Here is a 115,343-nt window from a genome sequence, read left to right on the forward strand (position 1 = left end):
TTTAAAAAAAGGGGTTGTGTTGGGAATGGAATGCTGTAGAATGCACATCCATCGGCGGTGATGTTAAATAAAACTTCTGATAAATCAGGCACTTGATTAAGTTGTTAAGATTTCGAATTGAGATTTTAAGATGAGATTGAAGTTGGGTTTGTTGGAAAAAATAATTAACATTATAGATTGACTTTTTAGAGATAGAGAGTAGTATAGCCGACCTAGCTTGATGCTGACGAAGCATTGAGAAGATCATTAAGAGAATATGAAGAACAACTTGTGTGGATTTTTACTAATTGATTGATCGAAATATTATCATTGATTGATTGGTTTAAATTACTCGAAGTTTATTTGAGAGAATTTGTCAGTACATTGATGAGCCAGAATTGTGACCTTAAGTCACTAATGATTTTTAACTGAAGAGTTTGATCATGGCTCAGATTGAACGCTGGCGGCAGGCTTAACACATGCAAGTCGAGCGGGGGAGATTGCTTCGGTAATTGACCTAGCGGCGGACGGGTGAGTAATACTTAGGAATCTGCCTATTAATGGGGGACAACATCTCGAAAGGGATGCTAATACCGCATACGCCCTACGGGGGAAAGCAGGGGATCACTTGTGACCTTGCGTTAATAGATGAGCCTAAGTCGGATTAGCTAGTTGGTGGGGTAAAGGCCTACCAAGGCGACGATCTGTAGCGGGTCTGAGAGGATGATCCGCCACACTGGGACTGAGACACGGCCCAGACTCCTACGGGAGGCAGCAGTGGGGAATATTGGACAATGGGGGGAACCCTGATCCAGCCATGCCGCGTGTGTGAAGAAGGCCTTATGGTTGTAAAGCACTTTAAGCGAGGAGGAGGCTCTTCTAGTTAATACCTAGGATGAGTGGACGTTACTCGCAGAATAAGCACCGGCTAACTCTGTGCCAGCAGCCGCGGTAATACAGAGGGTGCGAGCGTTAATCGGATTTACTGGGCGTAAAGCGTGCGTAGGCGGCTTTTTAAGTCGGATGTGAAATCCCCGAGCTTAACTTGGGAATTGCATTCGATACTGGGAAGCTAGAGTATGGGAGAGGATGGTAGAATTCCAGGTGTAGCGGTGAAATGCGTAGAGATCTGGAGGAATACCGATGGCGAAGGCAGCCATCTGGCCTAATACTGACGCTGAGGTACGAAAGCATGGGGAGCAAACAGGATTAGATACCCTGGTAGTCCATGCCGTAAACGATGTCTACTAGCCGTTGGGGCCTTTGAGGCTTTAGTGGCGCAGCTAACGCGATAAGTAGACCGCCTGGGGAGTACGGTCGCAAGACTAAAACTCAAATGAATTGACGGGGGCCCGCACAAGCGGTGGAGCATGTGGTTTAATTCGATGCAACGCGAAGAACCTTACCTGGTCTTGACATAGTAAGAACTTTCCAGAGATGGATTGGTGCCTTCGGGAACTTACATACAGGTGCTGCATGGCTGTCGTCAGCTCGTGTCGTGAGATGTTGGGTTAAGTCCCGCAACGAGCGCAACCCTTTTCCTTATTTGCCAGCACTTCGGGTGGGAACTTTAAGGATACTGCCAGTGACAAACTGGAGGAAGGCGGGGACGACGTCAAGTCATCATGGCCCTTACGACCAGGGCTACACACGTGCTACAATGGTCGGTACAAAGGGTTGCTACCTAGCGATAGGATGCTAATCTCAAAAAGCCGATCGTAGTCCGGATTGGAGTCTGCAACTCGACTCCATGAAGTCGGAATCGCTAGTAATCGCGGATCAGAATGCCGCGGTGAATACGTTCCCGGGCCTTGTACACACCGCCCGTCACACCATGGGAGTTTGTTGCACCAGAAGTAGGTAGTCTAACCGTAAGGAGGACGCTTACCACGGTGTGGCCGATGACTGGGGTGAAGTCGTAACAAGGTAGCCGTAGGGGAACCTGCGGCTGGATCACCTCCTTAACGAAAGATTGACGATTGGTAAGAATCCACAACAAGTTGTTCTTCATTGATGTATCTGAGGGTCTGTAGCTCAGTTGGTTAGAGCACACGCTTGATAAGCGTGGGGTCACAAGTTCAAGTCTTGTCAGACCCACCAAGTCTACTGAACACAGAAGAGCAGATATATTAAGATCTTAAGCTGGGGACTTAGCTTAGTTGGTAGAGCGCCTGCTTTGCACGCAGGAGGTCAACGGTTCGACTCCGTTAGTCTCCACCACTAATTACAGACTAAGTGATTACAGAACTTAGTAAGCCGATAGCTTATTAAGTTCTGTGATTTATCACAGTTAACTACTCGCTGACGAGGCGGTAGTGAATCATTAACAGAATATATTTGAGTTGAAATAATTGTTTAACTCGTTTTAGTTGATGTTAGCAAGCAATTGTTAATATTGAATGAAATGAGAACTAGCGATAAAACTGAATCAAGCGTTTTGGTATATGAATTAAATTGAAGCTGTATAGTGATTAAATTCACAGGCAACAAATAGAAGTGGTTGAATCCATATTGTTGATCCTCCTTGTAGGGATTAGCGACTGTTTGGGGTTGTATAGTCAAGTAATTAAGTGCATGTGGTGGATGCCTTGGCAGTCAGAGGCGATGAAAGACGTAATAGCCTGCGATAAGCTTCGGGGAGGCGGCAAATATCCTGTGATCCGGAGATTTCTGAATGGGGAAACCCACTTACCATAAGGTAGGTATCGCATGATGAATACATAGTCATGCGAGGCGAACGAGGGGAAGTGAAACATCTCAGTACCCTTAGGAAAAGAAATCAATTGAGATTCCCTCAGTAGCGGCGAGCGAACGGGGATCAGCCCATTAAGTTATATGTGTTTTAGCGGAAAGCTCTGGGAAGTGCTACCGTAGAGGGTGATAGTCCCGTACACGAAAGGGCACATATAATGATGACGAGTAGGGCGAGGCACGTGAAACCTTGTCTGAATATGGGGGGACCATCCTCCAAGGCTAAATACTCCTGACTGACCGATAGTGAACCAGTACCGTGAGGGAAAGGCGAAAAGAACCCCTGTGAGGGGAGTGAAATAGATCCTGAAACCGCATGCATACAAGCAGTGGGAGCCGACTTGTTCGGTGACTGCGTACCTTTTGTATAATGGGTCAGCGACTTATATTCAGTAGCAAGGTTAACCGTATAGGGGAGCCGTAGAGAAATCGAGTCTTAATAGGGCGTTTAGTTGCTGGGTATAGACCCGAAACCGGGTGATCTATCCATGAGCAGGTTGAAGGTTGGGTAACACTAACTGGAGGACCGAACCCACTGTCGTTGAAAAGCCAGGGGATGACTTGTGGATAGGGGTGAAAGGCTAATCAAACTCGGTGATAGCTGGTTCTCCCCGAAAGCTATTTAGGTAGCGCCTCGGACGAATACCATAGGGGGTAGAGCACTGTTTCGGCTAGGGGGTCATCCCGACTTACCAAACCGATGCAAACTCCGAATACCTATGAGTACTATCCGGGAGACAGACTGCGGGTGCTAACGTCCGTAGTCAAGAGGAAAACAATCCAGACCGCCAGCTAAGGCCCCAAAATTATAGTTAAGTGGGAAACGATGTGGGAAGGCATAGACAGCTAGGAGGTTGGCTTAGAAGCAGCCACCCTTTAAAGAAAGCGTAATAGCTCACTAGTCGAGTCGGCCTGCGCGGAAGATGTAACGGGGCTAAAACTATATGCCGAAGCTGCGGATGTATACTTAGTATACGTGGTAGGGGAGCGTTCTGTAAGCCGATGAAGGTGTATTGAGAAGTATGCTGGAGGTATCAGAAGTGCGAATGCTGACGTGAGTAACGACAATGCGAGTGAAAAACTCGCACGCTGAAAGACCAAGGGTTCCAGTCCAACGTTAATCGGGGCTGGGTGAGTCGACCCCTAAGGCGAGGCCGAGAGGCGTAGTCGATGGGAAATTGGTTAATATTCCAATACTTCTGTGTAATGCGATGAGAGGACGGAGAAAGTTAAGTCAGCCTGGCGTTGGTTGTCCAGGTGAAAGGCAGTAGGCATGCATCTTAGGCAAATCCGGGGTGCTCTATGCTGAGAGCTGATAGCAAGCTAGTTTACTAGCGAAGTGGCTGATACTATGCTTCCAGGAAAAGTCTCTAAGCTTCAGTTACACAGGAATCGTACCCGAAACCGACACAGGTGGTCAGGTCGAGTAGACCAAAGCGCTTGAGAGAACTCTGCTGAAGGAACTAGGCAAAATGGTACCGTAACTTCGGGAGAAGGTACGCTGCTGACGGTGATAGGACTTGCTCCTTGAGCTATTGGCAGCCACAGAAACCAGGCCCCTGCAACTGTTTATTAAAAACATAGCACTCTGCAAACACGAAAGTGGACGTATAGGGTGTGATGCCTGCCCGGTGCTGGAAGGTTAATTGATGGGGTTAGCGTAAGCGAAGCTCTTGATCGAAGCCCCAGTAAACGGCGGCCGTAACTATAACGGTCCTAAGGTAGCGAAATTCCTTGTCGGGTAAGTTCCGACCTGCACGAATGGCATAATGATGGGGGCGCTGTCTCCAGCAGAGACTCAGTGAAATCGAATTCGCCGTGAAGATGCGGTGTACCCGCGGCTAGACGGAAAGACCCCGTGAACCTTTACTGCAGCTTGACATTGAACTTTGATCTTACTTGTGTAGGATAGGTGGGAGGCTTTGAAGTAGTGACGCCAGTTGCTATGGAGCCATCCTTGAAATACCACCCTGGTAATATTGAGGTTCTAACTCTGTCCCGTTATCCGGGACGAGGACCATGTCTGGTGGGTAGTTTGACTGGGGCGGTCTCCTCCTAAAGAGTAACGGAGGAGTACGAAGGTGCGCTCAGCGTGGTCGGAAATCACGCGTAGAGTATAAAGGCAAAAGCGCGCTTAACTGCGAGACCCACAAGTCGAGCAGGTACGAAAGTAGGTCTTAGTGATCCGGTGGTTCTGTATGGAAGGGCCATCGCTCAACGGATAAAAGGTACTCTGGGGATAACAGGCTGATACCGCCCAAGAGTTCATATCGACGGCGGTGTTTGGCACCTCGATGTCGGCTCATCTCATCCTGGGGCTGAAGCAGGTCCCAAGGGTATGGCTGTTCGCCATTTAAAGAGGTACGCGAGCTGGGTTTAGAACGTCGTGAGACAGTTCGGTCCCTATCTACCGTGGGCGTTGGAAATTTGAGAGGATCTGCTCCTAGTACGAGAGGACCAGAGTGGACGAACCTCTGGTGTACCGGTTGTGACGCCAGTCGCATCGCCGGGTAGCTATGTTCGGAAGGGATAACCGCTGAAAGCATCTAAGCGGGAAGCCTACCTCAAGATAAGATTTCCCTAGGACTTTATGTCCTCTAAAGAGCCGTTGAAGACTACGACGTTGATAGGTTGGATGTGGAAGTGCGGTGACGCATGAAGCTGACCAATACTAATTGCTCGTGAGGCTTGACTATACAACACCCAAGCAGTTGTATACGAACTTCGAAAGAAGTAAGCATCATTTGATTCATAAAAGATCAAACATACTTGATTTAGTTGTAAAGCTAGTTAAAATATTCAACTCAAATGTTCTGTTAAACTCATTTGGTACGAAGTAAGGCATTTAAATAAGACCCGAACAAGTCCATAACAGTTTGCTGGCGACAATAGCAAGAGTGAACCACCTGATCCCTTCCCGAACTCAGAAGTGAAACCTCTTAGCGCTGATGGTAGTGTGGGGTTACCCATGTGAGAGTAAGTCATCGCCAGCTTTTAAATCTAAAACACCCCGGTCTCTAGCGAGAACGGGGTGTTTTTTTATGCGCAGTGCTTATTATCGGTCGGAATGAAAGAGATCTAGTCATATTAAGTAAATTGATGACTGAATTCGGTCAATAATGAATTGTTGACCTTTAAAATTTTTAGCTAAATAATAATTGAACAAAAAAATGGTGCTCCTTATGAAACTTAACTCATTTTCACCTATTGCTGATAATGAAGAAGAATTACATCTTCCTGAACTGGTCTATGCCGCATCTTTAGGGGAATTGGAACAGGTTGAACAACTGTTATCGCAAGGTATCGACGTCAACCAAACTGACGATGAAGGCTATAGTGCGCTACAAGCTGCGGCGGAGAATGATCACTTAGATATCGTTAAATTATTAATTTCTAAAGGTGCAGACAAAGACTATAAAAGCCAATTTACAGCATTAGAACTTGCGGAAATGGCTGAAAATAAACAGATTATTGTGTATTTAAATAGCTTGTAGATTCTCAAACAACGTGATGTGAATCAGATATTCTATAGATATAAAAAGAAAACCCCATCATCCTGATGGGGTTTTCTTTGTATTGGTGTGTTAGATCTGACTCCTGTCGAATCTCACGTTCCTGATGCTCAGACGCTTTATTGTTGTTTTATGTCTGGGAAACTTCCTGTTCCCTATAACTATAGAATATAAGAATGTGCTTTGATCGTATAGATGACAATCGCTGTGATTGATGTAAGCATTTTCTTACAAAGACAACATGGCAATTAATTTATATCAATATTATTTGCCATAAGTCCTTTGCCTTGTGCTTCAGCAATCAAGCGTTCAGCAGATTCACGGTTTTTACGCAGTCCAGGCATACGGAACTCAGTATGACCATAGTCGTGGATTCGTGTCCAACGTCCACCCCATGTTAAACCTACAGATTCAGCAACAACCCCATATAATTGGTAGCCTTTCCATGCCCAAGGATCTCGTTCAGAAATAACAACTTTACCATCTCGTTTAAAGGCAACATCGGCTGCTAAACCAAACTGATGATAACTTTGATAAGCTTTGGCTAAAGTCGTGGCTGTATTGCCAGATAAACGAGTTTGACGCTCTGGACTACGATAACCTTCTAAAAGCACCATTTCATAGCCATGACGTTCTTTCATGATTTTAAAGACCATCAGTAAACGTTGCTTATAACTTGGATGCATTTTATCCCATTTCCGGTCAACCATAGCTGTATCGAAGCTGCTACGTTGATCTCCAATTCCTTCATTATCAATAACCGATGGATTTACACTCGGGACTTGATGATTTGGAACAGGGTTTTCTCTTTCTAATATCTGTGCTTGAACAATCGCAGCATCAATTAAGCTTTCCTCCACTGCTGGAGGAGGGGTTAAAACCTCGCCATTTAATAGCGCATAAATTTGAGGGTCAGTTTTTCTTAAATATTCTGCTTCAACCTTAGTCGGATCAATTGGTCGTGTAAATGCAAAAACAAGAATACTGGAAAGCAAAAAGAAACCCGCAATCAAGATCCACCATTGCTGTAAATGCCAATGGGTTTGGGTTTGATTGGCTGAAGCCGCTTGGTTCATTTGTTCTGCAAAGTGCTTTGCAGAAGCTAGCTTTCTCTTACCTTGTGGTAAAAGTGCTTTAAGGTAGTCTAAAGTTTTATGTCTAATTTCATAAGACATGAGAAAAGTTAGACCAAGCACCAAAAAGATAAAACAAATGACAACAAACAAAATCATGGTTTGTTTTCTATGACTTTGCGGTCTATCGTCACTTTCACTGTACCTTCAGGGGAAGCCTCTTGCACTTCTTCTTTTTTAGGTACGGCTTCTTTTTCAGTGGGTTTAGCAGAAGCTTCTGCTTTAGCTTCTACTTTCGCTTTTGGTATTGGTTTTGCGGTTATTGCAGCTTGTGGTCTAGTTGCAGCTGACTGCGGCACTGGTTTAGCCTCAGGTTTTAGCATTTGTTCAAATGGGGAGGCATTCGGAATTGGATTTTTTTGAGCAGCAACCTTATTTTCATGTTTAAAAATCTGATTAAAATCTTTCTCATTGATATGCTGCTTATATGCACCGACATTTTCATCGTGATGATTGGTTGTTGTTTCTTCAGCATGCACATCGCGTAACTCAGGTTCTTGTGTTGCAACCGAATCTGTATTGGTACTGGTATTTTCTGTTGGTTTGATATTGATAAAAACAAAAAAGAAAATAGCAGAAATAACCATCCCAGCAATTAAACCAAGTAGAAAAACAGATGATTTCCCCAATGTTTTTTTAGCGGGTTTACTTTGTAATATACGAATAGATGTTTGTTTTTCTTGTGTCATAATTCAACCTGTCAAGGCAATTGAATAGTGATATGTGCTTGTTCAGCAGGTGCAGAAATCACATTATTAAATTTCGCAATAGAAGCATCTTCTGTTTTATTCAACATGAATTTTAGGCCAGCGAAAGCTAGTACAGCAAATAACAACAGGAAAATTAAAATCCAAACAAAGGGTAATTCTTTATGAATAATATTTTTGATTTGATCTGGTAAAGCTGCAAAAGGAGAAAAAGCGGTCTTTTTGCCTTTTAAATAATCGATTTCATCACCGACCCGAGCCACAAGATGATTTAAACTTTCAATCGATTCAATACGATACTTACCTTGAAAGCCAAGTAATAAGCAATAATGATAGACTTCGAGTGAAGCCAATCGCTCTTTACCACGAGCACGGATCAGTTCGAGAAACTCAAAGAAACGATAACCTGCAAGTTGTGAACCAAATAAAGTTAATTGAAGTGGGCTGATTAACCAATGATTTTGTAGGTTAAAAAATGATGGATCTTGTTGGGTAACAATGGTTTCATCAATTAAGGCACAATATGCATATTTTGCATCATGAATATCTTCAGGAGAAAACTGCAGTTTTTTTGCTTGATGTTCAAATCGATTCAACAAGTCTAAAATTTTGTCTTTAAAGCCGTTTGCATTTTCTGGAACATACTGATTCTTCAATAAGAATACAATATAAAATCCGTCATGTAGAAGATCGACTAAATTGGTTGCTTGTGTGATTTTGGATTGTTGAGGTAAAGAACCTCCACCAATTTGTCCATCATCAAACAGTGAGGGGGCAATATTATTCTGGCTCATGACATACTCCTCGCTTAACCATTCATCACTGCAATTAATTCAATACTGATATCTTGGAAACCTGCAGGGACATAAATACAGATGGTTTCAGAATCAAGCATACGTTGATACATTTCATGATGTGGTTCAATTTCAAAATAATTCACACCAGAACGTACCGGAATAGCAGTTGGAATTTGGACTAAATGATGAATTGGGATTGCAGGAAGTGCCGCAACAACACGTTGTTCAACATCAACAGTATTCCCGACTTTGAAACGCAGCGGGACAATTTGAATCAGTTCATGGGTTTGCATCATGCTACTAGAAACAGCAATATAAAGCCTTGATTCTTTAGTAATTTTATCTGTTTCCAAACTTCCCACCCAATAAGATGGGCGAATTTCTTTCAGTGCAATACTGATATAACGGCTTGAAATAATTGTATCGAGCAATTCGCGTAAAATTTTATCAAGCTGGCTAAAGCTATCTTGCAAGTTATGATGTTGATATTGTGGCAAATGCTCAACTTCGTATGCGGTCGAGAATGTCAGCAATGAGCCAGTTAAACGCAGAAGTTCAAAAAATAGTTTTTCAGGGTGAATCTGCGGATTTTGTAACAGATGATTCAAGGTCGCATGAGCGGTATTTAGTGCATTGACCAACCAGAATGAAACAATATCACCCGATCTAAATTCAATGAGCTTTTGTTCATTTTCACGGTTATTGGTTTGAATCATCTTAATTTTGGCACGAACAACGTTCAGTGTTCGCTTCAAATTTGCCAATAAGGTTTCATTTGACTGAATATGTAAAATTGGTGGAATATATTTTGAATCAATTTCAAAATTCCCTGAGCTATGACGCCGGATTTTTCCGATGGCGAGATATAAAAAACCATCTAAATCTTGATTTGGATCTGCTTGAACATCAAAAAGTTTAAATTCAGTTCGGCGTCGAAGAAATGTAATTTCAGCAGGGGATGCATCAGTAAAAAGATCATGAGTTTCATTCAAATATGAATGGTAGCGAGCAGGTTGTTTATCCTGTTCATCAGAGATGTTCTTCTTATTGGGTTGTAAAATAGGCAATGCTAAGTAGATTAACATTTCCCCACGTAAGTTCAGTTCATCCAATAAAATCGGTTGTGGTAACAGATCTTTGGCTGGTGCTTGGTAAATTTCACCATCCTGCCAAATCATATCAATTTGCTCTAAAGCAAGTACATGTGTGCCCAGTTGTGTTTCGTCAAATCGAAGATTTTTAATTCCATAAGGATAAGGAATCGTTGAACGAATGGTGTGATTAAGTCGTTGTTCTTGGTACGTGTCTTGTAATTGGAAGTGTTGTGGTCTTAAAAATAAACCTTCACCCCAAAGAACTTTTTCTGCTTTAAACATAGATGATTACCATTCAGAAGATTCATTATTTTGGTTTACGCCCAATAACTCATGAATAGAATCAAGGGGATTATCATTTTTAATGACTTGAGTTAACCATTCATGTAAAGGCATTTGGCTCCATTTAATTGTTTTTTGCAGCATATAACTCACAGGACTATGCGGCTCGTTGGTTTGAAAGTAATCAGCAATCTCTTGTAAAACCCGCATTGCCTGTTCACGATTTTGTAAATGGCTTTGTGGTTGAGGTTGAAATGTTTGCGCTTGCGGAATTGGAGCTGAATGCGTTGTTTCTGTTACCGGCATGGTCATTTGAGCTGGGGTATCTTCAACTGTGGTTGTATTGTTATTATTCCCAAATGAGTCGGCTTTATAGATTTTTTTCAGATTCATTTGAATATTTTCAAACTGCGAATCGATACTTGCAAAGCTCGGTGCTTCCAGCTCCATCAGTGCATCTAATGTTTGTTTGATAATATTCCAATGCTGCAAAATTTCTTGAAATTGCTGATAATTTTGATATTGAAAAGTTCGAGAAGTATTGAAAAGCGCTTGATTGAATTGATCTAACTCTAAGGATGCTTCTACACTGTCAGAATCTTCTGCTTGCTTACGACGATTATTCTGTAAGTGTAAGAATTTTTCGTATTGCGCAAGTGAATAAAACGGTTGAATGTTGATGAGCGGAACATTCTTTACCAAGCTCGGTAATTGGGTGGTAAAACCTTGCAGTAATCCTAGGCGTTGATCTAAGTCATCATCTTCAATTTCAGGATGAATCTTCAACCAGAACTGTTCTAAAACACGGTGACTCAGTTCTAGCCCTTTAATTAGCCCTTCGAAGCCATAGAGGTTTGTCCAAGCTTCTGTAAGCCATGTTAATAAACGAATATCTTTGGTTTTTTGCGTGAGTAATTGGATTGATTTTTCTGCAACAAATGACCAGTCGGCTTGCTTTGGTTCAGAAATCCAATCACCTTGGTCTAATAAAGGATCATCATGGGTACGTGCTTTTTTAATTTCGTGAAACTCATTGGAAAAAGACAAATCTTCTCCACACGGATGAGCATCAGAAATAGGCTCTAATAAGACGTCTAAATTTATATCCATTTTCTATACTCGTATATATTTAAGCTTCCACAACTTTTGACTTTTTGCTCGACTTTTTCTTTGCTGGCTTCGCTTGTGGATCTAACAGGTAAATGATTTCATCATCTTTCGTATCAATATGAATGACTTTTGGAATTTTTTGTTCAGCCAAAGCCACCAATATTTCAGTGGCTAAAGCAGGTAACACAGAGGCATTTAAAATATTATCAACATTACGTGCACCACTATCAACTTCAGTGCAACGACTTAGAATCAATTCGATTAAATCATCGCTATATGTCACTTTCGTTTCATACTGTTTTTCGAGTCGTGCTGTAATTTTTCCGAGTTTATGCTCAATAATTCTGACTAAAAGATCATCATGTAGCGGGAAGTATGGGACAATTCGCATACGGCCTAAGAATGCCGGCTTAAATTGTTTGTATAAGCTTGGTTTGAGTTGTTCAGTCAGCTCTTCAGCACTTGGCCATTCTTCGACAGGTTGATTTAGGCATGCTTGCATGATGGCATTTGACCCTGTATTTGAAGTCAGTAATATCGTGGTGTTTTTAAAATCAATCACACGACCTTCACCATCTTCGAGTGTACCTTTATCAAAAACTTGATAGAACAGCTCTTGGACATCGCTGTGTGCTTTTTCAATCTCGTCTAATAACACAACGCTATACGGATTACGTCGAACGGCTTCAGTCAAAACACCGCCTTGACCATACCCGACATATCCTGGAGGCGCGCCTTTAAGCGAAGAAACCGTATGCGCCTCTTGGTATTCAGACATATTGATAGTGATTAAATGTGACTCACCACCATAAAGTTCATTGGCAAGTGCTAAGGCAGTTTCTGTTTTACCCACACCGCTTGGACCAACAAGCATGAAAACACCCTGTGGTTTATTTGGGTCTTCTAAACGTGCTTTTGAGGTTTTAATACCTTGAACCAACTGATGTAGGGCATAATCTTGTCCCATCACCCGTTTTTCAAGTTTTTCTTCCAGACTGAGAATTTGCTTAATTTCATCATTGACCATTTTGCCAACAGGAATACCAGTCCAGTCTGAAATAATTTCATTAATAATTTGGGCATTTACACGTTCAAAGACCAGTGGTTGCTGACCTTGTAACACAGATAACTGCGTACGTGTATTGAAGATCTCATCTTTGTTTGAATCGGCCTGTTCTGCGGTTTCTAATGCTTGGATTTTTTGAATCAGAGCCAATTCAGCTTGCCATTGTTGTTCTGTTTGCTGAATTTCTTGATCAAGTAATTCCAATGATGATGTTAACTGAGTTAAACGCTCTTCATGAATTGGCTGGTGACGGTGTTCACTTTCAATAATATTGAATTCAAGATTTAAATTATGTTGTTGTGCTTTGAGTTGATCGAGTTTGACTGGTTGAGCATTTTGGGTTAGCGCAACACGAGCTGCAGCGGTGTCAAGCACACTAATGGCTTTATCCGGGAGTTGGCGGCCACTAATATAACGATGTGAAGAATGAACAGCGGTGATAATCGCTTCATCATCAATACGTAAATTAAAGTGATTGGCCATCACTGGAATCATGGCACGTAGCATATCGATCGCGACTTCTTCAGTCGGTTCTTCTACTTTGACCACTTGGAAACGACGACTTAAAGCAGCATCTTTTTCAAAATACTGTTTATATTCGGCCCAAGTTGTAGCTGCAATGGTGCGTAATTCACCCCGCGCAAGTGCAGGTTTTAATAAGTTCGCTGCATCATTTTGCCCAGCCTGGCCGCCGGCGCCAATCATGGTATGGGCTTCATCAATAAACAGAATAATCGGATGTGAAGACTGTTGCACTTCTTGAATAACTTGTTTTAAGCGGTTTTCAAACTCACCTTTAACACTTGCGCCTGCTTGTAACAGCCCCATATCCAAAGAGTGTAATTGGACATTTTTTAATGCATCAGGCACTTGGTTCTGTGAGATCTTTAATGCCAGACCTTCCACAACTGCCGTTTTACCCACACCAGGTTCACCCGTTAAAATAGGATTGTTTTGACGACGGCGCATTAAGATATCAAGCATTAAACGGATTTCATATTCACGTCCAATGACCGGATCAATCCCACCTTTTTGTGCTTTTTCAGTTAAATTAATGGTGAATTGATCTAATGCAGGTGTCTTGTTGTTCGAAGCATGATTGTCTGTTAGGGTATTTTTAAGTTCTGCTTCTTGCTCTTGATCATTTGTTGGGATATTTTCGGTACTCTTTACACAAATTTCCAAGAATTTATGTTTCATCGTATCGATGGGAAACAGATCAAATAAGCTTGATGCTCGAATGGCAATTTGGTAAAGATCAGATGCTGTTAAAAGAGCAATCAATAAATGACTGCTTCGAATCACTGGATCTTGTTCAGCTGAAGCAAGTAACCATGCTTGCTCAAGGAGTCTAACAATTGATTTGGAAAAAATAGGTGTACGGGTATTTCCTTTAGGAAGTTGAGAAATACACTCTAATAAATCCGTTAAAAGTGCATCTTTTGAAATTTTGTATTTATTAAGTATAAGTTCAAGATCATTGGATTGTTGTTCTAATAATTTGACAAAAAAATGTTCGATTTCGATTTCAAAATTTTGATGGTTTACACATAAATTGGCGGATTGTTCTAAAGATGTACGTGAGGATGCTGATAACTTTTTAATCAAAACTTTTAGATCTGTCATTTTCTGTCTCTCTCAAAAAACTTTATTTCTAGGCAAATAAATTCTAAATTTTCTAGCCTATAAATTTGGCATTAAAATTAGTATATTGAAATCAAATATTTAATAATTTTTTAAAAATCACTGGAAATATTTTACATAAAAAAAAACTTTTGTGAAGATAGGATATTATGTATATTATACAACCAATTAAAAAAGTCATTTTTATCAAACGGTTAAAATATTGATACGAAATTTAACTTGACGAGAGCACGTTTTTTTAGTCTTATTTTTAAGTCTTTAACGAAATTGCTTAATTATACATATTTATAAAACATCAAAAGTAAATTTATTGAATAACTGAATCAAGTAAATATTGAGGTTGGATTTTGAAGAATTTTATTCCATATATTTTAGTTCTTGGCACATCATTGGCGACTACATTTGTCTACGCGGATGGTGAAATCAAACTAAAAAGATCCTGTATAAAAGATTACCCAATGGTTGAGGGAGAAACTAATCCTGAGTTGTTGGCGGTCTATTCACAATTGTGTGATAAGAAAAATAAAGACAATAAAAACAAACTGTTGGTCTCGGCAGCAGAAAAGTTTCAGCAAATTGGGAAAAATGATAAAGCCATCCAAATTGTTAATTATTTAGAAGCGCAAAATATACAAAGCAATGAGTTAACGGATGTCAAATTCCTTGCAGGAATTGGCTTAGCTTCTGACGCATTGAATAAAATGCGTACGCGTGAAATGAGATATTTGACTGAGGATAAAACCTATCCTGTTGCAAAAAGTTTTACTGACGCAGTTAGACAAGCAATGCCAGCAGCAGTTTTGGTTGAAAAAAATCAGGAAAGTGCTCCAGTTGTAGAGCGTGCTCGTCCTCAGAAGGTAAGTCGCCCTCAGAAGAGTCGTACTACACCAACACGCTCAACGCCTGCTACAAAACCAGCTACAAAGCCTACTGCGACGCCAGCGAAACCGAAGTCTACGTCATCAGCACCAAGACCGAATTTCCCAACATAATTTATTGCCCAAATTAATGGATAACAAAAATGTCAAAACGTGAAAGTGTACAGAAGAAATTACAGCGAATCCGACCACCACGTGTTCAACTGACTTATGATGTTGAAGTCGGTGATGGTAAAGAAATTAAAGAACTACCGTTTGTTGTGGGTGTTTTAGGTGACTTTTCAGCTGCTTCTGAGTTAGAAAAAACCAAATTAAAAGATAAAAAATTTATCAATGTCGACTTAGAAAACATTGATGAAGTGATGGAGTCATTGTCTCCACGAGCTGCATATCAAGTTGAAAATACGTTAACTGAAGAGGGTGGGCGTATGTCAGTCGATTTAACTTTTAAATCGATGGAAGATTTCAGACCAGAACAAGTAGTACAACAAGTAGAGCCATTGAGAAAATTAGTTGAAGCTCGTGAACGTTTAACAGATTTGAGAAACAAAATTTCAAATAGTGAGCGTTTGGAAGATTTACTGGATGAAGTCTTACAAAATACTGATCAGATTCGTAAATTAAGTGCTGAGGCGGGTCCTGAAAATGAGTAATTTACAAACCAATACTGCGCAAGATGCAGCCGTAGAAGAAGTAAGTTTACTTGATTCTATCGTGGAACGCAGCCGAATTGCACGCAATGACGAAGAGCATGACCGTGCTAAAAGCTTGATTGGTGAGTTGGCCAAAGAAGTAATGGCAGGAACAATCACTGTTTCAGAAAATATGTCTTTGTCGATTGATAAACGTATTGCTGAAATAGATGCGTTGATTTCAAAACAGCTCAGTAAAATCATGCACAATGAGCAGTTTCAAAAAATTGAATCAACTTGGCGTGGTTTGTATTACTTCTGTCAAGAGTCCCCATCAAATCCATTGATCAAAATTCGTATGTTAAATACAACGAAAAAAGAATTGGTCAAAGATTTTCAAGGTGCAACAGATTTCGATCAAAGCACCTTGTTTAAAAAAGTTTATGAAGAAGAATATGGATCATTCGGTGGTGCACCTTATGCGACATTGATCGGTGATTTTGAGTTTGACCGCACACCTTCAGATATGTATCTGTTAGAACAGATTTCACATGTTGCAGCAGCAGCACATGCTCCGTTTATTTCGGCAGCAAGCAGCAATATGTTAGGTCTTGAATCATTTACTGATATTGATCGTCCACGTGATGTTTCAAAAGTATTTGAAACAGCAGAATATGTACAGTGGCGTTCTTTCCGTGAAAGTGATGACGCTCGTTATGTTGCGTTGACAATGCCACGCGTTTTAGGCCGTTTGCCTTATGATCCAAAAGAAGGTTGGGCGACTGAAGGCTTTAACTTTGTAGAAGAAGTTTCAGGGCAAAACCATGATGAATATTTGTGGATGAATGCAGCTTATGCGTTTGGTACCCGTTTGACCAATGCATTTGATCTCCATGGTTGGTGTGCTGCGATTCGCGGTGTTGAAGGTGGTGGTATGGTCGAAGGCTTACCAGTACATACTTTTAAAACCAATGACGGTGAAGTTGTATTTAAGTGTCCAACAGAAATTGCGATCACTGACCGTCGTGAGAAAGAGCTGAGTGACTTAGGTTTTATTCCATTAGTTCATTGTAAAAATACAGATTACGCAGCATTTTTTGGTGCGCAGTCTACGCAAAAACCGAAGAAGTATGACAGTGATACAGCAAATGCGAATTCGTCCTTATCTAGCCAGATCCAATACATCATGGCTGTTTCTCGAATTGCACATTACTTAAAAGCAATGATGCGAGATAAAGTCGGAAGCTTTGCTTCAGCAGGTAATGTAGAAGCATTTTTAAATGAATGGCTATCACAATATGTATTGCTTGATGATGGTGCTTCACAAGAAGCAAAAGCGCAGTATCCATTGCGTGAAGCTTCTGTAAAAGTTGTAGAGAATCCTGCAGAGCCAGGGCACTACAAGTCTGTGGTCTTCTTAAGACCGCATTTCCAGCTAGATGAGTTGTCGGTTTCTTTGCGACTTGTCACTGAGTTACCTCAGTCCTCGAATTAAAATAGAGCGTGGCTAAATAATAACTTTAAAAAATAAGGGTAAATCCAATGAAAGATATATACGTTCAATTTCAAGGTAAGTACAAAGTTGATGGCGAGTCACGTGATTCTGAGCACAAAAATTGGCTAGAAGTTAATTCTTGGTCTCATAATATTCGTCAGCCAAAATCTGCGACTTCTTCAAGCGTTGGTGGTCATACTGCTGAACGTGTAGAACACTCAGATATGCTTTTTGTTAAAGATTTGGATGCAACTAGTCCAAAACTTTGGGAAGCATGTTCTGCGGGTTATACATTTGATGAAGTTCAAATTGACTTCTACCGCGCAAATGGTGACAAACGTATTAAGTACCTTCAAATCAAACTTAAGCATGTACTTGTTTCAAGTGTAACGCCTACGGTAAATGAAGAAGGTGTTCCAACTGAAGCATTTGGTCTAAAATATGCTGCGGTTGAGTGGACTTATAATCAACAAGATATTAACGGTTCTGCTAAAGGTGCCGTTACTAAGAAATGGTCTCTTTCTAACAATACTGCATCTTACGCTGCTTAATTGTTTGTTGAAACAGATAGGGACTTGGGTCCCTATCTGTTTCATATTATTAGAATATACATTATGAATTTAGATCAACTTTACCCCTATGGATTTCGATCTACACTATTTGATCGTTTAATTGTTGAAGATGATTATATAAAAGGGCTTTCTATTCATGAGTTAAGAGAGTCTGTTGCCCATGATTTAGAAGACTTATTAAATACACGAATTGCCAAACTGGATTTGGAAATCGATGATTTCCCTTTAGTCAAAAAGTCTATCATACAGTTTGGTATTATTGATTTTGTTGGACTTTCAACCGCAAATCCAACTGATCGGGATACTATCTGTCAATCTATAGAACAGTCGATTGCTGCTCATGAGCCACGCTTAAAACAAATTAAAGTAGAAATGCAGTTAGATGACCAAAATGTTGGCTCGTTATGTTTAAGCATTCAAGCTTATTTAAATATTCACCCACTTTATGAACCTGTAATTTTTGATGCCTTACTTAAGCCAACAACACAGCAATATGTGATTTCTGCCAGATCTTAAAATAAAGTAGGTATGTCGTGATAGAAGAACTTTTACCGTATTATGAAAAGCAATTACAAGAATTTGGACAGCAGTCTCGTGCTTTTGCAGATAAATACCCGAAAATTGCACAACGATTATCTTTAAATCAAGAACAAATTGATGATCCTCATATTGAACGCCTTATACAGGCATTTTCTTTAATTGCTGCACGTATCGATAAAAAGTTAGCTGATAGTTACGACATCTTTACCCGTTCTTTATTTGAGGTAATGTTTCCTCAATATTTACGTCATTTTCCAGCGTGTTCAGTGGTGAGTTTTGAAGACTTAAATAAGCAAAAACAATTGACGGATGTTCACATTATTCCCAAAGGAACCACTTTAAAGTCAAGAAGTTTCAAAGGTGTCCAATGTGAGTTTAATACCAGTGCTGAAGTTAAATTATTGCCTATTCAACTGGAAAGTCTGAGTTTTCAAACCAATCCCAGTGCACATATTCATTTAAACCAAAATGCGACATTAAATTTAAAATTTGAATTATTAAACCCTGCTAAAAATTGGTTAAAAAATGAAAAGCTGCCCATTTATCTGGATGCCATTTCAAACTTTCCTTTGCAAGTTTTAGATCATATTTTCCATAAAGAAACCAGTTTTAGTCTTCGCATCAATAACAAGGTTGTGCCGATAAAAAATCCGTTTGAAGTGATCGGTTTTGATGAAAATGAAAGTTTATTGCCCGTTGATCAACATACACATCATGCTTATCGATTATTAATCGAATATTTCTGTTTTCCTGAAAAGTTTAGTTATTTAAATTTGAATTTAGATTTTTTAAAATTATTAAAAGAAGAAAATTTGAGTTTTGAAGTTCAAATCCATTTAAAACTGAATTTAAATGATCAAGCCATCATCCGCAACTATTCAGAATTGAATGTGGCAAATTTTAAGTTATTTACCAGCCCTGTCGTCAATTTATTTGAGAAACAAGCTGAGCCACAAAAAATCAATCATAAAAACTTAGAATATCCTTTAATGACAGATGCACATCATCCTGAATTCTATCAAGTGTATTCAATCGTTGAAATGAATTTAATCCGTGAAAAAAGTAATCAAGATCAAGTGGTTTACCCAATTCTACCTTTCTTTGCGATGAGTCATTATCATGGTGACGATATTCAGTTTTTTTATGCGTTAAATCCAACGGTTTTACAAAATCAATATGTAGAAACGGGCTATTCGATTATTTCTAAACAATTAGAACCACACAGTATTAAGTCTGATTTTGTAAGTTGTAAGTTGTTATGTTCCAATCGTGAATTACCGCACGAAGCTTTGGGTCAGTCAAACAACGTCTTGAACTTGAATGACAGTACCGTTGCTCGTCGTGCATTGGTGTTAAAGAGACCTACAGCACCCTTCCAATTTGAAAAAAATAAGAATGAACAATGGCGTATTATTTCGCACCTTTCATTAAATACTTTAGCCTTAATGAAAGGTGATGCTGTAAGTCATATTAAAGAATTGCTAGAGCTTTATAACTTACCTAAATCTAAAGAAAATCATTTAATTATTGATGCAATTAAAAAAATTGAATTTGAAATCACCAATAAACTCGTTGAAGCCAAACCCTTTCCAATGTTTGTACGCGGGGTTAAGGTTTTAATGGATGTCGATGTCCAAGTCTTTAGAGGGCATAGCTTATATATTTTCAGCGAATTGATCAGTCATATTTTTAACTTAAAAGTACAGATGAACAGCTTTGTTGACGTTTTTGTTCGAGATTTAAATACAAAACAGGAGTTATACCAATGCGTACAGAACGTTGGTGGCAAGAAGCTTCTGTAATTGATGAGCTTTTTAAAACCCCTACAGCTTTTGAATTTATACAAACCACACGATTATTTAGACATGCGCCCAATACCGCTTTTTTAAAGAATTGGTCTGACGATTTTCTTTTTGAAAGTTCATTAAACTTGAACTTTCCAAAACATGAAATTGAATTACTCGAACAACAAGACGAAAAAATTCATCTTACAAATTTGATTGTCGGTTTAACCGGTATGCAAGGTGCAATGCCGTATACCTATACTAATAAAGTGAAACAAACACCGCGTAAACAGCGTGTTGAAGTTCAAAAGTTTCTAGGTTTATTTAATCATAAGCTTACGGCTCAATTTGTTGAAGCAAGTTTAAGTTATAACTTGCCTGTACGTTATGAAGTTGAAAAAGAAAATAATTACTTAGAAATCTTGCATGCTTTAAATGGTTATATTAGGACACAACATCAACAGAGTGATCTAGATGACTATTTTGCTGAGTTTTCTGGGCTTATGCAGGGTCAAAATAATACAGCTCATGCATTAAAGACAATGTTGACCTGTGTATTCAATCAACAAGTTGAAGTCAAAGAATATATTACTGAAAAGTTTAAACTCGGGAATGAGCAGAAAACTACTTTGGGAGGGGACCGACCTTTCTTGTTAGGTGTAAATACATTCTGTGGAGAGACGATTCGACAAATAGATGGAAAAATCGAGATTCAAATTGGACCGTTGAGCCATGCACAGTATTTAGAATTTTTACCCAAGAAAAAATTAAGTAAGAAGTTAAAAAAAATTCTGCAAAGTTGGTGTAGTCCAACCTTATTTGTCGATTTACGTTTAGTCTTGGCAAAAGAGGAAGTCCAGCCTTTACAACTAAGTTCAACAACACAAATTGGTTTGGCACAAGGTGCTTTTGTGATGCCAAAAACTCAAAGTGACAATGATGAAACGTGTTATGCACTGATTGGAGTGTCATAAGTGATCAAAATAATTTTAGGAACTTTAATCAGTACCATATTACTAGTTTCGGTAATCGTGGTATTTTATTGGCGTGATATTAAATATGACCCAAATGGGCAAGATTTTCTGATTTTCTTTGGCGTGATTCCAGCTGCGATTACTTTGTTAATCCTGAGCCCAATGTTGATCAAAAAGATTTATCAAAGCCACCAAGAGAAGAAAGAACAACAAAGAATTGAGGCAGAGCAACGTTCAGAACAACAAATCACTGAAGCTAAAGTTGAAGAAAAAATTGAATGGGTAGACTTGAAAGTTTATTCAGCCACAAGCTTAAGTGCCTTAGGCGAAAATGAAGCACAGCTTGATCAGCTTCAAGATGTGGCAAGTCCTGAACTTGATTCGCAATTGGTCAATGGTTATGGTTTACCGATTCTTTCATTCCGTGTTCAAGATATTGAAGAACCGTTAGAGGATGAGGCATCTAGTCTTTCTAGTCGTCAAAAGCGTATAAGTGCATTAATTCAGCAGCAATTAGAACAGAATACTGAAACTTTATATCAAATTGCAGAGCACCTAAAAAACTCCGCACTCTTTTATGATGCCAAACTTGCACATGAATATCGTATGCATCCTGCTTGGATTGACCCTCATCATGACGATGAAGATGAGCCGATTGAACAACAGGTCGCAGAAGCAGTACCTCGACTTAATTATTTGAATATTCACATTATTTTGCCAGAAAATTTATTCCATAGCTGGGATGAAAGTTCAGCTTCAGAATTGGTTCACCATTATCTTACTGAACTGGGCATTCTCGATCAGCAATTTGGCACTGAATATCATTATTGGGGTGAAACAACTGCGTATAAAGACTGGATTAAGTTGCTAAAAAGAACCCAACTTTTGGATTCTGAGGTATCACTGTTTATTGCAGTAGATTCAGAAATTGATCAAGAAACCATAGATGATCGGACGTGGATGACTGAAAAATATATTCCATCTGAGTATATCAGTACTTGTTGTATGACAAATACCCAGGTCGAATTGCAAAATTTACAAGCAATAAAGTATATTCGAATTGCTTTAAATTCTGATCAGGCATCTAAAACATTAAAAGAGTTGAATTTAGACCAAGCAGAACAGTTTGATCAAGAACAGCCCTTTGTCTTGGTCTTAGACGACCCAGCAGAGATCAAGCTGTTAAAGAAACTTGAACAAAACTTTGCCGAAACAGCTATTGAAGCGCATCATTATCTTTACAGTAAAAATAGCCTAGGCCATACCCAACCCTTAGCCAAAGTTTTTGGTTTTATGTTGAGTTTGCACTTTAAAGATGAGTTGTACGGTTATGTTTATAGTGCTGAACATCAGCAAACCCAAGTGATTGTTGGGACTGAGTTTGCATAGAACTTACAGATAAATTTAGAAAGAAATAGAGAAAATGATACAAACAATTTTAAGCTATGCATGGCAGTACATCACAAATCCGAAACTGGTGATTGCGCTTTCGATTCTGGTTGCGATCGTTTCTTCATATAGTGTAGTACCGCGTCAGTACTTCTTTATGATGGTTGCAGCTTACATTCTTGGGTTGGTGATTTACGGCATCTACTGGTTGATCCAGCGTCGTAAACATGCAGAACAAGGTGAAGCATTGGCTGAAGCGATTCAACAAGACACCACTGCTGAATATGGAAAACAAAAAGATAAAGAAGAATTAAATCTGATCAATCAGCAGATGAAAGATTCGATCCAATTGATTCGTAAGTCTAAATTGGGTGATAAAAGTGGTAACGCAGCACTCTATGAGTTGCCTTGGTATATGGTGATTGGTAACCCTGCTGCGGGAAAAAGCTCGGCAATTTACCATTCTGGATTAAAATTTCCCTTTGAAGAGACCCATCAAAAAGTGGTGTCTTCAGGACTCAGTGGTACCCGAAACTGCGATTGGTTTTTCTCAACAGAAGGAGTATTGTTGGATACAGCTGGTCGATACTCTGTGTATTCAGAAGACCATTCAGAATGGTTAGGCTTTTTAAATATTCTGAAAAAGAACCGCTCTAAAGCGCCGATCAATGGCTTAATTGTGATTGTTAGTGTGGCTGAGTTGGTTAGTCAAAGCCCTGAGAAATCGATCAAATTAGCGAAAAGTTTAAGAGCGCGTATTCAAGACTTAACTGAACGTTTAGAAATTTTTGCACCTGTTTATTTGGTCTTTTCTAAAATGGATTTGATTGCAGGATTCACTGAATTTTTTGAATGTTATGAATCTGCTGAGTTTGATCAAGTTTGGGGCGCAACCTTACCTTATGACTCTGAATCATCACAGAATGCTGTGGAACATTTCGAGAAGCACTACAATATTTTATATGATGGACTAAAAGGGGTCAGTACCACCCATTTAAGTCGCCGTCATGCGCAAAATATTTCGCCAAGTGTGATGACTTTCCCACTTGAATTTAAGACTTTAAAACCTGTATTAAAAACGTTTATTGGTACTTTATTTGAAGAAAATCCGTATCAGTTTAAACCAGTCTTCCGTGGCTTTTACTTTACGAGTGCTTTACAAGAAGGCGTGATAGAAAGTCCGATGACGGAACAGATTGTTGATGATTTTCAGCTGACTAAAATCCCCAATAGTGAACATGGTATTCCACAAAATTCAATTTCTCAGAATCATGGCTATTTCTTAAAAGGGCTATTCTCAGAAGTCATTCTCAAAGATAAAAACCTAGTTAAACAACATATTAACCCGACCACAAAACGTAAACGTTATTTGGCGTTTATTGCATCATTATTAGGTGTTTCCATTATTTTGGGTTTATGGGTATGGTCTTATCGTAATAATCAACAATTGATTGCAGATGTTCAGGCCGATTTAAATAAAGTTGTGCAAATGGAGCAAACTTCAGGTCAAGAGCTTTCAACCCAAATCGATGCTTTACTGATTTTGCAACAACGCTTAGAGCAATTGGATGATTTTGATCAGCATCGTCCATTGAAATTTTCATTTGGTTTATATCAAGGCAATGACTTAAAAGAAAAATTAAAAGCTGAATATTTAAAAGGTGTGAAACAGATTGTTTTAGCACCAAGTCAGCAAAACATTGCGCAATATCTACAACGTGTAAAAGGCAATGAGCAGACGCTTAAACAAAATCATGTCAATGTTGAAATTAAGCAAGCGTCTTCGACACAAATTGCATCAGAACCTTCTGATACCAATCCGCAAGATGCTTACAATGCGTTAAAAGCCTATTTGATGATGAGCAATCCACAATATATGGATGCGAGTCATTTAAGTGACCAAGTCACTCGCTTCTGGCGTTCATGGCTAGATACCAATCGTGGGCAAATGCCACGTGGAGAAATGATTCAAAAAGCTGAAAAAATATTGAGCTATTCAATGACCTTAGCCAATGATAAAAAGTTTCCAGTGTTAGAGTCTGATGCGCAGTTGGTAGATCAAACTCGTCAAGTATTGCTTTCTGTTGTACGAGGGATGCCTGCCCGTGATCGCGTTTATAATGAAATTAAAATGCGCGCGGCGGTTCGATTCCCAGCTGTGACCGTGGCCCAAATTGTCGGTGAAACCAATCGGAATGTCATGCTGGGTGGTTATGCATTGCCTGGTATATTTACCCAAAAAGCATGGGATGAATATGTCGATAAAGCCATTGAAGAAGCTGCGAATAAACCCACGGATACCAAAGATTGGGTGTTGAATAGTACCCAGTCAGACGATTTAACTTTTAGTGGTAGCCCTGACCAAATTCGTAAACAGTTAACCCAGTTGTATAAACAAGAATATATTGCTGAATGGAAAAAGTTTATTAATGCCACTCACTATGCGAAAGGGCCTGATTTTGTTCAACAAGCTAAGGTCATGGATGTATTGGGTGAGCCACAAAACTCTCCAATCCGTACCTATATTGACCGTGTTGCAAAAGAAACCAGTTGGGATAATCCAATTGTTCAAGCTGAACTTGCTGCGCCACAAACCGGATTTGTTGCTTGGTTTAAGCGTAAAGTTTTAGGACAAGGTAAAACGGATGATATCCAACGTGCATCGAATCAAGCACAAGGGCAGATTTCTCAACAATTCCAAGTATTCTACCAATTGGTTCGTAAACGTGATGATTTACAGAACAAATCACTGCTAGATGATTATTTACAGAATATGGCACAAGTCAGAAGTAAATTGAATGATCTACGTAGTGCAGGTGACTTTGGTCCAAATGCTTTGGCCCTAGCAAAACTTACTATTAATGATCAAACTTCAGTTTTCAACACCACTCAAAAAGTTGTTGATGAAAAATTGACGGTAGGTTTAGGTGAGTTGGATCAGCAAATGGTTCAGAAATTGTTGGTGAGCCCGTTAACCCAATCTTTTGATAGTTTGTTGACTCCAGCACAGGATGAAATAAATAAACTCTGGACCTTGCAAGCTTTCCAACCGTTTAGCCAAACACTTTCACAAAAAGTGCCATTTAACTCATCTGGAACGATTCAAGCGACCAGTAGTGAAATTAGTCAAATTTTTGGTGATAACGGTAGCATTGCTAAATTTGTAAAAGAAACTCTTGATCCATTTGTTATTCGTCGTGGTTATACATTGTCATCGAAGACATGGAAAAACATGGGGATTGGCTTGAATCCTGAATTCGTTATGAATTTTGAGCAATATACTACGCCAATTAATGGTGCATCTGCTGGAGCAGCAGGGGGGGCGCCGGTTGCAACCAATCAGTCAAACTTCCAATTCTATCCGATCCCTAACAATAAATTATTGTCCTATACCATTGATATTGATGGACAGCGTTTGGTTTATGAAAATGGCATCCAACAATGGGTCAACTTCATGTGGCCAAATCCTGGTGCAATACCAGGAGCACGGATTACGGCAATCGATTTAGATGGACAAACCCATACTATATTTGATGAGCCGGGTGAATACGGAATCAATAAATTAATCGATAGTGCACAACGTAAGTCATTGAATGGAAGCTTTGAAATGACATGGGCAAGCAAACAAAACAGTGATTTGTTTGTGAAACTTCAATTCCGTTTAATTAGTGGTAATGCTTCAAATCCAATTGGTTCTAATCGTGGCTATGTTGGATTAAAACTGGTTGATCGAGTCACAAGTCCTAAAGCACCATTGGTTGTTGCAGCACAGGCAGCGCCTGTTACCGTAAGTGCAAACTCACCAGCGGCTTCACCATTTGGCGGTGCGACTGCACCGGTAGCAGCTGCACCTAAGCCTCAGACAACCGCACCAGCAAGCTCAACTGTAGCACCTGCTGGCAATGCGGCAAATGCTGCTGGAAAAGGAGTGGCTCAATGATTCAAGGAAACGATTTGACGCGAGGGATTAAAGTATGCAAACGATAAAGTCTACACCGTTGTATTATGGAAAATGTCCCGCACGTGGTGATTTTCTGAAAACAAAAGGGCAATATTCATTGATTCAAGTGATTGATCAATGGATTACGGAAGCTTTAGAGCTTGCAATGCGAGAAGAAAATTTTAATCAAGCTTATGAATCATTAGCGCCTTTAGACTTCTTTATCGCAAACCCTAAGGAAAGAATGTTTCTTGCGGCAAATATGGTGACCAGTGAAGACAGTTCTGGTCGTCAATTTCCAATGGTCTTAAGTCAGTTATTAGAAGTTGATCATCCTTTTCAAAACTTACTCTATGCGCCGTTTAAATATAAACCGGTATTGATTGATTTATTTCAAAAAAATCGAAGCATCCGAACCATTCGTGATCCTGAAGTATTGATCAATAAGCTGGGTGAAATTGATCATGAAATACAGGTCTTGCCTGAATTAAAAACGCAGGACTTTTTTGAAAATCATACCATGCATTCATTTGCACAAATGATGAAGATCACGCCTTATGAGTTGGCGCAAAGTATGCTGGGCTTGGGCTTGTTACTTCAGCCTGTGCTTAAACACGGTACCAGTAAGTTATCTAAGGTACTTATTTTACCAATTAATAATCATAATTATTGCTATGAAATTGCCGCGTTTTGGGTCAACTTAATCGGACGCTTTTTAGAAAAAAGTAATACAGAGATCTTGATTGGTATTCTTCACCAAGAGTCTCCAATTTTATTATTTGGATTCCAAGGGGCAGATATCACGGCTTTAAGTAATATTTTCACTCAAAATATGCAAAATGATCATTGGGTATCTTTGGTCAAACCACTATGGATTGATGCCTATTTGGAACAGAATGCAGGTCTAGCAGCGCTTGAACAGTCTTTATGCGAACGTCAATTGAGTCTGGTTCAAGGCATGAAACTTTTTAGACAAACATTTATAGATGAATAATGATATGAAAAATAAACAAGTCAAAATATTGAAAAAATTTGCGCTTATTTCTAGCTTATTTTGTTCATTCAATGTGTTTGCTGCACCGATTGTGGTTGAAGGTGCTGTGCCGAATGACATGACCAAACAAGCAATCTTGGCGAAATTAAAAGCGGTTTATGGTGATGATCAGGTTGTAGATAAAATCCAAATTCGAGCCGTATCCGCACCAAATGGCTGGAGTGATTCGGTTACACGTGTGATTACCCCAGATCTAAAGAAGATTAGCCAAGGTAAGCTCTCTGTACGAGGTACTCAAGTTGAATTGGTTGGAAAAATGGGTGTACAAACTGATATTCAGCCAACCACCAGTTTATTCCAATCCTTAGTTCAGCCACCTTATCGATTTAATTCTCAAATTTCAGTGAATGCTGCTGAGCAATCTGTGATTGATAATGCACTAAAAAATCGAATTATTGAGTTTGAATCTGGCAAAGCCGTACTTACCCCAACAGGTACACAAATCTTAGACGAGATGGTGGTTGCATTAAATAAAGTGCAAGGTAAAAATGTTAAAATTGTGGGTCATACTGACAGCCAAGGTAATCCACAGAAGAATCAGGATTTGAGTTTGCAACGTGCTGAAGCGGTGAAGCAGTATTTAACTACGAAAGGCATTGCACCGACTCGTTTAAGCACAGCTGGTCTGGGTTCAACCAAACCTGTTGCTGATAATGCAACGGATGAGGGTCGTAGAAAGAACCGCCGTATTGAGTTCGATGTTTTATAAATTTTATTCAATAACAAAACAATAAAAGGTAGGCACTATGGCACTTCCATATATCACGTTAGGATCACCCACGACAGGTGGGGGAAAAATTATTTCTGCTCAGTCTTCTTTTCTGATTGATGGTAAAGCGATTGCATGTGTAGGCGATAAGGCGACTTGTCCCAAACACAAGTGTGTCGCCAGCATTGTTGCAGGTGATAATCATATGTTGGTGATGGGAAAGCCCGCTGCGCAGCATAATTCACCTTTATCTTGCGGATGTAAATGTATTGGTGATCAGTCATTAACAGTTGGGCAAAATTAAATTGTTTAAAGTATAAAAAAAGCCCCATCATCCTGACGGGGCTTTTTCATATTGGTTCGCTAGGTAAACTCCTGTTCTACCTCACTTCCTGATGTACAGACCGATTATTATTGTTTTACGTCTGGGAAACTTCCTGTTTCCTATGTCAGTAGAATAGGGTATTTGCTTAAACTTACCTAGCCGTCAATGCATGCAAGTGATGTAAGCTAAAGCGTACAATGTGATTTTAGACATTGGCATATTGGATGAGTTTGTTTACCACAGACTTGACTGCTTTATTATCAAACTCATTCCCCTCAAAGGTTTCACTCTTACCACGTTGCCCAATATCTCGCAGTTCAATAACTGCATTGGAGTCAATCATACCAATAAAAGCGCAGACTTGTTTGATTTGATCAATTGAACGTGAACCGTTGGTACCACCATAGCTGACAAAAGCCGAAGGTTTGCGCTGCCATTCTTTATAAACGAAGTCGATGGCATTTTTCAGTACAGGACTATAGCCATGATTGTACTCTGGTGTAATGAAAATAAAGGCATCGCCAGAAGCAACTTTTTTTGCCCATTCTTGCTGTTTGGGCTGATCATAGATTCCTGAGGCGGGTGAGTTTTTCCCAGCAAAGAAAGGCAAATCCCATTCTTTTAAATCTACAATTTCAACATTGAGGGTACTAAAGTCGAGTTTTTGGATTTCTTTAAGTAACCATTCTGCGACTTTGATCGCAACACGGCCATCTCGAATACTGCCCACGATAATTTGGATATTCATTTATTTTCATCTCTATTTTTCTATTAAAACATTATGAGCAATCGAAGTTATAGGTACAGTAGTGATTTGTATATGATTTTAAAATTTTGAGTTAACAATAAGATTGATCAGGATTTGAATTTCAATTTTAATAAGAAAAATTTTTAATTCTGAATATATATGAAAGACGATATTGCATTGATTATGGCTTTACCCAATGAATCTAAAGGGTTGTTTGAGCAAGCAGGTATCACCGTCCACTATAGTGGGATTGGCAAGATCAACGCGGCCTATACTGCATTTGATGTCATTCAGAAAACTGGCTGTAAAACCATATTAAACTTAGGGAGTGCCGGTAGTTCTTTCTTTAATGCTCATGAGTTGATTGAAGTAAAAACTTTTGTGCAACGCGATATGGATGTTTCTCCACTCGGTTTTGATGTGGGGGTTACACCAATGGATGAGTATTTGCCAAGCGAAATTCATTTAGAATCGTATTTTCCACATTTAGCACAGGGTGTTTGTGGTACAGGTGATAGTTTTGAAACAGGAAAACCTAAAGTGACCTGTAATCTAGTCGATATGGAAGGCTACGCATTAGCTAAAGTCTGTAAAAAACTAGATGTGCGGTTGGTTTCGATTAAATATATTACTGACGGTGCAAATGACACAGCACATTTAGATTGGGAAGATAATTTATTATTGGGTGCACAAAAGTTGTTAAAACTATATCAGTCTATTTATTAAAGACTTAGTTTGTGTGAATAATAGAAAAAGTTTAAATTTGAGTCTTGGCGACCATAGAACTCTATGGCCGTTTGCCAAAATAACCAATATGTCTATTGGATGATTAATTGCGCGGTAACACACCATATAAAGTCATATGGATGGTATGTTCAATTGCGCGTTGACACATACTTTTATTACGCAAAGTTTTACCAGTAACCATTTCGATTTGAGTGCTAAAGTCTGCATAATTTTGGGTCAGTGCCCAAATATTAATAATCAACAATTCAGCATCGATTTGATCTGATATTTTACCTTGCGCCTGCCAGTTTAAAATAACTTTGGCTTTGCGTTTAAAGAGCTTTTTAAGCGGGCCTTTTAGGATCGGTAAAATATGTGGTGCACCTTGAATCACTTCTAACGCGAAAAGCTTTGAAGCTTTTGGCTGAGTTCTAGAAATTTCGATTTTGGTCATGATGTAATGCGACAATGCTTCTGTCGGTTCCAATTCTGACTCAAGCGATTGCAACGGTGCTAACCATTTCTGCATAACTGTCGTTAGCACTTCAACATATAAGGCTTCTTTATTTTCATAGTAGTAGAAAATATTGGATTTATGCATATCTGCTAACTGAGCGATTTCATCTAGACTTGCGCCATTGAAACCATAGACAGAAAATACATCAAGTGCAGCATTGAGCAGCTGCTGGCGTTTTTGAGCACTCTTTTTTTGTTCCATCGCATCTTTAATCGAAAAACTGATTATTAAATTGTACGGTAAAATGTTTGATTTGTGCACAGAAAGCAGCATTATTTTGGTATATTTCTGATAAATAATGATGAAGTTTTATTATTAAGTCGATCGTAGATCCCTATTATATAATTTTGCACTAAACTGGAGCAAATCTTATATTAAAATTATGTCAATTATGACTTAATATTTAAATTTTGTGACATTTTTTAGTATAAGGTTAATTTAAAAATTAAATAATCTTAAATAGCATTATTTAATTTTCATTTAAGAAAATGCGCTTGCTTTAAAATATTCAAATTATTTTTAATCAATAGAAACAGTTAAAAACTTTAACATGTTTATGACAGCGAACATTTTCTATGCGATCTAAACATCCAAATCTAAAAATTTAATTATTCAAGATCAGGAACATGTCGCGCAAGGTAATTCTGCAAGGGCAAAAATATTTTGATGCAATACCTTGCGTTGTTGTTCATGTTGCAAGCACAGCGCTGAGAACTTGTTGTTCGAGTTCTGCAAATGCCACCCCTTTTTGACGCGGACGAGGCAAATCGACTTGAAACTGTTGGGCAATATGACCTTTATCCAAAAGAATAATACGATCTGCGAGTTGAACAGCTTCACTGACATCATGAGTAACAAGAATGGTGGTAAAACCTTGTTCTAACCATAATTTTTCAATCAAACTCTGCATCTCTAGTCTTGTTAATGCATCTAAAGCACCTAAAGGTTCATCCAGTAATAAGACCCGCGGTGTATGTGACAAAGCACGAGCAAGCGCCGTTCGTTGACGTTGTCCACCAGAAAGCTGTGATGGCCAAAGTCCAGATTTCTCCTTTAATCCCACCTTTTCTAATAATTGCTCAGCCTTAGAAAATTGGTTTTTGGCTAGACCCAATTGCACATTTTTTAGAATACTTTTCCATGGCAATAAGCGTGGATCTTGGAACATCACCCGAATATCATCTGCAATGATCCCTTCACGGAAATTTAATAAAGATTTAAATTTGATTTCACCATAACTGGGTTGTTCTAAATCGGCAATTAAACGCAGTAGGGTACTTTTACCACAACCACTACGTCCCACAATTGCAACAAATTCACCAGCTTCAATGTTTAAATCTAAGTCCTCAAGAACTTTAACTTCACCATAATATTTATGCAGTTGTTCTATCGAAATTTCTGCACCAATTTTTGCTTGTTCTTCCTCAACAATCTCGGTTGTTGCCACCAAGTCATTGGCATATTGGCTAATGCTTAAATCGGTCATATCAGACTCCTATTTTTGATAACCTGCGTGCCAACGCAATAGGTATTTTTCTAGAAATTGTGCAAATACATCTGCAAGTTTGCCTAAAAGGGCATACAGCAAGATACCCACCAGCACGATATCTGTTTGTAAAAATTCACGCGCATTCATGGTCATATAACCAATTCCAGATTGTGCGGAAATTGTTTCTGCCACAATCAGTAGTACCCAAACCAACCCCAGTGAAAAGCGTAAACCCACTAAAATTGAAGGCATTGCGCCCGGTAAAATAATTTCTTTATAAAGTTGCCATCTGCTTAATCCATAGCTTTTTCCCATTTCAATCAATTGAGGATCAACTGAGCGAATTCCGTGATAGGTATTGATATAAATCGGGAAAAAGACACCGACAGCCACTAAAAATAGTTTTGCAGACTCATCAATTCCAAACCATAAAATAACCAATGGAATCAGGGCCAATGCTGGAATATTTCGGATCATTTGCAAGGTGGTATCCAGTAAATTGGATGCCACTTTTGATGAACCATTAAGTAGTCCTAAAAATAAGCCGAGCCCACCACCAACGAAGAGGCCAAGTAGCGCACGACCAGCACTAACTTTGACATGTTGCCAAAGCTCACCGCTGACTAAAAGTGTCCAAAATGCAGAGACTACCGCTGTCGGTGCAGGTAAAACACGGCTTTCAAGTAGCCCCGTTTTAGAGGCAATTTGCCATATGACTATCAGTAAAATCGGCACAAACCAAGGCAGTAAACGCTGCCCGATTTGTTTAGTTCCACGTGAAACTGCGTTGCTTTTGGTTGGAGCAGCATTTTTAATTATGGCATTCATGCAGGCTCCTGTAACGGTTTTTTATTTTCTTCAGGTGTGTAGTTGTTGGCTACGATTTCACCAAATGGTCCAGTCAAATTAGGTTGTGTGAGTTTCTTACGTGTTTCCAATGGCAGTAATGGGAATACCAGTTCAGCAAAGCGAATGGATTCTTCCAAATGTGGGTAGCCTGAGAAAATAAAGGTATTGATGCCTAAATCGGCATATTCTTGAATGCGATCTGCAATAGTCTGAGGATCACCGACTAAAGCAGTACCCGCACCACCACGAACTAGTCCGACCCCTGCCCAAAGATTTGGTGATACTTCAAGCTTACTACGATCACCATTATGTAGCTCAGCCATACGGCGTTGCCCGACAGAATCCATTTGTTTAAATTTTTTCTGTGCAGCTGCAATCGTCGCATCATCTACATATTGAATTAGTTCATTGGCAGCTTGCCATGCTTGCTCATTGGTCTCACGAACAATGACATGTAAACGAATACCATAATTAAGTTGACGACCTTTAGTCTCGGCTTTGGCTTTCACCACTGCAATTTTTTCTTTTACTGCAGCAGGTGGTTCGCCCCAAGTTAAATAGGTATCAACTTGCTCAGCAGCTAATTCAATCGCATCTTCAGAAGATCCACCAAACCAAAGTGGTGGGTAAGGCGCTTGAATGGGTGGATAAAGTAACTTAGCATCGTCTACACTTAAACGTTCGCCATGAAAGGTAAATGATTCACCCGTATGTGAGCGTTTTAAAATTTCACGCCAAATCGTGGTGTATTCAGCTGCTGTTTTATAACGTGAAGCATGGTCTTCGTATACGCCATCACCTTTCAATTCTTGCTCATCGCCGCCTGTAACGAGGTTGAGTAAAACCCGACCATTGGATAGTCGATCAAAAGTTGCAGCCATACGTGCTGCAAGCGCTGGTGTTGTTACGCCAGGACGTAACGCAACCAAGAATTTTAGATTTTTAGTCGCATCAATCAAGCTCGCAGCAGTAATCCATGGATCTTCACATGAACGTCCCGTGGGAATGAGTACACCTTCATAGCCCAGATTATCCACAGCTACAGCAATTTGTTTCATATAAGCATGGTCAACTTGGCGAGCACCTTTGCTTGTACCTAAATAACGACTGTCACCGTGAGTAGGAATAAACCAGAAGATTTTCATTTCATTCATCCTTAGAAAAATATTATTTCACTGTCCAAACCGCTTGTTTGATATCTATGCTGTTTGGAATAATTTTGAGTTCGCTAAAACGATTGGCCAGCTGTTGCTGATCTGCAATTACTTTTGCTGAAAGTGGTGCTGCACCAGAAGGTCTTGGGCGTCGCTCAATAAAAGTTTGACTAACTTTTGGTTTTAAACCGGTGCTTTGTCCGATGGCTTGCGCTGTTGCGACACGATTGGCTTGTACCCATTTATCAGCAGTATTAATTTGCTGGATAATGCCTTTAACTGCTTGAGGATATTTCTTTATAAAATCTGGTGATGCCAAATAGAAGGTATAATTCGGACTTAAACCCTGTCCTGAGGCGAGGATACGCGCCTGATCTTCTACTTGTGCAGATGCAAAGAATGGATCCCAAATTGCCCAAGCATCGACAGCACCTTTTTGAAATGCAGCACGGGCATCAGCAGGGGTTAACCAAATCGGTTGAATGTCTGACCATTGCAAACCAGCTTTACGTACAGCTTGTACCAGTAAATAATGCGCACTAGATCCTTTCTGCAACGCAATGCGTTTACCTTTCAATTCATTGAGTTTGGTGATTTTTGAATCTTTAGGCACTAAAATTGCCGAAGCCAATGGCTTGGCTGCTTCATAGGCAATGTAGTACAGCGGTTTATTCGCGGCTTGGGCATATACTGGTGGGGTATCACCAGTGACACCAATATCCAGAGAACCTACAGCAAGGGCTTCTAAAATTTGAGGACCTGCAGGGAATTCATTCCAAGTGATTTTGGCATTTGGGAATTCTTTCTCATACAATTTCTGTTGTTTGGCGATTGCAAAATTAATAGAACTTTTTTGAAAGCCGATACGTAATTCTTTTACCGTTGGATCGATTGCCCACACAGAGGCTGAACCCAGCATTGCGCTACAGATCAACATAGTGGTCATGGCATGAGTCGTTGCATTGAACCATGATGATGTGTTTTGTTGCGCGATTTGCTGGGTCATATTGATGTCCTCTTTAGCGGAGCTGTTGGCGAAATTAGTTTGCTAAAACAGCTGCTTGAATATTGATTTTATTGGGAATAAGTTTTTGTTGATAAAAAGCATCTGCGACATCTTGCTGCTTCTTGACCACATCGTTAGAAATTGGAGTGACACCAAAACCCATACGAGAAATTGAGGTATTCAAAATATCAAGCGGTAAGCCTGTCGGTTTTTCTAAGAGTTTTGCCGCATCAGTTTGATGTTGAGACACCCACTGCGTTGTTGTATTCAGTTCATTGACCACAATTTTTAAAACATCGGGATGTTGTTCAGCGAACTTACGATCAGCCAAATAGAATTGATGGTTATTCACCAAGTTTTGACCTGTCGCAAGGACTTTTGCATTGAGTTGCTTTTCTGCAGCAGCAAAGAACGGATCCCAAATCACCCAAGCATCTACTGCACCTTTTTCAAAAGCGGCACGGGCATCAGCTGGTGGTAGATAGACCACTTGAATATCATCAAGTTTTAAATGATTTGCTTCCAAAACTTTGAGTAAAAGATAATGTACATTTGAACCTTTATTCAAAACTACACGCTTACCTTTTAAATCTTGGACCGATCGAATGGCTGAATCTTTCGGCACAATTAAGGCTTCAGCCAAGGGCGCAGCAGGTTGATTAGCAACATAGACCAGATTTGAGTTTGCAGCTTGGGCGAAAATAGGCGGTGCTTCCCCAGATTCACCAAAGGCGACACTACCAACATTTAAACCTTCTAGAAGTTGTGGCCCAGCAGGGAATTCAACCCATTTAACGTTTACCCCTTTCTCTTTTAAGGCTTTATCTAAGTCACCACGTGCTTTGATGATGGGCAATACCCCATATTTTTGGAAACCGATATTTAAAGTTGTGGTTTCTTGTGGTTTTGAGCATCCACTAAGCATCATGATGGTGGCAAGGCTAACACTAACAAGGGTGATTTTTTTCCACGAAGGTTGAAATAAGCTCGCCATGAGTCACGATGCTCCTATAAAGTCTAAAAAAGGCATGAGCATCAGCTTAAAAGGCTTTGTATTTTCAAAAAAATAAATTTTTAGTGATTACTAATGAAAAAAATAGATAAACAATAAATTGCTAAGGTTATCTGTAAATGAGAAATATAAAGCTGATATTCTATAAAAATATAATATTATAAGAATTTGAAAATTATGATGTTATTTGTGTTATTCAATCGCCATATATAGATTCCATCCTCAAGAATAAGAAAATACTCTGGTGGATGGAATCTATTGAGATAAGCTTAGAAGCAAATGTGATAATTTGTTTAAAATAATCATTTTGATCAATTTTAAGCAATTGATTTTTTAAAGACCATTGAATTACGTTGATAGTTATATAGCGCTTGGCGAGCCTCAGGTAAATCATCAACATTTGCCATTTCAAAACCATGCTCTAAGAACCAGTGTGCGGTTCGCGTGGTTAAAACAAACAGTTGCTGAATACCCATTTGACGTGCATTTTCTTCTAAAAAATGCAGAATTTGGCTACCACGATTAGATTTACGATAGCTTGGATGTACGGCTACACAGGCAATTTCAGCTGATTTGACTTCATTTTCTGTTGAAGGAATCGGGTAGAGTGCAGCACATGCGAGAATGGTTCCATCTCGCTCAATGACGGCAAATTTCTCGATTTCATTTTCTAAACGTTCGCGTGAACGATACACTAAAATTCCTTCATCTTCCAAAGGGCGTAATAAATTAATCAAGCCACCGACATCACCAATATTTGCCATACGAACTTCTTCATAATGTGCATCAGTGATCATAGTGCCATGCCCATCACGGGTGAAGAGCTCTTTGATCAAGGCACCATCATCGCTGTAGGAAAGTAGATGAACGCGATTTACACCTTTTAGCGATGCTTCTTTTGCATTGTGCAAATGTAAGGCGATTTCAAAATTTGAATCTTGATATTTTTCAATATGTTTATCGAGTTGAAGTGGAGTAATTTCACGTTTCAATTGCGCATACTCATCCATTAAGCCTTGTTGATTTCCTAAAAAAATCAATTTATCAGCTTTGATATGAATGGCTGTTTTTGTCGCCACCTCTTCTGCAAGCAAGTTAAATACTTCACCTGTAGTGGAATATCCTGTGGGTCCCAGTAATACAATATTTTGATTACCTAAATGGCGTTGAATGGCTTCAGTATCAATTGTGCGTACTTCGCCAGTGAGCTGGAAATCGACACCATCACGAATACCATATGGCTTTGCTGTGACAAAATTACCTGAGACCACATCAATGCGTGCGCCAAACATGGGTGAATTAGCAAGCCCCATAGATAGTAGTGCTTCGATTTGTAGACGAATAGAACCCACAGCGCTCATGACACAAGGCAATGATTCACGTGTAGTAACACGACGATTGATATGAATAGGACTTTGAATTTTATTGTGAAGCAAATTGGCAGTAATTTGCGGGCGTGCGCCGTGGACCAAAATCAGTCGTATGCCCAATGAATGGAGCAGGGCAATATCATGAATAATATGCTGAAAATTTTCGTGTTCAACAGCTTCACCACCAAACATCAATACAAAGGTTTTACCACGATGAGCATTGATATAGGGTGCAGAGTGACGAAACCAATGCACGTATTCTTGTGTTGTGCTTTGTATTGTTTCTAAACTGTCGGTTTGCATGCCTATCTCAGTATTGATGATTGCTATACCGCGATTCTAAACAAAAATAGCGTAAGAATAATAGAGTCTGCTAACAATTCGTCTATGTTTGCGACTATGCGACTTTTTAGGTGAAACAACGCACGAAATACGAAATATAGTTATTCTAAATGATGAGAAACATCTTTCGCAATGTAACGTCGTCACGGCAAAAAACGCTAGTCCCCATTGCTGTGCCTTGCGCGCTGCAAACAAAGCAATGCTTTGTTCTTGCTCAGGTTGTAGCTAAAATGATCTCAAGTTTCATGTTTTATGACGTTTATGTCTCATGCTCGATTATATTCGACTACACAAGCCATTTATGAAATGTCAACAGACGCTATTGAATAAAAAAAGCACTCGAACGTGGGAGGACGAGTGCGAAAGGGTATATTAATTTTACGATTCACTTTGGAATATTGAGTTAAAAGCCAGATATTTTAACGATTGCTGTTCATCGAAATTACACATTCTAATCTTTCATTTTGAACAATTTACTGATGATATTTGGCTTTTCTATTTCACTCAATAATTAATGCCTTCACATTAAATCTAATCGTAAAATATAGAGAAACTATGGAGATATAAATGAAAGTATGTGTTTTATTTATTTGTTGAATCAATTAGGTTTTAAGCAGATTCTCAAAATATGAAAAAACCCAAGCTAACTTGGGTTTGAAACTTAAAATATAGCCATTAATCAATCACGCGAATAATACGATTATTTCGCTCATTTACGAGCATATAGTCACCATTCACTTTGTACCATTGCTGATATCTTCCAGGTTTAGGTAACTGGCGGTAGTTTTTATAATTGACATGATAGCGCGAAGAATTGAATTGAGTCGGGAAGTACTGCCCTGAGCGCCAGCGTTGATTCGAATTTACGCGGTTGTCATAATGATTGTTTTTATTCCAACGATTGTCATATTTATGATCCCAATGGTTTTGTTGATAGCGCTGGTTATCATTTCGATGATAATCATGGGGTGCAGCGATCGCCGATGTTGCAATAAAAGCACTCATTGATAAAGCTAGTGTGGTTAAGATATTTTTCATTTGATACACCTGAATTGAACTTTTGTCCTTTGATGTAATCAAATTACTCAATCATTTGAGATAAACAGTGAGCATGGTTTAGGTGAATTGTGAAATGTATGAAGACTTGATGAAGAGACATATTGGCATTTTCTTTTCACAATTAAAAAAGCCCAAAAATGAATTTGGGCTGTAAATCTAGCAGTTTAGATATTATCGAATGACACGAATAATATGATGGTTGCGTTCATTGACCAGTACATAACGGCCATCTACCTTATACCAACGTTCAAATTTAGCAGGTTGATGCAGATTTTTGTATGTCCGATAATCATTCACGTAATATCGATTGTCCTGATAACGATCAGGTAAAATTACACCCTCTCGCCATTCAAATTTTTCATGTGATGTAGCAGGACGATGATCACGCCCATGATCCCAGTTGGCCATTACCGAAGTTGTAACTAAGGCACTGAGTGATAGTGTGATTGCGCTTATAACCTTTCTCATTTGATTCGACCTTTTAAGACGGATAGTTTATCCGATCATTCAAACTACAATTTAAGTTAAGATAAAAAATGGAGAAATATCATTCGATTGTCAATTTTATGGAGGTTTCTAGAGTTTTTTAAAAACAGAGTGTAAAAACTGAAATTTAGGCAAAAAAAAAGCTCAAACAAAAAAGGTGTTTGAGCCTATGAAAGCAAAATATTTAAAAAACTACATCCCTCGGATATTCACAATATTATTATTATCTGAATCGACCAAGATATAGTCATTGTTAATCTTATACCACTGTTGATTACGCGAAGGCTTTGGAAGGTTTTCGTCTTTATAATCAACTTTGTAACTATTACCACGATAATGCTGTGGCATTACATAACCCATTTGCCATTTGTGCTGTTGCAAACGTTTTACGCCACGTTCTTCACGTTCACGACGTTGTTCTTGAATGTTGTCATCATCATTACCACGATCACGATGATTGCGTCCACGATCTCCACGTTCGCTTTTGCCACGATCAAAACCATTGTCATCGTCAAAATGAGGACCTGCACTGCTGATCTGAGCCGTCAACAGTGTTGATAAAGAGATGGCGATGATCGCTAAAATCTTTTTCATAATCGTCCTCGCTTATTCAATATGTTTATTTTGACCTCACTAATGTACTGCTAAATTGCAGAGAAACTGTGAAGAAAGTTCAGTTTTTCATTTAAAATGACAGACATAATAAAAACATATTTATATAAAAGTGAAAAGGATTATTGCAAAGCTTTGGCCTGTAATGCATTGCAGCAAATTTTTTTAAGCGGAATAGGTAGCTAAAAAATGTAAATATTTATGAAAATATACTTAGAGAGATGACTCCGCTATAAATTCAGCATGAAAGATTAAGACCACTGCTGATTCATCTCCTTTAAGCAATTGATTGCTTTGATAATATCTTTTGCTTGATGCGCATCATCAAAGGCCTGAATAAAATGATTTGGGAGCTGTAATTGTTCGATAGAGCGAATCATCTCCACTTTATGTTTTAAATCTTTCATAAAAAACGCCTCAAATTGATCTGTTTAACTTGAGTAACACTATAGAAGAATTCTTGTTATTTAAGAAACTGAATAAAATTATAGTTTTTATTGGGTAAAACGATTTTAATGTAAGTCTTTATAATATTTTTAGTTTGACTCTATGATCAATAGTTTAAATGAGAGGATCTCTTATGATTTTCTCCACACTTCGAAAAGCGTGGAGAAAGAAAGATGGAGCTAATCCTGTGCGTCAATACTTTCACCATTCAACGCAAGGCTATCATCTCCCATGAGGTAGAGATAAGCAGGCATGATGGCTTCAGGTGATGGTAAAACCTTTGGGTCCTCATCAGGATAAGCTTTGGCACGCATAGCGGTACGGGTCCCACCTGGGTTGATACAGTTATAACGAATATTTGGATAAGTATTTTCTTTGGCAAATATTTTACTGACCGCTTCAATCGCAATCTTTGAAACCGAGTAAGCACCCCATTGCGCACGTGCTTCACGTCCTACACCAGAGCTAGCGAAAACGACTGATGCATTTTCAGATTTTTCCAGTAAAGGCAGTAATTCTTGGGTGAGCACAAAAGGTGCACGTAAATTCACCGCCATGACATCATCCCAGATCTCTTCTGGATAATGTGCCAACTCAACACGCTCTCCTAAGATTCCAGCATTATGCAAAATACCATCTAAGCGACCAAATTGTTGCTCTAGAGTATCAACAAGCAGTTCATAGTCACGTGAAGAGGCAGTAGAAAGCTGCAAAGGAAGAATAGCAGGTTGGGGGGCACCAAGTGATTCAATTTCATCATAAATGACTTCAAGTTTATTGAGCGTGCGACCATGTAACACGACTGTTGCGCCGTGTAAGGCATAGCTGAGCGCAGCAGCACGTCCAATACCGTCTCCCGCACCCGTAATGAGGATAATTTTATCCTTCAATAAATCTGGGCGAGGTTGATATTCTGAATACTTCATGGGAGACCTCCTATAATTGTTATGATGTAATTTAGGCTTTTGACGCAATGTCCTGACCATATAAAACAATGTTTCTCATCATTTAGAATGATTAAATTTTTTACGGCTTAGCTTACACTGTTGGAAATGCACTGCTCATTATAAATAAGTGAACTGCCAACCAGCCTATGTTCTATATAAAAACATTGAAACATCATATTCAAGATGTTTCAGTGTTACTTATCATGTTGTTAGGTAAATTGTATGATTTTTTGGGATTTAAATATCTACAAGTTTTCGAATAACTTGATGTAATTCATTAACATTCCCTACGATACAGTCGGCTTGCCAAGCATTTAAATCATCTTTGTACTGTAATGGTAAATAACCATAAGCTGCGAGAATTGTATACATTTGTGCATTACGTCCTGCATCAATATCTCGCGGATGATCACCCACATAGATACATTGTTCAGGTGCAATATCAATTTGCTTTGCTGCTAGATACATTGGCTCTGGATCTGGTTTGGTCTGAGTGACATCTTCAGGGCACACCAGAACAGCGCAACGTTGTGTGAGGTTCAATGCGTTCAATAATGATTCACTTAACCAACGTGGTTTATTGGTCACAATACCCCATGGGATTTGCTGGCTTTCTAACTCTGCCAGAAGAGGATACATACCAGCAAACAGATCTGTGTCTACAGCAATGTCATCACCATACAGATCTAAAAAGCGTTGACGATGTGCTAAAAAAATCGGATCATCCACTTCAAGCTCTGGATAAACCAGTTTTACCATTGCGCGTGCACCCTCAGAAACCTGAGTACGGATCAAATCCGCATCAACCACTGCACGTCCTTCTTCTCGACACATATTTTGAATAATACGGATAAAGTCTGCAGCCGTATCAATCAGTGTCCCATCTAAATCAAAAAGAACAGCTTGCATCAAACACCTTCATTCACAGTATAAACCATGTAATTCACATCAACATTGGGCGCAAGCCAGTAATGCTTTGTGAGTGGATTGTAGTGTAAGCCGGTCATATCTTTAAGTTTTAAACCTGAGTTACGAATGTCATCAGCAAGTTCAGACGGTTTAATAAATTTATGATAATCGTGGGTGCCTTTTTTCAATAAACGTAATACATATTCCGCACCAATAATTGCGAATAAATAAGACTTTGGATTACGATTAATTGTTGAAAAAAACACATGACCATTTGGTTTAACTAGCTTTTGACAAGCTTGGATGATAGAAGCTGGGTCAGGAACGTGTTCCAACATTTCCATACATGTAACAATATCGTATTGCCCTGCTTGTTCTTCTGCGAGTTGCTCCACAGGGACTTGGCGATATTCAATATTTTGAACATTTTCCTGTTCAGCATGTAAGCGAGCGACATTCAATGGTGCTACACCCATGTCAATACCTAAAACATTGGCGCCACGACGTGCCATACTTTCAGCCAAAATCCCACCACCACATCCTACATCAAGAATCTTTTTACCTGTAAGACCGTTGGCATGTTCATCAATCCAGTTTAAACGCAGTGGATTGATTTGATGTAAAGGTCTGAACTCAGAGTGTTGATCCCACCATAAAGCAGCAAGCGCTTCAAATTTAGCAATTTCCTGTGGATCAACATTAAGTTGCGACATGCCGGGCACCTCTAAGTAAATTGTTTTAATCAAAAATTAAGTTCAGTTATGCTAGTGTTTGTTAACACTTCGTCTATTTATGAAATATCAACAGACCCTAGTGTAACCATAAATCCAAAAAAAGCGATGAATCGTGTAAAAAACTTCACAGAAGGAAAACGATTTTCCCATATTTGTTTTATAGTGAATGCATAAGCTATACGAGATGACGACGAGGACAATAAAGTCAATGAAAAAATTTATTTTAGGTGGCATGACTGCCATGGTAATGGCATTTTCTGCAAACGCCATGGCTGCTGATTTTGTTGCAGGTAAAGATTATACCGTGGTGCAAAATCCAGGAAAAGTTTCTGTTCCTGGTAAAATTGAAGTGCGTGAGTTTTTTTGGTATGGATGCCCTCACTGCTTTACATTAGAACCGCATATGCAAGCGTGGTTAAAGAAAATCCCTAAAGATGTCAACTTTATTCGTACCCCAGCAGCGATGAATCCATTATGGGAGCAAGGTGCTCGAGCATATTATGTGAGTGAGGCATTGGGTGTACGTAAGCGTACGCATTTACCTTTATTCCATACCAATCATGCAGGTAATCAGCAAGTTCTACAAAAAGATGCTTTTGCTAAATTCTTCACTCAGTACGGTGTGCCTGAGGCGAAATTTAACAGCATGTATAGCTCTTTTGCGATTACTGCAAAAATTGCTGAATCAAATCAATTGGCACAACAGTATCAGCTTTCAGGTGTTCCTGCTGTTGTGGTAAATGGTAAATATGTGGTTCAAGGTGAAGACGGTAAAGTGACGCAAGTCCTTGACTATCTCATCAATAAAGAACGTAAAGCCAAATAAGCTTTTATGTTTTTAAAACCCGCAATTGCGGGTTTTTTATTGCGGGTGATATAGAGGCGAGTTTGGGAGATAAATTAAGCTCTATCTTGGTCCCAATTTTCGATGCCTTTAAAAATTAAGCGGATTTGCGTCACCGATTGTTTTTTAAGGACCATTTTTTGCAACTCAAGTTCTATGCCAGAGTATTGTCGAGATAAGTTGATCCATGACATTGCCCAAGTAAAAGATAAATTAATCAAAATATTGGTGATCACTTTTAAATCATTTTCATCATGAAAATTTGCGATAACTTCAAACTTTTTTAACGCGTTGGCAAGATCATCATTCAGGAAGTCAATTTCACGGGAAATGGCTTTACGCACCACTTCCGAACCGCCCCAACGTTCCGCAATCATAAAAATCCATTGTTGCGAGCTGCTGTCTACCGCCTCAAAAAACAGCACCATGCTGGTTTTGGTTTTCGCTTCAGGATGTGCTAGGCCTTTTCCCAACTGGTGTAAGACATTCTTTAAATAAAGCGCAACTTGATCTACCAGTTCTTTTCCCAATTCATCCATATCTTGGAAATGGCGATAAAACGCTGTTGGGACCAAACCGACTTCACGGGCAACTTCTCGCAAACTGATACTCGAAAATGAACGACCTGAAGTGCTTAAGGTTAAAGCAGCATCAAGTAAAGCCTGACGGCTTTGCTGTTTTCGTTCATCGCGTATCGACATTCTGGTATCCAAAGATTTTTGTTGTGATGAGTCTATCAAAAATAAAAACAAATTAAACGACGAATGTCAGTGTACAGGTGTTGACTGAATTTAAAAAATGATTATAGTGTACACATGTTCACTAAAAGAACGTTTGTTCACTCAATAAATAGCAAGCACAAAGAGGAACGTCACATGAGTAGCTATATGCAGTATCAGCCAGAATGGGTTCGTGAGGATTTTGTCGATTTTATCGCTGAAAAAATCAATCCTGTTTGGGCTTGGAAAAAGGTAAAAGCCACGATTATTAAAACTCGTGCATTAAGCCCTGATTTTTATCAAATTCAATTACGTCCAAATCGTAATTTTAAGCATCAACAGTTTAAAGCGGGACAATCTGTTCTTGTAACTGTTGAAATTGCGGGTGTACGTCAACAACGTAGTTATTCTGTGGTTAAATTTTTGAATAATGGCGATATGATCATTGCTGTAAAACAACAGGGTAAAGTCTCCAATGCGCTGAGCCAAATGGCTTTTGGTAGCATTGTTGAACTGTCACAAGCTCAGGGTGATTTTGTTTTAGCTCCCGATGCATCGCCATTGTTATTGATTGCGTCAGGCAGTGGAATTACCGCAATCCATTCATTATTGCTTGAAGCACTCAAAGATTCAAATCGTCCAATTGATTTAATTTATTTTAGTCGTGATGAGGCTTTTCATGCAGATCTAGAACAGCTTTATCAGCAACATTCATTGTTGAATTATCACTATATTCATACCGCGCAACAAAAACAGCATTTAACTATCGAGTTATTGGAAAGTTTGGTTCCTGATTTCCAACAGCGTCAAAGCTATGCGTGTGGTGCTCGTGCAATGATGCAAAGCATCAATCAAATTTTTCAAGATTTGAATATTGCAGATCGTTTGAAACAAGAATTTTTCCAGATCGCTGTAGATGAAACTTTAGAAGAACAACCCGTGGTGTTTTTGCGTTCACAACAAGAATTTGCTGCGAAATCAAATCTTCTTGAAAGCGCTGAACAAGCGGGATTAAAGCCAACTCATGGTTGCCGTATGGGGATCTGCAATACTTGTACATGTACTAAAGTGAGTGGTTCGACCAAAAATATGCTGACAGGAGAAATTGACCATGCTTCAAATACACAGATCAAATTGTGTATCAGCCAAGCAATAAGTCCTGTGGTTATTAATCTGTAAATTAAAACAATCATTTAAATAAATTTAAACAACTTCTCGGTCTGTTGAACCTAGGCGTAGGAAGTTGTACCTAAATTCAGCTAAGGCTTCTAGAAATGAAGCGCTGAGGAGCAAGACAATGAATATGTCAGTTACTTTTCCAAACAGTAAATCGAAACATTTAAACCCAGAGCAAACCGCAGAGTTTGGTCGCCGTGTTGATGAAATCCGCCGTGAAATCATGGACAGTTTAGGTGAACAAGATGCCAAGTATATTTATAAAATCCGTAATTTTGTCCGTTATAGTGAAATTGCTTCACGTGGTATGTTGATGTTTGGCGGATGGATTCCACCTGTTTGGGTGGTGGGCACAGGATTGTTGGGCATTTCCAAAATCGTGGAAAATATGGAGTTGGGTCATAATGTTATGCATGGCCAATTCGATTGGTTAAATGACCCAAGTTTGAATGGTGCAAATTACGACTGGGATACCATGGCAACAGGTGATGATTGGAAATACACACATAATTATGTGCATCACACCTATACCAATATTGTGGGTAAAGACCATGATGTGGGTTATGGTTTACTCCGTGTTAGTGAATCACAGAAATGGGAACCGCGTTTTTTGTTTAATATTCCTTTAGCGATTCAATTGATGGTGTTTTTTGAATGGTATGTTGGCTTACAAAATTTACATTTGGAAGATGCGCTGATTTATAAAACAAAAACTTGGAAGCAGGTCTGGGCAGATGCTGCAAAATTTCGTAAAAAAGCCCGTCGTCAAATTCTAAAAGATTATGTATTTTTTCCTGTGATTGCAGGACCCAATGCTTTACCTGTTTTAGCTGGGAATGCCATTGCCAATGTGATTCGCAGTTTGTGGTCTTCAGCGGTGATTTTTAATGGTCACTTCACTGAAGATGCAGAGACTTTTGAAGCAGATAATGTGGAAAATGAAACCCGTGCTGAATGGTATTTACGTCAGATTCGTGGTTCTAGTAATTTTACTGGAACAGACTGGTTGCATATTTTAAGTGGGAATTTAAGTCATCAGATTGAACATCACTTGTTCCCTGATATGCCTGCCAATCGTTATTCAGAAGCTGCTCCAAAAATTAGAGCTTTATGTGCGGAATATGGCATCAACTATAATGAAGCAGATTTCATGAAACAGTTTGGCAGTGTATGGGTTCGTTTAGCCAAATGCTCTTTGCCAAATAGTTTAACAACCACCATTACTCAGTCTTTACAAAAGTTGAAGGGTATTTTTGCTTAAGTCCTGTTTTATAAATCTTGATTGTGAAATTTTAGCAATTCCAAAAGCACCGTGTTGATGTCAACAAGGTGCATTTAATTTATTTTTAACCGGCTTAATACAAAAAATTTAAAAAGAACGAGAAAATTATAAATAAAATACTGAAAATAGAACAAATAAATTGATTTCTAAAAACAAAGTTATTTAGATTACTTATGTAAGATTAAGTTCTTAAAATGGCATTAAAGTCAGAAAGAATTTTGTTAATAAATTGTCAAAATAAACAAGTGATAAAAAAATAAATTAAAATATGCATTTTGGAGAGTGATTAAATTAGTTTTCTGTAAGATAATTGGCCAAATTGATAATGTAATTTTTATCCAAATTTTGGGTAGAAATAGCATATCTATACCCATTTTGAACAAACCTAAGACTATAGGTTTTTTCATAATCGAAAGTTTCAAATGTTGCAGGTATTTCATTGGGTAAACGATAATTTAATGTCTCTTCTATAATTAATAACTTCATTCCATTTTTAGATAATTTCGTTTGGTTAATTTCAATTTTTTCCCCATTAGGTGCTTCATATAAGCGATATAAAGAATCAAATCCTTTGTTTTTAGTATATCCCCCAGAATAATAGGAACCTGTTAATTTTAAAGTGCTATTTCTTAATAGTAAATCTTTAGGTGAAAAACTAACTTTCTCTTTAATAGTGTTGTATCCATATTTTTTTTGAAAATTTCTATATTTTTCTATATTTGAAAATTCATGAGTTATTTTCCCTCCACTTAAGCTTCCATATTTATATAAGCTATTTATTTTATTTAATAAATCTATTTTCTTCTCTTGTGTTAGAGGTGCATTTTTTAAGCTTACTACTGTTAAAAAAGCTGATTCAGCAAACATATTTTTAATTTGGTTTGTTTCAGATATAATTATTTTACTAGCCTTTTTATTTTCCTCTTGGTCTGAAATAGCCTCAGGTAAAGCTAAATTATTTTTTTGCTTTTCCGGTTTATTTTGATTAACTTGTTCTTTTACTACGAAGAAAAAGGATCTTATTCCTATAAAAAGAGAGACCAAACCAATTAGTAACATACTAATGATTAGTTTTTTATTTTTCATTACCAAGGCCATCCCTGACTAAGATTACAGTCTGTTGCTAAAGTTTCTCGATATCCAATATCTCCACCAATAGCGAATTCATAAATATGTTTTCCTTTAACAGACCAATTTCTATTTGGCCGAAAAAAACTATCAATATACCCAGCGTAGGCTCTATAACCATACTCCATATCTGGATTTGGAAAATCTGTAACTGTTGAAGAAGCTTTTGATCTCATTGCTCCATTTGCAGTAGTTTGTTTCGTTTCTACAATCATGGCTTTGGGGAAGCTTAGAGTCCAACTAAATGATTCATTATGATATCCAACTCCTTCAGGAGAAATTGCTTTACAATTTGCCCTACTAGCCATAATTGGAATACCATCATCTGCATAAACGAAAGAGTTGATCCCTGAAAGTATTAGGCAATAACTTAGTATTTTAACGAATGACTTATTCATGTTTTTTTATTTTTTCTAAAATAATATTAAATAAAATATAAAGGATAATATTGTATTGTCTATTAAAAAAACATTATTTAAATTGTAAGTATTAATTATCCATATAAAAGTATTGAATAACAAATAGAACGATTAAGATAAGTATAATTATTAAAATATTTCTATATTTTTCACATATGTTTCCATACATAAAGCGAGTTTTATTAAAGAGAAGTAATAATTTATAAAACCTTTAATCTGATTTAAAAGCTAAAATTATTCTTATATAAATAAAAAAATAGGAAAAATGAAATTATATTGATATTAATCTAGTAAATAGTATCTAAAAGTATTTTTAATAGATGAAATATTTATTAATTTGGATCATTAAATAATTTTATTCAATCATGGGGGAAATCGTATAGATATAAAAAATTATGAAATAAATTAATAGGAAAATTAGTCGTCATTTTATTAAATTCGAGTCAGCTTTACTTTTTGGCCAATTGTATAAAATATAGAGATGTAACTTATGTGGCTTTATACAAAAATGAATTTATTTAATTTAGAAGGTATTACATAAAGATATTGTAAATGGATTTGCTGAACATATCTCATATTATTATGAGAATGTAGTCTATGAGGCTCTTGTCACTAATTATAGATGACTTGAATCTGAATATGATTCGCTACTTTACAGCGAACAATTTCAAAAACCACCCTCTTGTAACAAAACCATCTCTCTTAGATCTGTTATAATAAGTCGCAATATTTTTTGAATTCCATAAGGACAAGCTATGCGTATCGACCAACGTGCATTAGATCAATTACGTGAAGTTAAAATTACCCGTAACTACACCCGTTATGCGGAAGGTTCAGTATTGGTTGAATTTGGTCATACAAAAGTGCTGTGTACTGCAAGTATTGACAATTCAGTGCCACGTTTCTTAAAAGGTCAGGGCCAAGGCTGGGTGACTGCAGAATACGGTATGTTGCCACGTTCTACCCATACACGTAGCGACCGTGAAGCTGCTCGCGGTAAGCAATCTGGTCGTACTCAAGAAATTCAACGTTTGATTGGTCGTAGCTTACGTGCAATGGTGGATTTGAAAAAATTGGGTGAAAACACCATTACCATTGATTGCGATGTGATTCAGGCAGATGGTGGTACACGTACTGCTGCAATTACGGGTGCTGCGGTTGCATTAATTGATGCCATGAATGTACTTCTTGAGAAAAAGAAAATTAAGCACGATCCATTAAAAGGCCTCGTTGCTGCAATTTCTGTCGGCATGTATCAAGATGAAGTATTGCTTGATCTTTGTTATGAAGAAGATTCTAACTGCCAAACTGACTTGAATGTGGTGATGACTCAAGCAGGTGAATTTATTGAAATTCAAGGGACTGCAGAAGAAAAACCATTTACACGCGCTCAATCTAATGCAATGCTTGAAATGGCTGAAAAGGGTATTCAGGAATTGGTAAAAAAACAACAAGAAGCGCTTGGTTGGTAATTCTAAAATATTGATATATTTTTATAATCAAAACGCATCTTCGGATGCGTTTTTTATTCCGTAAACTTGTTTTAAACTAAGTCGCTTATTTATAAATTAAAACAAATATTTGATATTTATCATATTTTAAAAAATATTCATCAAACTGCCATAAAAACTTCACTCTAGCGTCATACCAGTTGTATTGACTATTCCTACCTTTATTTCATGGATAGGACAATGCGAAATTTTTTGCTGATTTTAGTGACTAGTCTGAGTGTCTTACTCAGTGCTTGTAATGATGATAATGAAAGCTCAACGACGAATCCACAGCCACCCGCTGCGTGTAAAGTACATTGCGCACCATAATAAAAAATAAGGAAATAGAGATGAACCGTCGTGATTTTTTAGTCAATTCAACAAAAACAATATTTGGTACAGCCGCTTTAGCCAGCTTTCCAGCCAGCATCCAAAAAGCCTTAGCCATTGACGCCAAAGTCGAAACAGGCACGATTAAAGATGTAAAACATGTCATCATTTTGACGCAAGAAAATCGCTCGTTTGATAATTATTTTGGAACATTAAAAGGTGTTCGTGGGTTTGGTGATCGTTTTACGATTCCGCTATCCGACAAGCGTAAGATTTGGGAACAATATGATAAAGATAAGAACAAAATTTTTCCCTATCATTTAGACAGCACTCGTGGCAATGCACAACGTGTTAGCGGTACGCCACACTCATGGACAGATGGGCAATTTGCTTGGGACCATGGCCGTATGGGCAATTGGGTACAATATAAGCAACCCCAATCTATGGGATATTACAAACAAAAAGAAGTTGAATTTCAGTTCTCACTTGCCAACGCCTTTACCCTGTGTGATGCATATCATTGTGCAATGCATACAGGAACCAATTCGAATCGTATGTTCTTATGGACAGGTTCAAACGGTCCTAAAGCTGCGGGTGTCGCCAGTGTCGTAAATGACTTGGACAGTATTGGTGCATCAAGCACAGGCTATGATTGGACAACCTATCCAGAGCGCCTACAACAAGCGGGTGTGACATGGAAAGTTTATCAAAACATGCCAGATAACTTTACTGACAATCCTTTAGCGGGCTTTAAACAGTATCGCCGTGCCAATGAGTTATCCGGTAAACCTGTAAACAATGACAGCACCTGTCCTGCTTATGATCCCGCCATTGATGCAACACAACCATTGTATAAAGGGATTGCCAATACGATGCCTGATGGTGGATTCCTTGCTTCATTTAAAGATGATATTGCCAAAGGTCAATTACCTCAAGTCAGCTGGATGGTTGCACCTGCGGCCTATAGTGAGCATCCCGGACCATCAAGCCCTGTACAAGGTGCTTGGTACATTCAGGAAGTTTTAAATGCTTTAACGGAAAACCCAGCGATTTGGAGTCAAACGGTTTTATTGGTCAACTTTGATGAAAATGATGGCTTTTTTGATCACGTTCCGTCACCAAGTGCACCGTCAAAAGATGCTTCAGGTGTGATGCAAGGTAAAACCACCTTAAGTGATGAACAAATCTCATATGAATACGCTACACATCCCAAAGCTTCAGCAGGGCAACCTAATTTTACTGATCCTAAAGTCAGCAATGGTGTGGGTGTCTATGGTCCAGGAATACGCGTACCCATGTATGTGATTTCTCCGTGGAGCCGTGGAGGTTGGGTAAATTCACAGGTTTTTGATCATTCGTCTGTTATTCGTTTCTTAGAGCAACGTTTTGGCGTGCAAGAACCGAATATTAGTCCATATCGCCGTGCTGTATGTGGTGATTTAACCACAGCTTTTGACTTTAAAAATCCAAATACTACGGCTATTTCGGACTTGATGGGTAAAAAAACCAAAAATGATGCAGATACGATTCGTAATGCGCAAGCGCTATTGCCGCCGGTCTCTCGTCCTTTAAGTCAGGTCTATCCTGTTCAAGAATTAGGAACACGATTGTCTCGGGCATTACCTTATATTTTACATAGTAGTGCGAAAGTTGATGTGGCAACAAAAACGGTGAAGTTAATGTTCTCCAATACAGGAACACATGCCGCAGTTTTCCATGTTTACGACAAATTGAATTTAGACGCAATTCCTCGTCGTTATATGGTTGAAGCAGGCAAACAATTGGACGATGTATGGAACACTTCAAATGGACTATACGATTTATGGGTGTTGGGTCCAAATGGCTTCCATCGTGGCTTTGCAGGAGATTTAGTCAAGTCTGCACAAATAGATGCATTGCCAGAAGTGCGTGTATGTGTTGAAGAGTGTGATCCTAAACTCTATTTAAAAGTTCGTAATGACGCTGCGAAAACAGCAAAATTGACGGTGAAAGCCAATGCTTATCTACCCAATAAGACATGGAATATCGAAACTGCTTCTACAGAAAAGGAGTTGAATTGGAATATGTCTGATTTCGGTGGTTGGTATGATTTTACTGTGACAATAGACGGTGATAGCACCTTTAAACGCCGTTTTGCTGGGCGTATTGAAACGGGTAAAGACTCATTTTCTGACCCTTATATGGGATTCATAGAATCTTAATTTTAAATAGCTAAATTTTTATGATTTAAATAAGGTGCGCTTTGCACCTTATTTTTGAGTTGATAAATGCTCACATAATTTGCGCAAACTTACATGATTAAGATTCCAATCATCTATTTATCTCAATAGATACATAAATCAGCTGAAATCCCTTGTTTCGTATACAGACTCTACAAATCTTTTCATCAGCCGATATTTAGAATATTTAAAATTTTAGCAAATGGCAGGTTTATGAAAATACTCATTGTTCTATTCGCGGTGATTACCTTTGTATTGATGGCTGGAGATCCACGCCGTGAAGATTTCGAAAGCAAAGAATTTGACGCAAAAAATAATGAACCGCAACAACAGGCTGAACGACAGCATGATCAAGAAGACTCTGGAGAACCTTCTTAATCATTTGGACAGGACTAGCTTTCAGCTTTTGATTTTAACATCTGATAAGTGAAATTCTTACCATTTAACACATCCATATTCATGTCTTTATACTGTTGTAGAATCTCAGCTTGGTTAAATTCACAAGATTTTTGTGTTTGCGTACCTGTCTGATGAACGGTTGTATAACAAGCGCTCACCTTATTTACAAAAGCATAGTAAGGTGAAAGAGGAATATGTGCAGCTTCTAATACTTTGGGTGCTAAGAAATGTGCTGCCACAAAAGGCCCTTTAAATTGCTTTTGATCAATCGGGAAATTTGCCCAAACTGCAAGTGGTGTTTCAAAGAAGCGCACATCTTTTTTCTCAGCTTTTTCTTGCTCTGATTTAAAGAAGCCATACTCATCGTAAACGCTTTGTAAGTTGGGTAAATGGTCACCAAAGAAAATCACAATTGTTGGGCGATCAAGCTGTTTGACATGCTCAATCAGGGTTTTAAATTTATCATCAGCACGTTGCATACCCGTTAAATAAGTGTTCAGTGCACGTTTACTGTTTTCACTCACACCATCTTTAGTGATTTTAAAATGGTCTTTACCAAAGCGATCATCACTATACATTGGATGATTTTCAACACTGATGGCATAGATAAATTGAGGTTTGTCGGTATTATTAAGCTGATTTTCAATGCTGTTATAAATCAAATCATCAGTAGCCCAACCCGCAGCATTGATATATTTGGCGCGATCAGCCATGTTGATCATATTTTCAATTGAAGTAAAACGGTTAAAACCTAGATTTTGATAAACTGCGCTACGGTTATAAAAATATTTGCCGTTGTTATGCATTGCAGTTGTTTCATAACCCAATGTATTTAAGTACATTGGTAATGAATAGGTTGGGCGTTTTAATTTTGATACATAAGCCAATTCATTATGATTTAAATAGGTATTTAGGCTGGTTAAAACTTCAAACTCAACGTTAGCAGTTCCTCCTCCAAAGCTTGGAGACAATAAGCTAGAAACCTGATTTTTAGTAATTGTTGGGGTGATGTTACGTGGAATGCTTCTATCTAATTTTGTGGCATCCCAATGCGACTCGCTCATCACAAAAACGATATTTGGCAATAACTTTTGTTGTGACTGATCATCTGATGCTAGATTCGCTATAGGTTCTTCATCATGCTCAACCGTCACTGGTTGATAAAAAGCAGCAACTTTTTCTTCAGGAACAACTTGTGTTTGGAAAATTTTATTGTTTAAGCCATCTACGGTTTTGGAAAAAAAGAAGGTCGAAAAACCTAAGTATTTAATGGTTAAATGATCACCGATCCAGTCACCACGGGTATTGGGTAAATATTTTGCATATTGGCAAATTGAATTTTTTGCTGCATTGGCACACGCTTCACTAAAATTATTTTTAAAGTTCGCAGTAATAAAGAAGCCAAGGATAGCAAAAGATAAAATGCTATTTGTCAGGAGGAGCGGCTTTGTCCCTAATTTCTCTTTTTTATAGAGAAATACAAATAGTCCAATAAACACAGCAATTGCTGCAAAGACCGCAATTTTGAGCATGATTGGAGAGGCGATAAAGGTTTCTTTAAATAATAAAAAATCACTAGGAACCAAACTCGCAGAAAGATATTGCTCTTTCTTGATATTGATAAAGCTCAGCAAAAAAATAATAAATTGACTGAGTAAAATGGTCGCAAAGGTTTTTCTTAAAATTAAATAAAATAAACTAATAAAGGCGTAGTTTAAGAGAATTGAAAAGCCATATTTATACAGACGTGGTTTTAGATAGATGTCACGTAATTGAAAGAAACGCGTGATATCTTCTTGGTATAAGAAAAAAGCAAATACAGATAAAAAAGCGACAAGTAAAAACAAAACTTGTTGTTTCAAAGTCTTCATTGGCCTAATTACAGGAATGTATTGGAAGCCAAAGATTATAGGCTTATTCAGACGGCTTTTCTATGTAAAAACTGGTTGTTTTGTAAGCAAAATTAAAACTAATCAATAAAAAATAGCAAACTAAAGCATCAAAGTTGCCCAAAGAATGTAGATATCCTTTGGGCAATTTTTTTACTGGCTTACACGTTGTATCGCTTCATCATAAGTCGCGCTTGGTTTGTATTGATTTGCCAATTGGTAATGTTGCTTAGCTTGGGCATAATCTTGATTATTTTCATAGATTTTACCCATATTATAGTGAGAATAAGCTTTGGTATTGTTATTGGTTGCCAAAGCAATGGCTTTTTGATTTGCCCATAAAGCTTCTGAGGAACGATTGAGCTTTTGATAAGCAACGGCAAGATTACTATAGGTCTGGCCAACATTTGGATTGTAGTCGATAGACTGTTGATAGAGCATGGCAGCTTGTTCAATCTGGTTGTTTTGATAGGCTTTATCTGCACTTAAATTAAGTGTCTTGGCTCTTTTTTGCGCATCGGCTGAGACAGGAACAATATTTACCCGAGTGGTTTGATTTTGATAATTTGATACTGTTGAACCCACTTGGCTTGCGTTAACCGTAGTTCCTGAAATACGATTGATGTCTTGAATTTCACCTTCAGGGCTAATGCGGAATACAGTCCATAAATTCCCGGTTTGACCAGTTGGAATATAATAAGAACGAATCAGTGATTCACCCGCATACACCATGACTTTGGCTTGGCTATTGGATAAATTGGTCGTAGTTGGTTGAGTGCGATCAGAAAAGTCATGTACTGAATACACATAATATTGACCTTCTAAACGTTTATCGATCGTGACGGTTTCAGGACCATAAGAGTCGGTGTCATCCACATCCAGATTTGCAGCCAAACCTTGTTTACTGTCCCAATATACATGCTGATTTTTATAACTTAAGTGTGAATCGAGATCTAAAGGGTTTTGCCCCCAATTCAGTACAATTCGCATACTGTTGAGATCTTTGAGTACCGGACTTAAGGCGTAGGTCATGCCATCACATGGGCATTTTGCAACCAGTGTTGAATAACCTGATTTTTTGATAATCAGTAAATCATCTGAATTGTTTGTAGTATTACTATTGACTGAAGCTCGGCCACTTGTATTGGTAGAGCTTGATGCAGAGCGTTCACCATTTTTTTGCAAAATTACTTCAGCATTAGCAATATTTTGATCTTTGACTGTTGCACTTAACACATGCACATTGACTGTGTCTGCATGGCTCAGGATCGGAATAGATAATGTGAATAGTGATGAATATAAAATATGTTTTTTCATTGTTTATCTCTTTTGTTGGTACACGTAATTTGATTGTTATTTAGAAGGTCTTTTGCATAAAATTAGCTGATTATTTATTGACTCATCGTTATATTTTGTAATAAAAAAAGCAGTATATTGATACTGCTTTATGACCGAATATGATTGAGTGATTAGCCATTAAAACGCATAGATAAATCAATCGCTTTAACATCTTTAGTCAATACACCCATCGAAATATAGTCAACACCTGTTTGTGCAACTTCACTTAAATTCTCAAGAGTTATATTTCCAGAAGCTTCTAATTTACAGCGCCCTGCAACATGTTTAACCGCATCAATCATTTGTTGTTGGCTAAAATTATCTAGCATGACGATATCGGCTTTGGCTTCAAGTGCTTGATTCAGTTCATCCCATGTTTCAACTTCGACTTCAACAGGCTTACCTGGTGCGATTTGATGCGCTTTGGCAATTGCTTGAGCAATACCACCGGCAGCCATGATGTGATTCTCTTTAATTAAGAACGCATCAAATAAACCAAGGCGGTGGTTTTGACCGCCACCTACAGCAACTGCATACTTTTGTGCAATCCGTAAACCCGGCAAAGTTTTGCGTGTATCTAATAATTTGGTTGCTGTACCTTCTAGATATTTTACATATTCAGCCGTTTTGGTTGCGACTGCAGACAGGGTTTGCACAAAGTTTAATGCAGGACGCTCAACAGTCAGCAAACTACGCGCAGAACCTGCCAATTTATAAATGGTTTCATTGGCTTTGACCCAGTCACCATCATTTTTAAGCCAAGTAATCTGTACGCTTGGATCATACGCTTTGATCAGCGCATCGACCCAAGGTTGTCCCGCCAAGACCATATCTTCACGCGAAATGATCGTGGCAGTCGCTTGCTCATCTTCTGGTGTGAGTAGGGCAGTAATATCAGCATCGCCAATATCTTCTTGGAGTGCTTGTTGAATATTAATTTGAATAGATTGTTCAAGCAAAGATTCAGGTATGCTCATGGATATCCCTATTTTAGTCACCCTTAAAAACTGAGCGATATATTAGCACTGTCGTTGCAAGTTTGAAGAAGTTTTTATTTTATACAGATAAGAGTACACTAAAATATTGAAAATTAGCTTTATTGAAAATAGAAAAATCCTGTAGGAATAAGATATGCAATCTGCACCGCAGTTTCAGGTCGTAAATGGTCAATTGATTGGCGCAAGACAAGTCCCATCACCCAACTATAATCAACGTCCTGAAAATACAGAGATACAGCTGATTGTGATTCACAATATTAGTTTGCCCCCTTCACAGTTCGGTGGAGGTTATATTGAACAGTTTTTTCAAAATCAACTGGATTGGTCAGTACATCCTTATTTCCAAACCATCAAGGGTATGCAGGTTTCTGCACATTTATTGATTCTACGAACTGGTGAAATTATCCAGTTTGTTAATTTTAATGATCGGGCTTGGCATGCAGGACGTTCAGCTTATCTGGGTAAAGTTGAGTGTAATGACTATTCAATTGGCATTGAACTTGAAGGAAGTGATGATCGCGATTTTGAAGCTATCCAATATCAACAACTGGTTGATGTGGTTGCCACTTTGCAACACGCTTATCCGAAAACTGATCATCATTTAACAGGGCACTCTGATATTGCTTCAGGACGAAAAACTGATCCTGGACCACATTTTCAATGGCAGCAGTTTAGAGAAAGTTTGAACCAGAAAAAATTAAGATAGAACAAGTGAAGTAAATAAGCGTCTGGTTATGATTTAACAACGCAATTTTAAGAATATTTAATTACAATAGCGACTTTATTTTAACTAGGTGAATACGATGGCGCTGTGGCGATCCACCTTTATTGTCAGTGCAATGACCATGTTGTCACGAGTCTTGGGCTTAGTCAGAGATATGGTTTTGCTCAATGTGTTTGGGGCAGGTAAGGATTTTGACACCTTTGTGGTTGCTTTTCGTATTCCCAATTTTTTCAGGCGTTTATTTGCAGAAGGGGCTTTTTCACAAGCCTTTATTCCTGTACTCACCGAATATAAAACCACAAAACTGCATGCAGAAGTACAGATTCTCATTAGTCGTGTGTTTGGCTGTTTGTTAATGGTGATGTCGTTGTTAACTTTAATCAGTATGATTATTGCGCCTGTGATCTTGTATGTCTATGCACCCGGTTTTCATAATGATCCTGCAAAATTTGATCTGGCTGTAGATATGTTTCGTTTAACGATTCCCTATCTGATGTTTATGTCATTGACTGCATTTGCCAGCAGTATTTTAAATAGTTATGGGTCTTTTGCTTCTCCAGCGTTTTCGCCTGTATTACTCAACGTGGCAATGATTGCTGGTGCTTGGTGGTTAGCCCCGCATATGGCTCAACCGATCATGGCTTTAGGCTGGGCTGTGGTTGCAGCAGGGGTTTTACAACTTGCCATTCAAATCCCTGAATTATGGAATAAAAAATTACTGATTCCACCTAAAGTTGATTTTAAACATGAAGGTGTAGATCGGATTCTAAAACTGATGTTGCCCGCTTTGTTTGGTGTATCAGTCACTCAGATTAACTTATTGTTAAATACAATCTGGGCATCATTCATGCAAGATGGTTCGGTGTCATGGTTATATAGTGCTGAACGCATGACCGAGTTGCCACTTGGATTGATTGGTGTTGCTATTGGTACTGTGATTCTTCCGTCTCTTTCTGTGAGTAAAGCAGAACAAGATCAGGCCAAGTTCCGTAGAATGTTAGACTGGGCAGCTCGTGTGATTGTCTTGGTGGGTGTGCCAGCCAGTATTGCTTTGTTCATGTTATCTACGCCAATTATTCAAGCACTTTTCCAGCATGGTGCTTTTGATGCACGTGATACGCAAATGACCGCTATGGCACTGCAATGTATGAGTGGTGGTGTACTGGCATTTATGTTGATTAAAGTTTTTGCACCAGGCTTTTATGCCATTCAGGACACCAAAACCCCTGTACGTGTCGGCTTAATGGCTGTTGCAGCCAATGCGATTTTAAATATTATCTTTATTGGTATTTTTAAATTGATTGATTGGCAAGCCGAGCATATGGCCTTAGCGATTGCTTCTTCAGGTTCAGCTTTGGTCAATGCTGGGATGTTATATTTTTATTTACATAAGAAAAATATTTTCCGTTTTGGCGCGCACTGGAAAAAATTATTCCTTCAATTTGCCATAGCTAATATCGTGATGATTGGTGTGCTATGGTTTGCTTTAAATTGGTATGATGGTACAGCTTCGCAATGGCTTCGAATTCTTGAAGTTGTCGGGTTATGTGTGGTGGGTATTGTAGCTTATGGTATTGCTCTGCTCGCAGCAGGTTTTAGACCAAGACATTTAAAACACTAAAATTAAGACCAATCAACAGAATATAAATGAGACAGCTTTTATTTTGAGCATCATTCAAGCATAAGTGATGTATCTAGTGCATGGTGACAAGGATGTCACCATCGTGTGTGGGATAGAATTTAAATTCTATAGTTAATCTGTCAAAAAACTCAGACACAAGAACATAATTTCTTTTAATTAATATTTTCAATTAAATCAAATAAATGGAAAAATAAATTATTTAATTATAAAAAATCTTGCAATGCCACACCTTACATTGAAAGTTTAAATAGCTTTGCGTAGGCGATGCCTCACTTTTCAGAGAGGATGCCAAACCTTGCGCTGCAAACAAAGCAGTGCTTTGTTTTTGCTCATGTTAGGCGAGGGGTACTTCCTGTACCCCCGCCCAACGGCGACATCCATGTCGCCCCACGGTAGGGTAATCATCTATGATTCAAAAGTAAAAAAATGAATTGATAACCAACAGTTTCTAAAAGTTTATATAAAAACATAAGCTTAGTTTATAATCAGTAATTTGATAGAAATCACTTGTGTGAATAATTAGGTGGTTTGACTATGAATATAAGATACAGTACTGTAAGTTTGACCAAGGGATGAATTTACGTCTATGAAATGCGATAAGATTTTTTAGTAGAGCATAAAAAACATCGCAATTGAGCGATGCTTTTTATTTTTAAAACTATTTAGCATTGAAACTAAGGTAAAACTTTTAATAGTTCTACATCAAAAATTAATGTGCTGTTTGGGCCAATCGCATCACCCGCACCAATCTCGCCGTAGGCAAGTTTTGCTGGAATAAAGAAACGATATTTCGCGCCTTCTTTCATCAGTTGTAAACCTTCAGTCCATCCTTGAATTACTTGGCTAACTTGAAACTCAACAGCTTCATTCCGTGCAAAAGAACTGTCGAATACAGTCCCATCCAATAAACGACCTTCATAGTTTACAGAGACTTTAGATTTTGCAGAGGGCGATTTTCCAGTGCCTTGTTGTAAAACACTATACTGCAAACCACTCGGGCGAGTAATCACACCTGCTTTCTTTGCATTTTCTACAAGAAAAGCTTCACCTTGTTTGGCATTTACATCTGCAGCTTGCTTAAACTCAAGCATTTGTTTTGCTTCAGTTTGCTGTTTATATTGTGCAAGTGCTTTTGCCATTTCTTCATCAGTTAAGCTTGCTTTCTGACCCGTAGAACCTTCTTTAATCCCTTGGATAAAGGCATTTAAATTAATTTGTTTTAAGGTGTCAGCATTGGTACGGCCCATGACATAACCATAGCTATAACCCAGTTGATCTTGTTGGGAGCTTTTATTGTTAATCGGTGCTGAGAAAGCTGCTGTACTCAGCATGCTAAGACTAAGCATAATAAGTGTTTTTTTCATAATTTAAATCCAAAAAAGGAGAGTAAATCTCTCCTTTTCTTAAATGTTATTTCACTTTAACAAGTTCAACATCAAAAATTAAAGTGCTGTTTGGAGGAATCGTGCCCGGAACACCTTGTTCACCATAAGCCAATTTTGCAGGGATATATAAGGTTGCTTTTCCACCTTCTTTCATCAGTTGTAAACCTTCAGTCCAACCAGGAATCACTTGATTTAAAGGGAACTCAACGGGTTGACCACGATCATACGAACTGTCAAATACTTTGCCGTCTAACAACTGACCTTTGTAATGTACTGTGACTTGTGAAGTAGCAGCAGGCTGTTTACCTGTACCTTCTTTGGTGATTTTATATTGCAATCCTGAGGCTGTTGTTTTAACACCTTCTTTTTTCGCATTTTCAGCTAAGAATGAGTCATTTGATGAAGCTGTTTGTTTGCTTTGTTGTAATTGCTTTTGTTGCATTTCTTTTTGGAAGTCAACATACGCAGCTTGTAATTCTTCATCTGTATAGGCACGTTGCTTTTTAGCATGACCATCACGAATACCACTGATAAATGTATTCACATCGACTTCCGGTGGGGTTTGGCTCGCAACTTCATAACCAAGTGCATAACTAATTTTTTCTACAGGTTTAGCATTTTTTGACATTGAATGACTGTTTACATCAGCAGGATGTTGAGATGCATAATAAACAGGTACAAGTGCAGCACCACCTAAGATTACAGCAATTGCGATGGGTAAGGCTTTACTCATAAAAATTTCCAAATTTTAATCTTTTAAGAGGCTAATTTGATCATTAGCATAATCTGCTCAAGCATATAACTTCTTCATCGTAAACGATATAGTTATCTGATGATGACAACTAAAAATATACAGTTATATTGTTTAAAAACTCGGCACAAAAAAGCCAGATTCAATCTGGCTTTTTTGATACTTATTAGATATCAATCATCTTTAGAAGCGGTGTAGGCATAAGCATAATTATAGCCATAATTACCTCCAGCGGTTGCTCGAACATCATTGAGAATAACACCATTCACTTTGCTTCCTGCTTGTTCAAAGCGATTGATGGTTAATTCAAGTTCTTTCATCTGAGTTTTTGCATAACGTGCAACAACAAGGTTTACACCCGCAAATTGAGAAATAATGATGCCATCCGTTACTGCCAAGATAGGCGGTGTATCGATAATAATATGATCATATTGCTGAGAAAGCTGTTCCAATAATTCGCTAAGACCATTGGAACCGAGCATTTCAGCAGCATGACTATGATTTTTACCACGTGGCAGAAAATCTAAATTGTTTACAGTGTTTGAATGAACAATACATTGTTCAATAGTGTTTTGACCTGCTAAGTACTCAGTCAAACCTGGTGAAGTGTCATGACTGAAATATTTATGTAAATAGCCTCTGCGTATATCGGCATCAATCAATAAGACTTTCTTATTGCCCTGTGCAAAAATCGCAGCGAGGTTAGTCGAAATAAATGATTTACCAATTTCTGGAGCGGGTCCTGAAATGGCAATAATATTATTTTTTGCTTTATTTAAAGCAAAGTGAATCGTAGTTCGAATGCTACGCAAGCTTTCAATGGCAATGTCTTCACTATTTTTAGCCGCAAGAATAGGAATCGACTTTTTCTTTTTCAGCAATTGTACTCGGCTTTCTTGAATCGGAGAGCGGGGTACAGTGGCATACACAGGGAGATCAAGTTCATTTTCAATACGACTTGAATCTTTAATACCCGATGAAAGCATATTACGTAGTAATGCAATCATTACTCCAATAAAGCCACCAACAAAAATGGAAAGAATTAACACAATCAATTTTCTTGGTTTAATTGGTTTAACAGGTTCTACTGCAGTATCAATGATACGAACATTACCGATTTCACCCGCTTTCACAATTTTTAATTGTTGGTAACTATTTAATAATGAGGTGTAAAGTTCGGTATTGACTTTAACATCGCGATACAGTTGTAAATATAAGCGTTGGGTTTCAGGTAAACGTTTAATGGCTTGGTTAAGCTCAGTTGATTTTTTATCAATCGCAGCAAGCTGTGCATTAATTTCAGTCATCAATGGATGATCAGGAGTATACTTCGCAGAATATTCAGCTTGTTTTTGCTTTAACTCTATCCGCATTTTCTCCAATTCAACATTTTGCTTTAGCATCAACTCTGATTCTTGAGTGACATCAACGGTATTGTATTGTTCGCGGAATTTATTAAATTTAATCTCAGATTCTTCAAGTTGCTGTTTCAACTCTGGTAGTTGCTGATCCAGAAAGCTTAAGGTTTGCTTAGACTCTAAGCTTTTACGTTCAATATTCTGTTCATGATAAACACTCAAAATATTATTGAGAACTTGAGTAATATGTTGCTGGTCATTTCCACTATAGCTAATACCAATCACACCTGTCATTTTGCCTTTTTCAGCAACTGAATAATTTTCTTGTATCAGTTTAACAGCTGAAGGAAGAGCAAATTTAGTGATGGTAAAGTCTTGCTGAAAAGGGTTTAGGCTATTAATTTGAACTGACCATAATCCTTTATTGTCTTGAGTTTGGTTGAGCTGGTTGAGTACACCTTTAAATAGGACTTGATCTTGATAACTTAAACTAAACTGCTTTTTATCTATAAATTGTAAAGTGAGTTTTTTATCATAATAATATTCTGGGATATCTAACTTTAAAATAGAAAAACTAAATTGATTTTTTTGAAAATCAACTGCTTTAGAACTATAACTGAGCTTGGTTTTGTCTTTGGACACTAATTTATGTAAAAAAGTATCTGCATTATCCTGAATTTGAATATTTAAATTCAAATTCTTAATCACTTTACCAAGTACAAGCCGAGAATTTAAGATTTCTATTTCAGCATCAGCTGGGGATTTTTGTCCCAAGCCACCAGCAACATCTTTGAGTTCACCCATGAGAGCAGCAGATGCAGCACTTTTACCATCTTCTACCTGAACCATTGCATCAGTAGAATAAACAGGCGATGTTACCCGTAAATAAAGTAGGGCACAGATTAAAGTTAAAATGACACAGAGGACAATCACTTTCCATTGAGCGATTAAAGAGAAAAATAACTCTTTTAAGTCAATCGTATCATCATTAGTTTTTGAATTTTGGTTCATAGGTAAACAACTAATTAAAATTTATAGATGTGATTGCCAGTCATTGGCATAAGCTTGGATATTTTTACATGTTTCATCAAAAAAAGCTTGATCATGTTGGTATGGATCAGGCACATTTTGACCTTGCCAATGCCCTAAACGGAAAACCTTGCCTTTGGCAAAAGGCCACTTCTGTTCAATATGTTGTGATTGATTTTTACTCATTACCAGGATAAGGTCTGCTTTTTTGATCAATTCAGCATTTATTTGGCGCGCAATATGAGCGCGCATATCAATATTTAAAGCATCCATACAGGCTATCGCTTTATCGTCTGCAGAATGGCCGACCATGGCAGAAAGCCCCGCCGACTCTATTTGTAGATCAGGATGGCTTTGCTTTAAAAAAAACTCTGCCATTGGGCTACGGCAAATATTTCCAACACAAACCACCAAGATGTTTTGAATCTGCATTCTATTTACCCAATTGATCAAAGCTGTATAGAGCGCTTGAGAATGGAATCACTTGATTCATAATACGTTGCCAACGGGTTAAACCTGTAGCATCAATATAAACAATATCATTTTTTTTCATGGCAAATTGATTGGCTAAGGCCAAATTACCTAAACTGCTTAAATTCAGATGATAAATTGTAGACTGCTTGGTGCTAAGGTCAGTACGCATTACATAAATACGTGCAGCACTGGCAGAATAAGGACTGATGCCTTCACTTTCACCAAGTACATCACTCAGGGTCATGCCTTGATCTCGTAATGTGAGGGCTTGACTGCGACTTGATTCACCCATGACATAGAGTTTTTGATCTTGTTTAGTATTCACAAAAATCGTGTCATTCGGTTGGATTAATAATTGATGCAGAGACAATCCTTGTTTTTCGAGCTGAATGGTATTGAGACTATAAGTCTGTCCATTTCTGATCAGTTGGATGTTGGTGGTATCACCAGTTTTGGTATCTACACCACCCGCCTGACCCAATGCAGTATAGATACTAATCGGTTGATCATTTAAAGTATATTGACCACTGCGCATAACTTGTCCGTTGACAAAATAACGGCGACCTTCATAAGACAATACACGGACAACAACATCGGGATGTTTTAAATATTTAGCAAATTGCTGATGTAAAAAACGATTGGTTTCAGCTAAAGTTTTACCCGCAATACGTACTGAACCAACCAAAGGTAATTGAACATTACCATTTGGATCAATAGGGTAACCTACAGCTTTAATATTAGTTGCATCTTGAATCGGTGGAGTAATTTCAGGGTATGCCCAAAGTTGAATTGAAAGCACATCACCTGAACTTAAACGATATGTACTCTGTTGATGATGAAACAAAGAAGCAATATTTTTTGCTTGAGTTTGATTCACAATATCCAAGCTTGGAATGATCATTTGGGTCAATTGTACGACTGATAGTTCAGCACCTTGATCCGTTTTATACTGTCCTTGTTCTGGTAAATCATACGTCTGAAGCCCCGAAGTGATCGCACAACCAGAAAATAAAATTGAAATCGCTAAAATTGTAAACAGAGAGGTGTACGGATACTTCACATTCAAAACCCTTATTTTATATCGTATTGAAGCTAATCAATCCAAACTTAATAGAAGATTGTAAGCTAAAAATAAATATTAACCTATATCTTTGTTTTGTTAAATTGTACAAAAAAATGTATACACAGATTGATAGTTTTTTTGTACAAAGTTCAGGTTGAATAGTATATTAGTTTAATATAACTTAAAGTTATGAAATAACATTAATTTGGAAATTAAATGTATGAAAATTATTGGAAAAATTTTAAAATACTCAATATTGAAAACATTGTATTTTAACTTTAAATACTTTTCATTTTTTCAAGCAATAAAGCTCCCAGTATTAATTTCACGAAATGTTTATTTAAAAGAAGTTAAAGGTAAAGTCTTTATAAAACAAGATATTAAAAAAATTGGACGTATCATTGTTGGAAGTTATGGTGTTGGAATTTTTGATGAAAAAAGATCAAGAGCAATTTGGCAGGTTTCAGGAACAGTAGTATTTGAAGGTAAATGTAGTATTGGACATGGTTCGAAAATTTCTGTTGCGAAAGAGGCAATATTGACACTCGGTAATAATTTTAAAATTACAGCAGAAAGTTCGATTGTATGCACAAAAAATATAAAAATTGGTCATAATTGTCTGATGTCATGGGATATACTGATGATGGATACTGATTTTCATCTAATAAAAAATTTAAAAGGTGAAATTTTAAACCATAATAGTTCAATAATAGTTGAAGATCATGTATGGATAGGATGTAGATCAGTTATCTTGAAAGGTTCATACATCCCAAAGAATTCAATAATTGGAGCAGGGTCAATACTATCAAAGAAAATGGTATATGAGAATTCTTTATATTTAGGCGCTCCTTGCAGATTTGTCAAAGATGAAGTGATTTGGGAGGAATAATGAAAATATAATTTGTTGATGTAAATACATATGTTGCTACTAATATAAAGTGTATTTTTGATTTTTAATATTTCAGGTGTTAAATAATGGTTATTGATTGTGAAAATATTTAATGCTATCCCAAAGTATTTAATAGTTGCAGCTTCTTCGTGGATTTCAAGAGGTATTTCTGCATTTGTTCAAATATTAAGTGTCCGATACTTAATAGAGATATTGGGGCAAGATAAATATGCAGCATTTATTCTTTTAAGTGGGTTAATTGCTTGGAGTAACTTAAGTGATTTTGGTTTGGGTAATGCTGTTTTGGCATCCATTTCTGAAAAAAAAGCTAAAAATAAAAAATACAGTCATTTAGTGTTTAGTTGCTTTATAATTTTATTAGCTTTTTTTATTTTAATAACCTTTTTTTTGTATTTTGCATCAGATATTCTATCTGATATATATTTGCAAGCTTTTGATAGCTCAATTGTTTCAAATAAAGAAAAGACTTTTTTTGTGGCAACTATAATATTTTGTTTGACTACTTTTGGTGGAGTTGTATATAAAATTTGGTACGCAGAGCAAAGTGGTTGGCTTTCGAACATTTACCCTGCAATAGCTTCGGTTATTGGACTTTTAGGCGTCTATTATATTTCAAAAAATGAAATATACAATATTCACAGTGTATTAGAGGTTTTTGTAGTTTTTTTTGCTCCTGCTGCAATAGTTTCTCTATGTTTATTGATTTGGAAGATGTATACATTTGGTAGTATAAATCTTAGCATAAGTAAGAACTTAAAAATTATAAAAATATTACTATATAAGGCTAAAGCATTTTTTTTGTTTTCAATTATGGGTGTGATTGTTCTCCAAACAGATTATATTGTTTTATCTCAAAAAATTAATGCTAATGATATAATATTATATGCAGTTTTAATGAAAATATTTAGTGTTATATATTTTGTATATAGTTCGGTATTGCAGGCCTGGTGGCCTGTTTGTACGGAATTAAGAATTAAAAAAAAATGGAAAAGGTTAAAGGCGAATATTTTATTTATAGTGATGCTTGGTGGTTTTTCGATTGCAGTATTAGGTTTTTTTGTTTATTTATTTCAAAAAAACATTTTTGAAATGTTAAATCTAAAAAGTATAAATCATGTTGATTTTGATTTGTTTTTATTATTAATTCTATATTTTATTGTTAGGGTTTGGTGTGACATATATGCACTATTGCTACAGACTATGAGTTATATGAAGCCATTATTTGTTATTGTCCCAGTTCAGGTTTTTGTGAACTTGACATTGCAATGGTATTTGGCAGATTTTTGGGGTATTTATGGTATTTTAATTGGTTTAATTATGTCTTTTTTACTTACAGTAGTTGTATTTTTACCTTGGCAATTTAATAAGCAAATTAGAAAAGAAGGAGTGTCTTAGTGAGTAAGAAGTTAAGTATAATCACTGTTGTATACAATGGTGAGAAATATATTGAAAGTGCAATTAAGAGCGTATTGCATCAAAAAACTAGTGAAATAGAATATATAATTGTGGATGGGTTATCTACAGATGAAACAATGAAAATTGTTAATAGATATCAAGATCAAATTGATATAATAGTGTCTGAGTCTGACCAAGGAATTTATGATGCAATGAATAAGGGGGTAAGACATGCCTCTGGTGAATATGTGGTTTTTCTAAATAGTGATGATTATTATAATGATGGATTAATTAGATCATGCTTGGAACAGATATATTATAATCCTGATGTGGTGATTACAAATACTTTAATAAAAAGTGAGAAAGAAGAAAAACTTTTTAAAAGAATTGAATATAAAGAAAAGTATAAGCTTTATTTACAAATTCCATTTATGCATCCTTCTGTAGTTATAAAAAGGACAATCTTTAATGAACTTGGTGGTTTTGATCTTAACTATAAAATTGCATCTGATTGTGATTTTTTATTAAAAATGATAAGTAAAGTTAACGTTTTTTGTTACATTAATGATTGTGTGGTTATGAGGGTTGGAGGTATAAGCGATAGTAGCTTTAAACAAGGTAGAAAAGAGTATAGGGTTATTTATAGTAAATTTAGTGGGAGCAAATTAAAGGCGTGGAAAGGATATTTTGAGAGTATGCTTTTTTATAGATTACATAAAATGATGCAGGTAGTTAAGTGAAAGCATTAATAATTTACCTCTGGGAAATCATTTTTAGTGTGATTCCCAATAATTTTCTAAGAAGATTTTATTTTAAGTATCTTCTTAAAAACAATATATCTAGTTGCGTTTCAATTTTGAGGCAAGTTGAAATTACGTGTATTGGTGGAATAGAGATTAAAGAATATACTACAATTAATAAAAATGTGTATTTAGATGGAAGAGGTGGGCTAAAAATTGGTTCAAATGTAAGTATTTCTCCATCTGTAAAAGTTATTACAGCCAGCCATGTTGTTAATAATCCTGATTTTCGATTGATTTTGAAGCCTGTTATTATCAATGATTTTGTATGGATTTGTTCTTCTGCTATAATCTTGCCAGGAGTGACTTTGGGAAAGGGGTGTGTGGTGGCTTCAGGAGCTGTAATAACAAAAGATGTACCTGAATTTGTGATAGTTGGAGGAAATCCGGCTAAAATTATTGGAAAAAGATCTACTGATTTATCATATAGTCCGTTATGGAGACCAAGATTCCAATGAAAAAATATTATATATGTCGTGATTTTGATGATAATTGTGGCATTTCTAAATATGGTTCTTCATTCTATAATAGTATTTTGTTATATAGAGGCTATATATATTTGCCTTTAAGTAAAGATGATAATATAGATTATCTATTGAAAGAAATTCAGAATGATGATCTGGTTTGGTTCGAAATAGGTTTAGCTTCAAGTTTAGAATTGAGTTTTTTTAAAAAATTAGTAAAAAAAGGTAATACTAACCTTGTTGTCACCATACATGATTCTCCATTTTTAGAATATCCTATCTTAAGATCAAAATACTATTTTATAAATATTTTTTATAAATTGATCCAAATAGTTTTTTTAAGAAAGCCATTTGATCATTTTTTTTATAAATATTTAGAATTTACTAAATATATTTTTACGTTGAATCCTAAAGGGAAAAGACTTTTAGAAAAAAGGTTTGGTTTGAGGAATATTTATTCAATTAAACATATATTGACAGATATTGGAATTCCTGAGGAAAAGAATTATTCAAAACCTCAAATTTTATATTTTGGTTTTATTGGAAAAAATAAAGGGCTAGAATATGCGTTAGAACTTCATGAGAAAATTAATTTACATGATGACAATATTTTTTCAATGAAAGTTATTGGGATTGGTATAGATCAGAAGTCGAATAACTATTTAGATACACTGAAAAAGAAATATATAAATAATGTGGAGTATTTAGGTTATGTTAATGATGAAGAGCTAGATCAACTTATGAAAGAAGACAATGTAGTTTTTTTACCTACAAAAGATTATAGATTTATTTGCCCTACAAGTGGTAGCGTTTTGAATTCTATGAAAAAATTGAATATTATTTTTACCAACGATGTTAATAGTAACAGTTATATTATTAAAGATAGTGAAAACGGGTTTTTTTTAACTGGAAATATTCAGAAAGATGTTTTGAAAGTAAAAGAATTATTAAGTAGTGAGGAGAAGAGGCGTAGAATTGCAAAAAATATCCACGCTGATTTAACTCAGAATTACTCAAAAAATGCTATTGATCTTGAGATTTCAAAGTATGAAATTTGATGAACTTCAGCTTAGCTATAGTAAAAATTCTTTATATAGGTTAAATTTTTATTTATTTTCATTCTTGATCTTGTTGTTATCCCCAAATTACTTGATGCAGTTCTTCCCTTTCTTTAAGTATATTTGGGGAATTGTTAGTTTTATTTTTATTTTTTTATTTTTTTATTTTTTTAAATCAATTAAAATTAATATAAATTCATTATTTTTATTTTTATTTTATATTATTTTATTTATATTTTCTATATTTAATTTTATTCGTTATGATAACCAAGAGGGATTGTATTTTTCTCTTGGCATACTTGCTAAGTTTTTTTTAATATATTTATTTTTAATGTCATTTGATATTTTTGAATTTATTAAGATAATTAAATCACTTATAGTGATATTCTTTTTTTTATGCTTACATTCATTAATCGGTTGGTTGTTTTTCTTAATTGGCCTTGTTCAGGTTTCACAAATTGTTGAAATTTCAACATACTATTATAATGTAATGTCTATCTGGGGGGTTTATACTGTTTCAATACCTTTGGGTTGGGGGGAGGTTATTAGAAATCAATCTTATTTTCAAGAGCCAGGTGCTTTTGCATTTTATGTTTTTGTTACCATGGTATTGTTGACTAGCCTTAGACAATTTTTTACCAAAAAACAATATAATTTTATGTTTGTTTTTTTGTTTTTAACAATGTTAACTACTTTTTCAGCTACTGGCATTGTGCTATCAATTTTATTATCTCTTTTTATATTTAGAAGTAAAATTTTAAATATAGGGTTTTCTGTTATTTGTATTTTTATATTGTCATATATTATTTTTTCTGATAATCCATATATGAATAAAATAGGTTCATTAGAAGAGCGTTTGTATGGAATAACAAACGGCATAATGGTTTTTGATCGAGATCCAATATCCTTATTAATAGGTGCTGGGTATAATAGTGAGCGTTACTTGGGGTTTGATGGGAAATTTAATAATTTTTTATTTGAAGTTGTTTTGTATTCTGGTATTTTTAATCTAACAGTTTATATGTTTTTTTTAATTTCATTACATAAGCTATCTAGGAGCGTGAAATTTTTTTATTTTTTGGTTTTAGTTTTTTGTGCAACTACGCCTTTATTCTGGTCCCCTATGATGCTTGTACTTAATTTATTTATGCTTCGATATTTAGACATTCAAAGGAGGGTTGGTGGTGATTATATATGATGGAATTATTGAAAAACTTCAAACTATGGGTGGCATAACAGTTCTTTTTCAACAATTGTTAGCTAGAAGCGATATTAGTAAAGTTAAATATTTTAAGTATATTGATAACTCAAATGTTTTGAATTCTCAAGTAAATGCTGTTAGTGTTGATAATCGATGTTTAGAGCGTTATAGAGACTTTCAGTTTAAAGTTGATGAAGGTGATATATTTCATTCTACATATTACAGGTTACCAACTTTCAAAACAAATGTAATAACTACCGTACATGATTTTACATATGAGAAATTTGTTAAAGGATTACCTAAAGCTGTACATACTTGGCAAAAATACAGAGCAATCAATAATAGTAATCATATAATATGTGTATCGCACAATACTGCAATGGATTTACAATATTATTGTAATGTTAGTAGTGATAAAATAAGTGTTATTCATAACGGTGTTGCCTCAGAGTACGTGCCTTTGAATTTAGAACATACGGATAGTGTTTTATTTGTAGGCAGTAGAATAGGGTATAAAAATTTTGATGTTGCGATTAATGCTTTAGCATTATCTAATAAATTTAGATTAAATATTGTAGGTTCTCCTTTAGGCAAAAAGGAAATCCAAATTTTGGAAGCTAAGTTACCAAAGAGATATACTTATTTGGGAAAATTAACAAACATTGAACTAAATGTTGAATATAATAGAGCCTATGCTTTGCTCTATCCCTCAAGTTATGAAGGGTTTGGTATTCCTGCAATTGAAGCTATGAGTGCAGGATGCCCTGTAATTGCAATTAATAATTCATCATTACCAGAGGTTGTTGGTAGTGCTGGTATTCTACTTGACTCAGCGGAAGCGAATTTAATTCATGAGGCATTACTTTCTCTTGAAAATATTAGACCTGACCTTGTACGTAGTGGTTATGTACAAGCAAAGAAATTTTCTTGGGATCAATGTTATACTGAAACAGTAAATGTATACAAAAAATTTTTATGATGGAAGATATTAAACATGTCGAAAAAGAAAGCCTTAATTACAGGTATAACTGGTCAAGATGGTTCATATTTAGCTGAATTTTTACTGGAAAAAGGTTATGAAGTGCATGGTATTAAGCGAAGAGCTTCTTCTTTTAATACCCAAAGAGTTGACCATATATATCAAGACCCTCATACAATCGAAAATAAAAATTTTATTTTACATTATGGCGATTTGACTGACTCTTCGAATCTTACACGTATTTTAGCCGAAATTCAACCTGACGAAGTTTATAACTTAGGTGCTCAATCACATGTAGCTGTATCTTTTGAATCACCTGAATATACTGCAGATGTTGATGCTTTGGGAGCATTAAGATTATTAGAAGCCATTCGGTTTCTAGGACTGGAGAAGAAGACCAAATTTTATCAAGCCTCGACTTCAGAATTATATGGCTTAGTGCAAGAAACGCCTCAAAGAGAAACTACACCATTCTACCCAAGATCGCCTTACGCAGTTGCTAAACTTTATGCTTATTGGATCACTGTAAATTATCGGGAAGCTTATGGTATTTATGCTTGTAATGGTGTTCTCTTTAATCACGAGTCTCCTCGACGCGGTGAAACTTTCGTTACTAGAAAAATAACTCGTGGAATTTCGAATATAGCTTTAGGTTTGGAGGAATGTCTATATATGGGCAATATGGACTCCCTACGTGATTGGGGACATGCGAAAGATTATGTTCGTATGCAATGGATGATGTTACAGCAAGAAGTACCTGAAGATTTTGTTATTGCAACAGGTGTCCAATATTCTGTGCGTAAGTTTATTGAGTGGTCAGCTGAACAGTTAGGTGTTTCAATTAAATTTACTGGAATTGGTGTTGATGAAATTGGTATTGTGGAAAGTATTTCTGGATCTAAGGCGCCTGCATTAAAAGTTGGTGATATTATTGTAAGAGTAGATCCAAGATATTTTAGACCCGCTGAAGTAGAAACACTTCTTGGTGACCCGTCAAAAGCTAAGGATAAATTGGGTTGGGTACCAGAAATTACTGTTCAAGAAATGTGCGTAGAAATGGTCGAGGAAGATTATAAAATTTCACAGCGTCATGCATTCTTAAAAGCGAATGGTTATAGTTTACCTGTTGCTTTGGAGAATTAATGTGGAAAGGAATTTGAGTAATACTATCTTTGTTGCAGGCCACAAAGGCATGGTCGGCTCTGCAATAATTCGTAAGTTAAAGTCTGTAGGATATCAAAATATAATTACAGCTGATCGAAATCAGGTAGATTTAGTTAATCAAAGTGAGGTCATCGATTTTTTTAAACTTAATAAAATTGATCAAGTATATCTTGCTGCTGCAAAAGTAGGAGGGATTGTTGCAAATAATAGTTATCCTGCAGATTTTATTTATGAAAACTTAATGATAGAGGCGAATATAATTCATGCCTCTCACGTTTTTGATATACAAAAATTATTGTTCTTAGGTAGTTCATGTATTTATCCAAAGTTCGCTGAACAGCCAATAAGTGAAAACGCTTTACTGAAAGGTTATTTGGAATCAACAAATGAGCCATACGCAATTGCAAAAATTGCAGGAATTAAGTTGTGTGAAAGTTATAATAGACAATATGGTCGCGATTATAGATCTATTATGCCTACAAACTTATATGGAATTAATGATAATTTCCATCCAGAAAATAGTCATGTAATTCCGTCTTTAATTCGCCGTTTTCATGAAGCTCTTACTACTAATGCAAAAGAAGTTGTGATTTGGGGGTCAGGCACCCCTATGAGGGAGTTTTTACATGTCGATGATATGGCTTCAGCAAGTGTATATGTGATGGAATTAGATACTAATAGATATCAAATGAATACAGATCCAATGCTATCACATATAAATGTGGGAACTGGAACGGATTGTACAATTGCAGAACTAGCAAAGCTTATAGCAGATATTGTTGGATATAATGGGCAACTACTTTTTGATTCAACTAAGCCAGATGGGACACCTAGAAAGTTAATGGATGTTTCAAAACTAAAAGAGTTCGGTTGGGAGTCTTCAATCTCTTTAGAAGAGGGGTTAAAAAATACTTATAGTTGGTTCTTGGATAGTTTGAAAACAATAAGAGAATAAAGTATGAGACTTTCCTCAGATACATTTAAAACCGTTGTTCAAAATACACCATTAATTTCAATTGATTTGGTTGTTAAGAATATTGAAGGTGAGATTTTAATAGGGCGGCGAATAAATAAGCCAGCTAAGGATTATTGGTTTGTACCTGGTGGGCGAATTTTTAAAAATGAGACATTGCAAGATGCTTTTCAGCGAATACTAGTTGAAGAGCTAGGTAATGAAGTCAATTTAAGTCTAAAAAATGCAAGATTTTTAGGTGTATTTGAACATTTTTATTCTGACAGCGTGTTTGGAAATATTTTTTCAACCCACTATTTAGTATTAAGCTATGAGCTAAATGTTGAAGTGGATATTGATCAGCTGCCTTTAATTCAGCATGAAGCTTTTCGATGGGTAAACACCAATACTTTGATAAATGATCAAAAAGTGCACCCTTATACAAAAGCATATTTCTATAATTAATTTTTGATAGGTTTGTGAGTAATATTATGTCTAAAATTGTACCCGTTATAATGGCTGGAGGCAGTGGCACTAGGTTGTGGCCATTGTCTCGCACACAATATCCGAAGCAGTTTTTGAAACTAACTTCAAATGAGCTAACAATGTTTCAAGAAACATTGAAAAGATTAGAAAGTTTAGAATGTGATGATGTAATAGTATTGTGTAATGAAGAACATAGATTTTTAGTAGCTGAACAATTAAGAGAGGTTGGTGTAAGTGCTACAATTATATTGGAGCCAATTGGTAAAAATACAGCGCCTGCGATTGCTTTAGCTGCAATAATTGAAAAAAATAAAAATAATGATTCTATTTTGTTGGTGTTGGCTGCGGATCATGTAATAAATAATGTTAATGGTTTTATTGATAGTGTCCGCAAGGCTACAGTATTGGCTGAAAATAATAAGCTAGTTACATTTGGAATTACACCTACACATCCTGAAACAGGTTATGGGTATATTAAAAAAGGGTCTGATTTTTTAACTGGAAACATTATTGATAAATTTGTAGAAAAACCTGATGCTCAAACTGCTATTGAATATGTAAATAGCAATCAATATTTTTGGAATAGCGGAATGTTCATGTTTAAAGTAACATGCTATTTAACGGAATTGGAAAAATTTGCTGACGATATATATAAAGCATGTTCAAATGCAGTAGGTGAAATAACGACTGATTTAGATTTTATCAGAATAAGTAAAAAAGAGTTTTTAAACTGTCGTTCAGAGTCAATTGATTATGCTGTTATGGAAAATACAAATGATTCTGTAGTGGTTGAATTAGATGCTGGATGGAGCGATGTTGGCTCTTGGAGTACGCTTTGGGATGTTCTTAAAAAAGATAACAATGGAAATGTATTGAAAGGTGATGTGTTAAATATAGAATCTTCTGATTGTTTTATTCAAAGTGAAAATAAATTAATAGCAACATTGGGGTTGCAAGATATTATCATAGTTGATACCAAGGATGCTGTGTTAGTTGCTGCTAAAAATCGTGTACAAGATATTAAAAAACTTGTGGAAAAATTGAAAGATCAAAATCGAAACGAGCACTTTGCCCATAGAGAAGTTTATAGGCCTTGGGGTAAATATGATAGCATAGATTATAGTCGGCGCTATCAAGTTAAGAGAATCACAGTGAAACCTGGTGAAAAATTATCTGTACAGATGCATCACCATAGATCTGAACATTGGATAGTTGTTAGTGGAACTGCAAAAATTCATAAAGGAACAGAGAGTTTTTTACTAACTGAAAATCAATCAACATATATTCCTGTTGGGGAAATTCATGCTTTAGAAAATCCTGGAAAGTTAGCATTAGAATTGATTGAGGTTCAGTCGGGTTCATATCTAGGGGAAGATGATATTGTTAGGTTTGAAGACTTATATGGGCGGAATTAATTAAATCGAATTCGATTTATAGCATTGGAAATTCATTTTTTATGAAAATATCAATAATTACAGTTTGTTATAATAGCTCTTCTACAATAGAAGAGACATTTAAGTCTGTAGAGCAGCAAACATATCATGATATTGAATATATCGTGATAGATGGTGGTTCCACTGATGGAACTGTAGATTTGATTAAAAATAATCAACATATGATTGATAAGTGGGTTTCTGAACCAGATAAAGGTTTGTATGATGCAATGAATAAAGGGATTAAAATATCTACAGGTGAATATATAGGTATTATAAATGCTGACGATATTTTCTTTGATGTCGATGTAATTAGTAAAGTTGCTGATTTTTTTTGTAAAAATCACCTTGATGCTATTATAGGAAATGTTGTTCAATATCGAGATGATGGTAAGATAATTCGTAAGTATAACTCTAAAAAATGGTTGCCATCAAAACTTAAAATTGGATTTATGCCTCCTCATCCTTCTATTTTTATTAAAAGAGCAATTTATCAAAAATTAGGTGGGTACAAGCTAAACTTTGCCATCGGTGCTGATTTTGAATTAGTAACGCGATATTTTTTAAAAAATGCTATTAGTTGGGAATATTTTGATATTTCTACTCATAGAATGTTGATTGGTGGGTTAAGTTCATCTGGATTGAAGTCTTATAATCAAGTTACAAAAGAAATTATGAAGGCTTTGGATATGAACAATGTGGAATATAGTAGTCTTATAATTAGATTGCGCGGAGTATGGAAAATATTAGAACTTATTAAGAAGTAAAATAGCTTAATATTAAACTATTTGGCAGTATTTAGTTTGATATCTTAGATCCAAGAAACTTGGAAAACTAAGAAAAAACTATAAGGTTAGATAAAATGAAAAGGTTAATTGATATAGTAATTTCTTTATTTTCAATTATTTTACTTACTCCTGTTTTTCTTCTTGTGGCTTATAAAGTTAGAAGGAATTTAGGTTCTCCTATCTTTTTTTATCAAGAGCGGCCAGGAAAAGACTGTAAACATTTTAGAATGATTAAATTTCGCTCTATGAAAGATGCTTTTGATAAAGATGGGCAACCTTTACCCGATGATCAACGGATTACGCCTTTTGGGAAAAAGTTACGATCAACCAGTTTGGATGAAATGCCGCAGTTAATCAATGTTCTTAAAGGTGATATGAGTATCGTAGGACCACGTCCGCAACTTTCTGAATTTGTGGAACATTATACTGCTCATCAATTGCGTCGACATAATGTTAAACCAGGTATGACGGGTCTGGCTCAAGTGAGCGGACGTAATAATCTTTCTTGGGAAGAAAAATTTGATTTAGATGTACAGTATGTTGAAAAACAATCAACGCTTCTTGATTTTAAAATTATGTTTAAAACCGTTGAAGTGATGTTTAAAAAAGAAGGTATAGATTCACCAGATCAAGCGGTTGGAGCAAGCCGTTTTTCAGGTTCAGATACAACTGATACCAAATCGTCCAATCATTAATAGTGTTAAAGTAAATCATGATCAAAAAAGCCATTCTCCCCGTTGCCGGTTTAGGGACACGTTTTTTACCTGCAAGCAAATCAATCCCTAAAGAAATGGTGACTGTTGTAGATCGTCCTGCAATTGAGTATGTTGTTAAAGAAGCAGTAGCTGCTGGAATCGAGCAAATTATTTTAGTGACACACTCTTCAAAAGCATCAATAGAAAATTATTTTGATCGTAATTTTGAATTGGAAACCACATTAGAAAATAAGAAAAAAATTGATCTACTTAAAGAAATTACTGAAATTTTACCTAAACATATAAGTGTAGTTTGTGTACGCCAAGCTCAACCATTGGGTTTAGGGCATGCTGTGTTATGTGCGAAATCAGTGATTGGTGATGATGACTTTGCTGTGCTATTGCCAGATGTTTTGGTGAAAGGAAATAGTACAGACAATGATTTAGCGCGAATGATTCATCGTTTTAATACATCTAAAGCATCGCAAATTATGGTAGAGGCTGTGCCTGATCATCTAGTGGATCAATATGGTATTGTGGATGTTGCATCTTCACCTGTTGAGGGTGAAAGTATCATGATGAAAGGGATTGTTGAAAAGCCTGCTGTAGGTACAGCACCTTCAAATTTATCTGTGGTGGGACGTTATGTGTTGCCTGCTAAAATTATGCAATTATTAGAACAGACACCTAAAGGTGCGGGCAATGAAATTCAATTGACGGATGCCATTGCTGCATTACAAAAATTAGAAAATGTCGAAGCGTATCGTATGAAAGGTCAAACTTTCGACTGTGGTAGTAAAATTGGTTATTTAAAAGCAGTATTACACTATGGTATTGAACATCCTAAGTTGGGTGAAGAATTTAAGCTGCTTATCAAAGAATTGAATTTATTATAATTGGATATGATATGAATATTTGTGTATTTGGCACAACACTTCAAGCTGGCGTACTCGCTGGCTTGTTTGCTGAATATGGGCACCACGTATATTGGTGTCCTCAAGTAGGCGTTGATCATCAATACTCAGTACATTATCAAGATCAAGATTTAAATCACCTCATTCAAAAAAAGATTAAAAATAATGCAATTCAATTGGTTGGGTTAAAACAGCTTCAATTGCAAAGTGAAGTTTTTTTATTTAGTTTTAATCCTTCTGAATTTGACCAAGCTAAGCGCTTGGCTGAAGAATTAAAAAGACTTCCTATTATTCATCCAAGACTGATGATCAATGGTTCTACTTTCGGTTTACAGGGCACTGAAGAACTTAAACAAATTTTAGTGACTGATCATTGGGCATATTTGCCTGACACGATTCAAGAAGGTAATGCAATTCAAAGTTTTCTCGACCTGAAGCAAGTGATTGTTGGTGTGGATTACTCCACGACACAAGAGATTATCAAAGAGTTATTAAGACCTTTTTTTCAGTTAAAATATCAATATTTGTTTATGCCATTTTTAGATGCTGAATTTACCAAGCTCAGCATTTCAGGTATGTTGGCAACACGAATCAGTTATATGAATGATATGGCGCAAGTCGCTGAAAAATTAAATATTGATATTCATAACGTTAAGCAAGGATTAGCATCTGATAGTCGAATTGGCGCATCATATTTATCTGCAGGTGTTGGTTTTGGTGGAGAAAATTTCTCCCATGATATTTTAACCTTAACTGGTACAGTGGCGGGCTCCGGGATCAAAAGCCAGTTGCTGGACCAGGTTTGGAATATCAATGAACAACAAAAAGAAATTTTATTTAGAAAACTGTGGAATTACTATCAAGGACAGTTAATAGGTAAAGTTGTGGCGATTTGGGGAGCCTCTTTTAAAGAAAATACATCGAGTATTGATAATTCACCGATTCATGCCATGCTTGCAGCACTTTGGGCACAAGGAGCGATTGTACAGTTACACGATCCACAAGCTTTAGAGCGGGTAGCCAATTTCTATGGTGAACGTGCTGATTTGATTTTATGTCATGATCAATACCAAGCAGTAGAAAATTCACACGCATTGTGTTTATTGACGGCTTGGAAGCAATATTGGAGTCCTGATTATTCGCAACTTTTACAGAAAATGGCCCATCCTTTGATCCTTGATGGTCGTAATATGTTAGATCCAGATTTCGTCAAAGCACAAGGTTTTGCTTATCAGGGTGTAGGGCGAGTATGACAAATTCTATATTAAATATTGATCAAAGAAATCAGCATTTAGCAGGATTACAAAATCTTGCTACAGAACAACAGCAATTGTGCTTAATCGATTTATTTGAACAAGATCCACAGCGTTTTGACAAGTTCTCGGTACATTTTAATAAACTGAGTTTTGACTATAGTAAACATCGTATTGACCAAAATGCATGTGATGCCTTGTTTAAATTTGCAGATTCAAAACAATTAACGCAATGGATCAAACGTTTATTTACCGAAGAATCGATCAATTATACGGAAGACCGAGCAGCAATGCATTGGGCATTGCGCTTACCGAAACATGATCAAGATTACCCTGAGCTGGCTGAGTTGGTACATGAACAATTAGATCGCATGTACCAGCTTGTTGATAAAGTCCATGCGGGACAATGTCGTGGTTCCACAGGTGAAGTGATTCAGGATGTGGTCAATATTGGTGTGGGTGGTTCTGACTTGGGACCATTGATGGTGAGCCATGCCTTATCAGATTATAAAGTCAGTACTGCTAAACCATTAAAAGTACATTTTGTTTCAACTATGGATGGTAGTCAGCTTTCTGATTTATTACATCAATTACGCCCAGAAACCACCTTATTTATTATTTCATCCAAGTCTTTTGGTACCATTGATACTTTATCCAATGCTCAAACAGTTCGTCAGTGGTTAGAAAAAGATTTGGGTACACAAAACAGTGTGATCCAACATCATTTTATTGGGGTTTCAACCAAGCCTGAGAAAATGACAGAATGGGGAATCGCAGCAGAAAACCAGTTCTTACTTTGGGATTGGGTCGGTGGTCGTTACTCATTGTGGTCATGTATTGGTTTACCGATTGCATTGCAGATTGGTGTTGATGGATTTAAGCAATTGCTCGCAGGCGCTTATGCAATTGATCAACATTTCCAAAAAGCGTCATTTGAACAAAATATTCCAGTTTTGATGGGTTTGCTTGGGGTCTGGAATAATAATTTTTTAAATATTCAGACTCATGCAGTATTGCCTTATGATGGCCGTCTAAAATATTTTGCTTCTTATTTACAGCAACTTGAAATGGAATCCAATGGTAAATCGATTCAAAGAAATAATGAAAAAGTCGATTTAAATACCTGTCCAATCGTCTGGGGCGAAGTGGGGCCAAATGCGCAACATGCTTTTTATCAGCTCTTGCATCAAGGAACCCATGCAGTCAGTTGTGATTTTATTGCGCCAGTACAGCGTTATAATTCGAATCAATTTACCTATGCTGAAAGTGCGGAATCCTTAATTGAGCAACATCATTTGGCTTTATCTAATTGCTTGGCGCAGTCGCGATTATTGGCTTTTGGTAACACAGCATTAAATGCCAATGAATTATCAGGCTTACCTGTATATAAACAGTATGAAGGCAATCAACCAAGCTCGACGCTATTGTTGCAAGAACTAAGCCCTTATAGCTTAGGGATGCTGATCGCATTGTATGAACATAAAGTGTTTGTCCAATCTGTCATTTGGAATATTAATCCATTTGATCAATGGGGTGTGGAAAAAGGCAAAGAAATTGCCAATCAGCTGCTACCTATACTTAGCGGTAAAGAAAAAAATATTTCTCAATTGGATGGTTCAACACAAGGTTTAATCAAAATACTGCTTGGATAAATATGAATAGTAAAAAATAGGCGCCTTGGACGCCTATTTTTTATCGCGATTTAAAACTAACCCTGAATCAATTGAGTTAACTCATCCACATAGTCTTGTATTGGTTTTGGATTTTTATCTGCACGGCTTTCAATATTTAAACGTAATAATGGCTCAGTATTGGATGCACGGACATTTAAACGCCAAGCTCCAAAATCAAGGCTAACACCATCTGTTTGATCAATTGCAGGGTTTAAATCAGCAAAATGATCGAAGATTTTTTGAATGGTTTTTTGCGTATCTTCGACTTTAAAGTTGATTTCACCACTACACGGAAAACGTTCAATCATCCCTTCGACTAGGCTTGATAAAGATTGTTGCTTTTCTGATACCACTAAAACTGCCAATAACCAAGGGATCATCCCGCTATCACAGTAAGCAAAATCGCGGAAATAGTGATGTGCACTCATTTCTCCCCCATAAGCCGCATTGTGTTCACGCATCACATCTTTAATAAATGCATGGCCACACTTTGATTGAATGGTAATACCTTGATATTGATTAACAATATCCTGCGTGTTCCAGACTAAGCGGGGATCGTGTACGATTTTCTCTCCCGTTTTTTTTAACAAGAAAGCTTGGGCTAATAATCCAACAATATAATAGCCTTCAATAAATTGACCTTTTTCATCGAATAAGAAACAACGGTCAAAGTCACCATCCCACGCAATTCCCATATCCGCATGATGTATTAAAACCGCATTTCGAGTGCTATCTCGATTTTCCACCAAGATTGGATTGGGAATACCATTTGGGAAAGTACCATCTGGATGATTATGGATTTTAATAAACTCTACTGGGATATTGAGCGCTTTGAACTTTTCTTCGATTGCATCAACGACATGACCCGCCGCGCCATTGCCTGCATTCATCACTAGTTTAAGCGGGCGAATTTTGCTCGGATCAATATAAGTAAGTAAGTGTTCAATAAATTCAGGCAGGATATTATATTTTTGGACTGAGCCTTTTTTCTCGACTTCAATGAATTGTTCAGATTCAGCCAATGATTGGATATCTTTTAGTCCTGTATCTGCACTGATTGGTCGGGCATTTTCACGAACCAATTTCATGCCATTATAATCCATCGGGTTATGGCTTGCTGTGATTTCAATACCACCCTGAACATCGAGATGAAAAGCACCAAAGTAAACTTCTTCTGTCCCCGTCATCCCAAGATCAAGAACATCTACCCCAGCATCATTTAAGCCCCGAATCGTTGCTTGTTTTAATGCTTCACTGGTTAAACGGATATCACAACCGATAACAATAGTTTTCGGTTGATAGATTTGACCATAAGCACGTCCTACTTTATAAGCGATTTCTTCATTTAGCTCTGTGCCCAGTTTGCCTCGAATGTCATAGGCTTTGAAACAAGTCAGTTTATTCATGTTCATCTTTATATTGTGTAAGGTTGGCTGTTAGTGAAACATCATTTTAACCTTAAAGTGTATAAGAAATTATATTGGAAGATGTAAATTTAGTTGAATTGTGAAATTAAATAAGTGTCTATTGCATCAGGCCGAACTCTTAATATCATGTTTGATCATCCGTGATGTTTGCACATTGCCAATTTATAGCTTTTGAGATGATCTATGTGGAATCTTATAATTCATGTGATGAGAGTCACGTTTTATCATCATTACTCTTTGAATTTAAAATATTTTATTAAAGAAAATTAACTTTAAAAAGTAAAAATAAGCATTTGATTAGATTTTATAATGTGTAGAATAGAAATGAGGTAGGGAAATAATTCAAAATAATTCAATACCGATAATTAAAAGCTTTTCTAGGTGCCATTCGCGAATGTTAATAGCAAAAAAGCCCACTATATTGTTAAAAAGTTTGAGTGCTGTCAGTTTATTGGTTCTATTGCAGAACAATGGTTATACACAAGAAACAAGCTACTTAAAAAATATCAAAGAAGGTGTGACAGGTTTTATAAAACCTAAAGATGATCAGTCATTTAGAACCGTACAGCTCAAGGATTTGACCGATTTTAAATATCAACCTGATACACATATAGGCAATCAGAATCAACTGCCTATAGTAAAGCCATATACTGGACAAAAGGCATCACTCAATAATTTATATTTAGAACAAGCGCAAACAAGCAAGGCGTATTCAAGCCAAGCAAAAATCTTAAGTCTTGAAGATGCGATTCAGATTGCAGTAAAAAGAAACCCCAATATCGCTCAAACGATTTCAACATTGGCAGGACAAAATGCCAATATTGATGTGGCAAAAGCACAATATTACCCACAGTTAAAAGCGGGTATGAATACGGGTGATTTTACATCCAATGACAAAGGTCGCCAATTGTATTCAGTTGAAGCCAACCAATTGCTTTATGACTTTGGCAAAGTAAAATCCAGTGTCACCACGCAACAAAATAAATTGGCAGTTGAGCAAGCCAATGTATTAATCAGTATTGATGATATATCGACCCAAACAGCGCGAGATATTTTATCCTTACTGCGCTATCGCAATATTATCAAAATAGCGCAAGATCAATTTAATGGGGTCAGTCGTTTACATGAGATTGCACGCTTAAGAGCAGACGCAGGAATCAGTAGCAATGCCGATCCAGTACAAGCACAAAGTTATGTTGAATACGCACGTTCCTACTTAATTACTCAGCAAAACTTTTTAAAACAACAAGAACAAAAATTACGCACATTATTGGGTTTTGATGTGAGTCAAATGGATTTTAATATTCCTGATGAGTTTGTAAAACAATCCGGTCTTTATGATGACCCTGAAATGAATACCATACCCACGATGATCGCAGCAAAAGCAGAGATTGATGTTGCGCAGAGTCAGAAAAAACAAACCCAATTGAGTGCTTATCCCACAATTTCATTGGTGGGATCAGTCAGTAAAGCATTGAATGGTCAAAATCCAAATACTGGTTTAGAAAATGATACTGATGGTTCTGTCGGCGTGCAGATGTCCAGTAATTTTTATCAAGGTGGTGCACTGGGATCTCAAGTTAAGGCTGCAAATTTTGCTGAACAAGCGGCACGTGCAAAGTTGAATGCAACTTACCTAGATATTATGGATCAAACACAAATTGCGCGAGAAAGCATTGAAAACACAGATAAGCAGATCTGGGTTTTATTGGATCGGGAACGTTCAACAGCAAAAACTCGTGAGCTATATGAAGAACAATATAAATTAGGTAAGCGTTCAATCTTAGATTTATTAAGTTCAGAGCAATCTTATCAAAGTTCAAGAATAGAAAGGGAAGCGGCACGCTTTGATATCTATGACACGATCGCTTTGTATATCAAGGTAACCGGTAAAAGTAGAAATGCTTATCATTTAAATAACATTCAAATTCAGGGGTTTGAAGTTCAACCATGAATACAAAAACATTAAATTATCAACCCTGGTTACAAGCGATCATTACGGTTGCTCAGCATTATCGGATGCAACCTGCTGAAGAACAAATTCGACTGCAACTGGATTGGAATAAATACACAAATATTGATGACATGTTGTCCATTATTACCCGTCAAGTGGGTTTGAATGTTCGCAAAGCAGACTTCACCACGGATGTACTAAATCCATGGAGGTTGCCGGTTGTTGTAGAGTTTAACAATGGTCAAGTTGCGGTTATCGAGAAAGTCGACAATGAGGGTAATGCAAGCTTACAGTTAAGTGGTGATCAAGGCCTTTCACAAACTTTTAACTTGCATGAACTTCAAGCCAATGCCAGTCGTGTTTATATTTTTCGACCAGAAACATCGATTCCCGATGCACGTGTTGATGAATATATCAAACCTTATAAAAAAAGCTGGTTCTGGGACATCGTTTTAAAAGATTGGAAACGTTATACAGACATCATGGTTGCTTCGATGATTGCCAATATTTTGGCATTGGCGACCATTATTTTCTCTATGCAAGTCTATGACCGAGTGGTGCCTTCTCAATCTATTCCAACCTTGTGGGTGCTCGCTGGTGGGGTGTTGATTGCAGCTGTTTTTGAGTTTGTGTTGCGCATCGCACGGGTTTATTTATCAGACATTATTGGTAAACGCGCAGATCTCAAGATTTCAGACCGCGTCTTTGGTCATGCACTACGTATTCGAAATAAAGATCGTGCCCGCTCAACGGGTTCGTTCATATCACAGATTCGTGAACTCGAAGGTGTTCGTGAGTTGGTGACCTCAACAACAATCAGTGCAATTGCAGATTTACCATTTTTCTTCCTATTTTTAGCGATTTTCTGGATTATTGGCGGCAACATCTTTTGGGTGATGTTACTGGTTGTACCACTGATGATTATTCCTGGGTTCTTGGTGCAGAAAAAGTTAGCTCATTTAGCCACTGAAGGGATGCGTGAATCTGCAATTCGCAACGCAATTTTGGTCGAGGCGGTTCAAGGTATTGAGGACATCAAGTTATTACGTGCTGAAGCCAGATTTCAAAATCAATGGAATCACATGAATGAAGTGTCTGCAGATGTCAGTATGCGTCAACGTAAAATCGTGGGTTGGTTAAATGCTTGGACACAAAAAATTCAAGGACTGACCTATGCGATTGTGGTTTTAGTGGGGTGTTTTGCGGTGATGAAAGGGGATATGACCACTGGGGCATTGGTGGCGTGTTCGATTTTATCTTCACGTATGCTTGCGCCAATTTCACAAATCACAGGTGTATTAGGTCGTTGGCAACAAGCCAAAGTGGCTAAAAATGGTTTAGATGAGCTGATGCAAAAGCCAGTAGACCGTCCTGATCGAGCACAATTGATTCAGCGTAAAGTCCTCTCAGGTGATTATGATTTTAAAGGTGTGATATTTAAATATACTGAAGATGATCCACGCCCAACTTTAGTCATTCCACAGTTAAAAATTCAGGCAGGTGAAAAAGTTGCAATTCTTGGACGTAATGGGGCAGGGAAATCTAGCTTATTACAGTTACTTTCAGGAATGCAATTGCCAGTACAGGGCAAGATCAGTTTGGATGGTGTCGATCAATCTTTACTTGATCCCGATGATATTCGCCGTGATATGGCATTACTAAATCAAAACGCGCATTTGTTCTTTGGTACCATTCGTGAAAATTTAACTCTGGGTGCACCATTAGCAAGCAATGATGAAATTATCCAAGCCTTAAAAATCACCAATGCTTTAGAAATCGTGGAACAAAAAAAGGAAGGCCTAGATCATCTTATTCTTGAGGGTGGTGTGGGGTTCTCTGGAGGACAGAAACAAGCACTGTTACTCACACGATTATTGCTCCGAAATCCAAATATTGTGTTATTGGATGAACCGACTGCTTCGATTGATGATGTTTCTGAAAAAGTGTTGATCCAGCATTTAAAAGAATGGTTAGGTCATCGGACTTTAGTGGTTGCGACGCATCGTCCTGCGGTTTTGCAACTTGTTGATCGTATTATCGTTGTACATGAAGGTAAGATTATCAAAGATGGGCCACGTGATGCCATTTTGAATCCTGCCCAGCAGGCAAATGCAGGAGGGACTTCAACATGAGCCAAGAAAAAAATGACCAAAATATCACAGCTCAAGATGCTGAACCTGCTCAAGTTGATCATGTCTCCAATGTGTTACAACGGCCAACTAATCCCTCTGCATTAAAGTTTTCAGAACCGCCTTTACCGAAATCCACATTTATTATTTGGATCGTTGCAATTGGCTTGTTGGCTTTCTTAATTTGGGCTTGTGCATTTAAATTGGAAGAAGTTTCTACAGGAACGGGTAAGGTTGTTCCGTCATCAAAAGAACAGACGATTCAATCTTTAGATGGTGGTGTGTTGACCAGCTTAGATGTCAAAGAGGGAGACATTATTCAAAAGGGGCAGACGCTTGCGCAAATTGACCCTACTCGATTTGAGTCCCAAGTCGGTGAAAGCCAAATGAAATTACTTGCCACACTGGCTACGGCAGCACGTTTAGAAGCTGAGGTGAATGGTACCGCAATTAAGTTTCCAAAACAGGTTTTGGCCGTTCCTGCGTTAGTGAGAGAAGAAAGTGCACTGTATAGTTCGCGTCGTGCAAATTTAGACGAATCAATTACTGGTTTAAAACACGCATTATCTTTGGTTCAAAATGAATTGCAAATGACACAACCTTTGGTGGCAAAAGGTGCTGCTTCTGAAGTTGAAGTGCTACGCTTAAAACGAGATATCAATAATTTTGAAAATCAAATCAATGATAAGCGTAATGACTACTATGTAAAGTCACGTGAAGAATTGGCAAAAGCCAACGCTGATATTCAGTCATTACAGCAAGTTGTTGCTGGTCGTAATGATTCAGTGACACGCTCTACTTTTAAAGCACCAGTACGTGGTGTGGTTAAAGAAATTGCGGTGACAACCATTGGTGGGGTTATTCCACAAAATGGCAAATTGATGACTATTGTACCGATTGATGAGCAGTTATTAATTGAAGCGCGGATTTCGCCACGAGATATTGCGTTTATTCACCCTGGTCAACCTGCATTGGTAAAAATCACAGCATATGATTATTCAATTTATGGTGGCTTGGAAGGGAAAGTGACAGTGATTTCTCCTGATACCATCCGTGATGAAGTTAAACAAGATCAGTTTTACTATCGAGTCTATATTCGTACAGATAAAGATAAGTTGACCAATAAAGCGGGTAAATCCTTTTCAATAACGCCAGGTATGGTGGCAACGGTAGATATTCGTACTGGTCAAAAAACAATTATTGAATATTTGTTGAAACCATTTAACAAAGCCAAAGAGGCTTTAAGAGAAAGATAATTGCATCATGTGGTGATTATTTTAAAAAACCAATCTTCGGATTGGTTTTTTTGTGCTTTTACCGTTTTGTGATCAACACACTGATTGAATGAATCAGCATAAAGTGTGTAAGTGTATTTTGATGATTTATAAATTAATAATGCAAAAAAAGCCCCAATCTTTCGATCAGGGCTTTTTAAATTTGGAGCGGGAAAGGAGACTCGAACTCCCGACCCCAACCTTGGCAAGGTTATGCTCTACCAACTGAGCTATTCCCGCGGAGTCTGTCCAATTTTTTAAATAAAAAACTGAATAAAAAAATTTTGGAGCGGGAAAGGAGACTCGAACTCCCGACCCCAACCTTGGCAAGGTTATGCTCTACCAACTGAGCTATTCCCGCGGAGTCTGTCCAATTTTTTAAATAAAAAACTGAATAAAAAAATTTGAGCGGGAAAGGAGACTCGAACTCCCGACCCCAACCTTGGCAAGGTTATGCTCTACCAACTGAGCTATTCCCGCATGCGGTGTATAATACATCAACAGATGGTAGGGTCAAGATTTTTCTGCAAAGGAAAACACTAATTGCATAAAATAAAGACATTTTTATGAAAAAAAATCAAAATTTAATTTAAAAAAATCAAATCGAACAGCAAAAGCTTTGTTGAACACTCAGCGATGCTCAAAGAATCCGCTATACTATGTCATTCATCCATTGATCGATCTCTAAGGAATCAGCATGAGTTTAGAACAACAATTGATTGAAAGTTTAAATCAACTTGAGCCATCACATTTAGAAGTGATCAATGAGTCTGCTGGTCATGGTGGGTATTTTCCTGGAAAAGAGTCGCATTTTAAGGTGATCATTGTCAGTGAACAATTTGCAGGGTTACGTTTGGTACAACGCCACCAAAAAGTGTACGCAGAAGCCAAAGACTTACTCAGTCCTGGAAAAATTCATGCCTTAGCGATCCATGCTTATCTTCCAAGTGAGTGGCAAGGTCAAGCACCAGCAAGCCCAGAATGCGCTCACGCACCTAAAGTATAAAGTGCAGAGTAATTTAAAATGGATATACATTTGCTGATCAAAATCATTCACATGACCAGTGTTGCATTATTGATACTGGTTTTTGTTTTACGCGCTTCAACATTATTTATTAGAACACACAACCAGCAGCCGAATCCTAAAGGGCGGGTGGCTTTTGTTGCCTTGCAACATCTTTCCCTCACGGTGGTTATATTTACAGGGCTAACTTTATTGATCATGAATGAGTTTAAAGTGCAGCCTTGGTTCTATGCGAAAATTATTTTGTTTATGGTTTTCCTTTCCTCACAAATAAAAGCCTATAAAAAGGATGATACCGTTCTTTTAACACAACGCAGAGCGGGTTTAGTGATTGGCGGAATTGCTTTGTTTGCAACTTTAGTTTTGGTGGTGCTTAAACCAGTTTTTAGTTGATTGTTAGACATGAATTTCACACTTGTATAGCGTCTAGGTTAAACTAGATACAAGTTTAAAAATAATGATAGCTTAGGGAACTTGTATGCTAACTCGTGTGGTATTTAACCAAAAAGGCGGTGTGGGAAAATCAAGTATTACAGTGAATCTTGCTGCGATTAGTGCATATCAGGGTTTTAAAACTCTGGTAATTGATTTAGATCCTCAAGCAAATTCAAGCCAATATCTTTTGGGTGATGACGCCACCTATTCGGCTGAAAAAACCGCATTAGAACCCAATATTGAAAATTTTTTTAATGATGTGCTGGGGAATCATCAACAAAAAGGATTGATTGGTAATGCCATTGGTAGTCTTTTAAAAACAAAAAATAAAGGTTTCGAGCAATATATTCATCGTTCACCGTTTAAAGATTTGGATGTATTACCCGCTAGTCCCACTTTAGGTGAGTTAGAGCATGCTTTAGAATCAAAGCATAAAATTTATAAGTTACGTGATGCGATTCAGACTTTAACCAGCCAATATGATCGTATTTATATTGATACACCGCCAGCATTTAACTTTTTTACCTTATCAGCACTGATCTCAGCGGAACGTGTCCTGATTCCGTTTGATTGTGATGTATTTTCAAAACGTGCATTACAGACCCTCATTGAAAATGTTATCGAAACTCAAGATGACCATAATGATCGACTTGAAATTGAAGGGATTGTGGTCAATCAATATCAAGCTCAGGCTAAATTGCCACGTGAAGTGGTACAACAGCTTAAAGATGAAGGTTTACCTGTTTTAGAAAATATGTTGCCACCTTCAGTATTAATGAAAGAATCGCATCATAAAAATCTACCATTAATTCATTTGGCTACAGATCATAAATTGACTCAAGCCTATCAATCATTGTTCAATGAGATTGATAAAAAATAATTTCGAGATCGTGATGAAATCATTGAAAATGACTTCTGTTAAATTATCAGTCGTTGCTTTAACGACAATGGTCGTATCTGCTTGTACGACGACGGTTAAACCTACATATGTATCGCCTACGCAATATCAGGCAATGAACTGTATGCAATTGAATACAGAATTTAACCGTATCCAACAATACATTAATAATGGTGTACAACCTGCGAAACGTACAGGCGTGGGTGTTGGATTAGGCGTCGGTGGTGGTTGGGGCAGCGGTGGCTGGGGTTGGGGCATTGGTCCAAGTATTTCTGTAAATTTAGGGCAATCTTCAAATACCAAAAATACTGAGCTTTCCCGATTGTATGGTGAACAAGATGCCCTTTCACAGGCAGCTCAATTTAAAAATTGTCCTTATGTCCCTAAGCGTCAGGATGTCAAAAAATAACTGTTTTGATGTTATATAAAAAGCCGATTTTAGAAATCGGCTTTTTATCACTTTTAACATAGTGTTTATTAATTGTTGGGCATTTTATTTTTATTAAAAAATTTATGACGTATATAGCCAATAATACCAGGCAAGACACTCAAAATAATGATACCGAAAACCAAATGGGTAAAATTATCTTTCACAATCGGCATATTACCGAATAAATAACCCAAAGTAATAAACGAGCCAACCCAGCAAATTGCACCGACTGCATTATAAGTTAGGAAATACTTATAATTCATGCTTCCTGCACCCGCGACAAAGGGTGCAAAAGTACGGGCAAAAGGGATAAAGCGGGCAAAAATAATGGTTTTTCCACCATGTTTTTCAAAAAATTGTGATGTTTTCAACAAGTGTTGTTTGTTGATAAATTTAGAATCAATTTCAAAAACACGAGGTCCAACATATTTCCCAATATGATAATTGAGGGTATCACCAAGAACTGCCGCAATAAATAGCAGAAGAATTAAAACCATAGGATCCATTGCACCCGTCGAAGCAGCTAAAGCGCCGGCAGCAAAAAGTAAGCTATCCCCAGGCAGGAATGGCATTACCACGAGACCTGTTTCAACAAAAATAATCAGGAATAAAATTCCATACACCCAGATACCATAATTTCTAATAAATTCAAATAGGTGTTCATCTACGTGCAAAATAAAGTCAATCAGATCCATAAGGAAGAAACTATGCGAATTGGTGCACAAATCCTAGCAGTGTGAGTTATGAAAGTCAGTATTAAAAAGTAATTTTTTAAAACTTATTATTGTTCTTAATTTGCAACGATGAGTTTAGTTTTTAAGTATTTAACTTGAAATGTTTAGTGATTAATATGTATACATCTTCAGAACGAAATACAAATTAGGTCACAGCATGTTTAATCCAAATATCGTTGTTAAAAATATTGTGAATCAACCCACCGCGAATGCGATCATTGCATTGATTGCGCGTATTCTTATGGCATATATTTTTATTGTTGCAGGCTGGGGCAAAATCACGGCTTACAGCGCAACTGTCGGTTATATGGAATCAATGGGTGTACCAGGTGCCATGTTACCTTTGACCATTCTGGTTGAGTTTGGTGGTGGTTTGGCATTGCTATTTGGTTTTCAGGCACGTTTTGCAGCATTTGGTTTAGGTATATTTAGTTTGATTACTGCGTTGTTATTTCATGGTGGTGAAGCAGATGCAATTAATTTTATGAAAAACTTTGCAATGGCAGGCGGTTTGTTTTTCTTGATGTTGCATGGTGCAGGGAAATTGAGTGTCGATCATGTAATAGAAAAATAATTTAAACATAAATACAGTTTTGAAAAGTCAGATCTCTATCTGGCTTTTGTGTGTGTTTATTTAGCGTCATTCAAATGGTTCACTTGGTGTATGCTATTTAAAAATATTCAATTCATTTTTAACAATGACTCCCAGTGAACTGATTGGCATCATTAAAGCCAAAATGAATCTATAAGCTGATTATTTAAAATGATTTTTTAGAAAGCAAAGTAACTTGATTGAATGGAGTGCGTACGGCTTATAAAAATGATAGAATATGGCGCTTATATTCGTTTGCCTGCATAGTTGTTGACTCATGACTACCAATACTCAAATTACTGAAGATCGTATCCTTATCTTGGATTTCGGTTCTCAATATAGCCAGCTTATTGCACGCCGTGTACGTGAAGCTGGTGTATATTCTGAAATGTATGCTTTTGATATGTCTGAAGAAGACATTCGCGCGTTTAATCCGAACGGTATCATCTTGTCTGGTGGTCCTGAAAGTGTGCATGAGGAAGGTAGTCCACGTGCGCCAGAAGTTGTGTTCAACTTGGGTGTACCTGTATTGGGGATCTGCTATGGTCTGCAAACCATGTCAGAACAACTTGGCGGTAAAGTAGAGCCAGGTACAGTACATGAATTTGGTTATGCTGCGGTTGACGTTTTAGTACGTGATCAATTGCTTGGTGATTTAAATGATGGTGATGACAAACTCAATGTTTGGATGAGCCACGGTGACAAAGTTTCTGCGATTCCAGCAGGCTTTAAAGTGACTGCAAGCACACCAAGCTGCCCATTTGCTGCAGTGAGTGATGAAACGCGCCGTTTCTACGGGGTGCAATTCCACCCAGAAGTGACACATACTGCCAAAGGCGCAGAATTACTGTCTAACTTCGTTCACAGCATTTGTGGTTGCCGTAATCTTTGGAATTCTGAAAACATTATTGATTTACGTGTTGAACAATTACGTGAACAAATTGGTGATCAAAAAGTTCTTTTAGGTCTTTCAGGTGGTGTTGACTCATCTGTGGTTGCAGCATTGTTGCATAAAGCAATCGGTGATCAACTGACCTGTGTATTCGTAGACAATGGCTTACTTCGTTTAAATGAAGGCGAGCAAGTGATGGACATGTTTGCGAAAAACATGGGGATCCGTGTGATTCGTGCGGATGCAGAAGAGCGTTTCTTATCTGCACTTGCTGGTGAAGTTGATCCTGAGAAAAAACGTAAAATTATTGGTCGTGAATTCATCGAAGTTTTTGCTGAAGAAGCGCGTAAGCTTGATGGCGTAAACTTCCTTGCGCAAGGTACGATTTACCCTGACGTGATTGAATCTGCGGCAACTAAAAATGGTAAAGCGCATGTGATTAAGTCACATCATAATGTGGGTGGTTTACCTGAAGATTTAGCATTTGAATTGGTTGAGCCAATTCGTGACCTATTTAAAGATGAAGTACGTCGTTTAGGTACAACTTTAGGTTTACCACATGAAATGCTTTATCGTCATCCATTCCCTGGTCCAGGTTTGGGCGTGCGTATCTTGGGTGAAGTGAAAAAAGAATATGCTGATATTCTTCGTCTTGCTGATGACATCTTTATGCAAGAGCTTCGTGCAAGTGGTTGGTATGACAAAACTGCTCAAGCATTTGCAGTATTCCAACCTGTGAAATCGGTAGGTGTTGTAGGTGATGGCCGTCGTTATGCATGGGTCATTGCACTTCGTGCCGTGGAAACTGTTGACTTTATGACAGCTCGTTTTGCGCATCTTCCATATGAGTTGGTTGATAAAATCTCGACACGTATCATGAATGAAATTAAAGATGTTTCTCGTGTGGTGTATGACGTTTCTTCTAAACCACCAGCAACAATTGAATGGGAGTAAAATCAGGGTTTCAAAATGCAACGCATTTTGCTGATTTTACGCCAAGAGCTATGCTCGCGGCAGCAGGATTTCAAGAAGCGAAGCTTCTTGCCTGAATTACGCCAAGGGCTTTATTCTTGGTAGAATTTGATAAATTACTTTTAAAAAGAGCACTTAGGTGCTCTTTTTTTTATATAATTGAAAAATGAAAGACCTATTAGAGTAATTATGTATACCCACTATGATTTGATGTTGCCACTACTTAAAATTATGCAGTCAAATGATGTGACTTATAGTTTAAAAGAGGCGTATGAAGCCCTGATTCTTGAATTAAATTGTTCTGACGAAGAAATAAATGAAACGATGGAAGATGGTCGAAATGTTATTTTTTATCGGTTACAGTGGGCGAAAACCTATTTAAAAAAAGCTGAGTTTATTGAATATCCTCAAAAAGCACATTTTAAGTTATCTGATCTTGGTAGAAATATAAATCTCAAAAATCTCAAAAAGCTGGATCGAAAGTATCTCTCTCAATTTGATTCATTTAATGAGTTTAGAAAAATAAATCCCAAAGTTGAAAAAGAGCAAAAGAAAGAGGATATTCTGGAAATAAATTTAAGCTCAGATGAGCTGACTCCGCCAGAAATAATCACTCAACAATCTAATTTATTAAAAAATGATTTAAAGATAGATCTACTTAATTTAATTAAAAGTAACTCACCTCAATTTTTTGAAATATTAGTTGTCGATTTATTGGTTGCTATGGGCTATGGCGGCTCGCATCAAGATGCGGCCCAAGCTATTGGTAAAACAAGTGATGGTGGGATTGATGGAATTATTAGTGAAGACCGTTTAGGTCTAGATAAAATTTATATTCAAGCCAAGCGTTGGGAAAATACTGTTGGAAGACCGGATATTCAACAATTTAAAGGCGCTTTAGCAGATCAAGTTGCTAAAAAAGGGGTATTCATTACAACCTCAAATTTTAGTAAAGAGGCTGTTGAATCTGCAAAAAAATCGGGAATTGTTTTAATTGATGGAGATAAATTGACTTCTTTAATGATTGAATTTGGTTTAGGAGTTCAGGTTGAAAGAAGCTTTAATATTTATAAGATAGATCAAGATCGGTTTGATGAAGACAATTTTTAGAAGTGTTTAAAAGAATTTTAATATTCTGACATTTACTACAAATTTACTAAAACGTATTGAATTAATGATTTATACACCTATAAAAAAGCCAGTCAATTGACTGGCTTTTGTTGCTCCAAAAGAGCGATTGCTAAATAGATTTAAACTTAGAAACGGTATCCAGCACGAACGCCGTAAGTGTTGTAGTCATCACCAAAACCTACTCGACCTTCTAAGCTAACATTTTGATTAAAGAATTTCTTCGCAGAAATACCCCATTCATCACGATCAGTTAAATCATTGTTGTAGTAGTCAGCACCTACACTTAAGGTCTTATCTAAATACAAGTCACCACGTACTTTGTACTCATCCAAGTCACCGAATGCACCAAAAGCTTCAAAGTTAGCGTCATATTGACCTACTTTAGTTACATATTTAGCACGTACAGTTGGGTCTGCGCCGTCATCACCATCTTTAACATCATAACCTGTCACACCAAGTGCAAGTAATAAACCAGGAGCTGGTAAATAACCCACTTCAGCGCCATAAGTTGTTACTTTATTGTCGATGTTGGTGTTATCAACTTCAAGTTCATCACGACCTACACGACCACTTACATAGAAGTCTGAGTTAGGTACGTAGTATTCAAGACCTGCACCGTATTGGCTGTCTTTTACACCATCATTTTTAGCATAATTTACATTGGCTTTTACATTACTTGCGCGATCTAAGAATGCAGCCTCATTAAGCGGTGAATTACGAGTTTGTACTGGTTTAAAATAATAAGTACCATCTACACCAAAGCTATGAGTTGCATCAAAATTATCTGGATCATTATATGTATATGAACCACCAACTTCGGCTTGGTAAGCATGTGCAGTGCCAGTTAAAGCGGCTACGGAAAAGATTGCAGATGCGATTGCTAATTTTTTCATGGAATTCGCCCCTATGAAGAATTGATTGATTTATACATGTTTGGTTACAATTTCGAGTCTAGGGCAAATATAAAAATCGTCAATCACGCTATAGTAACTGAAATGTAATATTGGTGAGTTTGTGTAACAAAATTTATTTAACTTATTGAAAATAAATGTATAAAACTTATGTTTTGTTTTATTAAAATTGTGTAGATAGTGTGGATATTGGTACGCTTTGAGTAAGGCTTGGACATAATTAGTAATAAAAAAGTATTCGGAAATTAAAATACTTTTAAGTAAATGATCAATTGTAGAGTTTATCAACACAAGCTTTGACTACGATATGACGATTTTTCTGATTGCAAAAAAATCAATGCATTTCACTTCTCTTGTTATAGCGTTATTGAGCTATAGATGGATCTATAAAATCCCATATCTCAACTTTTTCCACTCTGTGGTAGAATGCCTGCGAATTAAAAGACGTCAAATGTGAGATTAAAACTCGTGGAAATTAATCCTTATCTAGTTCAGCTAAAAGACTTAAATGACCGTGGTCTAACACTACGGGGGTATCTTTGACTACGATCTAAAGAAAGAGCGTTTAGAAGAGGTTCTCCGCGAGTTAGAAGATCCAGCGATCTGGAATGATCAAAGCCGTGCACAGGCGATGGCAAAAGAAAAAGGCGAGCTTGAAAACGTGATCAACGTTTTAGAAGGCTTGGCGACACAGCTTGATGATGCACAAGCGATGCTTGATCTTGCTGTTGAAGCAGATGATGAAAGCTTATTGGCAGATGTTCAGTCGGAATTGACTGCAGCGGAAGAAGAGTTAGCAAAACTTGAATTCCGTCGTATGTTTAGTAATCCAATGGACCCAAATCCATGTTATGTGGAAATTCAAGCGGGTTCCGGCGGTACAGAAGCACAAGATTGGGCTTCAATGCTGTTACGTATGTATATGCGTTGGATCGAACGTCATGGCTTTAAAGCAGAATTAATGGAAGAATCAGATGGTGATGTTGCAGGGATTAAATCTGCAACAATCCGTGTTGAAGGCGAGTATGCTTATGGTTGGTTACGTACCGAATCTGGCGTACATCGTTTAGTACGTAAGTCACCATTTGACTCAGGTAATCGCCGTCATACCTCATTCTCGGCAGTATTTGTATCGCCTGAAGTGGACGATAATATTGAGATTGATATTAATCCTGCTGACGTACGTACAGATACATATCGTGCATCTGGTGCAGGCGGTCAGCATATTAACAAAACTGACTCAGCAGTACGTTTGACTCACGCACCAACTGGGATTGTGGTGGCATGCCAGAATCAGCGTTCACAACATGCAAACCGTGATCATGCTTGGAAACAGTTACGTGCAAAATTGTACGAACTGGAAATGAGTAAACGTAATGAAGCTGCTCAAGCACTTGAAGATTCAAAGTCGGATATCGGCTGGGGCAGTCAGATTCGTTCATATGTACTGGATGACTCTCGTATTAAAGATTTGCGTACTGGTGTTGAGAACTCGAACACGGGTGCAGTATTGGATGGCGATCTAGATAAATTTATTGAAGCCAGCTTAAAACAAGGTCTTTAATTTAAATTTTTAACAAAAGCAAAGCTTTATTCATATTTTTGTAATATATCTAAAAAAATCGATATTAAAATCGAAAAAATACGATATATTAGATGCAAAGATGCTGAATGGAGCTTTGCTCTGAATTGAATGTGTCTAAGATGGATATTGATTTAATTTCTAAAGCATTAGCGAATCCGACTCGCCGACAAATTTTGGAATGGCTCAAGAAGCCACAACAATATTTGTCGGAAGAGCAGTGCGGTGGCTTTGGTCGGGGTGTCTGTGCAGGGAATATCGAGAAGCTCGGTAATGTCTCTCAATCTACGATGTCAAATCATTTGTCTGTTTTGCAACAGTCAGGATTAATTCAGGCCGAAAAGTATGGGCAATGGTCATATTTCTCGCGTAATGAAGCTCTCATTCAGCAATATATTGATTATCTACAAAACTCGCTTTAACGCCTGATCTCAATCAGAAAGCGAGTGATGAGGCAAATATGGCTGAACTTAACTCTCCCCTTGTACTTGGCGATTTACATTTAAAAAATCGTGTCGTGATGGCGCCTTTAACCCGTAGCCGTGCTACCGCTGATCGGGTACCCACAGCAATCATGGCTGAACACTATGCACAGCGTGCCAGTGCGGGTTTAATCATTTCTGAAGCAACAGTGATTTCTGAACAAGCCAATGGCTATTTAAATACACCAGGGCTATTTACCGATGCACAGGTTGAAGGTTGGAAGTCTGTAACCCAAGCAGTTCATGATCAAGGTGGCTTGATTGTGGCGCAGTTATGGCATGTGGGACGTGTCTCACATCCAGATCTACTCGATGGTGAAACGCCTGTATCTGCAAGTGCAATACAACAAGCAGGACAAGTCAGCTTACTACGTCCAAAACGTGAATATGTCGTGCCACGCCCTTTGGAAATCTCCGAAATTCAAACCATCACTGAACAGTTTAAACAGGCTGCAATTAAAGCCAAAGCGGCTGGTTTTGATGGCGTTGAATTACATGCAGCCAATGGCTACCTGATTGATCAATTCTTACAAAGCTCAACCAATCATCGTGAAGATGAATATGGTGGTTCTGTTGAAAACCGTGCACGTCTTTTACTTGAAGTGATGGATGCTTTAATTGAAGTATGGGGCGCAGGCCGTGTGGGCATACATTTAGCGCCTCGTGGTGATGAGCATGATATGGGTGATGCTGATCCACGTGAAACCTTTGGTTATGTCTTGGAACAATTGGGTAAGCGTAAAGTTGCGTTCTTCTTTACACGTGAATATTTAGCCGATGACAGTATCAGTGAATATATGAAACAACGTTCAAACGGTGTGCCATATATTGCCAATATGCGTTTAAGCCGTGAGGATGCCATCAAACTCTTGGCATCAGGTCAAGCAGATGCTGTGTCTTTCGGCAAGGCTTATATTGCCAATCCTGATTTGTATGAGCGTTTGATTCAAGATGCACCTTTAAATGAATTGGTGTTCGAAAATATGATTGGTTCACAAACTGCAGAAGGCTATATTGATTATCCTGCTTTAGTATAATATTGAGACTATATGCTCTGTTAGTATGCATGGAATACATTCCACATCGTATATTCAAAGGCTTAGTCTTTGAATATTTGACCACTACAGCGCTGATCCAGTGGATGGCGATATGGATATCGCCATTGGTTAAGGCGTACAACATAGTTCTTAACCAAAAACCGTTTTTCATCCCTGCAAAGCCAAGTTTTTCCAGCGTTATTGCTGGTTGATAGATCAGATTTGCTCTAGCATAAGGTCTAGTACCATGCTGACAACAAATCGTTAAATATTATTCATTAACAACTGAATATGGCTCTGTTATATTTGCCGATTCATCTATATTGAGACATTCTGCTTGGCTACTCCTTTTTGGTATAACACAGCACTTAAAATCGTTAAGCCTTTATATCAATGGCGTATCAAAAAGCGTGCGAAAGATAGCGCAGAATACCAACAAGAATGTGTTGAGAGATTTGGCCCCTTTCAAGATGTAAAGAATCAGCATGCCATTTGGTTTCATTGTGTTTCAGTCGGAGAAACCAATGCTGCTCAGCCTTTAATAGAACATTATTTAAAAGCAGGTCATAGGGTTTTAGTCACCAATACGACAAAAACAGGTCAAGCACGTGCCAAATCGTTATTCTTAAAAGCACCTTATCAAGCATTATTTCAAGCGGTATATTTGCCTGCCGATCAGCGCTATTTAGTTGCTGATTTTTATCAGAAATACCAACCCAAATTGCTGATTTTGGTTGAAACTGAACTATGGCCAAATCTTATTGACCAAGCTCAACAGTTTAAAGTGCCTTGTATTTTAGTGAATGCACGGCTTTCAGAAAAATCTGCCAAAGGCTATGCCAAAGTTCCAAGCCTAACCCGTCCAATGCTACAGAAATTAGATCAGTTATTGGCGCAAGATACTGCTACGCAACAACGATTTATAGATTTAGGTATGCCACAGGATAAAACACAAGTACTTGGAAGTATTAAATTTGATATTTCTGCACCTGAACAATTTATTCATAAAGCACAACAATTGCAGCAGGACTGGAATTTAGCAAATCGAAAAATCATCACCATCGCCAGTACACATGCACCTGAAGAAGAAAAATTATTTCTCGCATTTAAAACCTATTTAGAACAATATCCAGATTGGTTGTTGATTGTTGTTCCTCGCCATCCTGAACGTTTTGATGAGGTTTTTGCTGCTGCACAAAGTTTAAATTTAACCACACAGCGTCGTAGCTTAGAGCAAGCGATCGAGTCGAATACCCAAGTTTATTTGGCAGACAGTATGGGCGAAATGTGGCTGTGGTATGCATTGAGCCAAGCTTGTTTTGTTGGTGGATCGTTAAATGAACCCGGTGGTGGGCATAATATTTTAGAGGCTATGGTTTTAGATGTACCCACCGTAATTGGACCACATTATTTTAATTTTCAAGCGATTGTGGATGAGTTCTTACAGGCAGATGCCTTAAAAGTAGGGAAAACAGTCGATGAGGTGGTTCAGTTATTGGTGCGTTGTTTGGAAGATCAAGCTTTTGCCCAGCAGTTAAGCCAACATGCGATTGATGTTTTAAAGCGTAATCAGGGTTCTTTATACAAACATATTGCAGTGATTGATCAATATTTATAATTTATACATTGCTGATGAATAAACACCATTAGCTAAAAGTAAAACGAACCAGAATTTTATGAATATCGTCCTTCTTGATCCTCATCAAACACAAGCTGAAACTTGGACAATCAGTTCAAAAAGGCAAGTTGAACATTTGCACACACATCTTGCTGCGAAAGTCGGAGATATGCTTAAAGTTGGCGTTCGAGGCGCCAGTCGTTATTTAACTGAAATTGTTGATACCTCGGAACATAGGATTTTAATTCGACCGATTCAAGAAGAGCCTGTTCCAGCAAAATTACCAGTGACTTTAATAGTGGCATTACCACGGCCCAAAGTTTTACGCCGTTTAATCATGGATGCGGTGACACTGGGGGTAGAAAAATTAATTTTAATTCATAGTTATCGGGTTGACAAAAGTTATTGGCAAAGTCCTTTTTTACAGCAAATTGATCATTACATCATCTTGGGATTAGAACAGGCGGGAGATACCATCGCGCCCCAAATTGAGCTATACAAACGCTTTAAACCCTTTGTTGAAGATGTCTTACCTAGCTTCATTACACCACAAAATCCTGCTTATGTGGCACATCCGTATACTGAACAGAAAATGCCATTTGCTATCGATCATTCATGTACTGTGATCATTGGACCTGAAGGGGGTTTTATACCTTATGAGGTAGATTTACTGATAAAAAACGGCTGCCAAGCAGTGAGCTTAGGCAACCGTATTTTGCGTACTGAAACCGCGATCCCTTATGTATTGGGGTGCTTATTTAGCACGAGCTGATTCGATGTCATCCGCTGATGGATCACCGCGGTAGACTTTGACTTCCTGAACAGGATAAGGAATCGAAATATTATTATCCGCAAAGGCTTCTAGCACACGTTCTTGAATTTCACTGATCGAAGCCGCTGTAACCACTTGCGTGGTATCTACCCACCAACGAACGGTTAAATTGACAGAGAAATCCGCCAAAGCAGAAACATTCACAGTAAAGCCCGGCTGGCTTAAAATACGTTGATCTTTATCAAGCAATTTAAGAATAATATCTTTGGCTTTCTGTACATCATCTTCATAACCAATCCCAACCACAAACTCACAACGACGGCGTTGGTAAGCGGTATTTACCGTCACGGCGCTGGTATACACAGTTGCGTTTGGAATCACAATACGTCGTCCATCAGGGGAACGTAAAAAAGTTGCACGAATTTGAATATCTTCAACAGTACCTTCCATATTGTTGACAATGATGTCATCACCAATCTTGAACGGTTCGCCCAAAAGAATCAAAATTCCAGAAAGTAGATTTTGGAAAATATCTTTAAATGCAAAACCAATCGCGACCGAACCAATCCCCAAAGCACTCATCAGTTGAGCAGGAGTAAAGCCTGGAATTGCAATGACCATGGCAATTAAGAAACCAAAAAAGATAATTGCGGTACTGCCGACACGATTCAGTACCAGAACTAAATTTTGGCGAGTATAAGTACGGTTTTCGAGTGTTCTACGGACAAAGAATTTAAAAAGCTTAGACAACAACCAGAAAATAGTGATGACGATCAGCGCAATACATAAATATGGCATACGTTCCCAAAAACCATCGACAAACTTGTCGATGGTTGAGTATGCATCTTTATATTTTTCAGTATGTTGAATCACTGTTTGTGCAGTTTTTTCGCCTGCAGAATGGATCAATTGAGTCGTGTCTTGCGCAACGGTACTCAATGCATTTGCTTCTTCAGCCACAATCATGTCCAATAAAATAATTGGCATATTTTGCCTGAAATTTCAAAGAAGTTAAGCTTTGATTACAGTTTTTCTTATGACGGACTATTAAAAATAATATTTGTGAATCAGTATTCAACCCATGTTAGTGGATCATCAAGGAATGGGGTCTGTAGGCATTTCATAAATGGCTTGCGTTGTAGGTTGAAATTGAGCAGGCAAGGCATGAAACGAAGAGAATAGCGAGACTATTTTCGAGTTTCATAACGTAGGCTGAGATAATTTTAGCCACAACCCTGAGCAAGAACAAAGCACTGCTTTGTTTGCAGCGCAAGGCGCAGCGGGGGACTAGCGTGTTTTTTGCCGCTACGTCGTTACCTTGCGAAACGACGTTTCTCATCATTTAGAATGACTAAATTTCGTATTTCGCGCCTAGTATCGCCTAAAAAACACACGTAGTCGCAAACATAGACGAATTGTCAACAGACCCCAATTATCCTTAAAAATATTTAGTTCCTTTTTCAATGATTGTTGTTGGATTTTCAATTTCTCCAGTCCCCATCATAAATGACACTACGCTTAGAGAGGTCAATAAGCTGATGATAAAGCCTATTATCATGAGCCAAGCCATTAATTTTTCAATAAAAGTCGATGGGCGTGGGTGGCCAAAACGGTTGGCACGATTACAACCACGCGCAAAGAGTAAATACAGTAGAGTCAAGAATTGCACAATTGGAATCAGCAATAACAGAATAAACCAACCAGATTTATTACGATCATGCAGCCTGCGAATAATTACAACTATCATTGCATAAAAATAAAGACAGCTGAGTAAGAGGTAAGTGAACTGTCCTAATCCTGAAATCGAATTTATTGCATGTTGACTGAATTGCAGTGAATTTAAATTCACAATGCCAAAGACTAGACCGAGGGCAAGCAATGCAACAGTAAAAATGAGATGCAAGAATCCAAACCAAGCAATATAACTTAAGCGGTTAAAACGACCTTGAGTTGAAAGAGGATAATCTACCGGTGATACTTGATGCTTTGAAAAAAATGTCGACGATTCTTGTATTTGCATGACGATCGTGTCCAGTTGAATGAGTTCGGTAAGGAAATGTTTTTTTCTGAAAAAAACCATATGCACTTCTGAATACAAATTATAAGATCAAAAAAACTCCATAGATATTGAAAATTCGAATATTTTGGCAAATGACTTAAGATTTTCCGATGGTTAAAGTGACCCCCGTGTCTACGACCAAAGCACAATTGTTAACCGAAATGCGCTATCGTAATACTGAAGACATGCAGCAAATAAAATCAAGAAAGTAGGCATACATCTCGTGATGAGGTGATACATCAAGGAAGCAGAATATGAATGAAATCTATCCAGTTCCAGAACAATTTGTAAAAACAGCAAGGACCAATGAACAAGAATACTTTGATCGTTATCAACAGTCAGTAGACCATCCAGATGAGTTTTGGGCAGAAGCTGCAAAGAAGTTAGACTGGATTAAGCCTTTCACCCAAGTAAAAAATACCAGCTACGACAAAGATAATTTTAAAATTGAATGGTTTGCAGATGGGCAACTGAATGTCAGTGCCAACTGTTTAGATCGTCATTTAAAAGAACACCCACTGAAACCAGCAATTATTTGGGAGGGGGATCATCCATCTCGCCATAAAATCATTTCTTTTGAAGAGCTACATGATGAAGTGTGTCGTTTTGCCAATGTCTTAAAGAAAAATGGAATCGGGAAAGGTGATCGAGTCATTTTGTATATGCCGATGATCCCTGAAGCGGCGATCGCCATGTTGGCCTGTACTCGAATAGGGGCAGTGCATTGTGTGGTATTTGGTGGGTTCTCTCCAGACTCATTGGCAAGTCGAATAGATGACAGTCAAGCTAAATTGGTGATTACAGCCGACCAAGGTATGCGTGGTGGTAAAACGATTCCTTTAAAAGAGAATGTAGATGCAGCATTGGCGTTGGATGGAACCACTTCCGTTGAAAAAATGATTGTGGTGCATCGAACAGGTCATCCAATAACAATGCAGGAGGGGCGTGACCTGTGGTATCACATGGAAATTATGACGGTCACAGATATCTGTCCGCCAGAACCGATGGATGCCGAAGATCCTTTATTTATTTTATATACGTCTGGATCAACAGGAAAGCCTAAAGGGGTGTTACATACTACGGGTGGTTATTTAACTTATGTAAATTCAACTTTCCGTGAAGTTTTTGATATTAAACAAGATGATGTGTTCTGGTGTACCGCAGATGTGGGTTGGATTACGGGGCATTCTTATGTGCTTTATGGACCATTATCCAATGGTACAACCACCGTCATGTCCGAAGGTATCCCACAATATCCAACATGGGCACGTACAGGTCATATTGTAGATAAGCATAACATTACCATTCTCTATACTGCACCAACAGCGATCCGCGCCATGATGCGTGAGGGTGATGCTTTTGTGCGTGAAAGTGACCGTAGCAGTTTGCGTCTATTGGGTACCGTGGGTGAGCCGATTAATCCAGAAGCATGGAATTGGTACTATACCGTTGTGGGTGAAAGCCGTTGTCCAATTGTGGATACATGGTGGCAAACTGAAACAGGTGGTATTTTAATTTCCCCACTACCTGGTGCAACTCCACTTAAACCAGGTTCGGCAACTCGTCCGTTATTTGGTGTACAACCTGCATTGGTTGATGCTGAGGGTCAAGAACTCGAAGGTGAAGCAGAAGGCAATTTGATTATTAAGAATTCTTGGCCGGGGCAAATGCGGACCATTTGGGGTGATCCTGAGCGATTTATTGAAGCGTATTTCTCAACTTATCCGGGAAGTTATTTTACTGGTGACGGTGCGCGTCGTGATAAAGATGGTTATTACTGGATTACGGGTCGTGTAGATGATGTTCTGAATGTTTCAGGTCACCGGTTGGGCACTGCTGAAATTGAAAGTGCATTGGTTGCGCATGCAAAAGTTGCTGAATCAGCAGTTGTTGGTATGCCACATGAGATTAAAGGGCAAGGGATAGCGGCCTATGTGACCTTGCAGGCGGGTGAAGCTGAAACTGAAGAATTACGTAAAGAATTGGTCAGTTGGGTACGTAAAGTGCTGGGACCTGTGGCAACACCTGATGCAATTTATTGGGCACCTGCTTTGCCAAAAACCCGTTCTGGAAAAATCATGCGACGCATTTTAAGAAAAATTGCTGCCAATGAGCTAGATAGTTTAGGCGATACTTCTACTTTGGCTGATCCAGGTGTGGTAGATCAGTTAATTACGGAGGTTAAGGCCAATTCTTAATGTTTGAAGTCTCTTGATTTTGCTAGCCAAAAGTTGAATACCGTTAGAGAAATTCTAGCGGTATTTTTTGTTATTGATTTTCAAATCACAGAATAAGTAATGCAGGCATTGAGATAAGGAAATCTTACTTGATTTGATAAGCTCAAGGCACTGGGAATAAGAGTAAATATGATGAATGCACCTCAACAGGCGTTAAACCTTTCTGCTTTAACAACGGCAAAGCAATTGGCAGAACAATTTGCGCAGACTGCTGCTGAGCGTGATAAAGCAGGTGGTAATCCGAAGCTGGAACGGGATTTGATTCGTCAAAGTGGTTTATTGGGACTGTCTATTCCACAACAATATGGCGGGCAAGGAGCAAACTGGAAAACAATTTTCCAGACCATTCAAAGTATTGCACAAGTCGATAGTTCCTTAGCACATGTATATGGCTTTCATCATTTACTAATCGCCACTGTGCAGTTATTTGCTCAGCCTGAACAATATTCGTCATGGTTTGAACACACCGCCCGCAATAACTTGTTTTGGGGTAATACTTTAAACCCTTTAGATCAGCGCACGAAGGTACAACAACTCACTGAGAACGACTTTATTTTTCATGGTGATAAAAGCTTTTGCTCAGGATCAATAGATTCAGACATACTGCTTTGTTCGGGCTTTAATGATGCTGGAAAATTACTGATAGCTGTGATCCCAACATGTCGAGAAGGGGTAAGTTTTTTAGGTGATTGGAATAATATGGGGCAGCGTCAAACAGACAGCGGTACCAGTCATTTTGAACAGGTCAAAATTCACAAAGATGAGTTACTGTTAAATCCAGGACCATTAAGTACACCTTACTCCAGTTTAAGACCTTTGATTGCACAATTGATTTTTGTGCATCTGTTTTTAGGCGTTGCTGAAGGTGCCTTTGACCTTGCGCGACAAACAATAAAAAGTCAGAAAGCATGGTCAACGTCTTTGGCTGAAAATGCGGTGAATGATCCGTTTAACCAGAAGCATTTTGCTGAGTTTTATGTACAGCTTGAAAGTGTACGTTTACTTGCCGATAAAGCCATTGCAGCATTGCAAACGGCTTGGAATATTGGTGAGCAATTAACAGCAGAACAACGTGGTGAAGTCTCAATTGCCATTGCGACTGCAAAAATTGCTGCAACCAATAGCTCACTGTTTATAACGCAGAATATTTTTCAAGTGATGGGTGCCAGAGCGACAACAGCCAAATTGAATTTAGATCGTTTTTGGCGAAATGTCCGTACTCAGACCTTGCATGATCCGATTGATTATAAGTATCAGGAAGTGGGGGAATGGGTATTGACTGGAAAAGTGCCCGATCCAAGTTTTTACGCTTGAACCTTAGCCGACCGATGACATTTTATAGAAGTTCATTCTTAGCGCTTTAGCATTGGTATTGCCTTATCTTAGATTGAAAAATCTGTGTTGGTAGGGGTAGGTTATACCCCTACCAACAGCGACAATTATGTTGCCATGCAATAGATACAGTATGAATGATTTAACAATGTACAAAGCAAAAGCCTAGCCAGATCTGACATATTTCAGCATCAAGGATTGGATTTTTGCTTTAAGCTATTGAGCACTTCATACGCTGCCTTAATTCGCTCAGCATTGGGAATTTTTTTATTCATCAACATCACCAAGCCAAAGTTCTCTTGTGGAATATAAATCACATATGTCCCAAAACCATTGGTGGAGCCAGTTTTATGAAAGACTCTTGAACCAGTCTTCACGAGGGTTTTTTCAACAGGGTTGGATTGCATCACAACCCGATCAGAGTTGCTTTCTAATAGTGTGTTTAATGTTGCTGGGTAGCTGAACGATTCCCAGCCAAGGGCTTGGGTCATACCACCCATTTTAAAGTAACCGGTATGTGTCGCTAGAATTGCGGGTTTAATCGCTGCTTTGGCTTGATCTGGATTTAAGTTTAAATTTAAAAAATGTAGCATGTCCGGTAGGCTAGATTTTACACCATAGGCCTGCGCATCAAAAGCGCCAGCAGTTACCCGAAGCGGTTGATTATTTTGATCATAACCAAAGGCATAGTTGCCTTGTTGTGCTTTAGGAACTTGGACATAAGTATGTTGGAGTTCTAGTTTGGGGAAGATCATTTGTTCTAATAAAGCGCTAAAAGGCATGTTCATGGCTTTAGCGGTCGCTTCACCGAATAACCCTATGCTTGGATTAGAATATTGTCGAAATTGACCAATCGGGTTTTTGACTTTCCAATCTTGAAAATATTTAAGTGTTTGCGCATCTGTTTTTATTTGATCAGGAAATTGCAATGGAAGATTACCACTGGTATAGGTGGCCAATTCTAAGAGTGTGACTTGATTAATGTCTGAGTTTTTTAATGCGGGTATATATTTACCAGGATGGTCTTGAAGAGAAATTTTGCCTAAATTTTGTGCATAAGTACCTGCTGTTGCAGTAAAAATCTTACTGACTGAACCTAGTTCAAAAAGAGTATTTTTATTTACGGCTTTCGCATTCGCAAGTGATTGTACGCCGTAGTATTTTTCATAACTTTTTCCGTTATACAAAATACCTATTGCCATACCGGGCACTGCATAAGTTTTCATTAATGGCTGAAATGCAGTATTCATCGCAGTTTCAACCTTTATAGACGTTGCAGGTATCTCGTTGGCGTTTACATAGGTCGTCAAGCTCATGCTGCCGATGAGGACGCAAAATATCGTTTTTGTTTTATTTAAAACTACCATACCCACTTTTTCCATCTATGCTACAAAAAGGGCGTATTTTAAGGTTGAAAGAAATTTTTTCCAAGATTGCGGTTGTTGAGTATATGTATAGAACAAATACACTCGATGATTCAATAAAACAAAAAGCAAAAGTTTGCTAATTTATATAAGGATAATTGTACTGATTTATACGATTCTATTTTTTATAAATACTTTTTATTTATTCTAAAAAAAAATCCCTCAAGCCGAGTCAAGAGGGAAAGCTGCAAAGCTGTTTTAGTTATTTATTGTTGTTTTCACAGCACCATCGATGAAGAGATAAACCTTAAGCTGATTTTGCAGTAATTTGATCTTTTTGTGCTTCTTCAATTTGACGAACCAAAGGCAAGACCTTTTCACCGAAATATTCAACTTCCTCAATGAAATGTAAAAAGCCAGATAACACTAAATCTACACCTACATTTTTGAGTGCAACAATACGTTCTGCAATCTGTTGCGGTGTGCCAATCAGATTAGTTTTAAAGCCATCGTTATATTGCACCAAGTCTTCAAATGTTGATTTTGCCCAGTTACCTTCACCTTCTTTAGATGCCGCGCCCGCTTCACGGGTTGCATCGCCAAAGGCATTGACCGCTTCAACATTGGCTTGGTCAATAATCTCTTGTAGCACTGCTTTAGCTTCTTCTTCAGTGTCACGAGCAATGATAAACGCATTGACCCCAATTTTGACTGAGTGATTATTTAGCTTGGCTTTTTCACGAATATCATCGATTTGTTTTTTGAGTTCCTCAGGTGTATTGCCATTGGTAAAGTACCAATCCGAAACACGCGAAGCCATGTCACGTGCAGCACGTGAACTTCCACCTTGGAATACTTCAATATGGGGTTTCTGCAAAGGTTTTGGTTTTAAAGTGTAGTCTTTAAACTGATAATATTTACCATCAAAACTATAGTTATCTGTTGTCCAAATACCTTTTAACGTACGAATAAATTCTTCTGAACGAACATAGCGTTCATCATGTTCAGGCCATGGCTCACCAATGGCATCAAACTCGCCACGGAACCAGCCACTTACTACATTAATCGCAATACGTCCATTGGTCAGATAATCAATGGTCGCCAACTGTTTTGCGGCTAAAACCGGTTTCCAAGGTCCTGGAAGAATTGCTGCAATTACTTTTAATTTTTCAGTTTTGGCTAAAAGTGCATGACTAAAACTCACAGATTCATGTTGATTTTCAGCGCCATACCCTGCGGTAAAACGAATTTGGGTGAGGGCATATTCAAAACCACTTTTTTCGGCAGCTTGTGCCAAACGTACATTGTAGTCATAGCTCCAGTCTGTACGTTGTTCAATATTACTGACCACTAAGCCGCCACTGACATTGGGAACCCAATAGGCAAATCGAATTGCTTGACCATTATTCGATGAAAACTGTGACATATCATAACCCTCAATTTTTTATGATTTATTCATAATAAGGTTACGTTTAAGCAACCTGTGATTGTGGTGTTTTGGATTTTGCATGTAGACGAGACTCTGCAGCATCCAAGTCTGGTATCGCCGCGGAAGGAAGCACATCATCTTGCTCAATCTGTTTGTTAATGCCTAAATTTTGATTGGCTTGTTCTGTTTTGGCTTTCACCACTTCTGCTCGCTGACCTTTTGCAGGCGCCCATTCTAAAATTGGCAATGCACGTGCGACAGCTAAAGTAATACGGTCTTGGATGTGTTCACTTTTAATGGTGTACTCAGGTGTAAAGTCACGATCTGTTGCATAGACACCAATAGGCAGAGTTTGCGCTTGAAAGAAGCTAAATAATGGACGTAACTGATGCTCTAGAACTAAAGCATGACGGTCACTACCACCCGATGCAGCAAGCAATACAGGAACATCGACTAACGCTGTTTGTTCAACAAAATCAAAGAAATGTTTAAATAAACCAGTGAATGATGCACGATAAACAGGAGTTCCCACGATGAGCGCATCTGCTGCTTCTACGGCAGCTAAGTCATCTTGAACACGTTGTGGCAGTTGGTTGCGATAAATTGCGCCCCCTAATAAATGGCCTATTTCACTGAATTTAATAAAATGAACATGAATCGGTGTTGCCTGACCAAGCTCATCTAAAATCGCTTGCACTAAACTTTCGGTTTTTGAAGGGTTATTTAATCCCCCTGAAACAGCAACAATATTTAATGGTTTTTGTTGAGTATAAATAGACATGTTGGCAACCTAATAAATTGAATCTCGGAATGCCATTCATTAATCTATATTTGACGAAGCGCTGTAAAATAATGAAAAACAGATTGGTTATCTGTTTTTAAGATAAACCAGAAAGCCTTTGAGTAATGCACGATTTCCTCTTTTAAGTATTTGAAGTTAAATAATATTCTTAAAATGAATAAGTAATTCATTTTTAACTGTTTATTTTATATTTAAAAGTGATATTCAAATCTTAATTTCGATAAATGACTTAAAGATTTTAGGGAATTTTAATTAAAGCCGACAAATTATTCAAAAATTCGTTAATATTTACGTATCCTAAATAGCAATAGTGCGGTTAGAATGAAATAACTGCGCTAGAGATCTCTCGCTTCGCTTATGAATATTTTAATCGTTGATGATCATCCACTGTTTCGCCATGCGTTAATTCAGGCGGTTCGTTATAGTTTGCCACAGGCTCAAATTAGTGAAACTGCGGCTGTTAATGAATTTTATGAGCGTTTGGAAAATGGTCCAGAACCAGATCTCGTCTTGTTGGATTTAAATCTGCCAGGCGCATCGGGTTTCTCTGCATTGGTACATGTTCGTGCACAGTATCCTGCACTTCCTATTATTGTGGTTTCTGCTCACGAAGATGCATCCATTATTCAACGTGCAATTGCACATGGCGCAATGGGCTATATTCCTAAATCTGCACATCCAAGCCATATTGGGGAAGCAATTCGCCAAGTGCTGGATGGTGATATTTGGTTACCGCCAAACTTACCCGCAGCGAATATGAATTTTGACCCGCGTGCCGCAGATGAAACAGCTTTAGCTGAACGTATTCAATCGTTAACACCACAACAGTTCCGTGTATTGATGATGGTTGCAGAAGGTTTATTGAATAAGCAAATTGCTTATGAACTTGATGTTTCGGAAGCAACCATTAAAGCGCATGTGACGGCAATTTTCCGTAAATTAGGTGTACAGAACCGTACTCAAGCGGTACTCGCAATCAATGCACTAAATATTGAAGAACGAAAAGTTTAAGATTTTAATGGTTAAATTTAACCTCAATATATTGAAAAATTAACAGAAGAGTGTATTAAAAAATATGCTCTTTTTTATTTTCTGATTTCTGCATTTTCTAGTGTAATTTTAGTCTAAATCAAAAATTTAAAATCTATACCTGACTTGAATCATCAAAGCATTGTCTGTAATAAAACTTTAGCTTTTATCAAGAGTTAAAAATAGGCGTATACTGAACGGACATGAGGAATAATTATGTCTGAAGCACCTGAATCTACAGCTTATATTGAGTATGGCACTCGGCCTTTTATCGCAATTTTACTTTCATTGTTTTTAGCTGGCTTTGCTGTATTCTCATCATTGTACTGTGTTCAGCCGATGATGCCATTTTTGGCAAGTTTTTTTCATGTTACGCCAACCCATAGTAGTTTTCCGCTTTCATTTTCCACCATTGCCTTAGCCTTAGGGCTTCTTTTTGCAGGGTTGATTTCAGATCGTTATGGTCGTAAGCAGATCATGGCTATTTCTTTATTTTCCACAGCAAGCTTGTTATTGCTGAGTTCGTTTTTACCTTATTGGGAAATATTTCTTGCAACACGCATGATGATTGGCTTGGCTGTTAGTGGTGTCGCTTCTGTTGCAATGACCTATATTGGTGAAGAAATTGCGCAAAAAGATGTTGGCTTTGCCATGGGACTGTATATTTCAGGGACAGCAATAGGGGGAATGGGCGGGCGTTTGATTGCAGGAGTATTGCTGGATTATATCTCTTGGCAAACTGCGACGATGATTATTGGTCTACTCAATTTATTGATCGCGATTACATTTTATATTGCCTTACCCACCTCTAAACATTTTAAATCTTATCCCATTCAATTCACACGTTTTATCGAATCCTTTAAGAAAAATCTTTCTGACCCAAAACTCAGATTATTGTTTGTAGAAGGTTTTATTCTAATGGGATGCTTTGTGACCGTGTTTAATTACATGAGTTATCATCTGTTAGAAAAACCTTTTGAACTGTCGCAAACGTGGATTGGTTTAATTTCGATAGCCTATTTATCAGGCATTTATAGTTCACCTCGCGCTGCCAGTTGGAGTCGTCAATTTGGACGAGGTAAAGTGCTGATTGTGATGTTCTCAAGCATGATTCTGGGGTTATGGATTATGCTGATTCCATCACTTTGGGTGATTTTGATTGGCCTATTGATTTTCACTTTCTCATTTTTTGCCGCCCATTCCACATCAAGCAGTTGGGTATCAGTACAATCCTTACAGTATCGCGCAGTTGGCTCTTCACTTTATCTATTTTGTTATTATCTTGGTTCAAGTTTCTTGGGTAGCAGTAGTGGTTTAGTCTGGGAAAAATATGGATGGTTTGGCCTAACGGTTACGATTACTTGTGTACTTTGTATCGGGCTATTGGTGGCTTTAAAACTAAATCAAACACAGAATGATGATCAGGCAAAAGTATGAGAGACTGCGGCTAAATAGTGTTTATTTAAATAACCTTTTCTTTTCAATTTCTCCGTGCTTGTAAACAATACATCATGACGGGTAAATTTTTCTTTAACTTATGACGAATACCTTGAACATCTTAAAAAGCTATCAATAACAGACCAAATAGAAGACCAAGAGACAATGTTTACTTTTTAATCAAACAACATGAGTAAAATTCATGGTAAAATGATCAACTTTCATTTTAGATCTCTCCCGATCGCCAACTGCCAATCGAGAAACTCACCATGTCGACCGCTTATACTGCTCAGACAGCGCCTACTGCGTTGTTTGATTATGACAAATATTGGGCATCGTGCTTTGAACCAGCACCATTTTTGCCAATGTCACGCGAGGAGATGGATCAACTCGGTTGGGATAGTTGTGACTTTATCCTAGTATGTGGTGATGCCTATATCGATCATCCATCATTCTGTTCAGGAATTATTGGTCGAACGCTTGAAGCACAGGGTTTCCGTGTCGGGATTATTGCACAACCCGATTGGACTTCTGCGGAAGCGTTTAAGGTGCTAGGCAAACCGAATATTGCATGGGGTGTGACCGCTGGTAACATGGATTCTATGATCAACCGCTATACGGCTGACCGTAAAATCCGTTCTGATGATGCTTATTCACCGGATAATTTACCCAATAAACGCCCTGACCGTGCTGCAACTGTATATTGTCAGCGTTGCCGTGAAGCATTTCCTGATGTACCTGTATTATTAGGTGGTATCGAAGCATCATTACGCCGTATTGCGCATTATGATTACTGGTCAGACAAAGTTCGTCGTTCAGTACTGATGGATTCAAAAGCGGATTTATTGATGTATGGAAATGGTGAGCGTTCTGTTGTTGAAGTCATGCATCGTCTTGCCAAAGGCGAAAAAATTCATGAAATCACCGATGTTCGTGGTACTGCATTCATCGTCAATAAAATTAATCGTGTGTCTAAAGCTAAGTTTGTTGAAATTGCATCGAATGATGTCGATGCGATTGGTCGTGTTGATCCAATCATCAATCCTTATGTGATGACTGAAGATTTAGATGGTTGCGAAATAGAACAGGGTAAAGGAAATTCTTTAACCCAATACCAAAATTTCCAAAAAGAATTGGTAGCGAATCCAGTCGTTCGTGAAGGCGATCAACTGGATGAGAATACCCAGATTGTACGTTTACTGCCGGCTTCTAAAGCGATTAAACATAAATTACCACCTCGTGAATTGGCAGTGATTCGTTTGCCTGCCTTTGAAGAAGTAGCAACTGATCCAGTACTTTATGCACATACTAACCGCATTTTGCATCTTGAAACCAATCCTGGGAACGCTCGTGCATTGGTACAAAAGCATGGTGAACGTGATGTATGGTTAAATGCACCACCGATTCCATTGACTACTGAAGAAATGGATTATGTGTTTGACTTGCCTTATGCGCGTCTACCACATCCAGCTTATGGTGAAGCGCGTTTCCCTGCATTTGATATGATCAAATTCTCTGTAAACATCATGCGTGGTTGTTTTGGTGGTTGTACATTCTGTTCGATTACCGAACATGAAGGTCGTATTATTCAAAACCGTTCAGAAGAATCAATTTTACGTGAAGTTGAAAAAATTCGTGATACAGCCCCAGGTTTTACAGGCATCATTTCAGATTTAGGTGGTCCAACTGCAAACATGTACCGTTTGCAGTGTAAAGATCCTGAGATTGAAAAGAACTGCCGTAAACCTTCTTGTGTGTACCCAG

The 115,343-nt window shown here is 37.6% G+C and carries 98 protein-coding genes, 5 tRNA genes, 3 rRNA genes and 2 pseudogenes (1 of these 108 running past the window's edge); 65 read left to right on the forward strand and 43 right to left on the reverse strand.

Annotated elements, in window-relative coordinates; all coding sequences use genetic code 11:
* Positions 1-404: 404 nt before the first annotated feature.
* The 6 genes from AC2G3J_RS00005 to AC2G3J_RS00030 all read left to right on the forward strand — a co-directional run bounded on the left by AC2G3J_RS00005 (position 405) and on the right by AC2G3J_RS00030 (position 6,224).
* Positions 405-1,943 (forward strand): 16S ribosomal RNA (locus AC2G3J_RS00005).
* 59 nt (positions 1,944-2,002) lie between these two features.
* Positions 2,003-2,079 (forward strand) — tRNA-Ile (locus AC2G3J_RS00010).
* A 44-nt stretch (positions 2,080-2,123) separates the two neighbouring features.
* Positions 2,124-2,199, forward strand: a tRNA-Ala gene (locus tag AC2G3J_RS00015).
* Between the two features lie 336 nt (positions 2,200-2,535).
* Positions 2,536-5,426: ribosomal RNA gene (locus AC2G3J_RS00020) — 23S ribosomal RNA — on the forward strand.
* Between the two features lie 182 nt (positions 5,427-5,608).
* Positions 5,609-5,723: ribosomal RNA gene (gene rrf, locus AC2G3J_RS00025) — 5S ribosomal RNA — on the forward strand.
* Together the 16S, 23S and 5S rRNA genes with 2 tRNA genes alongside form the textbook arrangement of a ribosomal RNA operon.
* A 189-nt stretch (positions 5,724-5,912) precedes the next feature.
* A complete protein-coding gene (locus tag AC2G3J_RS00030; RefSeq protein WP_419819809.1) occupies positions 5,913-6,224 on the forward strand; it encodes an ankyrin repeat domain-containing protein in 312 nt (103 codons plus the stop codon).
* Positions 6,225-6,490: 266 nt separating this feature from the next.
* Here AC2G3J_RS00030 and AC2G3J_RS00035 read toward each other — a convergent pair whose 3' ends face one another.
* Genes AC2G3J_RS00035 through tssH form a run of 6 tightly spaced genes read right to left on the reverse strand, consistent with a single transcriptional unit; the run spans position 6,491 to position 14,057 of the window.
* Positions 6,491-7,474: a M15 family metallopeptidase gene (locus AC2G3J_RS00035; RefSeq protein ID WP_483770495.1), complete on the reverse strand. Its 984-nt coding sequence runs from the start codon at positions 7,472-7,474 to the stop codon at positions 6,491-6,493.
* On the reverse strand, positions 7,471-8,064 hold the full coding sequence (locus AC2G3J_RS00040) for a hypothetical protein (RefSeq protein WP_336953854.1): 594 nt from the start codon (positions 8,062-8,064) through the stop codon (positions 7,471-7,473). The genes AC2G3J_RS00035 and AC2G3J_RS00040 overlap by 4 nt, the downstream gene beginning before the upstream one ends.
* A gap of 11 nt (positions 8,065-8,075) precedes the next feature.
* Complete coding sequence (icmH, locus tag AC2G3J_RS00045; RefSeq protein ID WP_336953853.1) at positions 8,076-8,876, reverse strand: type IVB secretion system protein IcmH/DotU; 801 nt, start codon at positions 8,874-8,876, stop codon at positions 8,076-8,078.
* Between the two features lie 14 nt (positions 8,877-8,890).
* Positions 8,891-10,255 carry a type VI secretion system baseplate subunit TssK gene (gene tssK, locus AC2G3J_RS00050; protein WP_004823587.1) on the reverse strand — a complete coding sequence of 455 codons (1,365 nt, stop codon included), beginning with the start codon at positions 10,253-10,255 and terminating at the stop codon, positions 8,891-8,893.
* 6 nt (positions 10,256-10,261) lie between these two features.
* A complete protein-coding gene (gene tssA / locus AC2G3J_RS00055; protein WP_419360136.1) occupies positions 10,262-11,365 on the reverse strand; it encodes a type VI secretion system protein TssA in 1,104 nt (367 codons plus the stop codon).
* A gap of 19 nt (positions 11,366-11,384) precedes the next feature.
* Positions 11,385-14,057 (reverse strand): type VI secretion system ATPase TssH, encoded by a 2,673-nt coding sequence (tssH, locus tag AC2G3J_RS00060; RefSeq protein ID WP_419360135.1) that lies wholly within the window; start codon positions 14,055-14,057, stop codon positions 11,385-11,387.
* 365 nt (positions 14,058-14,422) lie between these two features.
* Here tssH and AC2G3J_RS00065 point away from each other — a divergent pair, with 365 nt between their 5' ends.
* The 13 genes and pseudogenes from AC2G3J_RS00065 to AC2G3J_RS00125 all read left to right on the forward strand — a co-directional run bounded on the left by AC2G3J_RS00065 (position 14,423) and on the right by AC2G3J_RS00125 (position 28,346).
* Positions 14,423-15,067 (forward strand): hypothetical protein, encoded by a 645-nt coding sequence (locus AC2G3J_RS00065; RefSeq protein ID WP_419360133.1) that lies wholly within the window; start codon positions 14,423-14,425, stop codon positions 15,065-15,067.
* Between the two features lie 29 nt (positions 15,068-15,096).
* Positions 15,097-15,606, forward strand: a complete 510-nt coding sequence (tssB, locus tag AC2G3J_RS00070) for a type VI secretion system contractile sheath small subunit (RefSeq protein ID WP_004723560.1) — start codon at positions 15,097-15,099, stop codon at positions 15,604-15,606.
* A complete protein-coding gene (gene tssC, locus AC2G3J_RS00075) occupies positions 15,599-17,080 on the forward strand; it encodes a type VI secretion system contractile sheath large subunit (RefSeq protein ID WP_336953850.1) in 1,482 nt (493 codons plus the stop codon). Before tssB ends, tssC begins: the two co-directional genes overlap by 8 nt.
* A gap of 47 nt (positions 17,081-17,127) precedes the next feature.
* The gene (locus tag AC2G3J_RS00080; RefSeq protein WP_004723558.1) at positions 17,128-17,631 is read left to right on the forward strand and encodes an Hcp family type VI secretion system effector; all 504 of its coding nucleotides are present in this window, start codon (positions 17,128-17,130) and stop codon (positions 17,629-17,631) included.
* Positions 17,632-17,694: 63 nt separating this feature from the next.
* Entirely contained in the window at positions 17,695-18,168 is a 474-nt protein-coding gene (tssE, locus tag AC2G3J_RS00085; protein WP_034617192.1) for a type VI secretion system baseplate subunit TssE, read from the forward strand.
* 17 nt (positions 18,169-18,185) lie between these two features.
* A complete protein-coding gene (gene tssF / locus AC2G3J_RS00090; RefSeq protein ID WP_419819812.1) occupies positions 18,186-19,994 on the forward strand; it encodes a type VI secretion system baseplate subunit TssF in 1,809 nt (602 codons plus the stop codon).
* Positions 19,958-20,950, forward strand: a complete 993-nt coding sequence (tssG, locus tag AC2G3J_RS00095; RefSeq protein ID WP_336953848.1) for a type VI secretion system baseplate subunit TssG — start codon at positions 19,958-19,960, stop codon at positions 20,948-20,950. The genes tssF and tssG overlap by 37 nt, the downstream gene beginning before the upstream one ends.
* Positions 20,951-22,339, forward strand: coding sequence for a hypothetical protein (locus tag AC2G3J_RS00100; protein ID WP_419328487.1), 1,389 nt, complete (start codon positions 20,951-20,953; stop codon positions 22,337-22,339). It begins immediately after the preceding gene.
* 34 nt (positions 22,340-22,373) lie between these two features.
* Positions 22,374-26,279, forward strand: coding sequence for a type VI secretion system membrane subunit TssM (gene tssM, locus AC2G3J_RS00105; RefSeq protein ID WP_336953846.1), 3,906 nt, complete (start codon positions 22,374-22,376; stop codon positions 26,277-26,279).
* A gap of 34 nt (positions 26,280-26,313) precedes the next feature.
* Positions 26,314-26,710 (forward strand): annotated as a pseudogene (gene tagF / locus AC2G3J_RS00110) (type VI secretion system-associated protein TagF); the annotation flags it as partial.
* A gap of 71 nt (positions 26,711-26,781) precedes the next feature.
* Positions 26,782-27,273: pseudogene (locus tag AC2G3J_RS00115) on the forward strand (type VI secretion system-associated protein TagF); the annotation flags it as partial.
* Between the two features lie 4 nt (positions 27,274-27,277).
* Complete coding sequence (locus AC2G3J_RS00120) at positions 27,278-28,042, forward strand: OmpA family protein (protein WP_419328489.1); 765 nt, start codon at positions 27,278-27,280, stop codon at positions 28,040-28,042.
* A gap of 37 nt (positions 28,043-28,079) precedes the next feature.
* On the forward strand, positions 28,080-28,346 hold the full coding sequence (locus tag AC2G3J_RS00125) for a PAAR domain-containing protein (RefSeq protein ID WP_004723549.1): 267 nt from the start codon (positions 28,080-28,082) through the stop codon (positions 28,344-28,346).
* Positions 28,347-28,572: 226 nt separating this feature from the next.
* On the opposite strand, the gene AC2G3J_RS00130 is transcribed toward AC2G3J_RS00125, so the two are convergent.
* Positions 28,573-29,115 carry an NADPH-dependent FMN reductase gene (locus AC2G3J_RS00130; RefSeq protein ID WP_336953843.1) on the reverse strand — a complete coding sequence of 181 codons (543 nt, stop codon included), beginning with the start codon at positions 29,113-29,115 and terminating at the stop codon, positions 28,573-28,575.
* A gap of 159 nt (positions 29,116-29,274) precedes the next feature.
* Here AC2G3J_RS00130 and AC2G3J_RS00135 point away from each other — a divergent pair, with 159 nt between their 5' ends.
* Positions 29,275-29,841 (forward strand): 5'-methylthioadenosine/S-adenosylhomocysteine nucleosidase family protein, encoded by a 567-nt coding sequence (locus AC2G3J_RS00135; protein WP_336953842.1) that lies wholly within the window; start codon positions 29,275-29,277, stop codon positions 29,839-29,841.
* Positions 29,842-29,944: 103 nt separating this feature from the next.
* Here the strand turns inward: AC2G3J_RS00135 and AC2G3J_RS00140 are convergent, their stop codons facing one another.
* The 14 genes from AC2G3J_RS00140 to ubiG form a co-directional block, all read right to left on the reverse strand.
* Positions 29,945-30,559, reverse strand: a complete 615-nt coding sequence (locus AC2G3J_RS00140; protein ID WP_016539535.1) for a TetR/AcrR family transcriptional regulator — start codon at positions 30,557-30,559, stop codon at positions 29,945-29,947.
* A 487-nt stretch (positions 30,560-31,046) separates the two neighbouring features.
* Positions 31,047-31,844, reverse strand: a complete 798-nt coding sequence (locus AC2G3J_RS00145) for an ATP-binding cassette domain-containing protein (protein WP_336953841.1) — start codon at positions 31,842-31,844, stop codon at positions 31,047-31,049.
* Positions 31,845-31,853: 9 nt separating this feature from the next.
* A complete protein-coding gene (gene ssuC / locus AC2G3J_RS00150) occupies positions 31,854-32,675 on the reverse strand; it encodes an aliphatic sulfonate ABC transporter permease SsuC (RefSeq protein WP_336953840.1) in 822 nt (273 codons plus the stop codon).
* The gene (ssuD, locus tag AC2G3J_RS00155) at positions 32,672-33,841 is read right to left on the reverse strand and encodes an FMNH2-dependent alkanesulfonate monooxygenase (protein WP_336953839.1); all 1,170 of its coding nucleotides are present in this window, start codon (positions 33,839-33,841) and stop codon (positions 32,672-32,674) included. The genes ssuC and ssuD overlap by 4 nt, the downstream gene beginning before the upstream one ends.
* A 22-nt stretch (positions 33,842-33,863) precedes the next feature.
* On the reverse strand, positions 33,864-34,796 hold the full coding sequence (locus tag AC2G3J_RS00160; protein ID WP_336953860.1) for a sulfonate ABC transporter substrate-binding protein: 933 nt from the start codon (positions 34,794-34,796) through the stop codon (positions 33,864-33,866).
* Positions 34,797-34,890: 94 nt separating this feature from the next.
* Positions 34,891-35,850, reverse strand: a complete 960-nt coding sequence (locus AC2G3J_RS00165; protein WP_336953838.1) for a sulfonate ABC transporter substrate-binding protein — start codon at positions 35,848-35,850, stop codon at positions 34,891-34,893.
* A 335-nt stretch (positions 35,851-36,185) separates the two neighbouring features.
* Complete coding sequence (gene argA, locus AC2G3J_RS00170) at positions 36,186-37,541, reverse strand: amino-acid N-acetyltransferase (RefSeq protein ID WP_336953837.1); 1,356 nt, start codon at positions 37,539-37,541, stop codon at positions 36,186-36,188.
* Between the two features lie 714 nt (positions 37,542-38,255).
* A complete protein-coding gene (locus AC2G3J_RS00175) occupies positions 38,256-38,618 on the reverse strand; it encodes an RcnB family protein (RefSeq protein ID WP_483770496.1) in 363 nt (120 codons plus the stop codon).
* Between the two features lie 192 nt (positions 38,619-38,810).
* On the reverse strand, positions 38,811-39,107 hold the full coding sequence (locus AC2G3J_RS00180; RefSeq protein WP_336953835.1) for an RcnB family protein: 297 nt from the start codon (positions 39,105-39,107) through the stop codon (positions 38,811-38,813).
* A 210-nt stretch (positions 39,108-39,317) separates the two neighbouring features.
* On the reverse strand, positions 39,318-39,719 hold the full coding sequence (locus AC2G3J_RS00185) for an RcnB family protein (RefSeq protein WP_336953834.1): 402 nt from the start codon (positions 39,717-39,719) through the stop codon (positions 39,318-39,320).
* Between the two features lie 269 nt (positions 39,720-39,988).
* Positions 39,989-40,144, reverse strand: a complete 156-nt coding sequence (locus AC2G3J_RS00190; protein ID WP_483770497.1) for a hypothetical protein — start codon at positions 40,142-40,144, stop codon at positions 39,989-39,991.
* Positions 40,145-40,363: 219 nt separating this feature from the next.
* On the reverse strand, positions 40,364-41,110 hold the full coding sequence (locus tag AC2G3J_RS00195) for a YciK family oxidoreductase (RefSeq protein WP_336953832.1): 747 nt from the start codon (positions 41,108-41,110) through the stop codon (positions 40,364-40,366).
* 258 nt (positions 41,111-41,368) lie between these two features.
* Positions 41,369-42,043 (reverse strand): HAD family hydrolase, encoded by a 675-nt coding sequence (locus tag AC2G3J_RS00200; RefSeq protein ID WP_336953831.1) that lies wholly within the window; start codon positions 42,041-42,043, stop codon positions 41,369-41,371.
* Complete coding sequence (ubiG, locus tag AC2G3J_RS00205; RefSeq protein ID WP_336953830.1) at positions 42,040-42,753, reverse strand: bifunctional 2-polyprenyl-6-hydroxyphenol methylase/3-demethylubiquinol 3-O-methyltransferase UbiG; 714 nt, start codon at positions 42,751-42,753, stop codon at positions 42,040-42,042. Before ubiG ends, AC2G3J_RS00200 begins: the two co-directional genes overlap by 4 nt.
* A 229-nt stretch (positions 42,754-42,982) precedes the next feature.
* Here ubiG and AC2G3J_RS00210 point away from each other — a divergent pair, with 229 nt between their 5' ends.
* The gene (locus tag AC2G3J_RS00210) at positions 42,983-43,600 is read left to right on the forward strand and encodes a thiol:disulfide interchange protein DsbA/DsbL (protein WP_336953829.1); all 618 of its coding nucleotides are present in this window, start codon (positions 42,983-42,985) and stop codon (positions 43,598-43,600) included.
* Positions 43,601-43,674: 74 nt separating this feature from the next.
* On the opposite strand, the gene AC2G3J_RS00215 is transcribed toward AC2G3J_RS00210, so the two are convergent.
* Positions 43,675-44,319 (reverse strand): TetR family transcriptional regulator, encoded by a 645-nt coding sequence (locus AC2G3J_RS00215; RefSeq protein ID WP_336953828.1) that lies wholly within the window; start codon positions 44,317-44,319, stop codon positions 43,675-43,677.
* 174 nt (positions 44,320-44,493) lie between these two features.
* On the opposite strand from AC2G3J_RS00215, the gene AC2G3J_RS00220 reads away from it, so the two are divergent.
* Complete coding sequence (locus AC2G3J_RS00220; RefSeq protein ID WP_336953827.1) at positions 44,494-45,516, forward strand: ferredoxin reductase; 1,023 nt, start codon at positions 44,494-44,496, stop codon at positions 45,514-45,516.
* Positions 45,517-45,634: 118 nt separating this feature from the next.
* Positions 45,635-46,774: a fatty acid desaturase family protein gene (locus AC2G3J_RS00225; protein WP_419328491.1), complete on the forward strand. Its 1,140-nt coding sequence runs from the start codon at positions 45,635-45,637 to the stop codon at positions 46,772-46,774.
* A 312-nt stretch (positions 46,775-47,086) separates the two neighbouring features.
* Here the strand turns inward: AC2G3J_RS00225 and AC2G3J_RS00230 are convergent, their stop codons facing one another.
* The gene (locus AC2G3J_RS00230) at positions 47,087-47,881 is read right to left on the reverse strand and encodes a hypothetical protein (RefSeq protein WP_483770498.1); all 795 of its coding nucleotides are present in this window, start codon (positions 47,879-47,881) and stop codon (positions 47,087-47,089) included.
* Positions 47,881-48,321: a hypothetical protein gene (locus tag AC2G3J_RS00235; protein WP_483770499.1), complete on the reverse strand. Its 441-nt coding sequence runs from the start codon at positions 48,319-48,321 to the stop codon at positions 47,881-47,883. Before AC2G3J_RS00235 ends, AC2G3J_RS00230 begins: the two co-directional genes overlap by 1 nt.
* Before the next feature lie 776 nt (positions 48,322-49,097).
* On the opposite strand from AC2G3J_RS00235, the gene rph reads away from it, so the two are divergent.
* The 4 genes from rph (at position 49,098) to AC2G3J_RS00255 (ending at position 52,759) form a co-directional block, all read left to right on the forward strand.
* Positions 49,098-49,814, forward strand: a complete 717-nt coding sequence (rph, locus tag AC2G3J_RS00240) for a ribonuclease PH (RefSeq protein ID WP_004723527.1) — start codon at positions 49,098-49,100, stop codon at positions 49,812-49,814.
* Positions 49,815-50,033: 219 nt separating this feature from the next.
* Complete coding sequence (locus tag AC2G3J_RS00245) at positions 50,034-50,162, forward strand: hypothetical protein (RefSeq protein ID WP_262087376.1); 129 nt, start codon at positions 50,034-50,036, stop codon at positions 50,160-50,162.
* A gap of 20 nt (positions 50,163-50,182) precedes the next feature.
* On the forward strand, positions 50,183-52,363 hold the full coding sequence (locus tag AC2G3J_RS00250) for a phosphocholine-specific phospholipase C (RefSeq protein WP_483770500.1): 2,181 nt from the start codon (positions 50,183-50,185) through the stop codon (positions 52,361-52,363).
* 231 nt (positions 52,364-52,594) lie between these two features.
* On the forward strand, positions 52,595-52,759 hold the full coding sequence (locus tag AC2G3J_RS00255; protein WP_336953823.1) for an ABZJ_00068 family colistin stress protein: 165 nt from the start codon (positions 52,595-52,597) through the stop codon (positions 52,757-52,759).
* A 14-nt stretch (positions 52,760-52,773) separates the two neighbouring features.
* Here AC2G3J_RS00255 and AC2G3J_RS00260 read toward each other — a convergent pair whose 3' ends face one another.
* The 3 genes from AC2G3J_RS00260 to nadC form a co-directional block, all read right to left on the reverse strand.
* Positions 52,774-54,651 (reverse strand): LTA synthase family protein, encoded by a 1,878-nt coding sequence (locus AC2G3J_RS00260; protein ID WP_419819817.1) that lies wholly within the window; start codon positions 54,649-54,651, stop codon positions 52,774-52,776.
* A 171-nt stretch (positions 54,652-54,822) separates the two neighbouring features.
* Positions 54,823-55,986 (reverse strand): DUF2135 domain-containing protein, encoded by a 1,164-nt coding sequence (locus AC2G3J_RS00265; RefSeq protein ID WP_336953821.1) that lies wholly within the window; start codon positions 55,984-55,986, stop codon positions 54,823-54,825.
* Positions 55,987-56,138: 152 nt separating this feature from the next.
* Positions 56,139-56,984 (reverse strand): carboxylating nicotinate-nucleotide diphosphorylase, encoded by an 846-nt coding sequence (gene nadC / locus AC2G3J_RS00270; protein ID WP_336953820.1) that lies wholly within the window; start codon positions 56,982-56,984, stop codon positions 56,139-56,141.
* A gap of 154 nt (positions 56,985-57,138) precedes the next feature.
* Between nadC and ampD the strand changes: the two genes are divergently transcribed.
* Together ampD and murJ are read left to right on the forward strand one after the other, a co-directional pair.
* Positions 57,139-57,711 (forward strand): 1,6-anhydro-N-acetylmuramyl-L-alanine amidase AmpD, encoded by a 573-nt coding sequence (gene ampD / locus AC2G3J_RS00275; RefSeq protein WP_483770501.1) that lies wholly within the window; start codon positions 57,139-57,141, stop codon positions 57,709-57,711.
* An 88-nt stretch (positions 57,712-57,799) separates the two neighbouring features.
* The gene (murJ, locus tag AC2G3J_RS00280; RefSeq protein WP_483770502.1) at positions 57,800-59,350 is read left to right on the forward strand and encodes a murein biosynthesis integral membrane protein MurJ; all 1,551 of its coding nucleotides are present in this window, start codon (positions 57,800-57,802) and stop codon (positions 59,348-59,350) included.
* Positions 59,351-60,045: 695 nt separating this feature from the next.
* On the opposite strand, the gene bamJ (AC2G3J_RS00285) is transcribed toward murJ, so the two are convergent.
* The 5 genes from bamJ (AC2G3J_RS00285) to AC2G3J_RS00305 form a co-directional block, all read right to left on the reverse strand.
* On the reverse strand, positions 60,046-60,735 hold the full coding sequence (gene bamJ / locus AC2G3J_RS00285) for a BamJ family beta-barrel-assembly machinery protein (RefSeq protein WP_483770503.1): 690 nt from the start codon (positions 60,733-60,735) through the stop codon (positions 60,046-60,048).
* A gap of 46 nt (positions 60,736-60,781) precedes the next feature.
* The gene (bamJ, locus tag AC2G3J_RS00290) at positions 60,782-61,489 is read right to left on the reverse strand and encodes a BamJ family beta-barrel-assembly machinery protein (protein WP_333664539.1); all 708 of its coding nucleotides are present in this window, start codon (positions 61,487-61,489) and stop codon (positions 60,782-60,784) included.
* Positions 61,490-61,680: 191 nt separating this feature from the next.
* Positions 61,681-63,876, reverse strand: a complete 2,196-nt coding sequence (locus AC2G3J_RS00295; protein WP_333664540.1) for a polysaccharide biosynthesis tyrosine autokinase — start codon at positions 63,874-63,876, stop codon at positions 61,681-61,683.
* 21 nt (positions 63,877-63,897) lie between these two features.
* Positions 63,898-64,326 carry a low molecular weight protein-tyrosine-phosphatase gene (locus AC2G3J_RS00300; protein WP_333664542.1) on the reverse strand — a complete coding sequence of 143 codons (429 nt, stop codon included), beginning with the start codon at positions 64,324-64,326 and terminating at the stop codon, positions 63,898-63,900.
* A 1-nt stretch (position 64,327) separates the two neighbouring features.
* Positions 64,328-65,428: a polysaccharide biosynthesis/export family protein gene (locus AC2G3J_RS00305; RefSeq protein ID WP_483770504.1), complete on the reverse strand. Its 1,101-nt coding sequence runs from the start codon at positions 65,426-65,428 to the stop codon at positions 64,328-64,330.
* Between the two features lie 223 nt (positions 65,429-65,651).
* On the opposite strand from AC2G3J_RS00305, the gene AC2G3J_RS00310 reads away from it, so the two are divergent.
* From AC2G3J_RS00310 to pgi, 16 genes are all read left to right on the forward strand, one after another.
* Complete coding sequence (locus AC2G3J_RS00310) at positions 65,652-66,320, forward strand: acyltransferase (RefSeq protein WP_483770505.1); 669 nt, start codon at positions 65,652-65,654, stop codon at positions 66,318-66,320.
* A 99-nt stretch (positions 66,321-66,419) separates the two neighbouring features.
* Complete coding sequence (locus tag AC2G3J_RS00315; protein ID WP_483770506.1) at positions 66,420-67,736, forward strand: MATE family efflux transporter; 1,317 nt, start codon at positions 66,420-66,422, stop codon at positions 67,734-67,736.
* The gene (locus AC2G3J_RS00320; protein WP_483770507.1) at positions 67,736-68,476 is read left to right on the forward strand and encodes a glycosyltransferase family 2 protein; all 741 of its coding nucleotides are present in this window, start codon (positions 67,736-67,738) and stop codon (positions 68,474-68,476) included. Before AC2G3J_RS00315 ends, AC2G3J_RS00320 begins: the two co-directional genes overlap by 1 nt.
* Positions 68,473-68,994: an acyltransferase gene (locus tag AC2G3J_RS00325; protein ID WP_483770508.1), complete on the forward strand. Its 522-nt coding sequence runs from the start codon at positions 68,473-68,475 to the stop codon at positions 68,992-68,994. The genes AC2G3J_RS00320 and AC2G3J_RS00325 overlap by 4 nt, the downstream gene beginning before the upstream one ends.
* On the forward strand, positions 68,991-70,058 hold the full coding sequence (locus AC2G3J_RS00330) for a glycosyltransferase (protein WP_483770509.1): 1,068 nt from the start codon (positions 68,991-68,993) through the stop codon (positions 70,056-70,058). The genes AC2G3J_RS00325 and AC2G3J_RS00330 overlap by 4 nt, the downstream gene beginning before the upstream one ends.
* Entirely contained in the window at positions 70,048-71,256 is a 1,209-nt protein-coding gene (locus AC2G3J_RS00335) for a hypothetical protein (RefSeq protein WP_483770510.1), read from the forward strand. The genes AC2G3J_RS00330 and AC2G3J_RS00335 overlap by 11 nt, the downstream gene beginning before the upstream one ends.
* Positions 71,243-72,238 carry a glycosyltransferase family 4 protein gene (locus AC2G3J_RS00340; protein WP_483770511.1) on the forward strand — a complete coding sequence of 332 codons (996 nt, stop codon included), beginning with the start codon at positions 71,243-71,245 and terminating at the stop codon, positions 72,236-72,238. The genes AC2G3J_RS00335 and AC2G3J_RS00340 overlap by 14 nt, the downstream gene beginning before the upstream one ends.
* 15 nt (positions 72,239-72,253) lie before the next feature.
* A complete protein-coding gene (gene gmd, locus AC2G3J_RS00345) occupies positions 72,254-73,381 on the forward strand; it encodes a GDP-mannose 4,6-dehydratase (protein ID WP_483770512.1) in 1,128 nt (375 codons plus the stop codon).
* 13 nt (positions 73,382-73,394) lie between these two features.
* Complete coding sequence (gene fcl, locus AC2G3J_RS00350) at positions 73,395-74,357, forward strand: GDP-L-fucose synthase (protein ID WP_483770513.1); 963 nt, start codon at positions 73,395-73,397, stop codon at positions 74,355-74,357.
* Between the two features lie 3 nt (positions 74,358-74,360).
* Positions 74,361-74,819 carry a GDP-mannose mannosyl hydrolase gene (locus tag AC2G3J_RS00355; protein ID WP_483770514.1) on the forward strand — a complete coding sequence of 153 codons (459 nt, stop codon included), beginning with the start codon at positions 74,361-74,363 and terminating at the stop codon, positions 74,817-74,819.
* 26 nt (positions 74,820-74,845) lie between these two features.
* Entirely contained in the window at positions 74,846-76,255 is a 1,410-nt protein-coding gene (locus AC2G3J_RS00360; RefSeq protein WP_483770515.1) for a mannose-1-phosphate guanylyltransferase/mannose-6-phosphate isomerase, read from the forward strand.
* Positions 76,256-76,296: 41 nt separating this feature from the next.
* A complete protein-coding gene (locus AC2G3J_RS00365) occupies positions 76,297-77,040 on the forward strand; it encodes a glycosyltransferase family 2 protein (protein ID WP_483770516.1) in 744 nt (247 codons plus the stop codon).
* 95 nt (positions 77,041-77,135) lie between these two features.
* On the forward strand, positions 77,136-77,756 hold the full coding sequence (locus AC2G3J_RS00370) for a sugar transferase (protein WP_483770517.1): 621 nt from the start codon (positions 77,136-77,138) through the stop codon (positions 77,754-77,756).
* A gap of 17 nt (positions 77,757-77,773) precedes the next feature.
* Positions 77,774-78,652, forward strand: a complete 879-nt coding sequence (gene galU, locus AC2G3J_RS00375) for a UTP--glucose-1-phosphate uridylyltransferase GalU (RefSeq protein ID WP_483770518.1) — start codon at positions 77,774-77,776, stop codon at positions 78,650-78,652.
* A gap of 11 nt (positions 78,653-78,663) precedes the next feature.
* Entirely contained in the window at positions 78,664-79,923 is a 1,260-nt protein-coding gene (locus tag AC2G3J_RS00380) for a UDP binding domain-containing protein (RefSeq protein WP_483770519.1), read from the forward strand.
* Positions 79,920-81,575, forward strand: coding sequence for a glucose-6-phosphate isomerase (gene pgi / locus AC2G3J_RS00385; protein ID WP_483770520.1), 1,656 nt, complete (start codon positions 79,920-79,922; stop codon positions 81,573-81,575). The genes AC2G3J_RS00380 and pgi overlap by 4 nt, the downstream gene beginning before the upstream one ends.
* A gap of 56 nt (positions 81,576-81,631) precedes the next feature.
* On the opposite strand, the gene AC2G3J_RS00390 is transcribed toward pgi, so the two are convergent.
* Complete coding sequence (locus AC2G3J_RS00390) at positions 81,632-83,002, reverse strand: phosphohexomutase domain-containing protein (RefSeq protein ID WP_483770521.1); 1,371 nt, start codon at positions 83,000-83,002, stop codon at positions 81,632-81,634.
* 415 nt (positions 83,003-83,417) lie between these two features.
* On the opposite strand from AC2G3J_RS00390, the gene AC2G3J_RS00395 reads away from it, so the two are divergent.
* Genes AC2G3J_RS00395 through AC2G3J_RS00405 form a run of 3 tightly spaced genes read left to right on the forward strand, consistent with a single transcriptional unit; the run spans position 83,418 to position 88,362 of the window.
* On the forward strand, positions 83,418-84,977 hold the full coding sequence (locus AC2G3J_RS00395; protein WP_483770522.1) for a TolC family protein: 1,560 nt from the start codon (positions 83,418-83,420) through the stop codon (positions 84,975-84,977).
* Entirely contained in the window at positions 84,974-87,109 is a 2,136-nt protein-coding gene (locus AC2G3J_RS00400; RefSeq protein ID WP_483770523.1) for a type I secretion system permease/ATPase, read from the forward strand. The genes AC2G3J_RS00395 and AC2G3J_RS00400 overlap by 4 nt, the downstream gene beginning before the upstream one ends.
* The gene (locus AC2G3J_RS00405; protein WP_483770524.1) at positions 87,106-88,362 is read left to right on the forward strand and encodes an HlyD family type I secretion periplasmic adaptor subunit; all 1,257 of its coding nucleotides are present in this window, start codon (positions 87,106-87,108) and stop codon (positions 88,360-88,362) included. Before AC2G3J_RS00400 ends, AC2G3J_RS00405 begins: the two co-directional genes overlap by 4 nt.
* A gap of 182 nt (positions 88,363-88,544) precedes the next feature.
* Here the strand turns inward: AC2G3J_RS00405 and AC2G3J_RS00410 are convergent.
* The 3 genes from AC2G3J_RS00410 to AC2G3J_RS00420 all read right to left on the reverse strand — a co-directional run bounded on the left by AC2G3J_RS00410 (position 88,545) and on the right by AC2G3J_RS00420 (position 88,860).
* Positions 88,545-88,620: transfer RNA gene (locus AC2G3J_RS00410), tRNA-Gly, on the reverse strand.
* Between the two features lie 45 nt (positions 88,621-88,665).
* Positions 88,666-88,741, reverse strand: a tRNA-Gly gene (locus tag AC2G3J_RS00415).
* Between the two features lie 46 nt (positions 88,742-88,787).
* Positions 88,788-88,860: transfer RNA gene (locus tag AC2G3J_RS00420), tRNA-Gly, on the reverse strand.
* Positions 88,861-89,077: 217 nt separating this feature from the next.
* On the opposite strand from AC2G3J_RS00420, the gene AC2G3J_RS00425 reads away from it, so the two are divergent.
* From AC2G3J_RS00425 to AC2G3J_RS00440, 4 genes are all read left to right on the forward strand, one after another.
* Positions 89,078-89,386 carry a BolA family protein gene (locus AC2G3J_RS00425; protein ID WP_336953796.1) on the forward strand — a complete coding sequence of 103 codons (309 nt, stop codon included), beginning with the start codon at positions 89,078-89,080 and terminating at the stop codon, positions 89,384-89,386.
* Positions 89,387-89,404: 18 nt separating this feature from the next.
* The gene (locus tag AC2G3J_RS00430; RefSeq protein WP_336953795.1) at positions 89,405-89,797 is read left to right on the forward strand and encodes a SirB2 family protein; all 393 of its coding nucleotides are present in this window, start codon (positions 89,405-89,407) and stop codon (positions 89,795-89,797) included.
* 85 nt (positions 89,798-89,882) lie between these two features.
* Positions 89,883-90,719, forward strand: a complete 837-nt coding sequence (locus AC2G3J_RS00435) for a ParA family protein (RefSeq protein ID WP_336953794.1) — start codon at positions 89,883-89,885, stop codon at positions 90,717-90,719.
* 13 nt (positions 90,720-90,732) lie between these two features.
* Positions 90,733-91,146, forward strand: a complete 414-nt coding sequence (locus tag AC2G3J_RS00440; RefSeq protein ID WP_336953793.1) for a hypothetical protein — start codon at positions 90,733-90,735, stop codon at positions 91,144-91,146.
* 68 nt (positions 91,147-91,214) lie between these two features.
* Here the strand turns inward: AC2G3J_RS00440 and AC2G3J_RS00445 are convergent, their stop codons facing one another.
* Positions 91,215-91,862 (reverse strand): DedA family protein, encoded by a 648-nt coding sequence (locus tag AC2G3J_RS00445; RefSeq protein ID WP_333670074.1) that lies wholly within the window; start codon positions 91,860-91,862, stop codon positions 91,215-91,217.
* Between the two features lie 196 nt (positions 91,863-92,058).
* Between AC2G3J_RS00445 and AC2G3J_RS00450 the strand changes: the two genes are divergently transcribed.
* The 3 genes from AC2G3J_RS00450 (at position 92,059) to AC2G3J_RS00460 (ending at position 95,467) form a co-directional block, all read left to right on the forward strand.
* Complete coding sequence (locus AC2G3J_RS00450; RefSeq protein ID WP_419328330.1) at positions 92,059-92,475, forward strand: DoxX family protein; 417 nt, start codon at positions 92,059-92,061, stop codon at positions 92,473-92,475.
* Positions 92,476-92,770: 295 nt separating this feature from the next.
* A complete protein-coding gene (gene guaA / locus AC2G3J_RS00455) occupies positions 92,771-94,339 on the forward strand; it encodes a glutamine-hydrolyzing GMP synthase (RefSeq protein WP_004823655.1) in 1,569 nt (522 codons plus the stop codon).
* 207 nt (positions 94,340-94,546) lie between these two features.
* Positions 94,547-95,467, forward strand: a complete 921-nt coding sequence (locus tag AC2G3J_RS00460; RefSeq protein ID WP_336953790.1) for a restriction endonuclease — start codon at positions 94,547-94,549, stop codon at positions 95,465-95,467.
* Positions 95,468-95,613: 146 nt separating this feature from the next.
* Here AC2G3J_RS00460 and AC2G3J_RS00465 read toward each other — a convergent pair whose 3' ends face one another.
* Positions 95,614-96,381 (reverse strand): putative porin, encoded by a 768-nt coding sequence (locus AC2G3J_RS00465; RefSeq protein WP_336953789.1) that lies wholly within the window; start codon positions 96,379-96,381, stop codon positions 95,614-95,616.
* A gap of 486 nt (positions 96,382-96,867) precedes the next feature.
* On the opposite strand from AC2G3J_RS00465, the gene prfB reads away from it, so the two are divergent.
* The 5 genes from prfB to AC2G3J_RS00490 all read left to right on the forward strand — a co-directional run bounded on the left by prfB (position 96,868) and on the right by AC2G3J_RS00490 (position 101,890).
* Positions 96,868-97,963, forward strand: a protein-coding gene (prfB, locus tag AC2G3J_RS00470) for a peptide chain release factor 2 (RefSeq protein WP_096735380.1) whose coding sequence is annotated in 2 segments (ribosomal slippage) — positions 96,868-96,939 and positions 96,941-97,963 — 1,095 coding nt in all. Because the reading frame shifts where the segments join, the coding sequence is not laid out codon by codon here.
* A gap of 140 nt (positions 97,964-98,103) precedes the next feature.
* On the forward strand, positions 98,104-98,403 hold the full coding sequence (locus AC2G3J_RS00475) for an ArsR/SmtB family transcription factor (RefSeq protein ID WP_034614967.1): 300 nt from the start codon (positions 98,104-98,106) through the stop codon (positions 98,401-98,403).
* A 38-nt stretch (positions 98,404-98,441) separates the two neighbouring features.
* Complete coding sequence (locus AC2G3J_RS00480) at positions 98,442-99,500, forward strand: alkene reductase (RefSeq protein ID WP_419328328.1); 1,059 nt, start codon at positions 98,442-98,444, stop codon at positions 99,498-99,500.
* A gap of 337 nt (positions 99,501-99,837) precedes the next feature.
* Entirely contained in the window at positions 99,838-101,118 is a 1,281-nt protein-coding gene (locus AC2G3J_RS00485) for a 3-deoxy-D-manno-octulosonic acid transferase (RefSeq protein ID WP_483770525.1), read from the forward strand.
* Between the two features lie 58 nt (positions 101,119-101,176).
* The gene (locus AC2G3J_RS00490) at positions 101,177-101,890 is read left to right on the forward strand and encodes a 16S rRNA (uracil(1498)-N(3))-methyltransferase (protein WP_483770526.1); all 714 of its coding nucleotides are present in this window, start codon (positions 101,177-101,179) and stop codon (positions 101,888-101,890) included.
* Here the strand turns inward: AC2G3J_RS00490 and AC2G3J_RS00495 are convergent.
* A complete protein-coding gene (locus AC2G3J_RS00495; protein ID WP_373868811.1) occupies positions 101,873-102,856 on the reverse strand; it encodes a mechanosensitive ion channel family protein in 984 nt (327 codons plus the stop codon). The two genes, AC2G3J_RS00490 and AC2G3J_RS00495, sit on opposite strands and share 18 nt — an antisense overlap.
* Before the next feature lie 472 nt (positions 102,857-103,328).
* Complete coding sequence (locus tag AC2G3J_RS00500; protein WP_336953784.1) at positions 103,329-103,910, reverse strand: DUF805 domain-containing protein; 582 nt, start codon at positions 103,908-103,910, stop codon at positions 103,329-103,331.
* Between the two features lie 293 nt (positions 103,911-104,203).
* Here AC2G3J_RS00500 and acs point away from each other — a divergent pair, with 293 nt between their 5' ends.
* Positions 104,204-106,147, forward strand: a complete 1,944-nt coding sequence (gene acs, locus AC2G3J_RS00505) for an acetate--CoA ligase (RefSeq protein WP_336953783.1) — start codon at positions 104,204-104,206, stop codon at positions 106,145-106,147.
* Positions 106,148-106,315: 168 nt separating this feature from the next.
* Complete coding sequence (locus AC2G3J_RS00510; protein WP_336953782.1) at positions 106,316-107,500, forward strand: acyl-CoA dehydrogenase family protein; 1,185 nt, start codon at positions 106,316-106,318, stop codon at positions 107,498-107,500.
* 209 nt (positions 107,501-107,709) lie between these two features.
* On the opposite strand, the gene ampC is transcribed toward AC2G3J_RS00510, so the two are convergent.
* From ampC to msuE, 3 genes are all read right to left on the reverse strand, one after another.
* The gene (gene ampC / locus AC2G3J_RS00515) at positions 107,710-108,834 is read right to left on the reverse strand and encodes a class C beta-lactamase (RefSeq protein ID WP_483771053.1); all 1,125 of its coding nucleotides are present in this window, start codon (positions 108,832-108,834) and stop codon (positions 107,710-107,712) included.
* Between the two features lie 355 nt (positions 108,835-109,189).
* On the reverse strand, positions 109,190-110,308 hold the full coding sequence (gene sfnG / locus AC2G3J_RS00520; protein ID WP_004723462.1) for a dimethylsulfone monooxygenase SfnG: 1,119 nt from the start codon (positions 110,306-110,308) through the stop codon (positions 109,190-109,192).
* A 46-nt stretch (positions 110,309-110,354) separates the two neighbouring features.
* On the reverse strand, positions 110,355-111,092 hold the full coding sequence (gene msuE / locus AC2G3J_RS00525; protein WP_004723461.1) for an FMN reductase: 738 nt from the start codon (positions 111,090-111,092) through the stop codon (positions 110,355-110,357).
* Between the two features lie 378 nt (positions 111,093-111,470).
* Between msuE and AC2G3J_RS00530 the strand changes: the two genes are divergently transcribed.
* From AC2G3J_RS00530 to AC2G3J_RS00540, 3 genes are all read left to right on the forward strand, one after another.
* On the forward strand, positions 111,471-112,124 hold the full coding sequence (locus tag AC2G3J_RS00530) for a response regulator (protein ID WP_004823671.1): 654 nt from the start codon (positions 111,471-111,473) through the stop codon (positions 112,122-112,124).
* A 234-nt stretch (positions 112,125-112,358) separates the two neighbouring features.
* Positions 112,359-113,579 (forward strand): MFS transporter, encoded by a 1,221-nt coding sequence (locus AC2G3J_RS00535; RefSeq protein WP_336953780.1) that lies wholly within the window; start codon positions 112,359-112,361, stop codon positions 113,577-113,579.
* A gap of 269 nt (positions 113,580-113,848) precedes the next feature.
* Positions 113,849-115,343, forward strand: the 5' portion of a protein-coding gene (locus AC2G3J_RS00540) for a YgiQ family radical SAM protein (protein WP_336953779.1). Its footprint extends 911 nt past the window's final position; the window shows 1,495 of its 2,406 coding nt (coding positions 1-1,495); the start codon lies at positions 113,849-113,851; its stop codon lies off the right edge, out of view.

The sequence above is a fragment of the Acinetobacter legionensis genome (assembly GCF_057165765.1).

What these genes read in the sequence shown, in the direction of transcription:
- AC2G3J_RS00030 (WP_419819809.1), top strand. Translation starts at nt 5,913, where the DNA reads ATGAAACTTAACTCATTTTCACCTATTGCTGATAATGAAGAAGAATTA.
- AC2G3J_RS00035 (WP_483770495.1), bottom strand. Translation starts at nt 7,474, where the DNA reads ATGATTTTGTTTGTTGTCATTTGTTTTATCTTTTTGGTGCTTGGTCTA.
- AC2G3J_RS00040 (WP_336953854.1), bottom strand. Translation starts at nt 8,064, where the DNA reads ATGACACAAGAAAAACAAACATCTATTCGTATATTACAAAGTAAACCC.
- icmH (WP_336953853.1), bottom strand. Translation starts at nt 8,876, where the DNA reads ATGAGCCAGAATAATATTGCCCCCTCACTGTTTGATGATGGACAAATT.
- tssK (WP_004823587.1), bottom strand. Translation starts at nt 10,255, where the DNA reads ATGTTTAAAGCAGAAAAAGTTCTTTGGGGTGAAGGTTTATTTTTAAGA.
- tssA (WP_419360136.1), bottom strand. Translation starts at nt 11,365, where the DNA reads ATGGATATAAATTTAGACGTCTTATTAGAGCCTATTTCTGATGCTCAT.
- tssH (WP_419360135.1), bottom strand. Translation starts at nt 14,057, where the DNA reads ATGACAGATCTAAAAGTTTTGATTAAAAAGTTATCAGCATCCTCACGT.
- tssB (WP_004723560.1), top strand. Translation starts at nt 15,097, where the DNA reads ATGTCAAAACGTGAAAGTGTACAGAAGAAATTACAGCGAATCCGACCA.
- tssC (WP_336953850.1), top strand. Translation starts at nt 15,599, where the DNA reads ATGAGTAATTTACAAACCAATACTGCGCAAGATGCAGCCGTAGAAGAA.
- AC2G3J_RS00080 (WP_004723558.1), top strand. Translation starts at nt 17,128, where the DNA reads ATGAAAGATATATACGTTCAATTTCAAGGTAAGTACAAAGTTGATGGC.
- tssE (WP_034617192.1), top strand. Translation starts at nt 17,695, where the DNA reads ATGAATTTAGATCAACTTTACCCCTATGGATTTCGATCTACACTATTT.
- tssG (WP_336953848.1), top strand. Translation starts at nt 19,958, where the DNA reads ATGCGTACAGAACGTTGGTGGCAAGAAGCTTCTGTAATTGATGAGCTT.
- tssM (WP_336953846.1), top strand. Translation starts at nt 22,374, where the DNA reads ATGATACAAACAATTTTAAGCTATGCATGGCAGTACATCACAAATCCG.
- AC2G3J_RS00120 (WP_419328489.1), top strand. Translation starts at nt 27,278, where the DNA reads ATGAAAAATAAACAAGTCAAAATATTGAAAAAATTTGCGCTTATTTCT.
- AC2G3J_RS00125 (WP_004723549.1), top strand. Translation starts at nt 28,080, where the DNA reads ATGGCACTTCCATATATCACGTTAGGATCACCCACGACAGGTGGGGGA.
- AC2G3J_RS00130 (WP_336953843.1), bottom strand. Translation starts at nt 29,115, where the DNA reads ATGAATATCCAAATTATCGTGGGCAGTATTCGAGATGGCCGTGTTGCG.
- AC2G3J_RS00135 (WP_336953842.1), top strand. Translation starts at nt 29,275, where the DNA reads ATGAAAGACGATATTGCATTGATTATGGCTTTACCCAATGAATCTAAA.
- AC2G3J_RS00140 (WP_016539535.1), bottom strand. Translation starts at nt 30,559, where the DNA reads ATGGAACAAAAAAAGAGTGCTCAAAAACGCCAGCAGCTGCTCAATGCT.
- AC2G3J_RS00145 (WP_336953841.1), bottom strand. Translation starts at nt 31,844, where the DNA reads ATGACCGATTTAAGCATTAGCCAATATGCCAATGACTTGGTGGCAACA.
- ssuC (WP_336953840.1), bottom strand. Translation starts at nt 32,675, where the DNA reads ATGAATGCCATAATTAAAAATGCTGCTCCAACCAAAAGCAACGCAGTT.
- ssuD (WP_336953839.1), bottom strand. Translation starts at nt 33,841, where the DNA reads ATGAAAATCTTCTGGTTTATTCCTACTCACGGTGACAGTCGTTATTTA.
- AC2G3J_RS00160 (WP_336953860.1), bottom strand. Translation starts at nt 34,796, where the DNA reads ATGACCACTATGTTGATCTGTAGCGCAATGCTGGGTTCAGCCTCTGTG.
- AC2G3J_RS00165 (WP_336953838.1), bottom strand. Translation starts at nt 35,850, where the DNA reads ATGGCGAGCTTATTTCAACCTTCGTGGAAAAAAATCACCCTTGTTAGT.
- argA (WP_336953837.1), bottom strand. Translation starts at nt 37,541, where the DNA reads ATGCAAACCGACAGTTTAGAAACAATACAAAGCACAACACAAGAATAC.
- AC2G3J_RS00175 (WP_483770496.1), bottom strand. Translation starts at nt 38,618, where the DNA reads ATGAAAAATATCTTAACCACACTAGCTTTATCAATGAGTGCTTTTATT.
- AC2G3J_RS00180 (WP_336953835.1), bottom strand. Translation starts at nt 39,107, where the DNA reads ATGAGAAAGGTTATAAGCGCAATCACACTATCACTCAGTGCCTTAGTT.
- AC2G3J_RS00185 (WP_336953834.1), bottom strand. Translation starts at nt 39,719, where the DNA reads ATGAAAAAGATTTTAGCGATCATCGCCATCTCTTTATCAACACTGTTG.
- AC2G3J_RS00190 (WP_483770497.1), bottom strand. Translation starts at nt 40,144, where the DNA reads ATGAAAGATTTAAAACATAAAGTGGAGATGATTCGCTCTATCGAACAA.
- AC2G3J_RS00195 (WP_336953832.1), bottom strand. Translation starts at nt 41,110, where the DNA reads ATGAAGTATTCAGAATATCAACCTCGCCCAGATTTATTGAAGGATAAA.
- ubiG (WP_336953830.1), bottom strand. Translation starts at nt 42,753, where the DNA reads ATGTCGCAACTTAATGTTGATCCACAGGAAATTGCTAAATTTGAAGCG.
- AC2G3J_RS00210 (WP_336953829.1), top strand. Translation starts at nt 42,983, where the DNA reads ATGAAAAAATTTATTTTAGGTGGCATGACTGCCATGGTAATGGCATTT.
- AC2G3J_RS00215 (WP_336953828.1), bottom strand. Translation starts at nt 44,319, where the DNA reads ATGTCGATACGCGATGAACGAAAACAGCAAAGCCGTCAGGCTTTACTT.
- AC2G3J_RS00220 (WP_336953827.1), top strand. Translation starts at nt 44,494, where the DNA reads ATGAGTAGCTATATGCAGTATCAGCCAGAATGGGTTCGTGAGGATTTT.
- AC2G3J_RS00225 (WP_419328491.1), top strand. Translation starts at nt 45,635, where the DNA reads ATGAATATGTCAGTTACTTTTCCAAACAGTAAATCGAAACATTTAAAC.
- AC2G3J_RS00230 (WP_483770498.1), bottom strand. Translation starts at nt 47,881, where the DNA reads ATGAAAAATAAAAAACTAATCATTAGTATGTTACTAATTGGTTTGGTC.
- AC2G3J_RS00235 (WP_483770499.1), bottom strand. Translation starts at nt 48,321, where the DNA reads ATGAATAAGTCATTCGTTAAAATACTAAGTTATTGCCTAATACTTTCA.
- rph (WP_004723527.1), top strand. Translation starts at nt 49,098, where the DNA reads ATGCGTATCGACCAACGTGCATTAGATCAATTACGTGAAGTTAAAATT.
- AC2G3J_RS00245 (WP_262087376.1), top strand. Translation starts at nt 50,034, where the DNA reads ATGCGAAATTTTTTGCTGATTTTAGTGACTAGTCTGAGTGTCTTACTC.
- AC2G3J_RS00250 (WP_483770500.1), top strand. Translation starts at nt 50,183, where the DNA reads ATGAACCGTCGTGATTTTTTAGTCAATTCAACAAAAACAATATTTGGT.
- AC2G3J_RS00255 (WP_336953823.1), top strand. Translation starts at nt 52,595, where the DNA reads ATGAAAATACTCATTGTTCTATTCGCGGTGATTACCTTTGTATTGATG.
- AC2G3J_RS00260 (WP_419819817.1), bottom strand. Translation starts at nt 54,651, where the DNA reads ATGAAGACTTTGAAACAACAAGTTTTGTTTTTACTTGTCGCTTTTTTA.
- AC2G3J_RS00265 (WP_336953821.1), bottom strand. Translation starts at nt 55,986, where the DNA reads ATGAAAAAACATATTTTATATTCATCACTATTCACATTATCTATTCCG.
- nadC (WP_336953820.1), bottom strand. Translation starts at nt 56,984, where the DNA reads ATGAGCATACCTGAATCTTTGCTTGAACAATCTATTCAAATTAATATT.
- ampD (WP_483770501.1), top strand. Translation starts at nt 57,139, where the DNA reads ATGCAATCTGCACCGCAGTTTCAGGTCGTAAATGGTCAATTGATTGGC.
- bamJ (WP_483770503.1), bottom strand. Translation starts at nt 60,735, where the DNA reads ATGAAAAAAACACTTATTATGCTTAGTCTTAGCATGCTGAGTACAGCA.
- bamJ (WP_333664539.1), bottom strand. Translation starts at nt 61,489, where the DNA reads ATGAGTAAAGCCTTACCCATCGCAATTGCTGTAATCTTAGGTGGTGCT.
- AC2G3J_RS00295 (WP_333664540.1), bottom strand. Translation starts at nt 63,876, where the DNA reads ATGAACCAAAATTCAAAAACTAATGATGATACGATTGACTTAAAAGAG.
- AC2G3J_RS00300 (WP_333664542.1), bottom strand. Translation starts at nt 64,326, where the DNA reads ATGCAGATTCAAAACATCTTGGTGGTTTGTGTTGGAAATATTTGCCGT.
- AC2G3J_RS00310 (WP_483770505.1), top strand. Translation starts at nt 65,652, where the DNA reads ATGAAAATTATTGGAAAAATTTTAAAATACTCAATATTGAAAACATTG.
- AC2G3J_RS00330 (WP_483770509.1), top strand. Translation starts at nt 68,991, where the DNA reads ATGAAAAAATATTATATATGTCGTGATTTTGATGATAATTGTGGCATT.
- AC2G3J_RS00335 (WP_483770510.1), top strand. Translation starts at nt 70,048, where the DNA reads ATGAAATTTGATGAACTTCAGCTTAGCTATAGTAAAAATTCTTTATAT.
- gmd (WP_483770512.1), top strand. Translation starts at nt 72,254, where the DNA reads ATGTCGAAAAAGAAAGCCTTAATTACAGGTATAACTGGTCAAGATGGT.
- AC2G3J_RS00355 (WP_483770514.1), top strand. Translation starts at nt 74,361, where the DNA reads ATGAGACTTTCCTCAGATACATTTAAAACCGTTGTTCAAAATACACCA.
- AC2G3J_RS00360 (WP_483770515.1), top strand. Translation starts at nt 74,846, where the DNA reads ATGTCTAAAATTGTACCCGTTATAATGGCTGGAGGCAGTGGCACTAGG.
- AC2G3J_RS00365 (WP_483770516.1), top strand. Translation starts at nt 76,297, where the DNA reads ATGAAAATATCAATAATTACAGTTTGTTATAATAGCTCTTCTACAATA.
- AC2G3J_RS00370 (WP_483770517.1), top strand. Translation starts at nt 77,136, where the DNA reads ATGAAAAGGTTAATTGATATAGTAATTTCTTTATTTTCAATTATTTTA.
- galU (WP_483770518.1), top strand. Translation starts at nt 77,774, where the DNA reads ATGATCAAAAAAGCCATTCTCCCCGTTGCCGGTTTAGGGACACGTTTT.
- AC2G3J_RS00380 (WP_483770519.1), top strand. Translation starts at nt 78,664, where the DNA reads ATGAATATTTGTGTATTTGGCACAACACTTCAAGCTGGCGTACTCGCT.
- pgi (WP_483770520.1), top strand. Translation starts at nt 79,920, where the DNA reads ATGACAAATTCTATATTAAATATTGATCAAAGAAATCAGCATTTAGCA.
- AC2G3J_RS00390 (WP_483770521.1), bottom strand. Translation starts at nt 83,002, where the DNA reads ATGAATAAACTGACTTGTTTCAAAGCCTATGACATTCGAGGCAAACTG.
- AC2G3J_RS00395 (WP_483770522.1), top strand. Translation starts at nt 83,418, where the DNA reads ATGTTAATAGCAAAAAAGCCCACTATATTGTTAAAAAGTTTGAGTGCT.
- AC2G3J_RS00400 (WP_483770523.1), top strand. Translation starts at nt 84,974, where the DNA reads ATGAATACAAAAACATTAAATTATCAACCCTGGTTACAAGCGATCATT.
- AC2G3J_RS00405 (WP_483770524.1), top strand. Translation starts at nt 87,106, where the DNA reads ATGAGCCAAGAAAAAAATGACCAAAATATCACAGCTCAAGATGCTGAA.
- AC2G3J_RS00425 (WP_336953796.1), top strand. Translation starts at nt 89,078, where the DNA reads ATGAGTTTAGAACAACAATTGATTGAAAGTTTAAATCAACTTGAGCCA.
- AC2G3J_RS00430 (WP_336953795.1), top strand. Translation starts at nt 89,405, where the DNA reads ATGGATATACATTTGCTGATCAAAATCATTCACATGACCAGTGTTGCA.
- AC2G3J_RS00435 (WP_336953794.1), top strand. Translation starts at nt 89,883, where the DNA reads ATGCTAACTCGTGTGGTATTTAACCAAAAAGGCGGTGTGGGAAAATCA.
- AC2G3J_RS00440 (WP_336953793.1), top strand. Translation starts at nt 90,733, where the DNA reads ATGAAATCATTGAAAATGACTTCTGTTAAATTATCAGTCGTTGCTTTA.
- AC2G3J_RS00445 (WP_333670074.1), bottom strand. Translation starts at nt 91,862, where the DNA reads ATGGATCTGATTGACTTTATTTTGCACGTAGATGAACACCTATTTGAA.
- AC2G3J_RS00450 (WP_419328330.1), top strand. Translation starts at nt 92,059, where the DNA reads ATGTTTAATCCAAATATCGTTGTTAAAAATATTGTGAATCAACCCACC.
- guaA (WP_004823655.1), top strand. Translation starts at nt 92,771, where the DNA reads ATGACTACCAATACTCAAATTACTGAAGATCGTATCCTTATCTTGGAT.
- AC2G3J_RS00460 (WP_336953790.1), top strand. Translation starts at nt 94,547, where the DNA reads ATGTATACCCACTATGATTTGATGTTGCCACTACTTAAAATTATGCAG.
- AC2G3J_RS00465 (WP_336953789.1), bottom strand. Translation starts at nt 96,381, where the DNA reads ATGAAAAAATTAGCAATCGCATCTGCAATCTTTTCCGTAGCCGCTTTA.
- AC2G3J_RS00475 (WP_034614967.1), top strand. Translation starts at nt 98,104, where the DNA reads ATGGATATTGATTTAATTTCTAAAGCATTAGCGAATCCGACTCGCCGA.
- AC2G3J_RS00480 (WP_419328328.1), top strand. Translation starts at nt 98,442, where the DNA reads ATGGCTGAACTTAACTCTCCCCTTGTACTTGGCGATTTACATTTAAAA.
- AC2G3J_RS00490 (WP_483770526.1), top strand. Translation starts at nt 101,177, where the DNA reads ATGAATATCGTCCTTCTTGATCCTCATCAAACACAAGCTGAAACTTGG.
- AC2G3J_RS00495 (WP_373868811.1), bottom strand. Translation starts at nt 102,856, where the DNA reads ATGATTGTGGCTGAAGAAGCAAATGCATTGAGTACCGTTGCGCAAGAC.
- AC2G3J_RS00500 (WP_336953784.1), bottom strand. Translation starts at nt 103,910, where the DNA reads ATGCAAATACAAGAATCGTCGACATTTTTTTCAAAGCATCAAGTATCA.
- acs (WP_336953783.1), top strand. Translation starts at nt 104,204, where the DNA reads ATGAATGAAATCTATCCAGTTCCAGAACAATTTGTAAAAACAGCAAGG.
- AC2G3J_RS00510 (WP_336953782.1), top strand. Translation starts at nt 106,316, where the DNA reads ATGATGAATGCACCTCAACAGGCGTTAAACCTTTCTGCTTTAACAACG.
- ampC (WP_483771053.1), bottom strand. Translation starts at nt 108,834, where the DNA reads ATGAGCTTGACGACCTATGTAAACGCCAACGAGATACCTGCAACGTCT.
- sfnG (WP_004723462.1), bottom strand. Translation starts at nt 110,308, where the DNA reads ATGTCACAGTTTTCATCGAATAATGGTCAAGCAATTCGATTTGCCTAT.
- msuE (WP_004723461.1), bottom strand. Translation starts at nt 111,092, where the DNA reads ATGTCTATTTATACTCAACAAAAACCATTAAATATTGTTGCTGTTTCA.
- AC2G3J_RS00530 (WP_004823671.1), top strand. Translation starts at nt 111,471, where the DNA reads ATGAATATTTTAATCGTTGATGATCATCCACTGTTTCGCCATGCGTTA.
- AC2G3J_RS00535 (WP_336953780.1), top strand. Translation starts at nt 112,359, where the DNA reads ATGTCTGAAGCACCTGAATCTACAGCTTATATTGAGTATGGCACTCGG.